Origin of the sequence: Mycolicibacterium iranicum (assembly GCF_002101705.1) — a bacterium.
Lineage (GTDB): Bacteria > Actinomycetota > Actinomycetes > Mycobacteriales > Mycobacteriaceae > Mycobacterium > Mycobacterium iranicum.
Window position 1 is genome coordinate 1 of the sequence record NZ_LQPC01000032.1, and the last position, 113,149, is coordinate 113,149.

113 protein-coding genes and 2 pseudogenes (1 of these 115 cut by a window edge) are annotated in these 113,149 nt (G+C 66.6%); 64 read left to right on the forward strand and 51 right to left on the reverse strand.

The window, feature by feature from the left end; genetic code table 11:
- Positions 1-993, reverse strand: a 993-nt coding sequence (locus tag AWC12_RS17095; RefSeq protein ID WP_234814060.1) for a serine/threonine-protein kinase, incomplete at its 3' end; no start/stop codon positions are given.
- A gap of 166 nt (positions 994-1,159) precedes the next feature.
- On the opposite strand from AWC12_RS17095, the gene AWC12_RS17100 reads away from it, so the two are divergent.
- A complete protein-coding gene (locus tag AWC12_RS17100; protein WP_085175777.1) occupies positions 1,160-2,209 on the forward strand; it encodes an NAD(P)H-dependent amine dehydrogenase family protein in 1,050 nt (349 codons plus the stop codon).
- An 84-nt stretch (positions 2,210-2,293) separates the two neighbouring features.
- Positions 2,294-3,154, forward strand: a complete 861-nt coding sequence (locus tag AWC12_RS17105) for a patatin-like phospholipase family protein (RefSeq protein WP_085175779.1) — start codon at positions 2,294-2,296, stop codon at positions 3,152-3,154.
- On the opposite strand, the gene AWC12_RS17110 is transcribed toward AWC12_RS17105, so the two are convergent.
- Entirely contained in the window at positions 3,143-4,108 is a 966-nt protein-coding gene (locus AWC12_RS17110; protein WP_085175781.1) for a patatin-like phospholipase family protein, read from the reverse strand. The genes AWC12_RS17105 and AWC12_RS17110 overlap by 12 nt on opposite strands.
- 51 nt (positions 4,109-4,159) lie before the next feature.
- Here AWC12_RS17110 and AWC12_RS17115 point away from each other — a divergent pair, with 51 nt between their 5' ends.
- Complete coding sequence (locus tag AWC12_RS17115; RefSeq protein ID WP_024444512.1) at positions 4,160-4,522, forward strand: VOC family protein; 363 nt, start codon at positions 4,160-4,162, stop codon at positions 4,520-4,522.
- Here AWC12_RS17115 and lpqV read toward each other — a convergent pair.
- A complete protein-coding gene (gene lpqV, locus AWC12_RS17120; RefSeq protein WP_024444511.1) occupies positions 4,519-4,956 on the reverse strand; it encodes a lipoprotein LpqV in 438 nt (145 codons plus the stop codon). The genes AWC12_RS17115 and lpqV overlap by 4 nt on opposite strands.
- A 212-nt stretch (positions 4,957-5,168) precedes the next feature.
- Here lpqV and AWC12_RS17125 point away from each other — a divergent pair, with 212 nt between their 5' ends.
- On the forward strand, positions 5,169-5,690 hold the full coding sequence (locus tag AWC12_RS17125; RefSeq protein ID WP_024444510.1) for a cysteine dioxygenase: 522 nt from the start codon (positions 5,169-5,171) through the stop codon (positions 5,688-5,690).
- A complete protein-coding gene (locus AWC12_RS17130; protein ID WP_024444509.1) occupies positions 5,690-6,058 on the forward strand; it encodes a rhodanese-like domain-containing protein in 369 nt (122 codons plus the stop codon). The genes AWC12_RS17125 and AWC12_RS17130 overlap by 1 nt, the downstream gene beginning before the upstream one ends.
- 73 nt (positions 6,059-6,131) lie before the next feature.
- Here the strand turns inward: AWC12_RS17130 and AWC12_RS17135 are convergent, their stop codons facing one another.
- Genes AWC12_RS17135 through AWC12_RS17145 form a run of 3 tightly spaced genes read right to left on the reverse strand, consistent with a single transcriptional unit; the run spans position 6,132 to position 9,661 of the window.
- Positions 6,132-7,835 (reverse strand): alpha/beta hydrolase, encoded by a 1,704-nt coding sequence (locus tag AWC12_RS17135; RefSeq protein WP_085175783.1) that lies wholly within the window; start codon positions 7,833-7,835, stop codon positions 6,132-6,134.
- Positions 7,836-7,844: 9 nt separating this feature from the next.
- Positions 7,845-8,618: an enoyl-CoA hydratase gene (locus tag AWC12_RS17140; protein ID WP_085175785.1), complete on the reverse strand. Its 774-nt coding sequence runs from the start codon at positions 8,616-8,618 to the stop codon at positions 7,845-7,847.
- Complete coding sequence (locus AWC12_RS17145) at positions 8,615-9,661, reverse strand: enoyl-CoA hydratase/isomerase family protein (protein ID WP_085175787.1); 1,047 nt, start codon at positions 9,659-9,661, stop codon at positions 8,615-8,617. The genes AWC12_RS17140 and AWC12_RS17145 overlap by 4 nt, the downstream gene beginning before the upstream one ends.
- Positions 9,662-9,827: 166 nt before the next feature.
- Between AWC12_RS17145 and AWC12_RS17150 the strand changes: the two genes are divergently transcribed.
- The gene (locus tag AWC12_RS17150; RefSeq protein WP_024444505.1) at positions 9,828-10,670 is read left to right on the forward strand and encodes a Bax inhibitor-1/YccA family protein; all 843 of its coding nucleotides are present in this window, start codon (positions 9,828-9,830) and stop codon (positions 10,668-10,670) included.
- A gap of 147 nt (positions 10,671-10,817) precedes the next feature.
- On the opposite strand, the gene purT is transcribed toward AWC12_RS17150, so the two are convergent.
- Genes purT through AWC12_RS17165 form a run of 3 tightly spaced genes read right to left on the reverse strand, consistent with a single transcriptional unit; the run spans position 10,818 to position 14,267 of the window.
- Positions 10,818-12,017, reverse strand: coding sequence for a formate-dependent phosphoribosylglycinamide formyltransferase (gene purT / locus AWC12_RS17155; RefSeq protein ID WP_085175789.1), 1,200 nt, complete (start codon positions 12,015-12,017; stop codon positions 10,818-10,820).
- A gap of 18 nt (positions 12,018-12,035) precedes the next feature.
- The gene (locus AWC12_RS17160; protein WP_024444503.1) at positions 12,036-13,253 is read right to left on the reverse strand and encodes an acetyl-CoA C-acetyltransferase; all 1,218 of its coding nucleotides are present in this window, start codon (positions 13,251-13,253) and stop codon (positions 12,036-12,038) included.
- 48 nt (positions 13,254-13,301) lie between these two features.
- Positions 13,302-14,267, reverse strand: a complete 966-nt coding sequence (locus AWC12_RS17165; protein ID WP_085175920.1) for an SGNH/GDSL hydrolase family protein — start codon at positions 14,265-14,267, stop codon at positions 13,302-13,304.
- Positions 14,268-14,476: 209 nt separating this feature from the next.
- Here AWC12_RS17165 and AWC12_RS17170 point away from each other — a divergent pair, with 209 nt between their 5' ends.
- From AWC12_RS17170 to AWC12_RS17190, 5 genes are all read left to right on the forward strand, one after another.
- Positions 14,477-15,547 (forward strand): alpha/beta hydrolase fold domain-containing protein, encoded by a 1,071-nt coding sequence (locus tag AWC12_RS17170; protein WP_024444501.1) that lies wholly within the window; start codon positions 14,477-14,479, stop codon positions 15,545-15,547.
- Positions 15,548-15,601: 54 nt separating this feature from the next.
- On the forward strand, positions 15,602-16,996 hold the full coding sequence (locus tag AWC12_RS17175; protein WP_024444500.1) for a cystathionine beta-synthase: 1,395 nt from the start codon (positions 15,602-15,604) through the stop codon (positions 16,994-16,996).
- Between the two features lie 279 nt (positions 16,997-17,275).
- Positions 17,276-17,554 carry an RDD family protein gene (locus AWC12_RS17180; protein WP_085175791.1) on the forward strand — a complete coding sequence of 93 codons (279 nt, stop codon included), beginning with the start codon at positions 17,276-17,278 and terminating at the stop codon, positions 17,552-17,554.
- A gap of 25 nt (positions 17,555-17,579) precedes the next feature.
- A complete protein-coding gene (locus AWC12_RS17185; protein ID WP_024444499.1) occupies positions 17,580-18,554 on the forward strand; it encodes a DUF2189 domain-containing protein in 975 nt (324 codons plus the stop codon).
- Positions 18,555-18,575: 21 nt separating this feature from the next.
- Complete coding sequence (locus AWC12_RS17190) at positions 18,576-19,109, forward strand: Rv1078 family RDD domain-containing protein (RefSeq protein WP_268787328.1); 534 nt, start codon at positions 18,576-18,578, stop codon at positions 19,107-19,109.
- On the opposite strand, the gene AWC12_RS17195 is transcribed toward AWC12_RS17190, so the two are convergent.
- On the reverse strand, positions 19,093-20,283 hold the full coding sequence (locus AWC12_RS17195) for an acyl-CoA dehydrogenase family protein (protein ID WP_051226456.1): 1,191 nt from the start codon (positions 20,281-20,283) through the stop codon (positions 19,093-19,095). The genes AWC12_RS17190 and AWC12_RS17195 overlap by 17 nt on opposite strands.
- Before the next feature lie 31 nt (positions 20,284-20,314).
- Here AWC12_RS17195 and AWC12_RS17200 point away from each other — a divergent pair, with 31 nt between their 5' ends.
- The gene (locus AWC12_RS17200; protein ID WP_024444496.1) at positions 20,315-21,487 is read left to right on the forward strand and encodes a cystathionine gamma-synthase; all 1,173 of its coding nucleotides are present in this window, start codon (positions 20,315-20,317) and stop codon (positions 21,485-21,487) included.
- Here AWC12_RS17200 and AWC12_RS17205 read toward each other — a convergent pair.
- The 3 genes from AWC12_RS17205 to AWC12_RS17215 all read right to left on the reverse strand — a co-directional run bounded on the left by AWC12_RS17205 (position 21,484) and on the right by AWC12_RS17215 (position 23,350).
- Positions 21,484-22,155, reverse strand: coding sequence for a GOLPH3/VPS74 family protein (locus tag AWC12_RS17205; RefSeq protein ID WP_085175795.1), 672 nt, complete (start codon positions 22,153-22,155; stop codon positions 21,484-21,486). The genes AWC12_RS17200 and AWC12_RS17205 overlap by 4 nt on opposite strands.
- Before the next feature lie 38 nt (positions 22,156-22,193).
- Positions 22,194-22,688, reverse strand: a complete 495-nt coding sequence (greA, locus tag AWC12_RS17210; protein WP_024444494.1) for a transcription elongation factor GreA — start codon at positions 22,686-22,688, stop codon at positions 22,194-22,196.
- 239 nt (positions 22,689-22,927) lie between these two features.
- Positions 22,928-23,350: a DUF4307 domain-containing protein gene (locus AWC12_RS17215; protein WP_200864948.1), complete on the reverse strand. Its 423-nt coding sequence runs from the start codon at positions 23,348-23,350 to the stop codon at positions 22,928-22,930.
- A gap of 117 nt (positions 23,351-23,467) precedes the next feature.
- On the opposite strand from AWC12_RS17215, the gene mca reads away from it, so the two are divergent.
- From mca to AWC12_RS17235, 4 genes are read left to right on the forward strand one after another with little or no spacing between them, the layout of a single operon-like run.
- Positions 23,468-24,340, forward strand: coding sequence for a mycothiol conjugate amidase Mca (gene mca, locus AWC12_RS17220; RefSeq protein WP_024444492.1), 873 nt, complete (start codon positions 23,468-23,470; stop codon positions 24,338-24,340).
- Positions 24,337-24,615 carry a hypothetical protein gene (locus AWC12_RS17225; RefSeq protein WP_024444491.1) on the forward strand — a complete coding sequence of 93 codons (279 nt, stop codon included), beginning with the start codon at positions 24,337-24,339 and terminating at the stop codon, positions 24,613-24,615. Before mca ends, AWC12_RS17225 begins: the two co-directional genes overlap by 4 nt.
- Positions 24,602-26,605 (forward strand): thioredoxin domain-containing protein, encoded by a 2,004-nt coding sequence (locus AWC12_RS17230; protein WP_085175797.1) that lies wholly within the window; start codon positions 24,602-24,604, stop codon positions 26,603-26,605. Before AWC12_RS17225 ends, AWC12_RS17230 begins: the two co-directional genes overlap by 14 nt.
- 10 nt (positions 26,606-26,615) lie before the next feature.
- Positions 26,616-26,987 carry a nuclear transport factor 2 family protein gene (locus AWC12_RS17235; protein ID WP_024444489.1) on the forward strand — a complete coding sequence of 124 codons (372 nt, stop codon included), beginning with the start codon at positions 26,616-26,618 and terminating at the stop codon, positions 26,985-26,987.
- Between the two features lie 153 nt (positions 26,988-27,140).
- Here AWC12_RS17235 and trhA read toward each other — a convergent pair whose 3' ends face one another.
- On the reverse strand, positions 27,141-27,884 hold the full coding sequence (gene trhA / locus AWC12_RS17240) for a PAQR family membrane homeostasis protein TrhA (protein ID WP_024444488.1): 744 nt from the start codon (positions 27,882-27,884) through the stop codon (positions 27,141-27,143).
- A gap of 56 nt (positions 27,885-27,940) precedes the next feature.
- Between trhA and AWC12_RS17245 the strand changes: the two genes are divergently transcribed.
- The 5 genes from AWC12_RS17245 to AWC12_RS17265 all read left to right on the forward strand — a co-directional run bounded on the left by AWC12_RS17245 (position 27,941) and on the right by AWC12_RS17265 (position 31,519).
- Entirely contained in the window at positions 27,941-28,732 is a 792-nt protein-coding gene (locus tag AWC12_RS17245) for a (2Z,6E)-farnesyl diphosphate synthase (RefSeq protein ID WP_024444487.1), read from the forward strand.
- A gap of 1 nt (position 28,733) precedes the next feature.
- Positions 28,734-30,083: a hypothetical protein gene (locus AWC12_RS17250; RefSeq protein WP_085175799.1), complete on the forward strand. Its 1,350-nt coding sequence runs from the start codon at positions 28,734-28,736 to the stop codon at positions 30,081-30,083.
- Positions 30,084-30,161: 78 nt separating this feature from the next.
- Positions 30,162-30,578, forward strand: coding sequence for a hypothetical protein (locus AWC12_RS17255; RefSeq protein WP_024444485.1), 417 nt, complete (start codon positions 30,162-30,164; stop codon positions 30,576-30,578).
- 87 nt (positions 30,579-30,665) lie between these two features.
- Complete coding sequence (locus tag AWC12_RS17260; RefSeq protein ID WP_085175801.1) at positions 30,666-31,079, forward strand: hypothetical protein; 414 nt, start codon at positions 30,666-30,668, stop codon at positions 31,077-31,079.
- Between the two features lie 29 nt (positions 31,080-31,108).
- Positions 31,109-31,519, forward strand: a complete 411-nt coding sequence (locus AWC12_RS17265) for a hypothetical protein (RefSeq protein ID WP_085175803.1) — start codon at positions 31,109-31,111, stop codon at positions 31,517-31,519.
- A 3-nt stretch (positions 31,520-31,522) separates the two neighbouring features.
- Here the strand turns inward: AWC12_RS17265 and coaA are convergent, their stop codons facing one another.
- A complete protein-coding gene (coaA, locus tag AWC12_RS17270; RefSeq protein WP_024444482.1) occupies positions 31,523-32,473 on the reverse strand; it encodes a type I pantothenate kinase in 951 nt (316 codons plus the stop codon).
- Between the two features lie 30 nt (positions 32,474-32,503).
- Here coaA and AWC12_RS17275 point away from each other — a divergent pair, with 30 nt between their 5' ends.
- From AWC12_RS17275 to AWC12_RS17295, 5 genes are all read left to right on the forward strand, one after another.
- Positions 32,504-33,730: a DUF885 domain-containing protein gene (locus AWC12_RS17275; protein WP_085175805.1), complete on the forward strand. Its 1,227-nt coding sequence runs from the start codon at positions 32,504-32,506 to the stop codon at positions 33,728-33,730.
- 38 nt (positions 33,731-33,768) lie between these two features.
- Positions 33,769-35,232, forward strand: a complete 1,464-nt coding sequence (locus AWC12_RS17280; protein WP_085175807.1) for a glycine hydroxymethyltransferase — start codon at positions 33,769-33,771, stop codon at positions 35,230-35,232.
- A 136-nt stretch (positions 35,233-35,368) separates the two neighbouring features.
- Complete coding sequence (locus AWC12_RS17285) at positions 35,369-36,193, forward strand: acyl-ACP desaturase (protein ID WP_085175809.1); 825 nt, start codon at positions 35,369-35,371, stop codon at positions 36,191-36,193.
- A gap of 176 nt (positions 36,194-36,369) precedes the next feature.
- Positions 36,370-37,710: an RNA 5'-3' helicase PhoH2 gene (locus AWC12_RS17290; protein WP_051226452.1), complete on the forward strand. Its 1,341-nt coding sequence runs from the start codon at positions 36,370-36,372 to the stop codon at positions 37,708-37,710.
- Positions 37,707-38,438 carry a polysaccharide deacetylase family protein gene (locus AWC12_RS17295; RefSeq protein ID WP_085175811.1) on the forward strand — a complete coding sequence of 244 codons (732 nt, stop codon included), beginning with the start codon at positions 37,707-37,709 and terminating at the stop codon, positions 38,436-38,438. Before AWC12_RS17290 ends, AWC12_RS17295 begins: the two co-directional genes overlap by 4 nt.
- A gap of 13 nt (positions 38,439-38,451) precedes the next feature.
- On the opposite strand, the gene AWC12_RS17300 is transcribed toward AWC12_RS17295, so the two are convergent.
- The 3 genes from AWC12_RS17300 to glpX all read right to left on the reverse strand — a co-directional run bounded on the left by AWC12_RS17300 (position 38,452) and on the right by glpX (position 41,321).
- Positions 38,452-38,676: a hypothetical protein gene (locus AWC12_RS17300; protein WP_024444476.1), complete on the reverse strand. Its 225-nt coding sequence runs from the start codon at positions 38,674-38,676 to the stop codon at positions 38,452-38,454.
- Positions 38,677-38,827: 151 nt separating this feature from the next.
- Positions 38,828-40,261 (reverse strand): class II fumarate hydratase, encoded by a 1,434-nt coding sequence (locus AWC12_RS17305; RefSeq protein ID WP_024444475.1) that lies wholly within the window; start codon positions 40,259-40,261, stop codon positions 38,828-38,830.
- 34 nt (positions 40,262-40,295) lie between these two features.
- Positions 40,296-41,321: a class II fructose-bisphosphatase gene (gene glpX, locus AWC12_RS17310; protein ID WP_085175812.1), complete on the reverse strand. Its 1,026-nt coding sequence runs from the start codon at positions 41,319-41,321 to the stop codon at positions 40,296-40,298.
- Positions 41,322-41,376: 55 nt separating this feature from the next.
- On the opposite strand from glpX, the gene AWC12_RS17315 reads away from it, so the two are divergent.
- Both AWC12_RS17315 and AWC12_RS17320 read left to right on the forward strand, forming a co-directional pair.
- Positions 41,377-42,114, forward strand: coding sequence for a DUF4245 domain-containing protein (locus tag AWC12_RS17315; protein WP_085175814.1), 738 nt, complete (start codon positions 41,377-41,379; stop codon positions 42,112-42,114).
- A 13-nt stretch (positions 42,115-42,127) separates the two neighbouring features.
- Positions 42,128-42,946, forward strand: a complete 819-nt coding sequence (locus AWC12_RS17320) for a dienelactone hydrolase family protein (RefSeq protein WP_085175816.1) — start codon at positions 42,128-42,130, stop codon at positions 42,944-42,946.
- Between the two features lie 17 nt (positions 42,947-42,963).
- Here the strand turns inward: AWC12_RS17320 and AWC12_RS17325 are convergent, their stop codons facing one another.
- From AWC12_RS17325 to AWC12_RS17335, 3 genes are read right to left on the reverse strand one after another with little or no spacing between them, the layout of a single operon-like run.
- Positions 42,964-44,175 carry an AI-2E family transporter gene (locus tag AWC12_RS17325; RefSeq protein WP_024444472.1) on the reverse strand — a complete coding sequence of 404 codons (1,212 nt, stop codon included), beginning with the start codon at positions 44,173-44,175 and terminating at the stop codon, positions 42,964-42,966.
- Positions 44,176-44,227: 52 nt separating this feature from the next.
- Complete coding sequence (locus tag AWC12_RS17330; protein WP_024444471.1) at positions 44,228-45,064, reverse strand: SDR family NAD(P)-dependent oxidoreductase; 837 nt, start codon at positions 45,062-45,064, stop codon at positions 44,228-44,230.
- Positions 45,065-45,093: 29 nt separating this feature from the next.
- Positions 45,094-45,876 carry an SDR family NAD(P)-dependent oxidoreductase gene (locus AWC12_RS17335; protein ID WP_085175818.1) on the reverse strand — a complete coding sequence of 261 codons (783 nt, stop codon included), beginning with the start codon at positions 45,874-45,876 and terminating at the stop codon, positions 45,094-45,096.
- A gap of 89 nt (positions 45,877-45,965) precedes the next feature.
- Between AWC12_RS17335 and AWC12_RS17340 the strand changes: the two genes are divergently transcribed.
- Positions 45,966-46,430 carry an SRPBCC family protein gene (locus tag AWC12_RS17340; RefSeq protein ID WP_085175820.1) on the forward strand — a complete coding sequence of 155 codons (465 nt, stop codon included), beginning with the start codon at positions 45,966-45,968 and terminating at the stop codon, positions 46,428-46,430.
- Positions 46,431-46,443: 13 nt separating this feature from the next.
- Here AWC12_RS17340 and AWC12_RS17345 read toward each other — a convergent pair whose 3' ends face one another.
- Positions 46,444-47,061 carry a dihydrofolate reductase family protein gene (locus tag AWC12_RS17345; RefSeq protein WP_085175822.1) on the reverse strand — a complete coding sequence of 206 codons (618 nt, stop codon included), beginning with the start codon at positions 47,059-47,061 and terminating at the stop codon, positions 46,444-46,446.
- Positions 47,062-47,217: 156 nt separating this feature from the next.
- Between AWC12_RS17345 and AWC12_RS17350 the strand changes: the two genes are divergently transcribed.
- Complete coding sequence (locus AWC12_RS17350; protein ID WP_337360673.1) at positions 47,218-49,560, forward strand: putative bifunctional diguanylate cyclase/phosphodiesterase; 2,343 nt, start codon at positions 47,218-47,220, stop codon at positions 49,558-49,560.
- A gap of 4 nt (positions 49,561-49,564) precedes the next feature.
- On the opposite strand, the gene AWC12_RS17355 is transcribed toward AWC12_RS17350, so the two are convergent.
- The 3 genes and pseudogenes from AWC12_RS17355 to AWC12_RS17365 all read right to left on the reverse strand — a co-directional run bounded on the left by AWC12_RS17355 (position 49,565) and on the right by AWC12_RS17365 (position 52,888).
- Complete coding sequence (locus AWC12_RS17355; protein ID WP_085175824.1) at positions 49,565-50,449, reverse strand: formylglycine-generating enzyme family protein; 885 nt, start codon at positions 50,447-50,449, stop codon at positions 49,565-49,567.
- Complete coding sequence (locus AWC12_RS17360) at positions 50,442-51,296, reverse strand: HAD family hydrolase (protein ID WP_234814065.1); 855 nt, start codon at positions 51,294-51,296, stop codon at positions 50,442-50,444. The genes AWC12_RS17355 and AWC12_RS17360 overlap by 8 nt, the downstream gene beginning before the upstream one ends.
- A gap of 47 nt (positions 51,297-51,343) precedes the next feature.
- Positions 51,344-52,888, reverse strand: a pseudogene (locus tag AWC12_RS17365) (arylsulfatase).
- Between the two features lie 443 nt (positions 52,889-53,331).
- On the opposite strand from AWC12_RS17365, the gene AWC12_RS17370 reads away from it, so the two are divergent.
- Positions 53,332-55,680, forward strand: coding sequence for a putative bifunctional diguanylate cyclase/phosphodiesterase (locus AWC12_RS17370; RefSeq protein ID WP_234814062.1), 2,349 nt, complete (start codon positions 53,332-53,334; stop codon positions 55,678-55,680).
- On the opposite strand, the gene AWC12_RS17375 is transcribed toward AWC12_RS17370, so the two are convergent.
- From AWC12_RS17375 to AWC12_RS17395, 5 genes are all read right to left on the reverse strand, one after another.
- The gene (locus AWC12_RS17375; RefSeq protein WP_085175826.1) at positions 55,651-56,361 is read right to left on the reverse strand and encodes an alpha/beta fold hydrolase; all 711 of its coding nucleotides are present in this window, start codon (positions 56,359-56,361) and stop codon (positions 55,651-55,653) included. The genes AWC12_RS17370 and AWC12_RS17375 overlap by 30 nt on opposite strands.
- A 45-nt stretch (positions 56,362-56,406) precedes the next feature.
- Positions 56,407-57,519, reverse strand: a complete 1,113-nt coding sequence (locus tag AWC12_RS17380; protein WP_085175828.1) for a 3-beta-hydroxysteroid dehydrogenase — start codon at positions 57,517-57,519, stop codon at positions 56,407-56,409.
- Between the two features lie 75 nt (positions 57,520-57,594).
- Complete coding sequence (locus tag AWC12_RS17385; RefSeq protein WP_024444461.1) at positions 57,595-57,807, reverse strand: exodeoxyribonuclease VII small subunit; 213 nt, start codon at positions 57,805-57,807, stop codon at positions 57,595-57,597.
- Positions 57,804-59,048, reverse strand: coding sequence for an exodeoxyribonuclease VII large subunit (gene xseA / locus AWC12_RS17390; RefSeq protein WP_024444460.1), 1,245 nt, complete (start codon positions 59,046-59,048; stop codon positions 57,804-57,806). The genes AWC12_RS17385 and xseA overlap by 4 nt, the downstream gene beginning before the upstream one ends.
- Positions 59,045-59,644, reverse strand: a complete 600-nt coding sequence (locus AWC12_RS17395) for a lipid droplet-associated protein (protein ID WP_024444459.1) — start codon at positions 59,642-59,644, stop codon at positions 59,045-59,047. The genes xseA and AWC12_RS17395 overlap by 4 nt, the downstream gene beginning before the upstream one ends.
- Before the next feature lie 52 nt (positions 59,645-59,696).
- Here AWC12_RS17395 and AWC12_RS17400 point away from each other — a divergent pair, with 52 nt between their 5' ends.
- Positions 59,697-60,698 (forward strand): 4-hydroxy-3-methylbut-2-enyl diphosphate reductase, encoded by a 1,002-nt coding sequence (locus AWC12_RS17400; protein ID WP_024444458.1) that lies wholly within the window; start codon positions 59,697-59,699, stop codon positions 60,696-60,698.
- Complete coding sequence (locus AWC12_RS17405) at positions 60,695-62,467, forward strand: penicillin-binding transpeptidase domain-containing protein (RefSeq protein WP_085175830.1); 1,773 nt, start codon at positions 60,695-60,697, stop codon at positions 62,465-62,467. Before AWC12_RS17400 ends, AWC12_RS17405 begins: the two co-directional genes overlap by 4 nt.
- Before the next feature lie 77 nt (positions 62,468-62,544).
- Here AWC12_RS17405 and AWC12_RS17410 read toward each other — a convergent pair whose 3' ends face one another.
- On the reverse strand, positions 62,545-63,630 hold the full coding sequence (locus AWC12_RS17410; protein WP_085175832.1) for a DUF6542 domain-containing protein: 1,086 nt from the start codon (positions 63,628-63,630) through the stop codon (positions 62,545-62,547).
- A gap of 82 nt (positions 63,631-63,712) precedes the next feature.
- Between AWC12_RS17410 and ychF the strand changes: the two genes are divergently transcribed.
- From ychF to AWC12_RS17425, 3 genes are all read left to right on the forward strand, one after another.
- Positions 63,713-64,786, forward strand: coding sequence for a redox-regulated ATPase YchF (gene ychF, locus AWC12_RS17415; RefSeq protein WP_085175834.1), 1,074 nt, complete (start codon positions 63,713-63,715; stop codon positions 64,784-64,786).
- A 39-nt stretch (positions 64,787-64,825) separates the two neighbouring features.
- Positions 64,826-65,449, forward strand: a complete 624-nt coding sequence (locus tag AWC12_RS17420) for an HNH endonuclease (protein ID WP_085175836.1) — start codon at positions 64,826-64,828, stop codon at positions 65,447-65,449.
- Between the two features lie 706 nt (positions 65,450-66,155).
- Complete coding sequence (locus AWC12_RS17425) at positions 66,156-66,512, forward strand: VOC family protein (RefSeq protein ID WP_207576448.1); 357 nt, start codon at positions 66,156-66,158, stop codon at positions 66,510-66,512.
- Between the two features lie 139 nt (positions 66,513-66,651).
- Here AWC12_RS17425 and AWC12_RS17430 read toward each other — a convergent pair whose 3' ends face one another.
- Entirely contained in the window at positions 66,652-67,254 is a 603-nt protein-coding gene (locus tag AWC12_RS17430) for a class I SAM-dependent methyltransferase (protein ID WP_207576449.1), read from the reverse strand.
- A gap of 244 nt (positions 67,255-67,498) precedes the next feature.
- On the opposite strand from AWC12_RS17430, the gene AWC12_RS17435 reads away from it, so the two are divergent.
- Positions 67,499-67,852 (forward strand): DUF1801 domain-containing protein, encoded by a 354-nt coding sequence (locus tag AWC12_RS17435; RefSeq protein ID WP_024444453.1) that lies wholly within the window; start codon positions 67,499-67,501, stop codon positions 67,850-67,852.
- 23 nt (positions 67,853-67,875) lie between these two features.
- On the opposite strand, the gene arr is transcribed toward AWC12_RS17435, so the two are convergent.
- From arr to AWC12_RS17450, 3 genes are all read right to left on the reverse strand, one after another.
- Complete coding sequence (gene arr / locus AWC12_RS17440) at positions 67,876-68,304, reverse strand: NAD(+)--rifampin ADP-ribosyltransferase (RefSeq protein WP_085175840.1); 429 nt, start codon at positions 68,302-68,304, stop codon at positions 67,876-67,878.
- A 230-nt stretch (positions 68,305-68,534) separates the two neighbouring features.
- Positions 68,535-69,029 carry a nitroreductase family deazaflavin-dependent oxidoreductase gene (locus tag AWC12_RS17445; protein WP_085175842.1) on the reverse strand — a complete coding sequence of 165 codons (495 nt, stop codon included), beginning with the start codon at positions 69,027-69,029 and terminating at the stop codon, positions 68,535-68,537.
- A gap of 19 nt (positions 69,030-69,048) precedes the next feature.
- Positions 69,049-69,258, reverse strand: coding sequence for a hypothetical protein (locus tag AWC12_RS17450; RefSeq protein WP_024444450.1), 210 nt, complete (start codon positions 69,256-69,258; stop codon positions 69,049-69,051).
- Positions 69,259-69,708: 450 nt separating this feature from the next.
- Here AWC12_RS17450 and AWC12_RS17455 point away from each other — a divergent pair, with 450 nt between their 5' ends.
- Positions 69,709-70,164 (forward strand): hypothetical protein, encoded by a 456-nt coding sequence (locus AWC12_RS17455; RefSeq protein WP_024444449.1) that lies wholly within the window; start codon positions 69,709-69,711, stop codon positions 70,162-70,164.
- Positions 70,118-70,582, forward strand: a complete 465-nt coding sequence (locus tag AWC12_RS17460; protein ID WP_085175844.1) for an SRPBCC family protein — start codon at positions 70,118-70,120, stop codon at positions 70,580-70,582. Before AWC12_RS17455 ends, AWC12_RS17460 begins: the two co-directional genes overlap by 47 nt.
- Positions 70,583-70,626: 44 nt before the next feature.
- On the opposite strand, the gene AWC12_RS17465 is transcribed toward AWC12_RS17460, so the two are convergent.
- Together AWC12_RS17465 and AWC12_RS17470 are read right to left on the reverse strand one after the other, a co-directional pair.
- Positions 70,627-71,244 (reverse strand): hypothetical protein, encoded by a 618-nt coding sequence (locus AWC12_RS17465; RefSeq protein ID WP_085175846.1) that lies wholly within the window; start codon positions 71,242-71,244, stop codon positions 70,627-70,629.
- A 104-nt stretch (positions 71,245-71,348) separates the two neighbouring features.
- A complete protein-coding gene (locus AWC12_RS17470; RefSeq protein WP_024444446.1) occupies positions 71,349-72,026 on the reverse strand; it encodes a guanylate cyclase in 678 nt (225 codons plus the stop codon).
- 42 nt (positions 72,027-72,068) lie between these two features.
- Between AWC12_RS17470 and AWC12_RS30610 the strand changes: the two genes are divergently transcribed.
- Positions 72,069-72,230, forward strand: a complete 162-nt coding sequence (locus tag AWC12_RS30610) for a hypothetical protein (protein WP_110808672.1) — start codon at positions 72,069-72,071, stop codon at positions 72,228-72,230.
- Here the strand turns inward: AWC12_RS30610 and AWC12_RS17475 are convergent.
- Entirely contained in the window at positions 72,197-72,997 is an 801-nt protein-coding gene (locus AWC12_RS17475; protein ID WP_024444445.1) for an adenylate/guanylate cyclase domain-containing protein, read from the reverse strand. The genes AWC12_RS30610 and AWC12_RS17475 overlap by 34 nt on opposite strands.
- Before the next feature lie 25 nt (positions 72,998-73,022).
- Here AWC12_RS17475 and AWC12_RS17480 point away from each other — a divergent pair, with 25 nt between their 5' ends.
- Complete coding sequence (locus AWC12_RS17480; protein WP_085175848.1) at positions 73,023-73,958, forward strand: hypothetical protein; 936 nt, start codon at positions 73,023-73,025, stop codon at positions 73,956-73,958.
- Here the strand turns inward: AWC12_RS17480 and AWC12_RS17485 are convergent.
- From AWC12_RS17485 to AWC12_RS17495, 3 genes are all read right to left on the reverse strand, one after another.
- Positions 73,955-74,329 (reverse strand): limonene-1,2-epoxide hydrolase family protein, encoded by a 375-nt coding sequence (locus AWC12_RS17485; protein WP_085175850.1) that lies wholly within the window; start codon positions 74,327-74,329, stop codon positions 73,955-73,957. The genes AWC12_RS17480 and AWC12_RS17485 overlap by 4 nt on opposite strands.
- An 87-nt stretch (positions 74,330-74,416) precedes the next feature.
- On the reverse strand, positions 74,417-77,308 hold the full coding sequence (locus tag AWC12_RS17490; RefSeq protein ID WP_085175852.1) for an aminotransferase: 2,892 nt from the start codon (positions 77,306-77,308) through the stop codon (positions 74,417-74,419).
- Positions 77,308-78,183, reverse strand: a complete 876-nt coding sequence (locus AWC12_RS17495) for an alpha/beta fold hydrolase (protein WP_024444441.1) — start codon at positions 78,181-78,183, stop codon at positions 77,308-77,310. Before AWC12_RS17495 ends, AWC12_RS17490 begins: the two co-directional genes overlap by 1 nt.
- Before the next feature lie 101 nt (positions 78,184-78,284).
- On the opposite strand from AWC12_RS17495, the gene AWC12_RS17500 reads away from it, so the two are divergent.
- The 13 genes from AWC12_RS17500 to AWC12_RS17560 all read left to right on the forward strand — a co-directional run bounded on the left by AWC12_RS17500 (position 78,285) and on the right by AWC12_RS17560 (position 91,751).
- Complete coding sequence (locus tag AWC12_RS17500) at positions 78,285-78,890, forward strand: TetR/AcrR family transcriptional regulator (RefSeq protein ID WP_420087724.1); 606 nt, start codon at positions 78,285-78,287, stop codon at positions 78,888-78,890.
- 73 nt (positions 78,891-78,963) lie between these two features.
- Complete coding sequence (locus AWC12_RS17505) at positions 78,964-79,443, forward strand: VOC family protein (RefSeq protein ID WP_085175854.1); 480 nt, start codon at positions 78,964-78,966, stop codon at positions 79,441-79,443.
- A gap of 156 nt (positions 79,444-79,599) precedes the next feature.
- Entirely contained in the window at positions 79,600-80,367 is a 768-nt protein-coding gene (locus tag AWC12_RS17510) for an MlaE family ABC transporter permease (protein WP_085175856.1), read from the forward strand.
- Positions 80,364-81,218 carry an ABC transporter permease gene (locus tag AWC12_RS17515; RefSeq protein ID WP_024447543.1) on the forward strand — a complete coding sequence of 285 codons (855 nt, stop codon included), beginning with the start codon at positions 80,364-80,366 and terminating at the stop codon, positions 81,216-81,218. Before AWC12_RS17510 ends, AWC12_RS17515 begins: the two co-directional genes overlap by 4 nt.
- A 3-nt stretch (positions 81,219-81,221) precedes the next feature.
- Positions 81,222-82,688, forward strand: coding sequence for an MCE family protein (locus tag AWC12_RS17520; protein ID WP_085175858.1), 1,467 nt, complete (start codon positions 81,222-81,224; stop codon positions 82,686-82,688).
- Positions 82,689-82,723: 35 nt separating this feature from the next.
- On the forward strand, positions 82,724-83,755 hold the full coding sequence (locus AWC12_RS17525; protein ID WP_024447541.1) for a virulence factor Mce family protein: 1,032 nt from the start codon (positions 82,724-82,726) through the stop codon (positions 83,753-83,755).
- A complete protein-coding gene (locus AWC12_RS17530) occupies positions 83,752-85,122 on the forward strand; it encodes an MCE family protein (protein WP_085175932.1) in 1,371 nt (456 codons plus the stop codon). The genes AWC12_RS17525 and AWC12_RS17530 overlap by 4 nt, the downstream gene beginning before the upstream one ends.
- Positions 85,119-86,486 carry an MCE family protein gene (locus tag AWC12_RS17535; protein WP_024447539.1) on the forward strand — a complete coding sequence of 456 codons (1,368 nt, stop codon included), beginning with the start codon at positions 85,119-85,121 and terminating at the stop codon, positions 86,484-86,486. Before AWC12_RS17530 ends, AWC12_RS17535 begins: the two co-directional genes overlap by 4 nt.
- Positions 86,487-86,530: 44 nt before the next feature.
- Positions 86,531-87,655, forward strand: coding sequence for an MCE family protein (locus AWC12_RS17540; protein WP_085175860.1), 1,125 nt, complete (start codon positions 86,531-86,533; stop codon positions 87,653-87,655).
- 3 nt (positions 87,656-87,658) lie between these two features.
- A complete protein-coding gene (locus tag AWC12_RS17545) occupies positions 87,659-89,119 on the forward strand; it encodes an MCE family protein (protein ID WP_085175862.1) in 1,461 nt (486 codons plus the stop codon).
- Positions 89,083-89,781, forward strand: coding sequence for an Rv1363c family protein (locus AWC12_RS17550; RefSeq protein ID WP_024447536.1), 699 nt, complete (start codon positions 89,083-89,085; stop codon positions 89,779-89,781). Before AWC12_RS17545 ends, AWC12_RS17550 begins: the two co-directional genes overlap by 37 nt.
- Positions 89,778-90,449 carry an Rv1363c family protein gene (locus AWC12_RS17555; protein ID WP_024447535.1) on the forward strand — a complete coding sequence of 224 codons (672 nt, stop codon included), beginning with the start codon at positions 89,778-89,780 and terminating at the stop codon, positions 90,447-90,449. The genes AWC12_RS17550 and AWC12_RS17555 overlap by 4 nt, the downstream gene beginning before the upstream one ends.
- A gap of 42 nt (positions 90,450-90,491) precedes the next feature.
- Complete coding sequence (locus tag AWC12_RS17560) at positions 90,492-91,751, forward strand: wax ester/triacylglycerol synthase domain-containing protein (protein ID WP_024447534.1); 1,260 nt, start codon at positions 90,492-90,494, stop codon at positions 91,749-91,751.
- Here AWC12_RS17560 and AWC12_RS17565 read toward each other — a convergent pair.
- The gene (locus AWC12_RS17565) at positions 91,748-92,422 is read right to left on the reverse strand and encodes a TetR/AcrR family transcriptional regulator (protein ID WP_085175864.1); all 675 of its coding nucleotides are present in this window, start codon (positions 92,420-92,422) and stop codon (positions 91,748-91,750) included. The genes AWC12_RS17560 and AWC12_RS17565 overlap by 4 nt on opposite strands.
- A 66-nt stretch (positions 92,423-92,488) precedes the next feature.
- On the opposite strand from AWC12_RS17565, the pseudogene AWC12_RS17570 reads away from it, so the two are divergent.
- The 3 genes and pseudogenes from AWC12_RS17570 (at position 92,489) to AWC12_RS17580 (ending at position 96,329) form a co-directional block, all read left to right on the forward strand.
- Positions 92,489-93,933: pseudogene (locus AWC12_RS17570) on the forward strand (carotenoid oxygenase family protein).
- 43 nt (positions 93,934-93,976) lie between these two features.
- Positions 93,977-94,498 carry a DoxX family protein gene (locus AWC12_RS17575; protein ID WP_024447531.1) on the forward strand — a complete coding sequence of 174 codons (522 nt, stop codon included), beginning with the start codon at positions 93,977-93,979 and terminating at the stop codon, positions 94,496-94,498.
- A gap of 61 nt (positions 94,499-94,559) precedes the next feature.
- Entirely contained in the window at positions 94,560-96,329 is a 1,770-nt protein-coding gene (locus AWC12_RS17580; protein ID WP_085175866.1) for a DUF3556 domain-containing protein, read from the forward strand.
- A gap of 85 nt (positions 96,330-96,414) precedes the next feature.
- Here AWC12_RS17580 and AWC12_RS17585 read toward each other — a convergent pair whose 3' ends face one another.
- From AWC12_RS17585 to AWC12_RS17600, 4 genes are all read right to left on the reverse strand, one after another.
- A complete protein-coding gene (locus AWC12_RS17585) occupies positions 96,415-97,206 on the reverse strand; it encodes a FadR/GntR family transcriptional regulator (RefSeq protein ID WP_024447529.1) in 792 nt (263 codons plus the stop codon).
- A gap of 175 nt (positions 97,207-97,381) precedes the next feature.
- Positions 97,382-98,806, reverse strand: a complete 1,425-nt coding sequence (locus AWC12_RS31115; protein ID WP_207576450.1) for a hypothetical protein — start codon at positions 98,804-98,806, stop codon at positions 97,382-97,384.
- A gap of 313 nt (positions 98,807-99,119) precedes the next feature.
- Positions 99,120-100,487 carry an aldehyde dehydrogenase family protein gene (locus tag AWC12_RS17595; RefSeq protein ID WP_024447969.1) on the reverse strand — a complete coding sequence of 456 codons (1,368 nt, stop codon included), beginning with the start codon at positions 100,485-100,487 and terminating at the stop codon, positions 99,120-99,122.
- Positions 100,488-100,489: 2 nt separating this feature from the next.
- Positions 100,490-101,587, reverse strand: a complete 1,098-nt coding sequence (locus AWC12_RS17600) for a phenylacetate--CoA ligase family protein (RefSeq protein ID WP_085175868.1) — start codon at positions 101,585-101,587, stop codon at positions 100,490-100,492.
- Between the two features lie 79 nt (positions 101,588-101,666).
- Between AWC12_RS17600 and AWC12_RS17605 the strand changes: the two genes are divergently transcribed.
- From AWC12_RS17605 to AWC12_RS17620, 4 genes are all read left to right on the forward strand, one after another.
- Positions 101,667-102,983 (forward strand): acetyl-CoA hydrolase/transferase family protein, encoded by a 1,317-nt coding sequence (locus AWC12_RS17605; protein WP_085175870.1) that lies wholly within the window; start codon positions 101,667-101,669, stop codon positions 102,981-102,983.
- A gap of 94 nt (positions 102,984-103,077) precedes the next feature.
- The gene (locus AWC12_RS17610) at positions 103,078-104,223 is read left to right on the forward strand and encodes a thiolase family protein (RefSeq protein ID WP_024447972.1); all 1,146 of its coding nucleotides are present in this window, start codon (positions 103,078-103,080) and stop codon (positions 104,221-104,223) included.
- Positions 104,220-105,020, forward strand: coding sequence for a crotonase/enoyl-CoA hydratase family protein (locus tag AWC12_RS17615; RefSeq protein WP_024447973.1), 801 nt, complete (start codon positions 104,220-104,222; stop codon positions 105,018-105,020). The genes AWC12_RS17610 and AWC12_RS17615 overlap by 4 nt, the downstream gene beginning before the upstream one ends.
- A 19-nt stretch (positions 105,021-105,039) precedes the next feature.
- Positions 105,040-106,182, forward strand: a complete 1,143-nt coding sequence (locus AWC12_RS17620; protein ID WP_024447974.1) for an acyl-CoA dehydrogenase family protein — start codon at positions 105,040-105,042, stop codon at positions 106,180-106,182.
- 91 nt (positions 106,183-106,273) lie between these two features.
- On the opposite strand, the gene AWC12_RS17625 is transcribed toward AWC12_RS17620, so the two are convergent.
- The 3 genes from AWC12_RS17625 to AWC12_RS17635 all read right to left on the reverse strand — a co-directional run bounded on the left by AWC12_RS17625 (position 106,274) and on the right by AWC12_RS17635 (position 108,727).
- Positions 106,274-107,011 (reverse strand): fasciclin domain-containing protein, encoded by a 738-nt coding sequence (locus AWC12_RS17625; RefSeq protein WP_085175872.1) that lies wholly within the window; start codon positions 107,009-107,011, stop codon positions 106,274-106,276.
- Positions 107,012-107,177: 166 nt separating this feature from the next.
- On the reverse strand, positions 107,178-107,777 hold the full coding sequence (locus tag AWC12_RS17630) for a TetR/AcrR family transcriptional regulator (RefSeq protein ID WP_085175874.1): 600 nt from the start codon (positions 107,775-107,777) through the stop codon (positions 107,178-107,180).
- Positions 107,774-108,727, reverse strand: coding sequence for an SDR family NAD(P)-dependent oxidoreductase (locus AWC12_RS17635; protein WP_085175876.1), 954 nt, complete (start codon positions 108,725-108,727; stop codon positions 107,774-107,776). Before AWC12_RS17635 ends, AWC12_RS17630 begins: the two co-directional genes overlap by 4 nt.
- Positions 108,728-108,817: 90 nt before the next feature.
- Between AWC12_RS17635 and AWC12_RS17640 the strand changes: the two genes are divergently transcribed.
- From AWC12_RS17640 to AWC12_RS17650, 3 genes are read left to right on the forward strand one after another with little or no spacing between them, the layout of a single operon-like run.
- Positions 108,818-109,345 carry a gamma carbonic anhydrase family protein gene (locus AWC12_RS17640; RefSeq protein WP_024448194.1) on the forward strand — a complete coding sequence of 176 codons (528 nt, stop codon included), beginning with the start codon at positions 108,818-108,820 and terminating at the stop codon, positions 109,343-109,345.
- 40 nt (positions 109,346-109,385) lie between these two features.
- The gene (locus AWC12_RS17645) at positions 109,386-110,540 is read left to right on the forward strand and encodes an NAD(P)H-binding protein (RefSeq protein WP_085175878.1); all 1,155 of its coding nucleotides are present in this window, start codon (positions 109,386-109,388) and stop codon (positions 110,538-110,540) included.
- Positions 110,537-111,247, forward strand: coding sequence for a CPBP family intramembrane glutamic endopeptidase (locus AWC12_RS17650; protein WP_024448192.1), 711 nt, complete (start codon positions 110,537-110,539; stop codon positions 111,245-111,247). The genes AWC12_RS17645 and AWC12_RS17650 overlap by 4 nt, the downstream gene beginning before the upstream one ends.
- On the opposite strand, the gene tet(V) is transcribed toward AWC12_RS17650, so the two are convergent.
- Both tet(V) and AWC12_RS17660 read right to left on the reverse strand, forming a co-directional pair.
- Positions 111,244-112,509, reverse strand: coding sequence for a tetracycline efflux MFS transporter Tet(V) (gene tet(V), locus AWC12_RS17655; RefSeq protein WP_200865026.1), 1,266 nt, complete (start codon positions 112,507-112,509; stop codon positions 111,244-111,246). The two genes, AWC12_RS17650 and tet(V), sit on opposite strands and share 4 nt — an antisense overlap.
- A gap of 145 nt (positions 112,510-112,654) precedes the next feature.
- Positions 112,655-113,149, reverse strand: partial view of an enoyl-CoA hydratase gene (locus tag AWC12_RS17660; protein WP_024448190.1) — the 3' portion only. Its footprint extends 327 nt past the window's final position; only the last 495 of its 822 coding nucleotides appear in the window; its start codon lies off the right edge, out of view; it ends in the stop codon at positions 112,655-112,657.

Below are 113,149 nucleotides of genomic sequence, written 5' to 3' on the forward strand. Positions count from 1 at the left end.
CGGTGGGGGAGGCGGGGGTGGTGGTGTCGCGGCGAACCCGCTGGGAGCCTGGAAAGAGCCCGGCGTCGGTGCACCGTTTGCCGGCGGCGGCAGCGGAGCCGTCATCGTCGCGGCCTGGCTGCGTTGCAGGATTGCTGCGGCCTGATCCTGCTCGGCGTGGGTGAGCGCCTCGGTGGCGGCCTTGGCCATCTCGCCCGCCGACGCGTACCGATGCTCGGGCTCTTTGGCCATCCCTCGGGCCACGACCTCGTCGAGCGCCGCGGGAATGCCCGGGCGCAGCTGGCTGGGACGGGGCGCCGGTTGGTTGAGGTGCGCTGTGATCACGACGCTCACGCTGTCGCCCTGGAACGGTTGCGCTCCGGTCAGGCATTCGTGGAGCACGCAGGTCAGCGCGTACACGTCGGCACGGTGTGTGACCTCGCCCGCGGTGAAGCGCTCCGGCGCCATGTAGGCGTAGGTGCCCACGGCGGTGCCCAGTTCGGTCAGCGTCTCGTCGGTGGCGGCGTTGGCGATGCCGAAGTCCACCAGGTACGCGAAGTCGTCGCGGGTGATCAGGATGTTCTCGGGTTTCACGTCGCGGTGCATGATGCCGGCCTGATGTGCGGCGTCGAGAGCCGAGGCGATCTGTTTGACGATGGCCGTCGCCCGGGCGGGCGTCATCGCGCCTTGCTCCTTGAGCACCTTGCGCAGATCTGTGCCGTCGATCATCCGCATGTCCACGAACAGCAGGCCGTCGACTTCGCCGTAGTCGTGGATCGGGACCACATGGGGTTCCTGCAACCGGCCCGCCGCGTGGGCTTCGCGCTGCAGCCGCTTGCGGAACACCGGATCGTGGGACGCGCCCTCCGGCAACAGCTTCAGCGCCACCACACGGTCTTTCACCGTGTCGTGGGCCTCGTACACCTCGCCCATGCCACCCTTGCCGAGCAGCCGTTGGAGGCGGTACGGGCCGACCTGGGAGCCGACGCGGGAGCCCTGCTGGGGATCGGTCATCAAGGCTCCTCGGGGTGTCGTTCGTCCGGCGAAAACACCCTAATGCGGCAGATGACCTCGCACAGGCTCAACCGGCGGGTTTCAGTATTCGATCCAACCGCGCCCACATCTGGTGTACATCTAAGTAGAACGTGTTCTAGTTTCAGTACTCCTGGGAGGAGACGACATGGCGCTGCGCGTCGTGCAGTGGGCAACCGGCGGAGTCGGCGTCGCCGCGATCAAAGGAGTGCTGGAACATCCCGATCTCGAACTGGCCGGTTGCTGGGTGCATTCCGAGGCCAAGAACGGCCGCGACGTCGGTGACATCGTCGGCACCGGCCCCCTCGGCGTGACAGCTACGAACGACGTCGACGAGATCCTCGCCCTCGACGCGGACGCGGTCATCTACACCCCGCTGCTGCCCAACCCCGACGAAGTCACCGCGCTGCTGCGGTCGGGGAAAAACGTCGTCAGCCCGGTGGGTTGGTTCTACCCGTCCGAGAAGGAAGCCGCGCCGTTGAGGGCAGCCGCCGAGCAGGGCGGAGTCACGCTGCACGGCACCGGGATCGCACCCGGCGGCATCAGCGAGAAGTTCCCGCTACTGATGTCGACGATGTCGACTGGGGTGACGTTTGTTCGCGCCGAGGAGTTCTCCGATCTGCGCAGCTACGAGGCCCCCGACGTCGTGCGGCACGTGATGGGCTTCGGTGACACCCCGGACAAGGCGCTGTCGGGGCCCATGCAGAAACTTCTCGACGGCGGATTCATCCAGTCGGTGAAAATGATCGTCGACTCGATCGGCTTCGCCGCCGAACCCCGGGTGCGGTCGACCCAGGAGATCGCCGTGGCCACCGCCCCGATCGACTCCCCGATCGGGACGATCGAGCCCGGGCAGGTCGCTGCGCGAAAGTTCCACTGGGAGGCCCTCGTCGGCGACGACGTCGTCGTCGAGGTGACGGTCAATTGGCTGATGGGCGAGGAAAACCTCGACCCCGCATGGAATTTCGGCCCGGCCGGCCAACGGTACGAGATGGAGATCAAGGGCAACCCCGATTTCACCGTCACCGTGAAGGGCTTTCAGTCCGACATCGGCGGAGAGGGGCCGGAGTACGGCGTCGTGGCCACCGCTGCGCACTGCGTGAACTCGGTGCCCGCCGTCTGCGCGGCACCGCCGGGCATCAGCACCTACCTCGACTTGCCGTTCATCAGCGCGAAAGCAGCACCCGGCTTGCGCTGATCTCTCGCGGCACCGACCGACGCCCGCCGATTTGAGCTCGACGGCCGCGGCGCGTCAGAGTGTCCGGTAGACGAAAGGAAGTCGATGACTCGTGCGTTGGTGCTCGCCGGGGGCGGCCTGGCCGGAATCGCCTGGGAGACCGGGGTGCTGCTCGGTATCTGCGACGAGGCGCCCGAGGCCGGCGCGCGCCTGCTCTCCGCGGACGTCCTGCTCGGAACCTCCGCCGGTTCGACCGTCGCGGCCCAGCTGGGCAGTGGACTGTCACTCGACGAGCTGTTCGCCCGGCAGCTGTCGGACGCGCACGGCGCCCACGAGATCCATCCGGGCGTCTCGATCGACTCGATCACCGAACTGTTCCTCACTGCGATGATGACGCCGGGCGCCACCAAGGAGCAGAAGCTGCAGAAGATCGGCGGCGTCGCCGCCGACACCGACACGGTGCCAGAAGCCGTCCGCCGCAACGTGATCGAGCATCGGCTGCCCTCCCACGACTGGCCGGAGCGCACGATGCGGGTGACGGCGATCGACATAGCGACCGGCGAGCTCGTCGTCTTCGACGCGGACTCGGGTGTCGGACTTGTCGACTCCGTCGCCGCGAGCTGCGCGGTGCCCGGGGTGTGGCCGCCGGTCACCATCGGCGACCGCCGCTACATGGACGGCGGCGTGGGCAGCACGGTCAACATGTCGGCCGTGCAGGACTGTGGGTCCGCGGTCGTGTTGGTGCCGTCAGGGGCGAACAGCCCATCCCCGTGGGGGACCGGCACGGTCGCAGAGATCGAGGCATTTCCCGGTGCCACGCTGGCCGTCTACGCCGACGACGACGCGCTGGCGGCATTCGGTCCCAACCCGCTCGACCCGGCGTGCCGAGCGCCCGCGGCGCAAGCCGGCCGCGCCCAGGGACGTCGCGAGGCGCAGCGGGTCGCGGAGTTCCTCTCAGCCCTGTGAACCCTTGGGCTCCAGTGCGTCCAGCGCGATGCTGGCCATCTCCTGCCCGATGTCGATGACCTCGTTGGCCCGGTGGAAGTCCAGGCTGCGGCACACCGTTCGGGGAATCTCGATCAGCAGATCGGGTGGATAGGCCGCCAGTGTGTGGCGGGCCAGTGCCGACTGGGCGATGTCGATGACGCGGTTCATCAGCTCGAAGCTGCCCAGCTTCGGAATGTTCGGCTCGTGGAGGTCGGCGACCGGTTCGTCGTCGGGGGCCACGAGCCGCCCGAGCATCGCACGGCCTGTCGGCGTCTCCAGCAGCGACCGGGCCGCTTTCGTGTCGAGCAGCGACGACGTGCTTCGCCACATCCTGGTCAGCCAGTCCGACGTCGGCAGGCGGGAATCACTCATGCGCCTGTCGACGTCGGGATCCTCGCCCGACAGGCTCACCGCAATCGTGACGTCGGCGGGTGCCGCAGCGATCGGCGCCATCGGAAGCGGGTCGAGGATGCCGCCGTCGGCGAGAAGGCGTCCGTCGAGGACATGGGGCGTGATGACGCCGGGAATCGCGATCGACGCGCGGATCGCATCGTCGACCGGGCCGCGCTGCATCCACACCGATTTTCCGGTGATCAGATCGGTCGCCACCGAGGTGTACTGCATCGGAAGTTCCTCGATGGTGACCTCGCCCAGGATCTCGCGCACTGCGTCGAGGATCTTCTCGGCGCGCAGCACGCCCGCGGATGTGAGGGACGGATCCAGCAGCCGCAGCACCGCTCGTTGCGTCAAAGAGCTTGCCCATACGGCGTATTCGTCGAGCTTGCCCGCGGCCTCCAGACCGCCGACCAGTGCGCCCATCGACGAACCGGCGATGCCGACGACCTCGTGACCCCTTTCGCGCAGTTCGTTGAGGACACCGATGTGGGCGTAGCCGCGCGCCCCGCCGCTACCCAGAGCCAATGCGACCCGCATGGACACATTCTCACTTGTTACGACCCCGCAGGATCGGCAACCCTGGGTTGCATGATCGGAAATCTTCGCTCCGTCGTCCTCGACACCCGCGATCCGCGGGGCCTGGCGAGCTTCTGGGCTGACCTCCTGGGCGGAACCATCGTCGAAGACGACGACGACTGGGTGGTGGTCGCCGAACCGAGCGGCAGGAGGCTGGCGTTTCAGCTCTCGCCCGAACACCACCCGCCGCGGTTCCCTGACCCCGAGGGGTCCCAGCAGGTCCATTTCGACATCGACGTCGACGATGTCGATGCGGCCGAGGCGGCAGTGCGCAAGCTCGGTGCGACACGCGTCGACGAAGCGCCGGACGGTGACGACTTCAGGGTGTTCCGTGACCCGGCGGGTCACACGTTCTGTCTGGTGTTCGACGTTTAGCCGCAGAGCGCGTCTGCGGCCGCCTCGACGGCGACGATGACTGCGGCCTGCTGGCCCGGGGACAGAGCCGACCACGGCTTGTCGAATGTCGCCGGCCCGACGGATTCGGCGGCCTGCACGGTCTTGAGGTAGGGCTCGATCTGCGACCGCGGGTCGCCTCCCTGCTGGTCCATCCATGTTCTGGCGGCCCGGCACGCCTGGAAGTAGTCATCCTCGGTGGACTCCGCGGGGGCGCCGACCGCGGTGGTCACGCCGCCGGGAGAGACGCCCACCTCGCCGGGCGCCACCGAGGTCGAGGGTGCGGCCGCACTGGTCGATGACGATGTGGTTCCTGTCGGTGATGGCGTCGCCGGCGGCTCCTCGGTGCTCGAGGAGCACCCGGCGACGATCGCGGCGAGGGCGACAAGGGAGGCGAACACGAGGGGCCAACGCATCCTGCCAATGTAGGCAGCCGCGTTTGACCGAAGCTCGTCGCCCGACAGTGAACTGGGGCTTCCTAGATTCACCGTGAGGTTAAAGCTCATTGCTGGCGAGGTGCCCGCACGCTGTGGAACACTCGCCTCATGACCGACGTGACCCGCAATCAGGAGTGTTGTCAGGCCTGACCGCCGCCCTGATTCGTCCGTCTGTCCCTGGAGTTCCTTCCATGTCCCTGGCTCCCACTCGTCTGCGTCCCGCCGACCTTCTCCACGTCACCGACCGATTCGCAGATGACGTCATCGGTGGCGACTACGACCACCTGCTCCCTGCCGGGGGGCCGCCCACCACCGAGCGCTGGTTCACCCGGCTGCACGGCACCGACGAACTCGACGTGTGGCTGATCAGCTGGGTGCCCGAGCGTTCCACCGAACTGCACGACCACGGTGGCTCACTCGGCGCGCTGACCGTCGTGACGGGATCGCTGCGGGAGACCCGTTGGGACGGTGGCGCACTGCGCGACCGTCGGCTGGTCGCCGGCGATCAGGCAGCGTTCCCGCTCGGATGGGTCCATGATGTCGTGTGGGCGCCGGAGACCATCACGACCGGTGGGGTGGCGCCGACCGTGCCGACACTGAGCGTGCACGCCTACTCGCCGCCGCTGACGGCGATGTCCTACTACGAAGTCACTGAACGAAACACGTTGCGCCGCAACCGCACCGAATTGACCGACAAGCCGGAAGGCGACTGATGGCCAGCCGAATCGACCGCATACTCGACGACGCCCGCGCGAAACTCACCCGTCTCCCCGCCGCCGACGTGCCGGCTGCGCTGGCCCGGGGAGCGGTCCTCGTCGACATCCGCCCCGCCGCCCAGCGTGCCGCGGAAGGCGAAGTGCCACAAGCGCTCGTCATCGAGCGCAACGTCCTCGAGTGGCGACTCGACCCCACCAGCGACGCCCGCATTCCGCAAGCCGTCGGAGACGACGTCGAATGGGTGGTGCTGTGCTCGGAGGGCTATACGTCGAGTCTCGCCGCTGCATCGCTGAAAGACCTTGGACTGCATCGCTCTACGGATGTGATCGGCGGCTATCACGCCCTCAAGGGCGTTCTCGCCTGACGCCTGACGATTCGTCGCTGCGCAACTAGGACGATTCGTCGCTGCGCAACTAGGACGATTCGTCGCTTCGCAACTAGGACGATTCGTCGCTTCGCAACAGTGGCCGCAGTTTCTCCGTCTTCTCCTGCGTCCACCCGGGCGGCTCCATGATCGCCGCCCACGCATCGGCGACATTTCGCACGTAGACGTGCCCGTGTCCGTCGGGGACGTCGACCGCGACCGCCATGTCCGCGGATACCTGAAGGAAGGTGACGACGGGGATCCATTCCATGTGCGGCGACACGTCATAGCCGCGCGCCTCGTGCAACCAGTCGGGCCTGGCGAAGAGCAGATCGGTGTTCCACCACGCGATCGGATCCGACGCGTGCTGCAGGTACACCACGCGGGGTTGCGCCCACGGGTCCGCCGGGCGCCCCAGGTCCCGGGACTCGGCGACGAAGCGCACGTTGGCGCCCCTGTCGTAGATCGGCAGCCACTCCGGGGATCCCGCGTCGCGGTTGCGGGTCAGATCGGTCCAGATCGTGTTGTTGAACGTCGGCCCGCTGAACAATGCGCCGTCGGTGCGGGCGACCAGGTTGTTGAGCGCAAGGAAGGGTGCCTCACCGCCGAACGATCCCAGGCTTTCACCGAACACAACGAGCTTGGGCCGGTCTGCTTCCGGCATCTCGCGGATCAACTCGTCGACGGCCTCGAACAGATACTGACCGGCCTGGCGCGCGTTCTCCTTGTCAACCAGGAACGACAACCAGCTGGGCAGGAACGAGTACTGCATGGACACGATCGCGGTGTCGCCGTTGTACATGTACTCCAGCGCAGCGGCTTCCGCCGCGTTGATCCATCCGGTGCCGGTCGTGGTGGCCACCGCCACCACAGCGCGGTCGAGCCCGCCGGCACGCTGCAGTTCTTGGGCCGCCAGCGCAGCCGTCGCCTTGATGCCGTCCGCGGAGTTCAGTCCGGCATATGCGCGGATCGGCTCGATCGCAGGCGTGCCGTTGAACTCCGACAGCTCCTCGACCGTCGGCCCGCTGGAGACGAACATCCGGCCCTGGTGCCCCAGCGATTCCCAGGTGACCAGGGACTCGGGACCGCCGGAGCGCAGATCTGATTCCGGCGCAGGGTTATCGGGGTCGGTTTCGTCGTTGACCGCGGCGAAGGTCTTGTTGATCGTGCTCATCGCGAACCGGACGACGACGCCGTTGAGGAGCGCGATCGTCAAGGCGAGCAGCAGGGCGACCACGACGACGGCGGCGATCCGCGGCGGCGCGACCTTGTCCACCTGCCGCACCAGGAAACGCACCAGCTTGCCGATCAGTTGGCCGATCTCGACGAACAGGAACAGCGTCACCACCGAGATCGCCGCGGCCAGAGGGTAATCCCAGAAGCCGAGGCGGGGCACACCCATCAGGTCTCGGACGCTGTCCTGCCAGCTGTGAAACTGCCACACCATGATCACCAGCCCGATCAGGCCGACGACCGCGAGCGTCGGCCAGGCCCAGCGCGGCGCGGCGGGACTCGTGTCCCTGGATCGCATGAAGCGCACCAGCCACACCGAGAACACCCCGAGGCCGTAGCCGATCGCGCCCGCGCCGCCGCTGACGAGACCCTGGAACAGAGGTCCGCGGGGCAGCAACGACGGGGTCAGCGACAGAAACAGGAATGCCAGCCCGACCGCGGTGCCCATGAACGTGTACCGGCGGATCCACCATCCTCGCCGGGATGCCGGCGCCTCTTCGACCCGCGCAGGGGCTATCTCATCGGTGGACGCGGTCTCGGTCACGCATGAACTTTAGCGATGCGTGAAGTTCGGCGAACGTTTCTCGGTGAACGCGTTCATTCCTTCGGTCTGGTCGTCGGTCGCGAACGCCGAATGGAACAGCCTGCGCTCATAGAGCAGGCCTTCCGAGAGCGTTGTCTCGAACGCCCTGTTGACGGCCTCCTTGGCCATCCGAGACGCCGACAGCGACATGCCCGCGATGGTGTCGGCGACCGATTTGGCCTCTTCGAGTAGCGATTCGGCGGGCACGACGCGCGACACCAGGCCTGCACGCTCGGCTTCCTCGGCGCCCATGTTGCGACCGGTCAGGATCAGATCCATCGCCTTGGCCTTGCCGATCGCCCGGGTCAGGCGCTGCGATCCGCCCATTCCGGGCAGCACGCCCAGCTTGATCTCGGGCTGACCGAATTTCGCGCTGTCGGCGGCGATCAAGATGTCGCACATCATCGCGAGTTCGCAGCCGCCGCCCAGCGCGTACCCGGCGACCGCGGCGATGGTGGGGGTGCGGGTGGCGGCGAATTTGCCCCAGCCGGCGAAGAAGTCGGACGAGTACACGTCGGCGAACGACAGGCTCGCCATCTCCTTGATGTCGGCGCCGGCCGCGAACGCCTTCTCGCTGCCGGTGATGATGATGGCCCCGACCCCCGGGTCGGCGTCGAGTTCGGCGGCGGCCGTGGTGACTTCGGCCATCACCTGGCTGTTGAGCGCATTGAGCGCCTTGGGACGGTTCAGCGTGATGGTGGCGACGCGGCCGTCGCGATCGACCAGAATCGTCTCGTACGTCATGACTGCTCCTCGAAATCGATGTCGGGATCGGCGGAGACGAAATACGCCTCGATGTCCTCGGTGGTCACTTCACCGAGCGACCCCGGTTTCCATTGGGGATTCTTGTCCTTGTCGATGAGCAACGCTCGGATGCCCTCGACGAGATCATGCGTACGTAGCGACGCGCAGGATGTCCGAAACTCCTGGCGCAGCACGTCTTCCAAAGTGGCGAGCTTGGCCGCCCGCCGAACCGCTTCCAGTGCCACCGACGCGGCGACGGGGGAGCGCGACGCGATCAGCTCCGCCGCCTTGCCCGCACCCTCGCCGCCGTGCTCACGCAGGGCGGCGACGATGTCGGCGACGGTTTCGGCGGCGTAGCAGTGGTCGATCCAGTCCCGTTGCGCCATCAGTTCACTCGGGGGCGGGTCCTGCACGTGCTTTTCAAGGGCGGCGTCGATGCCCTCGGTGTCGATCGTCTCGATGAACGCGTCGAGGTCGTCGTGCGGGACGAAGTGGTCGGCGAAGCCCATCGCGATGGCGTCCGCACCGGAGAACGGAGCTCCGGTCAGGGCCGCATGGATACCGAGCAATCCCGGGGTCCTGGCCAGGAGGAACGTGCCGCCGACGTCGGGGACGAAGCCGATTCCGACCTCGGGCATCGCCATTTTGGTGGTCTCGGTGACGACGCGGACGCTGCCGTGGGCGCTGATGCCGACACCGCCGCCCATCGTGATGCCGTTCATGACCGCGACGTAGGGCTTCGGGTAGCGGCCGATGTAGGCGTTGAGGAGGTATTCGTCGTGCCAGAACCGGCGAGTTTCGGCACCGCCCTTTTTCGCGTCGTGGTAGATCGCGACCACGTCGCCGCCCGCGCACAGCCCCCGGTCGCCCGCGCCGGTCACCAGGACGGTCTCGACCGAGTCGTCGTGTTCCCAGGACATCAAGGCCTTGGAGATCTCGCCGACCATGTGATGGGTGAGGGAGTTGATCGCCTTTGGCCTGTTGAGGGTGAGGCGGCCGATCCCATTGCCGACTGTTACTAGGACATCCTCGTTTTCGTCCACGGAATGCAATCTAGATCGTCTCCCGGGCCGGGGCCTGCCCGGGTAAGGTTTCCTGTGAAGCGCCTGGGAAGATCGCAGTGGGATCTCACTGGGAACTGTCCAGGAACCTCGAACGTTGACGGTGCAACACCACCCGCTCGAGAAACATCAAAGGAAGGAACCGACGGTGCGCGAAAGCAGCAACCCGGTATTCCGCTCACTGCCGAAAGAGCAGCAGGGCGGCTATGCGCAATTCGGTACCGGAGCCGCTGGCTACGGTGCCCAAGCGGTACATGCGGACCCGTACGTCGCGCAGCAGTACCCGGATCAGCAGCAGGCGGGTGTATCGCGCCCGCTGACCATCGACGACGTCGTCACCCGTACCGGCATCACGCTGGCTGTGGTGACCGCGGTCGCGGCGGTCTCGTACTTCATGGTCGACGCCAACCAGGGCCTGCTTTTCCCGCTCTTCCTGATCGGCAGCCTCGGCGGCCTCGGCGTCCTGCTTCTCGCGATGTTCGGTCGCAAGCAGGACAACCCGGCGATCGTGATGACCTACGCGGCGTTCGAGGGCCTGTTCCTCGGCTCGGCCTCGTACCTGTTCGCGAACCTGGTCTCCACCGGCGGACCCGCGATGATCTTCCAGGCGGTGGTCGGCACCCTCGGCGTGTTCTTCGGAATGCTCGTCGTGTACCGCACCGGCGCAATCCGCGTGACGCCCAAGCTGACCCGCATGATCGTCGCCGGCATGTTCGGCGTGCTGGCGCTGGCGCTGGTGAACATTCTGTTCGCCGTCTTCACCGGTAACGCCCCGCTGACCAACGGTGGTCCGCTCGCCATCGGGTTCTCGCTACTCTGCATCGCGCTGGCTGCTTTCAGCTTCCTGATCGACTTCGACGCCGCTGATCAGATGATCCGCGCCGGAGCGCCCGAGAAGGCGGCCTGGGGTATCGCGCTCGGCCTGACCGTCACCCTGGTCTGGCTGTACCTCGAGATCCTGCGTCTGCTGAGCTACTTCAACAACGACTAGCAGTATCGCCAGAGAAAGGGCGTCCACGCGAAGTGGGCGCCCTTTTTCGCGCGCTCGCTCGGTGGGCCCGCGACGCGAGAGTGCGCTCAGCGCTTGCATTTTCGCGAATTCGCGATCTGAACGCCCTCTCGGTGCGCCGGCGCGCCGTCAGGGGACCCGCGGCGTGACCCGCCCGGCCGCCTCGACGGCGTTGGCCCGCGCGGTGTCCACATCGTCGGCGTAGGCGAGCGCCACCCCCATGCGTCGCTTGACGAAGCTCTCCGGCTTGCCGAACAACCGAATGTCGGTGCGCGGCACCTGCAATGCCGCGTCGACCCCGTCGAACACCACGCCCTCGGCGTCGACGCCTCCATAGATGACGGCGCTGGCGCCGGGTGACTTCAGCGTGGTGTCGACGGGCAGACCGAGGATGGCCCGCGCGTGCAGCTCGAACTCGTTCTGCCACTGCGTCACCATCGTGACCATGCCGGTGTCGTGCGGGCGCGGGCTGACTTCGCTGAACCAGACGTCGTCACCCTTGACGAACAGCTCCACGCCGAAGATGCCCTGGCCGCCGAGATCCGCAGTCACCGCAGCTGCGATCTGGCGCGCGCGCTCAAGCGCGGTGGCCGACATCGGATGCGGCTGCCAGCTCTCGACGTAGTCGCCGCTGACCTGGCGGTGCCCGATGGGCTCGCAGAACTGCGTCTCGACCTCGCCGGTGGCACCCCGGGCCCGCACGGTCAGCAGAGTGATCTCGTAGTCGAAATCCACGAATCCCTCGACGATGATGCGCGTGTTGCTCACCCGGCTGCCAGACATCGCGTACTCCCAGGCCGCCACGACGGCGTCGGGCCCGTCGATCTTCGACTGGCCCTTCCCCGAGCTGCTCATCACCGGCTTCACCACGCACGGGTAGCCGATGTCGCCGACGGCGGCCTGCAACTCCTCCAACGAGTCGCAGAACCGGTACGGGCTGGTCTGCAGGCCAAGGGTTTCGGCGGCCAGTCGACGGATCCCTTCGCGATCCATCGTCAACCGGGCCGCCCGGGCAGTCGGAATGACCCGAACAACGCCTTCAGCTTCGAGGGCCTCGAGCGCCGGTGTGGCGATGGCCTCGATCTCGGGCACCACCAGATCCGGGCGCTCCGCCTCGATCAGTGCCCTCAGCGCGTCGGGGTCCGACATCGTGATCGTGCGCGCGTGATGGGCGATCTGCTGCCCCGGCGCGTTCTCGTAGCGGTCGACGGCGATGGTCTCCACACCGAGGCGCTGCAGCGCGATCAACACTTCGCGGCCCAGCTCGCCGGAGCCGAGCAGCATGACTTTGGTGGCGCGCGGTGACAGTGGCGTTCCGATGGTCGTCATCGGAACGGGAGTCTAGAGCTAGCTCAGTCGCTCCACGACCATTGCCATGCCCTGCCCGCCGCCGACACACATCGACTCGATGCCGAACGTCTTGTCGTGGGTCGCAAGGTTGTTCAGCAGCGTGGCGGTGATGCGGGCGCCGGTCATGCCGAACGGGTGGCCCAGCGCGATAGCGCCGCCGGACACGTTGAGCTTGTCCTCGTCCATACCGAGCTCACGCGCCGAGCCGAGCACCTGGACGGCGAAGGCCTCGTTGATCTCGTAGAGGTCGATGTCGCCGATCGACATCTTCGCGTTGGCGAGCGCCTTCTTGACGGCTTCGATCGGGCCCAAACCCATGATCTCCGGCGACAATCCCGACACACCCGTGGAGACGATGCGCGCCAGCGGCGTAAGGCCCAGCTCCTTGGCCTTGGTGTCGCTCATGATCACTACCGCGGCTGCACCGTCGTTCAGCGGGCACGCGTTGCCGGCGGTGATCGTCCCGTTGGGCCGGAAGACGGGCTTGAGCTGGCTGATCTTCTCGTAGGTGGTGCCGGCGCGAGGGCCGTCATCGGTGGTGACGACGGTGCCGTCGGGCAGCGTCACCGGCGAGATTTCGCGCTCGAAGAAGCCGCTCTTGATGGCCTCCTCGGCGCGGTTCTGCGACCGCACGCCCCAGTGGTCCTGGTCTTCGCGGCTGATGCCGGTGAAGGTGGCGACGTTTTCCGCGGTCTGGCCCATCGCGATGTAGACGTCCGGGATGAGGCCGTCCTCGCGCGGGTCGTGCCACTTGATGTCGCCCTCGGCCTGGGCGACGGTGCGGGCCTGTGCCTCGTCGAAGATCGCGTTCTTCGAGTTGGGGGCGCCGTCTGCGGCGCCGACACCGAACCGGGAGACGGTTTCGACGCCGGCGGAGATGAACGCCGAGCCCTCGCCGGCCTTGATCGCGTGAAACGCCATCCGCGTGGTCTGCAGCGACGACGAGCAGTACCGGTTGACCGTGGTGCCGGGTAGGAAGTCGTAGCCGAGCTCGACGGCGACCGCACGCGCGATGTTGTAGCCGGCCTCACCGGCAGGCTGCGCGCACCCCATCATCAGATCGTCGATGTCGCGGGGATCCAGCGACGGCACCTTGTCCAGCGCGGCCCGCACCATCTGGGCGGCCAGGTCGTCGGGGCGCATGGAGACCAGCGAGCCCTTGGCGGCCCGGCCGATGGGGGAGCGTGCGGTGGCGACGATGACGGCTTCAGGCATGGCAAGGGCTCCTCGCGGTTCGAGAGATGTAGAACGTGTTTTACGAAACTAGCTCGCGGCTACGACGATGGGCGCGGGCACCCCGGTCGAGCGGCGCCACAGCCGGCTCAGTCCGCTCACACGCGACAGCAGCGACGTGCCCTCACCGGTGCGCGACTCCAGCGCCTCCTCCGGCGGTTCACCGGTGATGAACTCGCCCAGCTCGTCGCAGAGGGCGGGCAGCAGCTGCTTGGCCGCGAGTTCGTAGCCCGCGGCGGAGGGATGGAACATGTCGGGGGAGAACAGCAGTTCCGGAGTCTTGTAGAAGTGCGGTGACAGCAGGTCGGAGAAGGGGACCGGGACGCCGCCCGCGGCACGCACCGACGCGGCCTGGGCCCGGGCGAGCCGTAGCCCCTGGCTGCGTGCCACCCAGCGCAGGGGCTGCGGGATCGCCTTGATGACGCCGAAATCGGGGCAGGTTCCGACGACCACGACGGCTCCGGCCGCTCGCAGCCGCAGTACCGCCCGCCCCACACGTCGTGCCGACGGGCCGGTGCCGTTGGGGCGGGTGATGTCGTTGGCACCGATCATGATCACCGCCGCGTCCGGTGGTGGACCGGCGACGAACATCGCGTCGATCTGCCCCGCGAGACCTTTGGACGTAGCGCCGACAATGGCCTTGGTGCTCAACCGGATCCGCTTGCCCGACTCCTCGGCAAGGCCTCTGGCGAGCAGCGCACCGGGCACCTCGTCGGCGTCGGTGCACCCGTATCCGGTAGCCGTGGAGTCGCCGAAGATCATCAGGTGAAGGTCGAACGGGACGCCGCGATGCCAGCGCTCGGGTGGTCCGCCGCCCGGGGTGTAGACACCGTCGGCGCGGGGCGGGGCGTCCCAGGACTTCGGGATGATCCGTCGAGCCTGATCGGCCTGAACGGTCAGCAGGTTCCTTGCGCCGACGTAGGCCGTACCGGTGGAGGCCAGCGTGGCCGCGGCCGCCAGCGCGACAGTCGACTTTCGCGGTGCGCTGAGGCGCACGCGGGAGGTGCCCACGACCGCAAGTTTAGAGGGGATTTCGATCGTTGCGCGGGTCGTGGTGGGCACAACCGGTCACAGTGCGGTATCAACTCCGGTACCAAAAGTGTTTAACCAATTGTGATAATGGTTACTAGTGCCAGGCTAAGTTACGAGGTTGTCTGACTAACTCGGCTTATCCCGGCTCTACATCGGCGTAGGAAGTGGTGGCGATGACGGCACCCAGCAAGGTTCCAGCGACTCCCCATGCTGCTATCACTGCAGCTCGCGGGCGTAAATCGCGGAAGTTCCCGGTCTCTGACGGCGCACCGGTAGAGGTCATCGAAGACGGGCCGAGCGTTGCGGGCCGCCTGATGGGCTTGGCCGCGATGGCGACGATCAAGCCGTTCCTGAGCGTTGGTAGCTACGCGCCCAAGCTCCCGTGGCCGTGGGGATTGGTGGACTTCGCCGCCCGCGTCCTGAAGCCCGCGCCGGGAACCGTGCGCGCCACCATCGCGCTGCCCCACTGCACGGCCCAACTCGTCAGGGCCGCCGGCGTGCTGCCCGCCGACGGCAAGCGCACCGTCATCCTCTACCTGCACGGTGGGGCATTTCTGACGTGCGGTGTGAACACCCACGGTCGCCTCGTGACGGCGCTGTCCAAGTGCGCCGACGCGCCCGCGCTCGTCGTCAACTACCGCATGATCCCGAAGCACTCGGTCGGCACTGCGCTCGACGACTGCTACGACGCCTACAAGTGGTTGCGAGAGACCGGATATGAGCCCGACCAGATCGTCCTCGCCGGCGACTCGGCGGGCGGCTACCTCGCGCTGGCTCTCGCCGAAAGGCTCCAGGCCGGCGGCATCAACGGGTTCGTCGGAGAGACGCCCGCGGCCATCGTCACCATGTCCCCGCTCTTCGAGATCGACAACGAGGCTCGGGCCGACCATCCGAACATCCGCACCGATGCGATGTTCCCGCCCAAGGCATTCCACGCCCTCGTCGAGCTGATCGAAGACGCCGCGTCCCGCCGCATCGTCGACGGCGCCCCCGAGGAGGTGTACGAGCCGCTCGACCACATCGAACCCGGTCTGCCGCGAACGCTGATCCATGTGTCCGGATCAGAGGTTCTGCTCAGCGATGCGCGCAAGGCTGCGCGCCTGCTCGCCGCGGCTGGTGTCCCTGTCGAAGTTCGCATCTGGCCTGGTCAGATGCATGTTTTCCAGCTTGGGGCACCTGCGGTCGCCGAAGCCAGCCGGTCGATCAAGCAGATCGGCGAGTACATCCGAGAGGCCACCTGGTAGCACGCGGCCGGAGGCCGCCTGGTTACTCCGTGCCGGGCCTGAGACCATGGAGACATGCGGATCGCCCGGCACATCAGTGAGCTCATCGGCAATACCCCTTTGGTGCAGTTGAACTCAGTTGTTCCACCGGGTGCGGGCACTGTGGCTGCCAAGATCGAGTACCTCAACCCGGGCGGCAGCTCCAAGGACCGCATCGCAGTCAAGATGATCGACGCCGCCGAGGCGAGCGGCGAGCTCAAACCTGGCGGAACCATCGTCGAACCCACGTCCGGCAACACCGGCGTCGGTCTGGCGCTCGTCGCTCAGCAGCGCGGCTACAAGTGCATCTTCGTGTGCCCCGACAAGGTCAGCGAAGACAAGCAGAACGTGCTGCGGGCCTACGGTGCCGAGGTCGTTGTGTGCCCGACGGCGGTGGCACCCGACGATCCGGCCAGCTACTACAGCGTCTCGAACCGACTCGTCGAGGAGATCGACGGCGCCTGGAAACCCGACCAGTACTCCAACCCGATGGGCCCGGAGAGCCACTACGAGACGACCGGCCCCGAGATCTGGGCCGACACCGACGGCAAGATCACCCATTTCGTCACTGGCGTCGGCACGGGCGGCACGATCACCGGCACCGGCCGATACCTCAAGGAGGTATCCGGCGGCCGGGTGAAAATCGTCGGCGTCGACCCCGAAGGCTCGGTGTACTCGGGCGGCACCGGCCGTCCCTATCTCGTGGAGGGCGTCGGCGAGGACTTCTGGCCGTCGGCCTACGACCCGTCCGTACCGGACGAGATCATCGCGGTCTCCGACGCCGACTCTTTCGAGATGACTCGACGGCTGGCACGCGAAGAAGCCCTGCTGGTGGGCGGCTCCTGTGGGATGGCCGCCGTCGGCGCGATCAAGGTCGCCGAACGGGAAGGGCCCGACGCTCTCGTCGTCGTGCTGCTGCCCGACGGCGGACGCGGTTATCTCTCAAAGATTTTCAACGACGGATGGATGTCGTCCTACGGATTCCTGCGCACCAGGCTCGATGGCTCGGTCGAGGAATCAACGGTCGGTGACGTGTTGCGCGGCAAGTCTGGTGCGCTGCCGGACCTGGTCCACACGCATCCGTCGGAGACCGTGCGCGACGCCATCGGAATCCTGCGCGAGTACGGCGTCTCCCAGATGCCCGTGGTCGGCGCCGAACCGCCGGTGATGGCCGGTGAGGTGGCCGGCAGTGTCTCCGAGCGCGAGCTCGTCTCGGCGGTATTCGAGGGACGCGCCAAGCTCGCCGACGCGGTATCCCAGCACATGAGCCCGCCGTTGCCGCTGATCGGTGCGGGCGAACTGGTCAGCGCCGCGGCCAAAACGCTGCGGGAGTGCGACGCGGTCATGGTCGTCGAGGAGGGCAAGCCGGCCGGCGTCCTGACCCGCCACGACCTCCTCGGTTACCTGTCGGACGGCACGCCACGTCGCTGACGCCCCGGGATGCACATCTGGCAAACATTGGCCTGGCGCGGAGTCTCGGGGTGTCGACCGGGCGGAAAGCGCTGTAGGAATGCTGGTCTCGGGTAGTGTAAGCACGCTTGTTCCCAGCTCTGCGCGACCGGAGGAGCGTGATGACAGACCAACCGCCAGGTGCTGGGCAACCTCTTTCGTATCAGCAGACACCCACCCTCGGGTATCGGCCGTCCGACACCCACGCTGGGCGATGTCTGCATCACCGGCCGCCGGGGCGCAACCCCTCTCGGCTGATTAATGCTGTTGATCTGCGTTGCGCTGTCGATTACCTTCCACACCTGGAACCACGGCTATCGCGGCAACACCGCATCCAGCATCGGCAAGTCGGTCATGAAGTTTCACGTTGTGAGCGAGAAGACTTGGAAATCAATCGGTTTCGGGCTTTCGCTCGTCCGCCGGCTGGTCCACTCCGTAGACGCGGCGATCAGCGGCGTCGGGTACTTGTTCCCGCTGTGGGGCACCAAGCGTCAGACCATCGCAGACAAGACAATGGGGACGGTCTGCGTACCGCTTTGACCACGATTGAGATCAGGAGATATCGATGACAGAGAATCCGCCGCCCGGTGGCTATCCGCCTCCCCCTCCTGGGGGCTATCCACCTCCGCCGCCTCCCAGCGGCGGCGGTTTCCCGCCGCCCCCGCCCGGAGGGGGATACCAGCCGCCGCCTCCGCCTCCCGGTGGCGGTTTCCCCCCGCAGGATCCCGGCGGTTACCCACCGCCTCCACCTGCAGGCGGTTACGGGGCGCCGCAAGGTTTCGGACCCCCGCAGGGCGGCTTCCCCCCGCCGCAGGGCTACCCGCCGGTCGGCGGACCGCCCGCCTACAACGTCGGTGATGCATTCAGCTGGGCATGGAACAAGTTCACCAAGAACGCTGTCCCGCTCATCGTGGCAACGCTCGTCTTCGTGGTCGTCGTGGCAGCGCTGCAGGGCATCATCAACGTCGTTCAAATGCTGGTCTCGCCGGGCGAAACCAGCTACGTCGCCGACGACAGCGGGCTGTCCTTCTCCTATGCCGCCACCGGCTTCGCCGGCATCCTCGTGTCGATTGTCGGCTGGTTCCTCACGCTGATCGTGACGGCGGCCATCCAGTCGGCCTACCTCGGCGGCATTTTCGACATCGCCAATGGGCAGCAGGTCAGCGTCGGGTCGTTCTTCAGGCCGCGCAACATCGGCAACGTTGTGATCGCGAGTCTGATCACCGGTGTCATCTCGACCATCGGATACTTCCTGTGCATCTTGCCAGGCCTCATCGCGAGCTTCTTGTTCATGTTCACCACGATCGCGGTGCTCGACCGCAACCTGTCGCCGGTCGATGCCATCAAGTCGAGCTTCGAGACGGTGAAGAACAACCTCGGCCCCGCCTTGCTCACCGCGCTGGCGGCCGTCGCGGTCATCATCGTCGGCTTCCTGCTCTGCGGCGTCGGCATTCTGGTGGGTGCCCCGCTGGCCACCCTGCTTCTGGTGTACGCCTACCGGTCGCTCAACGGGGGATACGTCGCGCCTGCCACTCCGTAACCGTTGGCCACTGATGTCGGCGTGCTCGATGTTTCGGGCACGCCGACATTGTGTTGTGGGAAGGCAGCTTTGAACAGAAATGCCTACACCCGGTGGCTGACTCGTGTGGGTGCGTTTGTGATTGACGGAACGCCTGTACTGGTTGGCTGGGTGATCTGGGAAGTGGTGGCCGTGGCCAGTGCACCCACCGAATGTGTCACGTACGACAACGGCGGAGTGGCGTGCACGGCCCTGCACTCACCCGAGGGCGACATCGCGGGTGTGCTGGCGGTGATTGTGACGATCGTCTACCTCGGATGGAACTTCGGCTACCGCCAGGGCCGAAGCGGGTCGAGCCTCGGCAAGTCAGTGATGGGCTTCCGTGTGGTGAGCGAAAACACCTGGCAACCAATAGGGTTCGGCGGCTCTGCGCTCCGTCAGGCCCTCCACCTTATCGACGTCGCGCTGTGCGGCATCGGCTTCCTGCTCCCGATACTCGATCCGAGGCGTCAGACCCTGGCGGACAAGCTGATGGGCACGGTATGCGTTCCGGTGTGGCCTACCGGAACGCGCTGACCCCGGTCAGTGCCTCCCCAATCACCAACTGGTGCACCTCGGAGGTGCCCTCATAAGTCAGTACCGACTCGAGATTGTTGGCATGCCGAAGCACCGGATACTCGAGAGTGACCCCGTTGGCGCCCAGCAGGGTTCGACACTCACGCGCGATCTTGAGCGCTTCCCGGACATTGTTGAGTTTGCCGACGCTGACCTGCTCGGGCCGGATCCGGCCGTCATCTTTGAGGCGGCCAAGATGCAGGGCGAGCAGCTGGGCCTTGCTGAGCTCGACGGCCATGTCGGCGATCTTGGCCTGTGTCAATTGATATCCCGCGAGCGGCTTGTCGAACACCTCACGGGTGCCGACATATTCCAGCGTGGTCTCCAAACAGTCCCGCGCCGCCCCGACCGCGCCGAACACGATGCCGAACCGCGCCTCGGACAGGCACGCGAGGGGGCCTGACAGCCCTTGTGCGCCAGGCAGTTTCGCATCCTCCGGCAGCCGGACATCATCGAGGGTGAACTCTGAGGTGACCGACGCCCGCAGTGACAACTTGTGCGTCATCTCTCGTGCCGAGAAGCCCGGTGTCGACGTCGGCACCACGAAGCCGATGACCCCTTCCTTCGACCTGGCCCACACGATCGCCACGTCGGCGACCGACGCGTTGGTGATCCACATCTTGGAACCGTTGAGAACCCAGTCGGACCCGTCCCGGCGCGCCGTGGTGCGCATCCCGCCCGGATTGGACCCGAAGTCCGGTTCGGTCAGGCCGAAGCAGCCGATCAGCTCACCGGCGGCCATGCCGGGCAGCCACTGCTGGCGCTGCTCCTCGCTGCCCCAGCGATGAATCGCGAACATGGCCAGCGAGCCCTGCACCGATACCAGGCTGCGCAGGCCGCTGTCGACGGCCTCCAGCTCCTGGCACACCAGCCCGTAGGCCGTCGCCGTCGATCCGCCGCAGCCGTAGCCCGTCAGGTGCATGCCGAGCAGGCCCAGCTTGCCGATCTCGGCGGCGAGCTCACGCACCGGAACCTTGTCTTCGGGGCGCGCCGCCTCGAACCATTCGGCGACGTGTGGGCGCAGCCGTTGCTCGCCGAACTCGCGCACCATCGTGCGCAGGTCGCGGTCCTCGGCGCTCAGCAGTGAGTCGAGATCGAGGAGGCTTTCGATCGTGGCGGTTGCAGTGGTGGACATGGTCAAGTTCTACACCGCTAGCCTTGCGGACATGAGCGAGCAGCGAAGCGCAGCTGACCACTACCGTGCCTACGGGCCTGCCACCAAGGCCATTCACGCTGGTTATCGGCCCGATCCGGCCACCGGCGTGGTCAATCCGCCGATCTATGCGAGCTCAACGTTCGCGCAGGACGGGGTCGGTGGGCTGCGCGGCGGGTTCGAGTACGCCCGCACCGGCAACCCGACCCGCGCCGTCCTGGAGAACGCGCTCGCCGCCGTCGAAGGGGCGTCGTACGGACGTGCATTCAGTTCCGGTATGGCCGCCACCGACTGCGTGCTGCGAGCGGTGCTGCGGCCTGGCGACCATGTCGTGATCCCCGACGACGCCTACGGCGGTACGTTCCGGCTGATCGACAAGGTCTTCAGTTTGTGGGGGATCAGCTACACCGCGGTGGCGCTGTCCAATCTCGACCTCGTCCGCGCCGCGATCACCGACCGGACCAAGCTCATTTGGATCGAGACGCCGACGAATCCCCTGCTGTCGATCGCCGACATCGCTGCGATCTCTGCACTGGGTGCGGAAATGCAGGCGAAGGTTTTGGTGGACAACACGTTTGCATCGCCTGCGTTGCAGCAGCCGTTGGCGCTGGGTGCCGACATCGTGCTGCATTCGACGACCAAGTACATCGGCGGGCACTCCGATGTCGTTGGGGGAGCGCTGCTGACCAACGACGAAGCGCTTGACGACGCTTTCGCATTCCTGCAGAACGGGGCGGGAGCGGTGCCCGGGCCGTTCGACGCTTACCTCACCATCCGCGGCCTCAAGACGTTGCCGCTGCGGATGCAGCGCCACAGCGAGAACGCCGCCGCGGTCGCGCAGTTCCTCGACGGGCATCCCGCGATCGAGTCCGTGCTCTATCCCGGTCTGCCGTCGCACCCCGGACATGAGGTGGCAGCCAAGCAGATGAGTGGTTTTGGCGGCATGGTGTCCGTGCGGCTCAAAGGCGGTCCGCAGGCTGCTCGCGACTTCTGTGCCCGCACAGACATTTTCATCCTGGCCGAGTCGCTGGGCGGGGTTGAGTCGCTGATCGAGTACCCCGGCGCGATGACGCACGCCTCGACCGCCGGTTCGCAGTTGGAGGTGCCCGACGACCTGGTCCGCCTGTCCGTGGGTATCGAGGATGCCGCCGATCTACTCGGCGACGTCGAGCAGGCTCTCGGCTAGGACAGCTGCGCCAGCGCCTGCCGCACCGCGGAGGCGGTGACCGCCAAATTTACTTCTGGCAACGCCGTCGGATACTCGTCAACCCAACTGCCGCTGGCGATTTCGCCGGCGCGGGCATGGACCCAGCGCCAGCCGCGGTCGTTGAGGCTCAGCAGGACGCCCAGTCCGTCGACCGCATGCAAGACCGTGATGATTGCCGCCGTCACCGGCGGGGGGGGTGTGCGGTCGAACAGCGTAGCCATCAGCGCGGCGCGCGCCGAGGTGACCCGCTCACGGTCTGTAAGCGGGAACGCCTGTGTTCGGCGTAAAAGGTTGCCGGACTTGATGGTTCGGCGAATCTGCCCCGACTGCTCCAAATGGGCGACCAGTCGCTCCTGGGTGTCTTTGCCGAGCTTCTTGATCGCCGTCTCGGGGCGCAGCGGCTTGGCCTGCAGCAGTTCGAACGCCGGAGCCACCACGGGGTCGATCGGGCCCGCCGCGTCGAGCGCCACGAGGCGTCCCGGCTGCACCGGTTCGCCGTCGACGGCCGGGCGCACGCGACAGTCCAGGGCGAGATCGAGCAGCGATGCCGCCGCAAGGACATGGTCGCGACGTGGACTGTCGAGACCGGGCTCGGCGGATGCGTTGTCCAGCAGCAGCAGAAACAGGTCCTCTGCGATCTGGGCCATGCGGGGGAGACTAACCCGGTGTCACCGGGCCCGCCGAATCAGTTGTGGTACGGCTCGGCGCTCAGCAGGGTCACCTTGACAGTGCTGCCGCTGGGCACGGTGTAGGACCGCGACTCACCGACCTTGGCGTCGATCAGGGCGCCGCCGAGCGGGGAGTTAGGGGAGTAAACCTCGAGCTTGCCGTCGCTCACACCCTGCTCGCGGGTGCCGATCAGGAACGTCTCGGTGTCCTTCTCGTCGTCGTCGTAATAGACCTTGACGACCGAGCCGGGCAGCGCGATTCCGGACTGCTTGGGAGCTTCGCCCACCTTGGCATTGTTCAGCAACTCCTGCAGCTGGCGGATGCGGGCTTCTTCCTGGCCCTGCTGCTCGCGGGCGGCGTGGTAGCCGCCGTTCTCTCGCAGGTCGCCCTCTTCGCGGCGGTCGTTGATCTCGGCGGCGATGACGGGCCGATTGGCGATCAGCTGGTCCAGCTCCGCCTTCAACCTGTCGTGGGACTCCTGGGTAAGCCAGGTGACCTGGGTGTCCGTCATGTCGCGCTCCTGTCGTCGTTAACTTCCGCGCTCTGCGTAGCCGAAGAGTGGTCTGCACACGGCGCCGGGAGCGGTCAACGTGTACCTATGTGTATTGCCGCCGGTCGAGCGTCTGTGCTGAGCTCCAAAATGCAGCAATACACGGCCCCAGCAGGAACCGTGTATCGGTCGAGCATACCACCGGGGCGCCACCGGAACTTCACGATTTCGCAGGCGGGCGTTTGTTGACCGGCGGCTCGCTACGGCTCGACCAGGTACCCGGGCACGTCCGTCCCGCAGCCGTAGACGTCTCCCACGACAGCGGGCCCGCTCGACTTGACGGTGGTGGTGACCTGCACCGTGGCCGCGTCCGACGGCGGCACGAGCACTTCGCGCCGCCCGTTCTCGTCGCCTTCGTAGGACCGCGTTCGCACGATGCAGACGACCGGCCGGGACGGGTCGTCCCGGGTGACGCTGATCGTCACGTCGACGGTGTTCGGGTCGACGATCCTGTAGCCGGCCATCTCACCCTCGACCTCGTTGGAGCCCAGTCGGGTGAAGGCTATCGCGGCGACCGCCACACCGATGACCGCCACCAGCGCGGTCAGCCCGATGGCGACCCAGCGCCCGGTACGCCGGTTCAGCCGCTGCCGCCCGTAACGGGCGGTGGGACGCTCGATCATGTCGTTTTGCATGCCCGTCGGTCGGATGGGTCTACTAGACCTGGAACTATAGGGCCACTCTCGTGGTTGAACTGATGCGTGAGTGCCCAAACAGCTGACCAGCTAAGAGGAACCAGGTTGAGCGAACTGCGGTTGATGGCCGTTCATGCGCACCCGGACGACGAGTCCAGCAAGGGTGCCGCGACGATGGCCCGCTACGTCGACGAGGGCGTTCGGGTGATGGTTGTCACGCTGACCGGTGGGGAGCGCGGGGACATCCTCAACCCTGCGATGGACCTGCCGGAGGTGCACGGCCGCATCCACGAAATCCGCATCGACGAGATGGCCAGAGCCGCCGAGATCCTGGGCGTCGATCATCACTGGCTCGGGTTCGTCGACTCGGGACTGCCCGAGGGCGATCCACCGCCGCCGCTGCCGGAAGGGTGCTTCGCACTGGAGCCGCTGGAACGACCGACCGAGGCGCTCGTCAAGGTGGTCCGGGACTTCAAGCCACACGTCATCACCACCTACGACGAGAACGGCGGCTACCCGCACCCTGACCACATCAAGTGCCATCAGGTGTCCGTCGCGGCATTCGAGGCCGCGGCCGATCACATGCTCTATCCCGACGCCGGCGAGCCGTGGAGCCCGCTGAAGCTGTACTACAACCACGGCTTCCTGCGTCAGCGGATGCAGGTGCTGCAGGACGAGTTCGCCAAGAACGGCGAAGAGGGCCCGTTCGCGAAGTGGCTGGAGAAGTGGGATCCCGACGACGACATACTCGACAAGCGGGTCACCACCCGGATCGAGTGTGCGAAGTACTTCGCACAGCGCGATGAAGCGCTGCTGGCCCATGCCACCCAGATCGACCCCAACAGCTTCTTCTTCACCACGCCGATGGAATGGCAGCAACGGCTGTGGCCGACCGAGGAGTTCGAGCTGGCCCGGTCGCGGGTACCCGTCACACTGCCTGAGACCGACCTGTTCGCAGGGATTGAAGGACGCGAGTGAACGACGCGATGATGCTGGGCCTTGAGTTGATGACGGGCGTGCTGGCGCAGGAAGAACCACGTCAAACGGGTCCTGACTTCGGTAAGGCCAGCCCTGTCGGGCTGATCATCATCGTGCTGTTGCTGATCGCGGTGTTCCTGCTCGTCTGGTCGATGAACAAGCACCTCAAACGGCTGCCGAAGTCCTTCGACAGCGAGGCCGATGGCACTGAGGGGGCGGATCCGGATCTGACCACCGAGAACCCGGCCGACGGGACGAAACGTGAGTCGCCCTGACGGCAACACCCTCGCTGAGGCGACCAGCCCGTATCTGAGGCAGCACGCCGACAACCCGGTGCACTGGAAGCAGTGGACCGCCGCCGCACTCGCCGAGGCCGCTGACCGCGACGTTCCGATCCTGCTCTCGGTCGGTTACGCAGCCTGTCACTGGTGCCACGTGATGGCGCACGAGTCCTTCGGGGATGCTGAAGTTGCCGCGGCGATGAACGCCGACTTCGTTTGTATCAAGGTCGACCGCGAGGAGCGTCCGGACCTCGACGCCGTCTACATGAACGCGACGGTGGCACTGACGGGCCAGGGCGGCTGGCCGATGACCTGTTTCCTGACCCCCGACGGCAGGCCGTTCTTCTGCGGCACCTACTACCCGAAGCCGACCTTTCTACAGCTGCTGGCGGCGGTCGCCGAGACGTGGCGTACCCGTCGCGCTGAGGTGGAGCAGACCTCGGACAACATCGCCACGGAACTGCGCGCGATGGCATCCGGGCTGCCCGGCGGTGGCCCTGCGATGGCGCCCGCAGTCTGTGACGACGCGGTTGCGGCGGTCCTGCGCGACGAGGACACCGTGAACGGCGGCTTTGGCGGCGCACCGAAATTCCCGCCGTCGGCTCTTCTCGAGGCCTTGCTGCGCAATCACGAGCGCACCGGTTCACCGGCATCGCTGGCGACGGTGTCGCGCGCCTGCGAGGCGATGGCCCGTGGCGGAATCTACGACCAGTTGTCCGGTGGCTTCGCCCGCTACAGCGTCGACTCCTCGTGGGTGGTGCCGCATTTCGAAAAGATGCTGTACGACAATGCCCAGTTGCTGAGGGTCTACGCACATCTGGCGAGACGCACCGGAGATCCGTTGGCGCACAGAATCGCCGATGAGACGGCGCGGTTCCTGCTGGACGACCTGCGGCGCGACGCGATGTTCGTCTCCTCGTTGGATGCAGACACTGCCGGTGTCGAGGGTTTGACGTATGTGTGGACGCCGGACCAGCTGACCGAAGTTCTCGGCGAGAGCGACGGCCATTGGGCGGCAACAGTTTTCGGTGTCACGCCGGACGGAACGTTCGAACACGGTGCGTCGGTGCTGCAGCTGCGGTCCGCGCCCGATGACGCCGACCGATACGAGCGGGTGCGTTCGGCGCTGCGCGCGGCGCGGCGGCAACGGCCCCAGCCCCCTCGCGACGACAAAGTGGTGACGGCGTGGAACGGGTTGGCGATCACCGCGCTCGTCGAGGCGGCGTTCACGCTCGATCGTCCCGAATACTTCAGTGCTGCAAGCGAATGCGCGCATGCACTGCTGGATCTCCATCTCGTCGACGGCCGGCTGCGGCGCTCCAGCCTCGGCGGCGTGGTCGGCGACAGCGTGGCGATTCTCGAAGATTACGCGGCGCTGGCGACGGCGTTGTCGACGCTGCATCAGGCCACGGGCACGCCCGAGTGGCTCGATGCGGCGTTCCGTCTGGTGGATGTCGCGCTCGACCATTTCGCCGATCCGGACGAGGCCGGCCGCTGGTACGACGCGGCCGACGACGCCGAACGGTTGGTGTTGCGTCCGTCCGATCCGACCGACGGCGCAACCCCGTCAGGTGCCTCGCTGATGGCCGAGGCGCTGCAGTTGGCAGCGCATCTCGCCGGGGAAGGATCCGCGGCGCGGTACGGAACCGCTGCCGATGCCACCTTGTCCAGCGCGGCGGTGTTGCTGACGCGGGCGCCGCGTTCGGCCGGTCACTGGCTGGCCGTCGCGGAGGCCGCTGTGCGCGGACCGATCCAGATAGCGGTGGCGTGCGACAGGCCGGATTCCGAGCTATTGGCGGCGGCCCGTGCGCTGGCGCCGGGTGGGGCGCTCGTAGTCGGGGGCGCGATGGACTCGTCTGAACTGCTGCGCGACCGCCCGCGGGTGCGCGATTCGGACGCCGCGTATGTCTGCCGCGGACGGGTGTGCGACCTGCCGGTCACGACCGTCGAGGAACTCGCCGCTGCCCTCGAGCCCTCCGTGTAGCCTGCCGCACATGAGCTTCGAGCCCGATGTCCTGCAAGGTTTCGTCCAGCGCTACCTCGACACGGTCGCCGGTGGCAGCGCCGACGACGTCGCCGCGCTCTACGCCGAGGACGCCACCCTGGAGGATCCCGTCGGCGGCGGTGACATCCACATCGGGCGTCAGGCGATCGCCGGTTTCTACAAGGCGATGGATGGCGCGGAGATCAAGACCGAATTGCTGAACTTCCGTGCCGGCGGACACGAGGCGGCGTTCGTCTTCGCGATCACGGTCTCGGGGGCTATGCGCATCGAGCCCATCGAGGTCATGAGCTTCAACGGCGACGGCCAGATCACGTCGATGAAGGCCTACTGGGGCCCGCAGAACATCACCCAGCTCTCCTAGGCCCAGGTCGCACCGCGAGCGCGCGCGTCTGCTCACCGACACGCCGGTCATTACTGGCAATTTGCGCACGCTCGTCGGCGGTCAGCGCGCCCCCAGCGCCAGAGACTGCGGCGTGTCGCCGGGCAGACGCGCGCGCTCGCGGTGCGGGGGGCCTTAGAAGACGGCGAACCACATCGCGACGTAGTGGCAGATCGCCGCGACCGCGGTGCACGCATGGAAGAACTCGTGATGCCCGAACGTCGTCGGCCATGGATTGGGCCACTTCAGCGCGTAGAGCACGCCGCCGATGCTGTAGAGCGCGCCGCCGACGATCAGCAACACGACGGCCGCGACTCCGGCGCCCTCCATGATGGGCCCGATGAACCACACCGCGACCCAGCCCAACAGGATGTAGAGCGGCACGCCCAGCCATCGCGGAGACGACGGCCACAGCATCTTGAGCGCGACACCGGCCAGCGCTCCACCCCAGACGATCCAGAACAGCACCATGCCGTCGTCGCCCGGTACGGCCAGCAGCGCGAACGGTGTGTAGCTGCCCGCGATGAACAAGAAAATCATCGAATGGTCGGCGCGCTTCATCCACTTGCGCGCCGTCGCCGACTTCCAATGCACGCGGTGGTAGGTGCCGCTGACGGCGAACATCGCCACGATCGTGAACGTGTAGATCAGGGTCGCAATCCCGGCACGTGTCGACTCGACCGACCACGACACCGCGACGAGTGCCGCACCGCAGATGACGGCAACGACCGCGGAGTACACGTGAATCCAACCGCGCAGCCGCGGTCTGCCCAGGAACTGCGTGACGCCGTCGACAACCGCCTCGGGAAAATCCTCGGGCCCCCTTTCGGGGCCCTTCGAAGAATCTGCGGTGTACCACGGTTCGAGCGATGTCGGCATTTCACCTCCGCTGACTGGCCTTGGACGTCCCTCGCGCCACAGTAGTCTGGACCATCGTGGACCTCATTCCGCGGCGACTCAAGGAGCCGATGTACCGGCTCTACGAGATGCGGCTGCGCCAGGGGTTGGCACCCAAGAAGTCCGAACTGCCCCGCCACATCGCGGTGCTCTGCGACGGGAATCGCCGCTGGGCCAGGGAATCGGGATTCGACGACGTCAGCTACGGCTACCGCGTGGGGGCCCGCAAGATCGCCGAGATGCTGCGCTGGTGCCAGGAGGCAGGCATCGAGATGGCCACGGTGTACCTGCTGTCCACCGAGAACCTCCAGCGCGACCGCGACGAATTGAACTCACTGATCGATATCATCACCGACGTCGTCGAGGAGATCTGTGCGCCCGCCAACCACTGGAGTGTGCGCACCGTCGGCGACCTCGAGCTGATCGGGGAGGAGCCCGCGCGGCGACTACGGGAAGCGGTCAATTCCACGGGGGGTAACGGGGGGTCCTTTCATGTCAACGTCGCCGTCGGCTACGGCGGGCGTCAGGAGATCGTCGACGCCGTCCGCGCTCTGCTCGGCAAGGAGCTGGCCAACGGTGTCAGCGGCGACAAGCTGATCGAATCCGTCACCGCCGAAGCCATTTCGGAGAACCTCTACACCTCCGGACAACCCGATCCGGATCTGGTCATCCGCACGTCAGGTGAGCAGCGGCTCTCGGGATTCCTGCTGTGGCAGAGCGCGTATTCGGAGATGTGGTTCACCGAGGCCTACTGGCCGGAGTTCCGGCGCGTGGACTTCCTGCGCGCGCTGCGCGACTACAGCGCCAGACACCGGCGTTACGGACGCTGAGATGGTCGCCCTCTCCGCGCTGGTGTTCGCACTGAGCTGGTGGCTGGGGCTCTACCTGCTGGCGCGCGACCCCCGCAAGCCCGTGCTGGCGTTCGCAGCGATCGGCCTGACGAGCTTTGCGCTGGTGGTCGCACTCGACGCGGTGCGCGTCATCGTCGGGTCGGACGTGCTGAGCCGGCTGGAGATCTACCTCGTCGCGGTGCCCGGCATCGCATGGTTCGCGGTGCTGCTGGAACTTTCGCAGTCGAGAGACACGTGGCGCAGCCGAGTCGGCGAGGCCGGTCTGGTGGCGGCCGTGGCCGCGGTCGCGTTTCTCGGCGCGACGATGGCCGGGGGAGTGGAGGGCCCGCTTCGGCTGGGGCACTGGGTGATGTTCGCGGCGGTGTCGCTGCCCTCGGTGGGCGCGATGATCCACGCCGTCGTCCGGCGTTCCCAGCCACGGCCGGTGGTGCGCTTCATCGTCATCGCCACCCTGTTCTTCGCACTAGGGAACGCGATCCTGGTGATCCCGCTCGGACTTGTGCCCAGCTGGCTCGCGCTGGCGTCGACCGGGTTCGACGTGGCGCTGCTCGGCGTCGCCGTGGCGATCGGCGACGCCTTCGACGAAGGTCACGCGCTGCGCAAGGACATGCTGCGGTCGTTCGTGGGGACGACGTTCGTCGCCGTGCTGTTCGGCGGGCAGGTTCTCATCGGCCTGGCCGTGACCGGGCCCAGCCCCACTCTGGCCGTACTGCTGTTCACCAGCCTCGGCATTGCGATCGCCATCAACGTCCTCGCCGACCCCCTCGCTGACCTCCTCGACCGGCTCGCGTTCTCCCGGTCGCCCGACCTGCGCGCCGACCGCGCCGCTCTGCGCAGCACCGAGGCGGCGCTGCCGCTGCGCTCGGTCAGCCCGCTCGACGGGATGGACGAGGAGACGTTCGTGCGTGTCACGCGCCGCGCGTTGAGTCACTACGGCGACCTGTCCAAACTCGTCGCCAGCCCGCTGACCGCGCTGCCCGTCATCGACGAACGTCTCGAACGTCGCGGCGCCCCGGACCAGCCGCTGGAACGCGCCAACGAACTGCGCGCACTGCTGGCCGAACGCATCGCAGCGCTCAAGCCCCGCGACGGCGCCGAATTCGGCACGACAGAGCAGTGGCGGCATTACAACGCGCTGTACTTCCCGTACGTCTCAGGAGTCCGTGCCTACGCGCAGAACGCCACGGCGGCAGGGCTCGACCCTGTCGCACGACAGGCCTGGCAGTGGTTCGTCACCGAGGTACCGCAGCGCTCACTGCACAACTGGCAGAACGCGGCCGCGCGCGTCATCGCCACGGACCTGAGAAGCAACCTGGTCCCGGTGCGCTGACGGGCCTGACCTGCGGTTGGCAGTAGTTGGCAGCGTCAGGTGTCGATCTGGCAGCGGCATCTGCGGACCGTAGGTGACATGACCGCCGTCACCACCCGGCCCCGCCCGGCAATCCACTCCGATCCGCAGCTGCTGCGCGTCGCCTTACGCGCCGATGCGACCCTGTGCGCCGGGCTCGGACTGGTTGTCGCGATGGCCGCGGACCCGCTCGCCCGGCTTTCCGGACTGACGGCGACCGCCGAATGGGTCACGGGGGCTGTTCTCGTGGTCTACGGCACGCTCCTCTACTGCGCCGCCCGGCTGAGCGACATCCGGCGGGTCGGCGTCGGTGTCCTCGCCGGGAACGCGGCCTTTGTCGTGGCGGTCGTCGTCGTCCTCGCGGCCGGCTGGCTTCCGCTGACACCGTTCGGCGTCGCGTCGACAGTTGCGTTCACGGCGGTCACGGCGGGCTTCGCCTGCCTTCAGTACCTCGGGGTGCGCCGCACCCCTGCATGACTGGTCCGGAGTCGTCGCCTGAGAGGTCGTGGCGCCGACTCCGGTACCGGTCGCCCGTCGCATCACCACAACGAGAAAGGACGATCGATGACCGCACTCACCACTCCCGCCACAGGTGCCCGTGACGGATTGCTGCGCTACGCGATGCGCCTCGACGCGGTGCTCGTCGGGGTCACCGGCATCCCGTTCGTCGCCGCCGCCGGATGGCTGTCGTCTCTCACCGGCGTGCCCGTGGGCGTCGAATACGCGCTCGGCATCTTCTTCCTCGCCTACGGCGCGGTCGTCTACTGGCTCGCCGGGCTGGAGCACGTCCGGCCGGGCGCCATCGCCACCATCACGATGAACGCGCTGTTCACCATCGGCTTCGTGGCCGCCGAGGTGTCGGGCATCTGGCCGCTGACCGGCTGGGGTGTTGCGCTGCTACTCGGCGGGGCCGCCTATACCGCGGTGATCGGCACCGTCCAGTTCATCGGTCTGCGTCGTCTCCCGTCGCACCGCTGAGCCTCCACAACAAGAAAGGACTCCCCACGATGTCCACCTCACTGTCACTCAAGCTCACCGAATCGACCGACGGGCTCCTGCGGTTCGCAATGCGCGCCGACGCGCTCCTCAGCGGAGCCACCGGCCTCGTCCTGCTCGTCCTGGGCCGGCAGGTCGCGGAACTCGCCGGAACCACCGCTACCGTCGAATACACCACCGGCGCATCGTTTGTGATCGTCAGCCTCGTCGTTCTCACTTTCGCAGCGCGGCCGAGGGTGCGCGCCGCCGGGATGGTGCTGGCGGTGGGCAACGCGCTGTTCACCGTCGCGACCGTCGCCGTCGTCGTCGCCGACGTCTGGCCGTTGACGGACGTCGGCGCGGCCCTCGTCCTGGGGACGGGTGTCTACACGCTCGCGATGGCCGCCCTGCAATATGCGGGAGTGCGCAGGATCCCCAACTGAGGCTCAGAGCTTGCGCAGGCGCAACCGGTTGATCGAGTGGTCGGCGTCCTTGCGCAACACCAGGGTGGCGCGCGGCCGCGTGGGCAGGATGTTGTCGATGAGATTGGGCCGGTTGATGGAGTGCCAAATGTCGCGCGCTGCGAACACGGCCTGCTCATCGGTCAGGGTCGAGTAGTGGTGGAAGTGCGAGGCCGGGTCCGCGAACGCGCCTTCGCGCATCGACAGAAACCGCGAGATGTACCAGTTCTCGATGTCCTCGATCCGCGCGTCGACGTACACCGAGAAGTCGAACAGATCCGACACCATCAGCGCCGGCCCCGTCTGCAGCACGTTGAGACCTTCGAGGATCAAGATGTCCGGATGCTCGATGATCTGCTTCTCGCCCGGCACGATGTCGTAGAGCAGGTGTGAGTACACCGGCGCGCACGCCGCGTCGGCACCGGACTTCACCGCCGTGACGAAGCGCATCAGCCCTCTGCGGTCGTAGCTCTCCGGGAAACCCTTGCGGTGCATCAGGTTTCGACGGGACAACTCCGCATTCGGATACAGGAAGCCGTCGGTGGTGACGAGGTCGACGCGAGGGTGGTGCTCCCAGCGGGCCAGCAGCGCCTGAAGCACACGGGCGGTCGTCGATTTGCCCACCGCGACGCTGCCCGCCACGCCGATCACGAACGGCACGGGGCGGTCGGGGTTCTGACTGGGCTCGCCGTTGGAGTCGCCGAGGAAGTGCGCCGTGGTGGCGAACAGCGCCTGGCGCGCCGCCACCTGTAGATGGATCAGCCGGGCCAGCGGCAGATAGACCTCTTCGACTTCCAGCAGGTCGATCTTCTCGCCGAGGCCACGCAGCCTGACGAGCTCGTCCTCGGTCAGTTTGAGTGGCGTCGACATCCGCAGCGCCCGCCACTGAGCTCGGTCGAACTCCACGTAGGGGCTGGGTTCGCTCAGCCGCGCCATGGCCCCAGTCTTGCAGTTAGCGTGTTCGGTATGGAGCCCGGCACCCTGATCCGCGAATACCTGTTGCTCGGTCTGCGCTTCGACAGGGTCGAGGAAGGCTATGTGGACTCGTTCACCGGCGACCCGGCGCTGCGTCGTGCGGTCGAGTCCGAGCCGCAACCCGATCCTGCCGATTTGGCCCGTCAGGCCGATCGTCTGCTGGCCGAACTGCCCGCAGGACTTGAGGAGCCGCGCGCGGCGTTCGTCGGCGCGCACCTACGGGCCCTGTCCTGTGCGGGACGCAAGTTCGCCGGCGAGGATGTCGGTTTCGTCGACGAGGTCGAGGCCTATTTCGACGTCCGCATCAGCAAGGGGGATCCGGAGCGCTACCGGGAGGCGCACCGCAAGCTCGACGACGCGCTCGGCGGAACGGGTCCGCTGGCGGAGCGGATCCAGGCTCACCGGGCGTCCGAAGAGATTCCGCCGGAGCGCCTCGAAGAGGCGATTCACGCCTTCTCCAGCGCACTGCGCGACAAGGTCCGTGCCACGTTTCCGCTGCCTGCCCGCGAGACCATCACCTACGAGGTCGTCACCGACAAGCCGTGGTCGGGCTTCAACTACTACAAGGGGGACTACCAGTCGACCGTCGCCGTCAACGCCGACCTCAAGCAGCAGATGTCCAATCTGCCGCGGCTGGTGGCCCACGAGTCCTATCCGGGGCACCACACCGAGCACTGCCGTAAGGAAGAGGGGTTGGTGGCCGGTCGAAATCAGGCGGAGCAGACGATCTTCCTCGTCAACACCTCGCAGTGCCTGATGGCCGAGGGGCTGGCCGATCTGGCGCTGTACGCGGCGGTGGGATCCGGGGCGAGCGGAGCGACGGGAGATGTGCGGGGCTGGGGGAGTTGGGCCGCCGACATCTACGCCGATCTTGGGCTGCGCTTCGACGGCGAACGGGCGGAGGCGATCTCGGAGGCGATGGCCGCGCTCGCCGACGTCCGCCAGGACGCGGCGCTGATGCTGCACGACGAGCACCGCGACGTCGACGACGTCGTCGACTTCCTCAAGACGTGGCTGCTGGTCAACGACGAACGGGCCCGGCAGTCGTTGCGGTTTCTGTCCTCGCCGCTGTGGCGCGCCTACACGAGCACCTACGTCGAGGGCTACCGGCTGCTGCGTGGATGGCTGGACGCCCGTCCTGACGGTGTGACGCTGACGGAACGTTTCGGCACGCTGCTGGACGAGCCGCTGATCCCGTCGTCGCTGCGCGCTGCCTAGATTCCTGCGCACGCCGCCCGCCGGATAGGCTCGAAGGCATGACTGCAACGTCTGCTCCAGGTCAGGGCGCCGAGTACGCCGCCACCGCCAGCGAGGCCTACCAGGCCGCGCTGCGGGTGATCGAGTCCGTCGAGCCGCGTATCGCCGATGCCACCCGCAAAGAGCTTGCCGATCAACGGGATTCGCTCAAGCTGATCGCCAGCGAGAACTATGCCTCGCCCGCCGTGCTGCTGACCATGGGCACCTGGTTCTCCGACAAGTACGCCGAGGGCACCATCGGGCACCGGTTCTACGCGGCCTGCCAGAACGTCGACACCGTTGAGGCGCTGGCCGCCGAGCACGCCCGCGAGCTGTTCGGCGCGCAGTACGCCTACGCCCAGCCGCACTCCGGGATCGACGCCAACCTCGTCGCCTACTGGGCGATCCTGGCGACCAAGGTGGAGGCGCCGGGGCTGGCCGAAATGGGCGCCAAGCACATCAACGATCTGTCCGAGGCGGACTGGGAGAAGCTGCGCGCCAAACTCGGCAACCAGCGTCTGCTCGGTATGTCGCTGGACACCGGCGGTCACCTCACGCACGGCTTCCGGCCCAACATTTCGGGCAAGATGTTCCACCAGCGCCAATACGGAACCGATCCGACGACGGGGTTCCTCGACTACGACGCCGTCGCCGCCTCGGCCCGCGAGTTCAAGCCGCTGGTGCTGGTGGCGGGCTATTCGGCCTACCCGCGCCGGGTGAACTTCGCCAAGATGCGCGAGATCGCCGACGAGGTCGGCGCGGTGCTGATGGTCGACATGGCGCACTTCGCCGGCCTGGTGGCGGGCAAGGTGTTCACCGGCGACGAGGACCCGGTGCCGCACGCCCACGTGGTGACCACGACGACGCACAAGTCGCTGCGCGGCCCTCGCGGTGGCCTGGTGCTGGCCACCGAGGAGTTCGCGCCCGCCGTCGACAAGGGTTGCCCGATGGTGCTGGGCGGTCCGCTGTCGCACGTGATGGCCGCCAAGGCCGTCGCACTGGCCGAGGCGCGTCAGCCCGAGTTCCGTACCTATGCCCAGGCCGTCGCCGACAATGCACAGGCGCTGGCCGACGGGTTCGTCAAACGTGACGCCGGGCTCGTGACCGGCGGCACCGACAACCACCTCGTGCTTCTGGACGTCACGTCGTTCGGTCTGACCGGCCGTCAGGCCGAATCCGCGCTGCTGGACGCCGGCATCGTCACCAACCGCAACGCGATCCCCGCGGACCCGAACGGCGCCTGGTACACCAGCGGTATCCGGTTCGGTTCGCCCGCGCTGACCACCCGGGGCTTCGGCGCCGACGAGTTCGACCGCGTGGCCGATCTGGTGGTCGAGGTGCTGGAGAACACCCAGCCGGCGGCGGGTCCGAACGGGCCGTCGAAGGCGAAGTACACGATCGCCGACGGGGTGGCCGCCCGCGTGCACGCCGCTGCCGCCGAACTGCTCGACGCCAACCCCCTGTACCCGGGCCTGACCCTCTGACCCCGTCCTCGCCGAAACTGCATTCCACGCGGGCTTTTCGCCGTCAGACGCGCGCGGAATGCAATTTCGGCGGGTTGGCGGCGTGTTGGGGGTTGAAAATTTTACGATTCCCACAGAATTGGGTTACTGTAACCGCATGGCACAGAAACCTGTCGCTAACGCACTGACCCTCGAACTCGAGCCCGTCGTCCTGGAAGAACTCCGACGCCACCTCGATACCGAGGACATCTGGTACGCGCACGACTACGTGCCGTTCGATCAGGGCGAGAACTTCGCGTTCCTCGGCGGTCGCGACTGGGAGACCTCGGATACGACGCTGCCCAGGCACATCACCGACGCGCTCGAGATCCTGCTGATCACCAAGGACAACCTCGCCGGCTACCACCGGGAGCTCGTCGAGCACTTCATCCTCGAGGACAAGTGGGGCCGGTGGATGGGCCGCTGGACCGCCGAGGAGCATCTGCACGCCGTCGCGCTGCGCAACTACCTCGTCGTCACCCGCGAGGTCGACCCGTCCGCCAACGAGGACGTGCGCGTCGAGCACGTGATGAAGGGCTACCGCGCCGACACCTACACCCAGATCGAGACGCTGGCCTTCATGGCCCTGTGCGAGCGCGCGCACGCCGTCTTCTGTCGCAACCTCGAGGCGCAGATCGACGAGCCGGTTCTCAAGGGCCTGGTCGGCAGGATCGCAGCCGATGAGGAACGGCACGAACAGTTCTTCGCCAACCTGGTCGGCCACTGCCTGACCTATACGCGTGACGAAACGATCGACGCGATCGCCCGGCGTGCGGAGGGGCTCGACGTCGTCGGCGGAGACATCGACGCCTATCAGGACAAGGTCGCCGCGGTGGCGGCGGCGGGCATCTTCGACCGCGATCAGCTGGGCAAGGTCATCGCCGATCGCATCGCCGCGTGGGGGCTGGCCGACGAGCCGCGGCTCGCACAGTTCACCAGCTAGTAACGCACGCGTCGCTGCGCCTCGGCGCGCCTGCAAGGCGTGATTGCTGCACCGGGAGTAGCGTCGATTCCGATGGCTAGCGACATGCTCTGCTGTCCGGGCGGTCCAGATTCGAAAGGGCCGGCCCCGGTCCTGAGACCGCTTGTGTGTCCACCGAGTAGTTCGTGTGGGGCCGCATGAACACGCGCAGCCTCGAGGAGCGCTACGTGACTGATTCGCTTCGGACCTACGTGCTCGACACCTCCGTGTTGTTGTCCGATCCCTGGGCCATCACACGGTTCGCCGAACACGAAGTCGTGGTGCCGCTGGTGGTGATCAGCGAACTGGAGGCCAAACGCCACCACCACGAGCTGGGTTGGTTCGCCCGACAGGCCTTGCGCATGTTTGACGACCTGCGACTGGAGCACGGCAGGCTTGATGAACCGATTCCCGTTGGGACACAAGGCGGTACGCTCCACGTTGAACTCAACCACAGTGATCCCTCGGTGCTGCCCGCGGGCTTCCGCAACGACAGCAACGACGCCCGCATCCTGACCGTCGCGGCCAATCTGGCCGCAGAAGGCAAACACGTCACGCTGGTCAGCAAGGACATCCCGCTGCGCGTCAAGGCGGGCGCGGTGGGTCTGCTCGCCGATGAATACCACGCCCAGGACGTCGTCACCTCAGGGTGGACCGGCATGTCCGAGGTCGAGGTGGCCGGCGATGACATCGACATGCTGTTCGCCGAAGGCGAGATCGACATCGAGGTCGCCCGCGATCTTCCGTGCCACACCGGAGTTCGCTTGCTGGGCAGCAACTCTCACGCCTTGGGGCGCGTCAATGCCGACAAGAAGGTGCAGCTGGTCCGCGGTGACCGCGAAGTGTTCGGCCTCCGGGGAAGGTCAGCCGAACAACGCGTCGCCCTCGATCTGCTGCTCGACGAGTCGGTGGGCATCGTGTCGCTGGGCGGCAAGGCAGGCACCGGCAAGTCGGCGTTGGCGCTGTGCGCCGGACTCGAAGCCGTACTGGAGCGTCGCACCCAGCGCAAGGTCGTCGTGTTCCGTCCGCTCTACGCGGTGGGCGGCCAGGATCTCGGCTACCTGCCCGGCAGCGAATCCGAGAAGATGGGGCCGTGGGCCCAGGCCGTCTTCGACACCCTCGAAGGCCTCGCCAGCCCGGCCGTTCTGGAAGAGGTGCTCTCGCGCGGCATGCTCGAGGTGCTGCCGCTGACCCACATCCGCGGCCGCTCGCTGCACGACTCGTTCGTGATCGTCGACGAGGCTCAGTCGCTGGAGCGCAACGTACTGCTGACCGTGCTGTCGCGCCTCGGCGCAGGTTCGCGGGTGGTGCTGACCCACGATGTGGCGCAACGAGATAACCTTCGCGTCGGCCGCCACGACGGTGTGGCGGCGGTCATCGAGAAGCTCAAGGGGCACCCACTCTTCGCGCACATCACGCTGCTGCGCAGTGAGCGCTCGCCGATTGCGGCGCTGGTCACCGAAATGCTGGAGGAGATCAGCCCCGGCGCACTGCCATGACCGATCGATTTCGGCGTGCGAAGTGGCGCTCATCGCGACTGCGCACGCCGAAATCGCTGATCGCTGCGGTGCTGCTTGCGTTCTGCGTACCGGCGCCGGGCGCGGGCGCCGACCCGGTCGACTGCACGCGGGTCAAGTGCGTGGCGTTGACGTTCGACGACGGTCCCGGCCCGTACACCGACCGGCTGCTCGAGATCCTGCGCGCGCATGACGCTCGGGCGACCTTCTTCCTGATCGGCGACCGGGCCGCGGCCGACCCTGCCGCTGCGCGCCGGATTGCCGGCGCGGGCATGGAGATCGGCAACCACACCTGGCAGCACCTGGACATGACGACGCTGTCACCGCTGGACGTCGCGATCCAGTTCGGCAGGGCCACCGACGCACTGGTGGCGGTGACGGGGCAGCGGCCGGTGCTGGCCCGCACCGGCTTCGGTGCGATCGACGACGCGGTGCTCGCCGAAGCGGGGCGGCAGGGCCTGGCCGTCATCAACTGGGACGTCAACACTCTCGATTACAGGAATGACATCGCCGCAACCCGAGACCTACTGAGAACACAGGTCAGGCCGAACACCGTGGTGCTGCTGCACGACACCTTGGCGCCCACGGTCGACCTGATGGCCGAGGTCGTCCCCGAGCTGACGGCCGACGGCTACCACCTCGTGACGGTCTCCCAGATGCTGGGGCCGCGCCCGCCGGGCAGCCTCTACGGCAGCCGCGAAAGGGCCTGATCGGCGCGACCGGTTATAGGCGGCGGCGCCCCTCGACGAAAAACCACCCCGCGGCCGCCGCACCGGAAACCGCCAACATTCGATCCGCACCCCAGCCGCGTCTGGACTTCGACATTTCCACCAGGGATGCCAGGCCCAGCATGACAAAACCTGTCCGCAGTGCGGGCTGGCTTGTGGCGGTCGTAACCAGCGCAGCAGCCGGGGTGGACGTGATTTCGGGTTCGAGAGTGGCGGTCACCGCGTCTCCTGAATTCGTACCTGACGGCAGCCCGCCGTCAAGCCCAGGTGGGCTGACGGCGAGTCGGATGCGCCATAATCTTCTGCCTGTCTTGACGATTCGTCAGGCGTTTGGCAGATCTACCGGCACGAAAATTCGGCGACGCGGAACTCTAGTCCCCCTGCTTGACCTTCGCCATCTTCAGCACGTCGAGTCGGCGGTCCAGCTCTTCTTCGGACAGCTTCTCGCCGATCAGGCCCCGGTCGATGACCGTCTGCCGGATGGTCTTCTTCTCCTTGAGCGCCTGCTTGGCGACTTTGGCGGCCTCCTCGTAACCGATCGCCGAATTCAGCGGGGTCACGATCGACGGTGACGATTCGGCCAGCTCGCGCAGGCGTTGGTCGTTGGCGACCAAGCCGTCGATGCATTTGGTGGCGAACAACTTCGACACATTTGACAGCAGCTCGAACGACTCGAGAATGTTGCGCGCCATCATCGGGATGTAGACGTTGAGCTCGAACGCGCCGGAGAGCCCGCCGACGGCGACGGCGGCGTCGTTGCCGATGACCTGCGCTGCGACCTGCGTAACCGCTTCGGGCAGCACCGGATTGACCTTGCCGGGCATGATCGAGCTGCCGGGCTGCAGATCCGGCAGCTGGATCTCGCCGAGGCCGGTCAACGGACCCGATCCCATCCAGCGGATGTCGTTGGCGATCTTGGTCAGCGAGACCGCGATGGTCTTCAGCGCACCCGACGCCTCGACCAGACCGTCGCGTGCGGCCTGTGCTTCGAAGTGGTCAACGCACGGACGCAGCTCCTCGATGCCCGTCTGCGACCTGAGCACCTCGACGACCTTGTCGCCGAATCCGTCGGGTGCGTTCAGCCCGGTTCCGACGGCGGTGCCGCCGATCGCGAGCTCGCCGAGACGGGGGAGGGTGGACTTCACCCTTTCGATGCCGGCCTGGATCTGGCGCGCGTAACCGCCGAACTCCTGCCCGAGCGTGACGGGGACCGCATCCATCAGGTGCGTGCGGCCGGACTTCACCGTCGTCTTCCACTGACGGGCCTTGGCGTCCAAGGACTCGTGCAGCACCTCGAGTGCCGGAATAAGATGCCGCACAGCCGCTTCGGTGGCCGCGATGTGCGTCGCCGTCGGGAATGTGTCGTTGGAGCTCTGCGACATGTTCACGTCGTCGTTCGGGTGCACCGTCACACCGTTGGCGGCCGCGATCGACGCGATCACCTCGTTGGCGTTCATGTTGGAGCTGGTGCCCGAGCCGGTCTGGAAGACGTCGATCGGGAACTGCTCGTCATGTTGTCCGTCGGCGATCTCAGCCGCGGCAGCGATGATGGCGTCCGCCTTGTCGGCGGCCAGCAGGCCGAGATCCTTGTTCACCTGCGCGCAGGCGCCCTTGAGGAGGCCGAGCGCGCGGATCTGGGTGCGTTCCAGCGGCCGGAACGAGATGGGGAAGTTCTCCACCGCGCGCTGCGTCTGGGCGCGCCACAGCGCATTTTTGGGCACCCGGACCTCGCCCATGGTGTCGTGCTCGATCCGGTACTCGGTGGTGTCGCGGGCTTTCTGTTCGACGGCACTGTCGGCAGTCATTGGCTCCCTGTTCGTGTGTGGGTTTCGGGCGGGTTTACGGCAAGGGGTAGGCGGCTGTCTTGTCGCCGGTGAAGTCGACGGCGGAATACTCGTTGAGCTTGGCCAGCCGGTGGTAGGCCTCGATCATGCGGACTGTTCCCGACTTCGACCTCATCACGATCGACTGGGTGGTGCAGCCGCCGCCGTAGTACTGCACGCCTTTGAGGAGGTCGCCGTCGGTGACGCCGGTGGCGCAGAAGAAGACGTTCTCGCCCGACACCAGGTCCTCGGTGGTCAACACCCGGTTCAGGTCGTGGCCGCGATCGATGGCCTTCTGGCGTTCCTCGTCGTCGGTCGGCGCGAGCTTGGCCTGGATGGCGCCGCCCATGCAACGGATGGCGGCGGCGGCGATGATGCCCTCAGGGGTGCCGCCGATGCCGACGAGCATGTCAGTTCCCGAACCCGGGCGGCACGCCGCGATCGCGCCGGCCACGTCGCCGTCAGAGATGAGGCGGATGCGGGCGCCGGCCTCACGGACCTCGGCCATGAGCTGGGTGTGGCGGGGGCGGTCGAGGATGCACACGGTCAGGTCGCGGACGCTGGACTTCTTCACGGCGGCCACGGCCTTGATGTTCTCGGCGATCGGGGCGTTGATGTCGATCACGTCGGCAGCATCCGGGCCGACGGCGATCTTGTGCATGTAGAACACGGCCGACGGGTCGAACATCGCGCCGCGCTCGGCGACCGCGAGCACCGAAATGGCGTTGGGCATACCCTTGCTCATCAGCGTGGTGCCGTCGACCGGGTCGACGGCGAAATCGCATTCCGGCCCGTCGCCGTTGCCGACCTCTTCGCCGTTGTAGAGCATCGGCGCGTTGTCCTTCTCGCCCTCGCCGATGACGACGACGCCGCGCATCGACACCGAGTTGACCAGCTCGCGCATCGCGTCGACGGCCGCACCGTCGCCGCCCTCCTTGTCGCCGCGACCTACCCAGCGTCCCGCCGCCATGGCCCCCGCCTCGGTGACTCGCACGAGCTCAAGGGCGAGATTTCGGTCCGGGGCTTCGCGTCGAGACGTCATGGGCGAGATTCTCCCATTAGCGGTTCCGCAATTGGGAGCTGGGATACTGGCTGTTATGACGACGCCGCCCGAGCCGGGCCACAAGGTCCCCGGTGACCCGGGGCGCGAGCCTGACAGCGCAGGCCAGGACAATATCGACCCCCCCGCGGCGGGCTACGCGACGCCGGCGCCGAAGGCGGCCAAGTCGCGGCTTCTGCAGGACGGCCGCGACATGTTCTGGTCCATGGCGCCGCTGGTGGTTGCCTGCGTGGTGCTCGCCGGGGTGCTGGGGATGTGTTCGTTCGCGCCGACGGGACCCGGCCCGGGACCTGCCCCCGACTACGACGCACCCGCCGCCCTGCAGGCCGATGCGGATGCGTTGAAGATCCCGATCCGCGTGCCGCAGCTGCCCGAGGATTGGGCCGCCAATTCGGGACGCCGCATGGGGATCGAGGATGGTCGCCGGGACCCGGTGACGGGGCAGCCGGTGCGCGCCGTCGGCTCCGTTGTGGGATACCTGACGCCCAGCGGCATGTACCTGAGCATCACCCAGAGCAACGCCGACGAGGACAAGCTCATCGCGTGGTTCAGCCCGGATCTGGTGCCGACGGGCACCCAGGACGTCGACGGCGTGCGATGGGTGGTCTATGAGGGCGGCGAGCGTGACGGCAAACCGAATGAGCCGGTATGGACGGCGGAGATCCGCGGCCCGACGGGACCTGCCCAACTTGCGGTGAGTGGCGCCGCGGGTACGGATGAGTACCGTACGCTGGCTGCGGCGACGCAGTCCCAGGCGCCGCTGACGATCACCTAGCCCGGAGGACGCGATGACCGACCGCTACGCCGGCCTGAAGGCTCCAGAGGCCGACCTGACCGGATGGGCAGCGGCGCCGTTCTCCGCGGCGGGGTTCACCTACGACGTCTATCGCAAGGGCGAGGGGCCCGGTGTCGTGCTGATCCCGGAGATGCCCGGCCTGCACCCCGGGGTCCTCGCTCTGGGAAACCACCTCGTGGACAACGGTTTCACGGTGGCCTGCCCATCGCTATATGGAACGCCGGGAGCGCCAAGCGTTCGCCCCGGCGCGGTCCCCGTGATGGTGCGAGGCTGCGTGGCAAAGGAATTCGCGGCATTTGCCACCAACGCCGACCGGCCGATCGCACACCATCTGCGCGCCCTGGCCCGCGACCTCAACGAGCACACGCCAGGCAAGGGTGTCGGGGTGATCGGCGAATGTTGGAGCGGGGGTTTCGCATTGGCGGCCGCGGTGGACGACAGCGTGCTGGCACCGGTGCTGAGCCAGCCGTCGCTACCCATCGGGTTGACCGCCAAGCATCGAGCTGACCCGGGGCTGTCGGAAGCCGAGCTCAAGATCGTCGAGAAGCGCGCTGCCGACGAGGGGCTATGCGCGCTGGGCCTGCGCTTCAGCGAGGATCCCTTGGCTCCCGGTGCGAGGTTCACGACGCTGAAGAATCGGCTCGGTGACGCGTTCGAGGTGATCGAGATCAACTCGAAGAAGGGCAACGAGCATGCATTCGGCAAGATGGCGCACTCGGTGCTGACCCTGGAGGTCCGCGAAGTGGACGGACACCCGGCGTACGAGGCGCGCAAACGCGTCGTCGCGTTCCTCAAAGAGCGGTTGGGCTGAGCGCGCGGCTCGGCTGATCACGCCGGAGCCGGTTCAGGGTCGTCCTCTGGCTCCGGCTTTGCCGTCGGTGTGAGTTTCGGCTTGCCGGGCAGGATCCGGCGCCACCACGGCACCTGACGCTCCGCTTCGTCCTCCGCCGGGTCGGCGCTCGTGCCGGTCAACGAATCCGCCGACGCGTCCTTGTAGACCACCAGGTACACGCTGATGGTCGTGACGATCACGATCATCAGCACGGGGCCGAGCACGATGCCCCAGAACCCGAACATCTTCAGGCCTGCGAACACGGCAAGCAGCATCAGCGCGGGATGAAGATGAGCGCTCTTGGGCACCAGGAAGGGGCGCAGGAGATTGTCGACGCTCGTGACGACGACGACGTGGAACACGATGACGAAGATGCCGCCGGCGACGTTGCCGAAGACCGCCATCAGGATGCCGACCGGGATGGTGACGATGCCACTGCCCAACGGGATGAACGACAGCGCCGTCAAGAAGATCAGGAACATGAAGAAGCCGTCGTGGAACCCGGCGATGTAGATCGAGATGGCGCCCAGGGTGCCTTGGCATACCGCGATGATGAACTGGCCCTTGACCGTTGCCGACACCATCGCCCCGACTTTGGCGAGATAGATGTCGGATACCTTTTCCCCCAACGGGTTCAGATCGCGGAACAGGCCGACGACCTTGTCGCCGTTGGTGAGCAGGGCGAGGAAGACGTAGAGGAAGACGACCACGGCCGTGAGCGTCGCGGCGAGTCCGCCGACTGAGTCGCGGGCGACGTCCAGGGCGAATTCGCCGGCGCTCTGCCCGACCTTGGTGGCCGCCTCGCGCACCGAATCGGGTGTCAGCGTGACGTTCATGAACGGGACACGAGCCAACAGCTCGTTGGCAGAATCGAGCAGCCCCTGTGCCAGGGCGGTGAAGTCGGTCTGCTCCACCCAGTGGCCGATGCTGGTCACCGCCTGGGAGATCTGGAAGAAGGCCAGGATCGCGACGCCGGTCAGCGGCAGTGCGACGGTCGCGATCGCCGCGAGCAGCGTCAGAGTTGCCGACACACCGACGTTCATCTTCCGGCGCAGCCGCTCATAGAGAGGTTTGAACAGGTAGGCGAGCACCGCCGCGACCGCGATCAACAGGATGTAGCCGCGCAGGAAGTACGCGCCGAACCCGAGCGCGATCACCGTGCAGATCGCCAACGCTCGCTTCTGGGTCAGGCTGAAGTCGTCCTTCATGTGTGCCTCCCGACCCCCGTGCCTACCCGCACTCTCGCGGGCCGTCGCAACATTAACCCGACTCGGCGGTCCTTGACGGCGATCTGTCCTGTCGCGTCCGCTGTCCCGCGACGAACCGCATCGCCATCCGGTTCATCAGTCCCGGCATTAATCGCGCCATCCACCATTGAGCATGGGCCACAGTGGGTTTGACCAGGATTGCCTTGTTGCGTTCGATCGCGCGCAGGGTGTCGCGGGCGAGCCGGTCGGCGTCGTAGGGGTTGCCACCCTGGGCCTGCAGGAAGTAGTCGCGACCGACGAACCCGCCGACGGCGCCCTTGTCGAGGATCGGGGTCTCGACGGCAGCGGGACAGACCACCAGGACCCCCACGCCGCGGGGCACCGCCTCCGAGCGCAACGCCATCGACAGACCGACGACAGCGTGCTTGGTCGCCACGTAGCTGGTGACCTGTCCCGCGGCGGTGAGCCCGGCCATCGACGCGGTGTTGACGATGTGGCCGTACCCCTGTTCGAGCATCAGCGGGTATGCCGCGGCGACTCCGTGGACGACACCGCGCACGTTGATGTCGATGATCGCGTTCCACTGGTCGAGGGTGAGTAGCTCGGTGTCCCCGCCCCACACGATCCCCGCGTTGTTGAACATCAGATCTAGTCGGCCCGTTCTCTTGACGACCTCGTCGACCGCCGCTTGAACCGCTGCGGCATCGGTGACGTCGAGGTGCGCGGCCCGGGCGCGGGGGCTCAACGTCGACACGATGCGCTCGGCGGCGTCGGCGTCGATGTCGGTGCACACCACGTCGGCGCCTGCGAGGTCGAGGGCGCGGCACAGGGCCGCGCCGATCCCGGAGCCGCCGCCGGTGACGATTGCCTGTTTCCCGGCGAAGCTCATGGGTTTCCTGTTCTTCGCGCGAGCGCTCATCACGGCTGCCCCTGCTCCATCAGGCGCATGACGTGGCCCATGACATCGGGATAGCGCTTGAGGTGGGCGCCTCCGTTGATGTCGAGCACCTCACCGGTCAGCCACGAGGATCCCGGGGAGCTCAGGTACACAACGGCATTGGCGATGTCTTCGGGTGTGCCGGCGCGTCCGAGTGCGGTGTTGTCGACGTAGTCCTCGACGACACCGGGCACCGACGCGGCGGCCGCGGTCAGCGGGGTGTGGACGAAGCCGGGTGCCACCGCGTTTACGCGGATGCCGCGCGGGCCCATCTCGAGCGCGGCCACCTGCGTCAGCATCGAGAGCCCCGCCTTGGCGGCGCAGTAGGCGCTCATGCCCGCGGCGGGCTGCCTGCCGTTGAGCGAACTGATCTGGATCAGCGAACCCCCTTCTCGCAGATGCCGTCCGGCGTGTTTTGCCACGATGAACGCGCCGTTGAGGCAGACGTCGATGACGGCGCGGAAGTCCTCGGCGGGCATGTCGGTGATGAGGCCGACATTGCTGAAACCCGCACAGTTGACCACGATGTCGAGGGGGCCGATGCCGTCGAACAGTAGCTGGACCGAGTCTTCGTCGGTGACGTCGACGGTCGCGTGCGCGGAGCCCAGTTCCGACGCGCGGTCCCTGGCGCTGTCGGCGTTGAGGTCGGCGATGGTGACGCGGCAGCCTTCGGCCGCCAGGGCCTGTGCCGTCGCCCATCCGATGCCCGATGCGCCGCCGATGACGACGGCCTCCCTCGCGCTTCGCTCGCTACCGTTGCTCATCCAGTTGGCCTCTCGATTACGGGGTGGAACGCGTTTCAACCTCACACTCGGCCGCTGAAAGCGCAATAGCTGATGGCAGACTCGATGCCGTGACCGAACTGAAGCGATCAGAGTCGATCTCGGTGGCCGTTGCGCCGGACGAGTTGTACGCCATGGTGTCGGACGTGACCCGGATGGGGGAGTGGAGTCCGATTTGCAAGGCCTGCTGGTGGGACGAAGGCCAGGGCCCGGAGGTAGGCGCCTGGTTCACCGGCCGCAACGAGCTCCCGGAACGGACGTGGGAGACCCGAAGCCAGGTCGTGGCCGCAGATCCGGGCCGCAAGTTCGCCTGGGAGGTCAACAACGGCTGGGTGTATTGGGGCTACACGTTCGAACCCGAGGGCGACGGCACCCGTCTCACCGAGTCGTGGGAATTCCTCGACAAGGGCCTCGAAGGCTTCCGGGAACGGTTCGGGGACGCCGCTGACGCCGAGATCGCCAAGCGCAGCGACGCGGCGCGTGACGGCATTCCCGCAACGCTCGCGGCGATCAAGAAGGCGGCCGAAGCGGCCTGAGCTAAGGGATGGGTCAGCGCTGCCGATCGCGGGGCTCAAGGTGTCTCTTGGCTTCGTCGTAGCCGCCCGTCGGCGCCGCCTCGTCCAGGGTGTAGACGAGGTGGAGCACGCCCGTCGCAAAGGTGGTCGACTTCAGCAGCTTCAGCGGGATCGGCTCTCCGGCGGCGAACAGCCGCTCGCCCTTGCACATTGCGATCGGATGCAGGAGCAGATGCAGCTCGTCGATTAAACCCGCGGCGAGCAGTTGTCGAACGATTGACACAGAGCCGCTCATCGCGATGTCGCTGTCGCCGGGCTCGTCCTTGAGCGCCGCCACCGCAGCGATCAGGTCACCCTTGAGATGTTCGGAGTTGCGCCAGGAAAACTGCAGCTCCTGGTTGGAGACCACGATCTTGCGGGCATCGCCGATGATCTTCGCGAACTCCGCGTCCTCGCCGCCCTCGGCTTCGCGGTCGGGCCAGGCACCGGCGAAGCTGTCGTAGGTGACGCGGCCGAGTAGCAAGGTGTCGGCGGCGGCGAGATGGGCGCCGACGGCCTCACCCATCTCGTGGTTGAAGTACGGGAGATGCCATTCCGGATCCTCGACGACGCCGTCGAGCGAGATGAACAGGCTGGCGGTGATTTTTCTCATCGGACTCCTCAATGGTGTACGGGTTAGCCATACCTACTGTGACGGGGCCGCGAACTCATCGCCTCGCCCCTTGCAGGATGATCAAACGCCGGTTCATTGGCCGGTAGTGGACTAGCGTCGGCTACTAGGAATGCAGTGGTAGGGCATGGGAGCGCCGTGGACGAACGCGGTTTCCGGCTTGTGATGAGGCCGTCGACAGCGATACCGGTCGGATTGACGATCGGGTTTGCGGTGCTGCTCCTGCTCGGTCGCATCAGTGAGCCGGTAGGTATCGCCTATGAGTTCGCGACCGCGGGGCTGTCGGCGTACGCGACGATGTGTGCGGTCGTTGCCGCACGGTCCGCCGAGGGACGCCGCCGCACGGCGTGGAACGCGATGGCGGGTGCCCTCGCGGCCTGGGCGATCGGCGACGTGATCTGGCTGGTCTGCGACTACGTCCTGCACGTCGAGCCGTATCCCTCACCGGCGGACTTCTTCTATTTCCTGTTCGTCGGCCTCGCGATCTACGCGATCCTGGGGCTGGGTTCGTTCGACGCCGGTCCGCGGCGACAGGCGCAGCTGCGCATCGCCCTGGACGGCGTCACGGTCGCGCTCTGCGTCTTCACGCTGGCCTGGATCTTCGCGCTGCAGAGCGTCTACGCGACCTATCGCGACGACAAGCTGAACATGGTGATTGCGCTGCTCTATCCGGTCGCCGACATGGTGGCGCTCGCGGTGGCCGTCGCCGTGCTCGGGCGCGCCGCCCGCGGTCAGCGAACCGTGCTGGCGCTGCTGGCCCTCGCGCTGGCTGTCACCACCGCCAGCGATGTCGCGTTCGCCTATCTCGTGGCAGCCGACCGCTACGTCGTGGGCAGTGTCATCGACATGGGATGGGTCGTCGCGCTCTGTCTGTTCATTGCCGCTGCGCTGTCGAGCCGCTCAACGCCGCCGCCCCGTCCTCGGTCGTTGGTGGTGCCCTCGAACGCATCGCTGTGGCTGCCCTACCTGCCGCTGCTGCTCGCCGGCACGGTGGGGCCGATGATGATTCTGTCCGGAGTCGAGAAACTCGTGGTGCCCCTCATCGTCGTCGCCGTGTGCCTGCGGCAGGCCGTGGCGGCGTGGGAGAACCGACGGCTCCTGTCCTACGCCGCCGACGAGGCTCTGCGAGATCCGTTGACAGGCTTGGCGAATCGGACGCTGTTCAACGACCGCTTGGAACATGCGTTGATGTTGCGCTCGCGCGACAGGCGTTGCGTGGCGGTCGTGTCACTGGATCTCGACGACTTCAAACTGGTCAACGACAGTCTCGGGCATCCGACCGCCGACAGCCTTCTGGTTCAGGTCGGGAACCGGATAGACGAGTGCGTCCGGCCGGGTGACACAGTGGCCCGCGTCGGGGGTGACGAATTCGCGCTGCTGCTCGAAGGTGAGGCCGACGACGCGCATCTGGTGGCGCAGCGCGTCGTGGAACGCTTCAACGACCCGTTCGTCGTCGACGGTCACCAGATCCTGATGCGACCGAGCGTCGGCGTCGCGGTGGCACCCGCCGGCGAGCCGGACGTGGATGCGCAGACGCTGATCAAGCGCGCCGACATGGCCATGTACACGGCGAAGAAGTCGCGTTCGTCGCGGGTACACACCTATGACGCCGACATGGCACTGCACACTCACCACCCGGCCGAGGTCACCGGCGAGGTCGAACAATTGCCTCGCGTTGCCGGCGCGGCCAAGGTGCAACTACTCGGCGAACTACGTAACGCCATCGACCACGGCGACCTCACCATGGCCTATCAACCAAAGGTGTGCCTGCAAACCGGTAACGTCGTCGGCGTCGAAGCCCTGCTGCGGTGGCCGCACCCGCAGCGCGGATTGCTGTTGCCCGGTTCGTTCCTGTCGCTCGTGCGGCAGCACGGACTGATGCGTCCCGTCACCAACCTCGTCCTCGACAAGGTGCTCGGAGACGCCGTCCGGTGGCACGCCTCCGGCACGCGGATACCGGTCGCGGTCAACCTCTTTGCCCCGTTCTTCCGCGACACACAGTTGCCCGGCAACCTGTGTCGCGCGCTGACGCGCCGTGATCTGCCCACCGACCTGCTGACCGTCGAGATCACCGAAGATCTCGTGCTCCATGATCTGGGCGCGGTGACCGAGGTGCTACACCAGCTGCGAGATCGCGGGATACGCGTGGCGATCGACGATTTCGGCAGTGGCTATTCCGCGCTCTCCTATCTCCGGGATCTCCCGATCGACGAGATCAAGCTGGACCGCTTCTTCATCGCGCCGGTGCACCGCGACGGCCGCGCCGCCGCGGTGGTGCGTGCGGTGATCGAACTCGCTCACGACTTGCAGATCACGGTGGTCGCCGAAGGTGTCGAGGAGGCCGCGACGGCAGTCTGGCTTCGCGACAGAGGGTGCGACATCGGGCAGGGTTATTACTTCGGCAGGCCCACGGACGAGTCAGAGGTGCCGGATCTGGTGCGCATGGCGACGAACCTCACCGAGCCGATGGGACTCGGTTGACCAGTCAGCGCGTAATGCAACGAAAACCGATGTGGCTCATGCCTGTGTCGACGGGTTGTGGACGGCGCGCTGCGGGGCGGTAGCGAAGACAGTAATTGTCGGCGCAGAGAAACGAGCCCCCCTTGACCACTCGTCTCGGCACTCTGAATTGAGGCTGGCGAGGATCGTAGCTCTCGGCCTCGCAGCACGACGCCGCATCGCGGGTGTCGGCGTACCAGTCGCCGGTCCACTCCCAGACATTGCCTGCCATGTCGAACAACCCGTACCCGTTCGGTGGAAAGCTTCCGACTGGACGGGTGCGGCCGTAACCCCGGTCGGGCCGCCAGGGGAACTCACCGTGCCAGTAATTGGCCATCGGCTGTCCGGGCTGTTCCGGCTCGTCGCCCCAGGTGTATGTCGCACCGGTGAGGCCACCGCGCGCAGCGGTCTCCCACTGCGCCTCGGTGGGCAATTGCATTGCCGCCCAGTCGGCATAGGCTTCGGCGTCCTCGTAGGCGATGTGCACGACAGGATGGTCGGCTCGCTTCTCGATCGACGAGGACGGGCCGACCGGGTGGCACCAGTTCGCGCCGGGCGTCCATGTCCACCACAGGCTCAGGTGACGCAGGTCGACGGGTCCGGACGTCCTGGTGAACACCATCGACCCCGGCTGCAGGTTCTCCTTCGGTGCACCCGGGTAGTCGTCGGGGTTGACCGGCCGCTCGGCGACGGTGACATAGTTTGTGGCAGAGACGAACTCCGCGAACTCGGAATTGGTGACCTGCTTGGGTTGGATCCAGAATCCGTCGACGTCAACGGCGTGTGCGGGACCTTCCTCGGGGTAGTACGCGTCAGATCCGAGCAGCGCCGTCTGCGGCGGAATCCACACGAGGCCGGCGGGCTCAGTCAAAAATCCGCGTCCAATCGTCACGCATGCTTGCCACCGTCCAGTTGTGGGCGTCCGCCAGCTCGAGCACCCGCTCCGCGCCTGCGGTGTAGTCGAATTCGCGCTCCGCGTCGTCGTGGCGCACGAGCAGCGCCAGGGACGGGCCAGCTCCCGCGGCGGTGAACTGCAGCATTTCGATGTCGCCGTTGGAGTTTCCTGCGGCAAGAATGGGTCGCCGGCCTGTCCTGCCCCAGATGCGCACAGGCTTGACGGGGCCGTCGGCGAGGAACTCGGGCCGGTTTGTCGTCACCAGGTGACCGTCGACGAAGTCAAGGCCGACGGAACTGCCCACCACGCGTTCCGGCGGAATCCCGTAGATCGGCCCGGTGACCGGCCGCATGAAGTCGCGCCCACCGCCCGAGGCGATGTAGTTGGTGAACCCGCTGGCCTCCAAGTACCGCAGCAACTCGATCATCGGGGTGTAGCCGCACGCCATGTAGGGCCGCTTGAGGGTCGGGTGGGTGGCGGCGTCGAAGAACGCCTTGACGCGGTCGGCATGCTCCTGAACCTTCAGCCCGGCGTACGCCGAGAGTATATCTCCGACAATGATTTTCAGCCCGGAGTCGTCGCCGTTGTAATGCTGGGTGACGGCGTCGCCGAACCAGGCGAGGTTGCCGGACGCGGCAGCCGCGTACGCCGGATTGTCGGCCAACGTCGGGTCTGCCGCGGCCTGCTCGGCCAGCCTGCGGACCAGGAAGTCGAGCTGGATGTAAGCAGGCTTCTCGACCCACAGTGTGCCGTCGTTGTCGAAGACGGCGACCCGGTCCTCGGGTGCCACCTCCGCAACGGCGTGTTCGACGAAGTCGACGATCGCCGACTTGGTCGCACCGTCACGCCAGGTGTCGAGCGCGGCCGCGGTTAACCGGCGGTGGAGCCGAGGAACCGCTCCAGCTCTGCGACTGCTTCGTCGATCGTGAACGACGCAGGTTCCTGCCGCGGGGGAAATTCCTTGAAGGTGTCCAGGAATCTCTTCACCAGCGCGGTGGCATAGAACATCAGGAAGATCCGGTCGATCATCCAGTCCCAGTAGGTGTTCGACGTGATGTCGGCGCGTTCGAAGGGATCGGTCCGCAGGTTGAACAGCTTCGGCGCGCGCAGCCGGGTGAACGGTTCGAACCAAACCTGCAGGGTGCCCGGGCACCGCTGCTCCATGAACACGACCTTCCAGTTGTCGAACCGGATGCCGAGCACGTCGCCGTCGTCGGAGAAATAAATCAGGCCCTGCCGCGGGCTCTTGTCCACCTCGCCGGTCAGGTAGGGCAGCAGGTTGTACCCGTCTATGTGGACCTTGTAGGTCATGTCGCCGATCGTGTGCCCGGCTTTGAGCTTGTCCACGACGTCGGGATCGCCGGCGGCGGCCAAGAACGTCGGCAACCAGTCATGATGCTGCACAATCTCATTCGAGACCACGCCGGGTTTGATCTTGCCGGGCCAGCGAACCATCTCGGGAATCCGGAAGGCTCCCTCCCAGTTGGTGGCCTTCTCGCTGCGGAACGGTGTGGTGGCACCGTCCGGCCAGCTGTTGGCGTGGGGTCCGTTGTCGGTGGAGTAGACGACGAGGGTGTCCTCGGCGATCCCCAACTCGTCGAGGAGATCGAGCAGCCTGCCCACGTGACCGTCGTGATCGACCATCGTGTCGTGGTAGGCAGACTGCCAGCGGCCTGCCTGCCCCCGGCTCTCCGGTTTGGTGTGAGTCCGAAAATGCATGTGTGTGGTGTTCATCCACACGAAAAACGGTGTATCCGCATCATGTTGGCGCTTGATGAAATCGACGCAGGCCGAGGTGGTCTCATCGTCGATGGTTTCCATCCGTTTCTTGGTCAGCGGACCGGTGTCCTCGATGCGCTGTCTGCCAACCGGACCGTATCTGGGGTCGACGTCGGTGGATTCCTCCTCGGTGGCCCACGAGTGGATCACGCCGCGCGGCAGCAGCGCGTTGTAGAGCGCCGGCGCCTCTTCGGCGGTGGGGTAGTCCTCGTGCTCGGGTTCCTCCTCGGCGTTGAGGTGGTAGAGGTTGCCGAAGAACTCGTCGAAGCCGTGGGCGGTCGGGAGATGTTTGTTCAAGTCGCCGAGGTGGTTCTTGCCGAATTGTCCGGTGGCGTAGCCCAGTGGCTTGAGCAGCTCGGCGATCGTCGGGTCTTCTTTTTGCAGGCCGACGTCGAAGCCCGGCATGCCGACCTTGCTCAGCCCGGTGCGATAGACGCTCTGGCCGGTGATGAACGATGACCGGCCCGCGGTGCAGCTCTGCTCGCCCTAGCTGTCGGTGAACAGCATTCCCTCGTTGGCGATCCTGTCGATGTTGGGGGTGGCGTACCCCATCATTCCTCGGCTGTAGCAACTCAGATTCCAGATGCCGATGTCGTCGCCCCAGATGACCAGAATGTTCGGTTTTCCGTTCGGCATGGCGGCTCCTTCACCATCGATGTGGACCACCCTAGAACCGTTCAGGTGCGCAGGGGCTCAAACTGCCGAGGAATCATCAATCGCGTTGTTTCCGTGGAGAACTCGTCGATCCATGGTTGGCATCGTCGAGGTGCGTGGCAAATCTTCGAACCGCTCGACTGGGTCCGCGCGTTCTACTCCCCGTCGATGACCGGCGGTGCTGAGTGCTCCGGCGAGCAACGTTGGGGTGGTGCCCGTAAACACGCCGAATGCGCTACTCGCGTTCTCGGAACTCGCCATACTGCTGGTGGAAGGTTCGGTGAGGCACTCCTCAGGAAACTCGCGACGACAGATGGGGCGACGTAGAGGTCCCGCGAAGTGTGTAATCCCACCTCGGCAATGCCGTATGGTGAGCAAACCCGTGACGTTCGTTCGAGTGCGCGGTGACAGTGCATGGGGGCTTCGTGAGTATCGGCCGGTTGCGGCCTCTGGCGAGGCGCACGATCTGGATACCGATCGGACTCGCCGTCGGGCTGGCAGTCCTGCTTGCCGCCGACGACGAGGGCGGATTGTTGGTGCGCACCCTCGCCAACATCATCACGCTGATCCTGTCCGGCTATGCGACGGTCAGTGCGGCGCTGGCAGCCCGGCACTCCACTGGCGGTCCGCGACGGTCGTGGACCCTGATGGCCTGCGCGATGGCGGCCTACAGCGCCGGTGACCTGGTATGCCTGGTGCGCGAAGGCGCTGTCGACCCTCGCCCGTTTCCGTCGCTGGCCGATGCCTTCTACCTCACCTTCACGGCGCTGGCGGTGCTCTCGATGCTGACCATGGCCCGATACGGGATGGGCTCGACGAGGCATTCGAAGCTGCGGGTCGCGCTCGACGGCGTCACCGTGGCTCTGTCGGCGTTCCTGTTGGCGTGGATCATCGCGCTCCAGAACGTCTATGCCGACCATCAGGGTGATCGGGTCACGCTCGTGATCGCAATGCTCTACGCGACCCTCGACATCGTGGCCCTCGGGGTTGCGGTGTCGGTTCTTGTCCGTTCCGATGCCCGCTACCGGACCGTGCTGATCCTCGTCGTGGCCGCCTTCGCGCTGACGACGATCGCCGATATCGGGTTCGCGCACGCCGTGGTCAACGGCACGTATGTCACCGGCAGCGTCCTGGACATCGGCTGGGCTGCCGGCCTCGTCTTCCTCGCAGCAGCGGCACAGCAGGCTCGTTCCACCGAGGTGCCCCGTCGACGATCTCTCTCGGTACCCCCCAGCGTGTCTGTGTGGCTGCCGTACGCGCCGTTCATGCTCGCCGGCACGGTCGGACCGCTGCTCGTCATGTCCGGCGTCGAACGTTTCATCGTGCCCTTCCTCACCGTGGCGGTATGTCTGCGGCAGGCGGTGGCCGCATGGGAGAACCGCCACCTGCTGTCGCTCGCCGCGGACCGGGCATTGCGCGATCCGCTGACCGGATTGGCGAACCGGACGGTCTTTGACGAACGGCTGTCACAGGCGCTGACATTGCAGGCGCGTGACCATCGCTGGCTCGCTGTGGTCTCGTTGGATCTCGACGATTTCAAGCTGGTGAACGACAGCTTGGGGCATCCGGTGGCCGACAGCCTCCTCGTCGGCGCCGGCCGGCGCATCGTCGACTGCGTGCGGGAGGGCGACATCGTCGCCCGAGTCGGTGGCGACGAGTTCGCGCTCCTTCTCCAAGGAGACTCGGATGCCTCGGATCTGATCGCGCAGCGAGTGGCCGAAGCGTTCGCCCATCCGTTCATGGTGGACGGGCACGAGATTTTGATGCATGCGAGCATCGGCGTGGCTGTGGCCTCGCCCGAGGAGCCGGCAGTCGAGGCGCAGACCCTGATCAAACGGGCCGATCTGGCGATGTACACCGCGAAGAAGTCGCGCTCGTCGCGTGTGCACACCTTCGAGGCGGACATGACGCAGCCCGTTCCCGATGCGGACTTGGTTGCCGACAAACCCGATCGGGCGCCCGGTGCAGGCGCTGCCAAGGTGCAGTTGCTCGGCGAGCTGCGCCAAGCCATCGACGCGGGAGAGCTGGAGATGGTGTACCAGCCGAAGGTTGCCCTGCGAACTGGCGCCATGATCGGTGTCGAGGCCCTGCTGCGATGGCCGCATCCACGGCTCGGGCTGCAGAATCCGGGTGCGTTCATGTCTCTGGTTCGTCAGCACGGGCTGATGCGGCCGGTGTCGGATCTGGTGATCGACAAAGTGCTCGACGCCACGGCGAGCTGGATGGCTCAAGGTGTGCGAATACCCGTGGCGGTCAACCTGTTTGCGCCGACGCTGCGCGATGCGCAGCTGCCGCGGCGACTGCTCGCCGCGCTCGGGCAGCGCGGACTGTCGACCGACATGTTGACGGTCGAGATCACCGAGGATCTTGTTGTCGACGATCTCGGGACGGTGACTGACGTGCTGCATCAGTTGCGCGGATGCGGAATCCGGGTCGCTGTCGACGATTTCGGTAGTGGCTATTCGGCGCTGTCCTATCTGCGCGACCTGCCGATCGACGAGGTCAAGCTGGACCGGTTCTTCGTGGCGACGGTGGCCGGAGATCCGCGCGCTGCCGCCGTGGTCTCGGCAATCATCGACCTGGCGCACGACCTGGACATCACCGTGGTCGCCGAAGGAGTCGAAGAGGCTGCGACTGCATACTGGTTGCGCGACAAGCGGTGTGACGTCGCACAGGGGTATTACTTCGGCAGGCCGGTGGCCGGTGATGCGGTGCCTGCCGTGATCGCTTCTTTCCGTAATGCCTCACACCGAGTCGACGTGCTCGCGGACTAAGAGCGGATAGCGGCCGCGATCGGGGCGGAATATGTCGTGCGGGGAGTCCGCGAATTCGTGCATGCGGGCCGTCGGGAACAGTGACCGGTAGCGTTCCCACGCCACGTCGTCGACCACCGGGGTGCTCGGGCTGCGCACTACCAGCAGTGGCGGTTGCCACCGCGCCAAAGGCTCCCACAGCAACTGCGCGCGCGCCGAACGCAGCGTCGCGATCCCGGCCTGGCGGTCGACCCGCTCACTGACGGGTGTCCCTCGCCACCGCCCGTCGAGCAGGCCGATGATCACGTCGTCGGGCAGTTCGATCTCTTCGGGCACGTAGTCGCCGATCGATACCGAAAGAACCCGGTCTCGATGAGCGAGCGCCCATAGCAGCGCATACGGGGTGCCGCGCGAGAATGTCATGAGATGCACTGGACCGTCGGCCGCCGCGTCGATGGCCGCACCGACGTCGCGAGCCAACGTATTGGAATCGTAATCTCCTGAGCGACTTAGGCTTTGGCCGTGCCCGCGGAGCTCCACGATGATCGTGCGTCGCCCGAGGAACGGCAGTATCTCAAGGTAGTCGTCGGCGACGCAGGTGAACCCCGGCACGAAAACGATGGGTGCGCCGCGGTCGTCACCGCCTGAGTCGAGGTAGCGGATCTGCGCGTCACCGCTGTCGGCGACGTAAAACTGCGGCATGCGCCTCCCTAGGTCGTCAACCGCTAATGATGACGACCCGGCGGCTCAGCCTTTCGGCGGGGCCGGTGCGGCGGCGTGGACGACGGCTTGTCCGGTCTCGGACCTCATCCGGTGGAACAGTTCGACGTAGTAGGGCGTGCACTGTTCGAGCGCCTGCTCGGTGGTGAACAGGGGCTGGTAGCCGAGGTCACGCTGCGCCTTGGCGATGGAGAAGTAGTTGTCCAGGTAAAGCCGTTCCACCGCAAGCGGTTCCAGGAGTGGCTTGGGCAGTCCGAACTTGAAGTGGAAGAACTGCCAGATCGTCATGATGAACCACACCAGCCGGCCGGGCACCCGGAACGTCGGCCACGGCTCGCCGCAGGCTTCGACCACCGGCCGGGAGAACTCGAACATGTTGATCGGTTCGCCGTCGTTGACGAAGTACGCCTGGCCCGGAGCCGTCCCGCCCTCGACGAGGTGCTCGGCGGCCAGGATGAAACCGTGCACAAGGTTGTGCACGTACGAGTTGTCGAGCTTGACGTCCTTGCTGCCGACCAGCACCTTGACGTGCCCGGCAAGCACACTCTCGAACACTTTGCGGAACATCGTCTGATCGCCGCGGCCCCAGATGCCGCTGGGACGGATGGAGCAGGTCAGCATTCCCGCGACGCCGTTCTGGCCGAGCACGAACTTCTCTGCGACGACTTTGGTTTCGGTGTAGAGGTCGTTGAAACGTTGAGTGTAGGGCAGGGTTTCGTCACCACCGGCGATGCGCTGCCCACCCATCACGACACTGTTGGAGGCGGTGTAGACGAACCGCTTGGTGCCGGCTTTCTGGGCGGCGTGAACGAGGTTCTCGGTGCCGGTGACGTTCACGGCGAAGCTGCGCTTGCGGTATTCCTCGGTGACCGATGCGCCGCCCATCAGGTCGATGATGGCCGCGGTGTGGAAGACGGTGTCGATGCCGTCGACTGCCGCCGCGACGTCGTCGACGCTGGTGATGTCGCCTTGAAACTCCTCGAGGCGCGGGTGCGCCGGCAGCGGCGACGGCACCCTGTCGAAGGTGCGCACCTCCAGACCGCGGTCGAGCAGCTCGGTGACGAGGTTCGCGCCGACGAAGCCTGAACCCCCGGTAACCAGAACCCGACCCAGGTCTGTCTTCAGCGTTGCATCACCCATGGCGGAGAAGGATAACTGAAACATGTTTCAATTTCGAGGTCCTAGGCCAGGGGGTCTTTGCGGGTCAATGACTGGTCAATCGCCTGCGGCGTCGTCGGCGGCGAGTGCTTTCTCGACCCGCTCCCGGGCGCCAGCTAAGTGCTTCTCACAGCATTTAGCCAGTTCCTCGCCTCGCTCCCATAGTTTCAGCGACGCATCTAGGTCGAGTCCGCCATGTTCGAGGCGCTCCACCACGTCGATGAGTTCGTCGCGGGCTTCCTCGTATCCCAGTTCACTAATGGGCTTCATTGTTCACCTTCGCTCGTCGCCATGACCGCGCCGTCGGCGACGCGCACGCGCAGCCGCGTCCCGGAGGGTGCATCCGCGGTGGACTGCACCACGTGTGGCTCCCCGGCGTTCGGCACGGCCTGCACCACCGCGTATCCCCTCGCCAGCGTGGCCGCGGGCCCCAGTGTCGTCAGCCGCGCCGACAGGTGGCCCACCCGGTCGGATTCCGCGGAGATCAGACGCGTGATGTCGCGTCGGGTTGCGGTGCGCGCCCGCCGGATCTCCTCGGCGCGGGCATCGATCGCTGACAGTGGGCGCGCCAGCACGGGCCTGCTGCGCAATTGCGTGACAACATGCGCCTCCCGGTTCACCCAGTTGCGCAGCGCCCGGGCGCTGCGCCGGCGCAGGTCGGTGACCAACGCCTGCTCGGCTGCGGTGTCGGGCACGATGCGTTTCGCGGCATCGGTCGGGGTCGCGGCACGCAGATCGGCGACCAGATCGCACAGCGGATTGTCCGGCTCGTGGCCGATCGCGCTGACCACCGGCGTCGTGCACCGGGCGATCTCCCGGCACAGCGTCTCGTCGGAGAACGGCAGCAGGTCCTCGACGCTGCCTCCGCCCCGGGCCAGCACGATGACGTCGACCTCGGGGTCGGCGTCGAGGGCTCGCAGGGCTTCCACGATCTGGGGGACTGCGTTAGGACCCTGCACCACCGTGTTGCGGACCGCGAACCGCACGGCCGGCCACCGGCTGGACGCGACGGCGGTGATGTCATGTTCGGCGGCCGAGGCCCGGCCGGTGATCAGCCCAATCGTGTCCGGCAGGAACGGAATCGGACGCTTGAGTCGGGCGTCGAACAGTCCCTCCGCGTCGAGCAGTCGGCGCAGCCGCTCGATGCGGGCCAGCAGCTCACCGATTCCGACGGCTCTGATCTCGGTGACCCGCAACGAGAAGGTGCCGCGGCCGGTGTAGAAGCTGGGTTTTCCGTAGACGATCACCTGGGTGCCGTCGGACATCTTGACCGGCGCGTTGACGACGAGGTCGCGCGGGCACGTCAGCGACAGCGACATGTCGGCGGCGGGGTCACGCAGCGTGATGAACGCGGTGTTGGAGTTGGGGCGCAACGTCAGCTGCGCGATCTGACCCTCGACCCACACGGCGCCCAGCTTGTCGATCCATCCCGCCACCCGGATGGCCACACCGCGGACGGGGAACGGGTTGTCCGCCGACTGGCCCGGTGCAGCTCCCTCGGCCGGCGTCACTTCGCCGATGCGCGGGTGATCCTGTTGGCCAGCAGCGTCTGATAGGGGGCACGCGCCTTGGTGGACTCCTCGTAGGCCAGCAGCGCTTCCAGATCGGGAACCCGCAGTGACGTCAGACGTGCCCGCAGCTGCGCCAGCGTCAGCGACCCGTACTCGATCTCGGCGACGATGTCGGGGGCATCGTGGGAAACCTCCGTCGTCGTGGCCGTCTCGGTGGCCTTCGCGGGCTCCGCGTCACCGCTGAACAGCGCGAATCGTCCTTCGGTGAGACGTTCGCCCTCGCGTACGGGCAACTCGACCACGTCGGCATCCGTACCTGAGCGGTCGGCGTCCGCACCGTCGGCGACAGTCAGATCCTCGTCGAACGTGGCCCACTCGGGCTGTTCGTCCTTGGGCGGGAAGATCGTCTCCAGCGTCTCGTCGCCCTTGATCACCAGCTCGGCCACGTCCTGCTGCATCTTCATCACCAGCTGGGCGATCTGGCTCGCGATGGTCATGGGGTACATGAGGATCGTCTGGGGGAGCTTGCGGGTCTCCTCGATGGCGGTCACCGCCGCGCCCACGAGCAGGCGGACCCCATACGGTGCAGTTGACATGTCCACAGCCTACGGCTGGGCGGTTCGAGGGGCAGGTAAGTACCCTGGAGTCATGCCGCCGACTGTCAACATGGGTATTCCGGGCGCCGCGAGCTCGGTCGTTGAGAGGACGACCGGCAAACGAGTGCTACTGGCCGAGCCGCGCGGATACTGCGCCGGCGTCGACCGCGCTGTCGAGACCGTGGAACGCGCACTCGAACAGCACGGAGCCCCGATCTACGTACGGCACGAGATCGTGCACAACCGCTACGTCGTCGACACCCTTGCCAAGGCCGGCGCGATCTTCGTCGAGCAGACCGACGAGGTGCCCGAGGGGGCCATCGTCGTGTTCTCCGCCCACGGCGTCGCGCCGAGCGTGCACGTCGAGGCCAAAGCCCGCAGTCTGAAGACCATCGACGCGACATGTCCGCTGGTGACCAAGGTGCACAACGAGGCCAAGCGCTTCGCCCGCGACGACTACGACATCCTGCTCGTGGGTCACGAGGGGCACGAGGAGGTCGTCGGCACCGCGGGTGAGGCGCCCGATCACGTCCAGGTCGTCGACAACCCCGATGCGGTGGACAACGTCACCGTGCGGGACCCCAACAAGGTCATCTGGCTCTCTCAGACGACGCTGAGTGTCGACGAGACGATGGAGACGGTGCGCCGGCTGCGGGAGAAGTTCCCCACGCTGCAGGATCCGCCCAGCGACGACATCTGCTATGCCACGCAGAACCGGCAGGTCGCGGTCAAGGCGATGGCGCCCGAGTGCGAGCTGGTGATCGTCGTCGGGTCGAAGAACTCGTCGAACTCGGTGCGCCTGGTCGAGGTCGCGCTGAACGCCGGTGCGGACGCGGCGCATCTGGTCGACTACGCCGAGGACATCGATCCGGCCTGGCTCGACGGTGTCACAACCGTGGGCGTGACCTCCGGTGCCTCGGTCCCGGAGATTCTGGTGCGCGGTGTGCTCGACCGCCTCGCCGAGCACGGCTACGGCACCGTGCAGCCGGTGACCACCGCGAACGAGACCCTCGTGTTCGCCCTGCCCCGAGAGATCCGCCCGGCTCGCCAGTGACTGTCGTGCGGCGCGGGACCGCGCTGGCCCTGCTCGTCGTTCTGCTTCTGGTGTCCGGCTGCAGTGACGCCGAAGACCGGTTCACCTCGACACTGCGAAATTTCGCCGAGGCGCTGACTCGCGGCGACGCCGGAGCGGCGGCCGCGGTGACGAGCGACCAGAACGCCGCCGCAGACACTTTGGGCAAGCTCTACGCCAGCCTGGGCAAGGACGTCCACTTCGAGGTCACCGGCTCGCAGCGGGAGGAGGACCAGGGCACCTTCACGCTGTCGGCTTCCTGGAAGTTCGGGCCCGAGAACACGATCGAATGGAGCTACGACGCCCAGGGAACGGTCAGCCAGCAGGGCGATGCCTGGACGATCCAGTGGAATCCCGCCACCGTCGCCCCCGGGCTCGACGAAGGACCGCTGTCGTTCAGCACACTCGTTCCGATACCCGCAGCCCGGGTGCTCGACCGGAGCGGCGCCGAACTGCTCACCCAGCACATCGTCACCCTTGTCGACATCGCCCCCGGAGTCGACGTGAATGCCGTTGCGGCCCTGCTCAATCCGATTGCTCCGACCATCACGCCGGCGTCGCTGAGCGGCGAGCTGGCCGCGGGCAAGCCGGTCACCGCGATCACGCTGCGCGAAGAAGACCTCGCCCCGATCCAAGAACAGCTGTCGGCGCTGCCGAACGTCACCTTGCGGCCGCAGACCCGGCTGCTGGCCACCGACCGGGCGCTGACCTCGCCGACGCTGGCAGGGCTGTCCGAGCTGTGGCAACAGCGCAGCGACGCGGCTGCCGGGTGGGCGGTGACGGCGGAAACCGCCACCGGCCCGAAGCGCGTCGGCGGTCAGGACGCGAAACCCGTCGGCGACATCGCCAGCACCCTCGACGTCGGCATGCTGCTCGCGGGCGAGTCGGCACTTGCCTCCCTACCGACGCCCGCCGCGATTGTCGCCATCCAGCCGTCGACCGGCAACGTGCTCGCCGTCGCGCAGAACGCCCCCGCCGATGCGCAGGGGCCGATCGCGCTGACCGGTCTCTATCCGCCGGGTTCGACATTCAAGACGGTGACGGTGTCGGCGGCGCTGCAGGCAGGGCAGGTGACTCCCGACAGCATCGTGGGGTGCCCTGGCACCGAGAACATCGAGGGCAGGCAGATTCCCAACGACGACAATTTCGAGCTGGGCGACGTTCCGCTGCACACGGCGTTCGCGCGGTCGTGCAATACGACGATGGGCCGGCTTGCGGTCAACCTGCCGCCGGACGCGTTGACCAAGGCGGCCGCGCAGCTCGGTCTCGGCATCGACTTCGTCGCCCCCGGCATGACCACTGTCACCGGGTCGGTGCCCGTCGCCGACACGTCCGCGCTGCGGGTCGAGGAGGGCATCGGGCAAGGCAAGGTCACCGCGTCACCGTTCGGGATGGCGCTCGTCGCAGCAACGTTGGCGCACGGCTCGGTACCTGCGCCGACCATCGTCGAGGGGTCCCCGGGCGTGCCGGACCGCACGCCCGATCCATTACCGGCTGCAGTGGACGAACAGGTTCAGGCCATGATGCGCGAGACGATCACCGATGGCACAGCCACCCAGCTGCAGGACATCCCCGGCATGCTCGGAAAGACCGGGACGGCCGAGTACCTCGCCCAGGACGGGGCCACCCACGCCCACGGCTGGTTCGTCGGCATCCGCGGAGACATGGCCTTGGCGGTGTTTGTCAGTGACGCAGGCAGTTCCGCACCTGCGGTGGACGCCGCGGGCCGGTTTCTGCGGGCGCTGCCCTGACCGCCGCCGCGCCGAAACTGCATTCCGGTAGGAAAAGTGCGACCAGAGACCTGCACAGATGCAGTCTCGGCGAATCGTCAGATGTCGTATTCCCAGCGGTCGGCGTCCGCCTCGCGCGGGGCACGCCTGCGGGCCCGGTACTCAGCCCGATCCTCGGAGTCCTCGCCGCGATAGCGCACCCGTGACACCGGGTGGTGCGAGCTGGGCGACCCGTAGAGGTCCTGGGAGTCCCGGGGGTCGTAGTCGTCGTATCGGCTACGGCGCGCGGGACGCTCACGCTGCGGCCGTTCATAGCGATCGTCGCGCTCGTAACGCGCCCTGCGCTCGCGTGGCGGCAGCGGCTCCCGCGAATCACGCTCACGCGGCTCCCTCGACGACGACGGGCGAGGGCGGCGGCGCGGCTCAGACGGCGGCGGCTCGCTGAGCCGCTCGCGGCGCCGGCGCGGGCGCTCGTCGATGACCGGCTCGATGATCTCCGTCTCGGGGGCACGCGAATGCCGGGACCTCGGAGGTGTCCGTCTCGCCGGCCTCTCGCCGCGAGTTCTTCCAGGCGTGGGCTTCTGCGGTCTGGGGCGGCGTCGCTCGGCGGCGCGCCGCTGCTGGGGCACGTCGTCGTCGGACTCGTCGGACCTGCCACCGAAGAGTCCCGCGAGCGCCGACAGCTTCGTCGCCAGGCTGGGTCCGGCATCCCGGGTCGCACGCTCGGGCTGTTTCGTGGCGTCCGCGCGGCCGGCCTTACCGAAGTACCACCGAGCCAGGCCGATCAGCAGCACCGCAGCGGACGTGAAGAACATCAACGGAAAGCGCTCGATCAACGGGTAGCCGCAGTTGATCAGGACGTCTTTCAGCCCCTGGATATCGCTGCTGTGCATCAGGAAGTACGCGCCGGGCACTGTGACGAACAACACCAGCGGGGGCTGGATCACGGCCGTGAACAACCCCGACTGCCTGACCGCCAACACCGCTGTCAGACAGCCGAGGACATAGAGCGAGGCGAACACCGCGGTGAGCTGTCCACCGCCGGAACCCGCGTCGAAAGCGAAGCCGATCGCCACTGCGAAAACGGCAGTCAGAACTGCACCCCACCACGGAATCCCTGCGATATTGGGGTGTGCGGAGCGGTGGTCGACGGCCACTGCCGACCGTGCGCGCTGTCCTGACACACGTCGACCCTACTGGCTTGAGCAACTACTCGTCGCCAGCGCGCGGTGGCGTGGCGACCACATTGCCTAGACTGTGGTCCCCGTGGGCCTGAATCTCGGAATCGTCGGACTGCCGAACGTCGGTAAGTCAACTCTGTTCAACGCACTGACACGCAACGACGTGCTGGCTGCCAATTACCCGTTCGCGACGATCGAGCCGAACGAGGGCGTGGTGGCGCTCCCGGATGAGCGGCTCACCGAGCTGGCCAAGATGTTCGGCTCGGAGAAGATCGTGCCCGCGCCCGTCACCTTCGTCGACATCGCCGGCATCGTGAAGGGCGCTTCCGAAGGCGCGGGGTTGGGCAACAAGTTTCTCGCCAACATCCGCGAAGCCGACGCGATCTGTCAGGTGGTGCGGGTCTTCGCCGACGACGACGTCGTGCATGTCGACGGCCGCGTCGACCCGAAATCCGACATCGAGGTCATCGAGACCGAGCTGATCCTCGCCGACATGCAGACGCTGGAGCGGGCGCTGCCGAGGCTGGAGAAGGAGGCCCGGACCAACAAGGACCGTCGGCCGGTCTACGAGGCTGCCAAGGCCGCCAACGAGGTGCTCGACACCGGCAAGACGCTATTTTCGGCGGGTGTTGACGTTTCGTTGTTGCGAGAGCTGAACCTGTTGACCTCCAAGCCTTTTCTGTACGTGTTCAACGCCGACGAATCGGTGCTGACCGACGAGGCAAAGGTGGCTTCGCTGCGCGAACTGGTGGCACCGGCCGATGCGGTGTTCCTGGACGCCAAGATCGAGGCAGAGCTGCAAGAGCTCGACGAGGAGTCCGCCGCCGAATTGCTGGAGTCGATCGGCCAGACCGAACGCGGCCTGGATGCGTTGGCGCGGGCCGGTTTTCACACGCTGAAGCTGCAGACCTATCTCACGGCGGGGCCAAAAGAGGCGCGGGCGTGGACGATCCACCAGGGCGACACCGCCCCCAAGGCGGCCGGTGTCATCCACACCGATTTCGAGAAGGGCTTCATCAAAGCCGAGATCGTGTCCTTCGACGATCTGATGGAGGCAGGCTCGATGACCGCGGCCAAGGCCGCGGGCAAGGTCCGCATGGAGGGCAAGGATTACGTGATGGCTGACGGGGACGTGGTGGAGTTCCGTTTCAACGTCTAGCGGCAAGGCTGCCGCCAAGTAGCACAAGGGGATGCGCGGATGGAATCAAAGGCTGGCGTGCTGGCCGATGTATGCGCTGCTCTTATGGGCGGGGAATCCGGATCTGCTAGAGAGACCCTTAGGTCGCGCTATCCGTTCGAGCCAGTAGAGAAGATCGTCCGCCGGTACTCGATAGGTCAGTCGATGAAACTGTTCATGCGTGACGGGTTCCTCGACTACTACACGGGTACCCGACTCATTAACCCCGGCGTTCTCCGCCTCTTACATGTCGTGCTCGGGGACGACTTCCCGGCACATCCGAACTGGAAGGCCTCAGAGACCCACTTCGCCTTCTGGGAGTTGTTCCCGACTGTCGATCATCTCGTGCCCGTCAGCCGAGGCGGGGATGACATCGAGTCGAACTGGGTCACGGCATCGATGCTGAGAAATCAGGCTAAGGCCCACTGGACAGTGGACGACCTGGGTTGGACGCTGCCTCCGGCAGGCGCTGTGGAGAGGTGGGACGGGTTGTCGCAGTGGCTAGTTGACTATCTCAAGGACAACCAGACCGTGTTGGAGAAGGCAGCTGAGCCCCACCGTGCCTACATCGGACGATGGCACAGGGCCACCAAGGCGGCGCTAGAAGTCGACGGCGACGTGGTGGAGTTCCGCTTCAACGTCTAGCTGAGGCAAATTATTCGAACTTACGCGAATCAACCTCACCCCCACTACGCTGCTGGCAGCGCCGCAGATGTGGCATTACAAGGGGAGGGAGCAACGAATGTTAGCAATTCGGATCGCGGGTGTGGCCGCAGCGATTGCAGGTGTTTCGACACTAGCGGCTGGGCCGGCACTTGCGGCCGGGCTCGAAGGGACGTATTCGGGCCTGGTGACCAACGCCGCTGGCTCCACTGTGACGCAGACCTACATTTTCACTCCATGCGGCGATGGCTGTCTGCGATTGGAGGTGCCAGGGGGTACCACTCGCGACCTCCATCAGCAAGGTGGAATGTGGACACGCACATTCGACGCCGGATGTTCGGAAGCTTTCGACCCGGCGACGCTTCGCGGGACGTATCAGTGCGGCATGGCCGGTGCGTTCCAAATTCAGTTGACCAAGGTGTCGTGACAGCGAGTGACATCGACCGCGGACCGGTAGGGCTGTTTGTGGCCATCGGATGACGTTTGTCGGTATCGCATTTGGGTGGAGTTCCGCTTCAACGGCTAGCGGAAAAGCGGCCCACTCAACCCCGTGAGTGCCGATCGCCACCTGTGCCAGGCGATGACATTCTTCGATCCCGACGGTCGTTACAAAAAGACCGTCGAAATGCGATGAAGGAGTGTTGTGGCCGATTCCCCACGAACGATCCCGACGACCAGGATCATCTCGGTGTCGATACCGGTGTCGGATCAAGACAAAGCAAAGCAGTACTACTGCGAAGTGCTCGGCTTTGAGCTTCTGGTTGACGAGGAGCTATGGCAAGGAGCCCGCCTCATCGAGGTTGGTCTTCCGGGCTCGGAGGTGGTGCTGACACTCCTTGACAAAGCGGGCGAGATTCCGGTGGGCGTTCGTATGGGTGTGGCCGACGCTGATGCCGCACATCGGGTGATCAAACAGCACGACTCTTCGGTTCGGGACGAGGTGCTGCGCCTGGATTTTGCGCCGCCGATGTTCGAGTTCTCCGATCCTGATGGCAACGTCCTCGCGTATCTCGAAGACCTTGCTGACGGCGCTCCGGAATCGTGAGTCACAGCGACGTGGTGGAGTTCCGCTCCAACGTGTAGGGCACCTGACGGAGTATTCGTGGAAGGCTGTCTTTGGAGAGTCTTCATGGGGATCGCCCGCCCACCAGGATGGATCGGCGCGCCTGGGCTGCATCTCGAAATCATCGAGCGAGCAGCGCGAGAGCGGCGTGCGGCCTGGCGTGATCCGTCGCCGGTCGTCGAAGGCGATCCAACTCCACGAATCCCGCCGCCGTCAGCGCTTCCGACATCTCGTCGACCGGCCACCGGTGGGCGGTTGTCACCTTGTGGTCGAACGGTTCGACGCCGTCGCCGTCGAAGAAGCCGGCCACGAGAATTCCGTTGTCAGACAATGCCCTACGAAACTCACGGAGAACCTGTGGGAGAGTGTCGGGCTCGTGGTGGATCAGGGAGTACCAGGCGAGAATTCCGCCAAGGGAACCGTCTGGTAGGTCGAGCGGGTACATCGAGCTGACGGTGAACTCGGCCGCGGGCCACTTGACGCGAGCGCTCTCGATGAACTCGGGTACCAGATCGATCCCGACAGCAGTCAGGCCGAGATCCGTCAGGTAATTGGTCAGGTGCCCAGGTCCGCATCCAGCGTCGAGAATCGTACCGGCGCAGCGTCCGAAATTCCGTTCGAGAAATAGCAGGTCGTCGGGATGGACATGAGCGACGGAACCGAACATCTCTGTATAAGTGGCGGACACCTCCGCGTAGCGACGTTTGACGACGGTGTCGGTCACGGCGGCAACTGTAGGCGGCGTGCGTGCGGGAGCCCGTTGACGCGACCAACGGCAGGGCGGGGCGTCTAGCGGGATTCCGGTCCGACGTCTCACGTGTTAATGTCCGTGCGCGCTTCCAGGTGACGATCACCTGAATCATTGCGGAGGGGCCTGCGTTCGCAGGATATGTCCACGATGGAGTGCCGCACCTGATGGTGCGCCGACTCCACCGCGCCGAGATCATCGGCTGACGAAGGGACATGGAATGACGACCAAAGACGACAAAAACCTGCAGCAGGTCCTCGACAAGATCGCCTCGATGGATGAGCCGAGGCGAGGTGTCATGCAGCGACTGCACGAGGTGATCCTTTCGGCGGCGCCCGAACTCAAGCCGCGAATCTGGTACGGCATGCCGGGCTACGCCAAGTCGGCGAGCAGTCCCGTCCTTGTCTTCTGCCGGAACGACGACGTGATGAGTCTCGGCGTCAGCGAAAAGGCCACCCTCACGCCCGCCGGCGGCAAGGACGGGCTGCTGATCCCGGCGGCCTGGTACTTCGACGGCTTGGACGACGTCACCGAGAAGCGAGTCGCCGAGATCGTGCGCGCCGCGATCGAGTAGCTCGACGCCTGCGGCGCGGGCGTTCAGTCGTAGACGACATCCAGTCCGCGCCGCGCCAGGTCGGCCAGCCCATCCTGCATCGCCTGCAGCTGCTCGGGTGCGTGACCCACCCAGTCGGTGACCTCACCGACGATCCGCACGGGCTCCGTCGTGCGGTATGAGCGGGTCGGATTGCCGGGGAACTTCTTGTCCGTCACATTCGGGTCGTCTTCCACCTCACCTGTCGGTTCCACGACATAGATGCGACCCCTGCCCTCGCCGACGGCCAATTCGGCTCCCCAGACCGCGGCGTCCAATGTCTGAGTGACATAGACGTGGTTGGCTTGGCGGCCGGGGTCGTGGTTCATCGGACGCCCGGGGACCAGCAGATCACCTACCGCAAGGTCGGCCTTCGTGCCGTGCAGATATGCGCCCGACTCGTGCGGCTCAAAGGGTTTCGGGCTCTGTGGCATACGGTTCTCCGTCCGTCGGATGGCATGGCCGGACGATTCTGCAGCAGACCCGGGGTCTTGCCGCAAGACCCCGGGTCTGCCATAGTCTGAAGCAGAGAGGCTGGCCCGCTTGGTCTTTCGAATCCCTCAGCATTCCCAACGTGGGGGTTGTGTACGCATTCGGCACGGTTTCCGTGCCCGAGGCCCACTCTCGTGCGTCGGTCGCCGGAATATTGCCCGAGCAGCGCTGGTCAGCGCGGCTTCAGCCTGAAGATCGGAATCTGGCGGCCGCTGTCTTGCGTCTTCTCGCGGTAATCGCCGTATCCCGCGTACACGCGCTTGGCGAGTTCGTACAGGCGCTCGTACTCGTCGGCGTCGGTCACCTGGACGGCGGTGAACGGTTCCTGACCGAACGTGCAGTCCGGGTTGGTCTTCAAGTTGTAGTACCACTGCGGATGCTTGCTCTGCCCGAAGTTGGAGGCCACCAGGATCACGTCGGAACCGTCGTGAAAATAGGTCAGCTGAACTTCGCGCGGCTTCCCGGACTTGGCGCCGACCGTTCGTAACGGTGCGTTGATGATCGGCCCCATATTGACCCGCCCCTTTGTGAGGCGGAACAGGAGCGGGTCCGTGCGACGGGCGACATGGCGGGCGAGGAACTGGCCGACCTTGGAACGACCGAAATGGACTCCCTGTTCATACTTCGACCCGCGAGGGCGGAGCGGATCGACATAGCGCAGCGGCATTGACGCAACGTACCCGAGGTCAGCGCCCGATGAACCGGAGCCTCCGTCGCGCGGAGCGCTGGAAGTGGCTCACCGCCACCAGTGTGACCAGGCTGACCGCCTGGCGACCCAACGCCACCCTGCCGGTGCGTTGCCGCCATGTCGGCGTACGTGAGCCGCGGCGGTACCCGAGGACGTAACCGACGCACAACGCGGTCGCCAATGCGGCAATCACCCCGAGTGCTGTCATGGTTCGAGCCTTCACCAATGCGGTCGCAGCGCGGTCACGGTGAGGCCACGCCTCATCGTCCATTGCGCCCATGTCGGTCGAGCGTGCCGCCGATGAGCAAATAATTGGCAGGTGCAAACAGTTGTCGATCCGCCTCACGACGGCCGCACGGTCGTATCGCGCTGTGCAAACGGAATCGAGAACATATGCGCGCCCGTAAATTTCGTTCTGCGGATACCACGCTGGTTCGCTCGCCCCGGCGCAAGACGCGCTATCCGGCTCGTCGTCGCTCAAATTGGCAAACGAAGAATGAAAAGCTAGCCTGCTTTTCTAATACAGCTGTATTCGCGGGCCGCGACGCGACTACCGCATCACCGAGGAGAGAGGTTGTCAGTGACAGACGCGACGGCGGAATTTCCGGTACCACCGACATCATCGAACTCAGGTGGCGAAATCCCCACCTGAGCCGTCATGACCTACGGATACAACGCGTTGCTTTCCCGCCTGGTCGGATACCACTTGCAGTCGATTCACCTCGCCGGTGGATACGTGCAGTTCACTTTCACCTCGCTGTCGCTGGGCGACAATCCCGTTCTCACCTTCGAGGTGATGCCGGTCGTGGAGACGCCGACCGGGCGTGTAGTGAACGGACAGCAGGGTTATGCCGATGCGATCCGTGCTCTGATCGGACATCATGTGACCGGCACCGAGGAAGCCGAAGATGACGGATTTCAGGTCGAATTCGGTGAGATGGCGTTGATCATGCGCCCGACCGCCGAGGAGCTTTGCGGCCCGGTGATCGCGATGCTGTCCGACTTCGGCGACGGCGCTTCGCGGAGCTGGACGCCCGGCCGCGAGGCGTTTGAGTACCTTGCTAGGTATGGGCCGGACCGACACCGCATCGCGGGTGATCGACGCCCCTCGTGAACGTGTCTTCGCCGCGCTCGTGGATCCGACCGCTCTCGTCCGCTGGTTGCCGCCAGACGGGATGATCGGACGTTTTGACCACTTCGACGCCCGGCCGGGCGGTTCCTATCGGATGACGTTGACCTACCTTGATCCACCGGCTGGCGGCGGCAAGTCTTCGGCGGACTCCGACGTCATCGAAGGCCGCTTCGTCGAGATCGTGCCCGACTCGCACGTCGTGCAGACGACTGACTTCACGTCCGACGACGCGTCCTTTGCGGGAACGATGACGATGATCTGGACGGTCACGGCAGTCGACGACGGCACCCGGGTCGACATCCGCGCCGACGACGTCCCCGACGGCATCTCGGCTGCCGATCACATCGCGGGGATGACGTCGTCTCTGGCCAACCTCGCCGCGCACCTCGCGGCGAGGTAGGAGGCGATCACTTACCGCTTCAGCGTCGCGCGCAGACGGAAGGACTACGAGCCCGCCCGGTAGTCCAGGACGGCGTCGCGACTCTGCAGGGACTCACCGGAAAGGACGACGAGCTCGGTCGGGGAGAGCCGGTACGTGGTTCCGTCATTGCGTGCCTCGAATCCGGCCGCCATCGGCCGGACGTCGTCGAGCTCCAGGGATGCACCATCACGCAGGCGAATTCCCTGGTACTCGAACGTGCCGTCGGGCGTTTCGCACACAACCATCGTCGCGTGCTCGGTTCGGGCGATCGCGACGGCTCGCTGACGCGAATCGCATCGCGCGGAATCGACATAGCCCTGCGCATCCATCGCCAGAGTGGGCGGCTGCGCCGCGGGTGCGGGTGCGGGTGCGAGAGTGGGAGCGGGCGGCACAGGTGCGGGTGCGGGTGGCGCGAATTCGGGGGAGGGCAGGACCGGGGCGGCAACCCTTTGCGAAGCCGTATCCGGTTGCGCAGGAATGGATTGCACGTGCTGTACCTCGTCGCCTGAGGTGAACACGAGATAGAGGACGCCGAAGGTCGCGATCGACGCGACAACGACCGAGAGTGCCGCACGGGTGCCGAACCGCTCGCGGGGAAGCCTGTCGTCGGTGGGGGAGTGGTGCTTCGTCGATGTCGACATGCCTGCCTCCCTAGGGCGCCGAACGGGTCTGTTGTGCGACAGCAAAGCACCTGACCAGCGAAAAGTGTGTGAACTTCGTCGGCGTTTCGTCGAGGAACTCTGCGTCAGAGCACGACGGAGAGTTCGTCGCCGAGGCTGTACCCGTCGGTCAAGGGCAGCGCGTCGCCACTCCAGAACTTGCCGGGATCGAACCAGTTGTAGTGCTTCTCGGTCTGCAGCAGTCCCATCTCCTCGTAGGTGATGGCGACCGTCTCGGCGCAATACGCCGTTTCGAGCCCGACGCGCGTCTTCGCTGCTTTCCGGCGCTCGACGCTTTGCGCAACCTTTCTGTGCACGAACGGAATTCCTCGCGTGACGTCGGCCATATTCGGGATGCGGCCACGCATCCAGCGTCCGGTCAACCGCGCCGTCGACGGGAACGGCGTGCCGTCCATACGCGCAATCACCTTCAGCATCCGGTCTTCCTGCTCACGGGTCGCGTGCGGTGTCAGCTGACGCAGCCAGCACCGTTGACCGTACGAGTTGACCCATCGTTGGACGGCCTGCTGCAAGTCATTGAGCTGAACCCCGCGGTGGTGGGTGCCCGTCCACAGATCCAACAGCTTGTCGCCGAGCTCGGCGTGCCAGATCAGCGGCGGCATGTCGTCGATGGCGACGGTCATGCCGACGTGGTTGACCGGGCTGTTGGTCATCGACTGGATGGCCCGATCAGGTCCGGAATGCCCTCGGAACAACCAGATATCGCCTGTGCGCGTCTCGTCCAGCGCGCGCTGCAGAGACACCGTGCTTGGATCCACCCCCGCAGCTTATGCAGACTGAGAGGCATGCGTGGGATCTGGAAGTGGGTTGGGCTGGCGGGTGTCGCCGGTGTCGTCGCAGGTGGGGCACTGGTTGCGCGCGATCAGCGACGCCGGAGGGCGTATACGCCGGAGGACATCCGGGCCCGCCTGCATCAGCGGCTGGCCGAGGCCGAGCGCACTGAGTAAAGGGTGTGGGTACCGGCGAATCCTTTGAGCTGTGCCTCGCGCTGATCTGCGACGGTGATGTCGTCGCAGTCTGAGACGGCGTCGTACACCGTCTCGCTGACCAGGATTTCACCGCCGTCGGCCTGACCGGCCACCCGCGCGGCCATCGCGACGTTGCGCCCGAACAGGTCGTCGCCGCGCAGCACGGACTTACCGGCATGAATGCCGATCCGGACACGAATCCCGTTCGGCCGCTTCTGAAGTGATCGCTGAATATCGACGCCGCAACGCACGGCCTGCTCCGCGTGGGCGAATGCCACCATGAATCCGTCGCCCTGGCTTTTCACCACGTAGCCGTCGTGCTTGTCGACGAACCTGCGCACCGATTTGTCGTGCTTGCCGATCATCCGGACGAACGCGCGATCCCCGATGCGTTCGTTGAGCGCCGTCGACTCCTCGATGTCGGAGAACATGATGGCCACCCGGCCGTTGGGTGCCAGCCGCGCCAGGTCGGGTCGTTCTACTTCGGCCCAGTCGGCGAGTTCTTCGATCGAGGACCGCACGGCGGCACCGAAGCCGTCTCTGCGCAGGACGTTGGCGGTCTGCCAGACCGTCTTGACGGCTTTCGTTCCGCCGGACATCAGCATCTGCCGGGTGTCCAGGCGGCGGCGCAACTCCGCGGCCTCTTCCTGGGCGGTTCTGAGTCGCCGGGTCTGCACCGCCACCGCGATCGCCAGTCCCGCGGCCAGCACTGCGACGACGCACAGCGCGATCAGCGTTGGAGTCACCCGTCCAGTATTGGATGCTGAGAGCGTGACGATCGCGAAGGCCCCCTATTACGAGAGTCGCTTCGTCCGGGCCAATGACCCCGACGGCGCCCGTGCGCTGTGGCTGCGGGAGACGCTGCTGCTGCCCACCGAGGGCGAACCGGGCGCCGACGTATGGGTGATGGTGTTCGACCCGGCCGGCCACCACGCCGTCAGGCAGCGCTACGCGGTCGAGGACGCCGACTTCGGCGACCGTCCCTGGCGCGCCCGCATCGCCGCCACGCGATTGGACGACACCACAGCGGCCGGGACCCTGCCCGAGGCGCGCTGGGACCTGGCGATCAGGCCGGATGGCGCCGACCCTGTCCGGGTGCTCACCGACCGTGCCTACGAGCGCAGATTCCCCACCGCGAAAACGACGGTGCGACACCCCAGGGCACACTTCGACGGTCGCCTCGAGATCGCGGGACACGCGGTCGATGTCGACGGCTGGCTCGGCAGTGTCAACCACAACTGGGGCACCCGGCACACCCCCGCTTATGCCTACGGGCAGGTCTGCGGTTTCGACAACGCACCGGACTCCACGCTGGAGATCGTCACCGCGCGCGCCGCCCTCGGTCCCGTGTTACTGCCCGGCGCGACGCTGTTCGTGTTCCGCCACGAGGGGCAGGAGTTCGCGGTGCGCACCATCCGAGGCAGCCTGCAGACCCACGGCCGCTATGTACCGTTCACCTGGACATTCGGTGCGCGGGTGGGGGAGCAGATGATCGAGGGAGAGATCACCACCGTACCTGCGGACGCGATCGGCCTGACGTACCCCGACACGCACGGCGGCGTGAAGTACTGCTACAACTCGGCGATCGCGAGCTGTCGTATGCAGGTGGCGGGCAAGGCTTTCGCGCGCACCGAGTTGTCGAGCCGACGAGCCATGTTCGAAATTCTGACCGATGACCGACTCGACTCGGTGCCCTTGCTCGTCTAGCTCCACCCCGCGGTGACCGTACCCATGTCGAAATAGTCGCGCCACGAGGCGATCTGGCCGTCGACGATGTCGAACACTCCCGCCACCGGAAGCGGGAGTTCTCTCCCGTCCTTGAATCGCATGACGTCGGTGCGCTCGTTGAACACGAGGTTGCCAGAGCTGACCTGGCGGTGTACCCGGAAGTCGATGCCGTCCACCGTGGCCGTGAACTTGGCAATGAAAGCCGCAATCGCCTCTCGCCCGGTCACCGGATCCATCGGAATGTTGTGGTAGACCCCGTCCTCGGTGAAGTGGGCGGCCAGCTCCGTAGGATCCGGATTCGCCCATTTGGCGCAGAACTCGGTCACCACTTCATCTGGGGAGCGTGTCATCCCTCGATGAAAGCGTCGAATCTGAGGTTATGTGCGCATTTCGGGTAGAACGCCGCACATAAGCTCAGATTCGGCGCCCAGCCGGCCTTACCACCCTTCGGTCAGCACCCGGTCCAGGGTGTCGACGTAGAAGTCGGCCGCCTCAACATCGATGCACAGCGGCGGCTTGGTCTTGAGGATGTTCTGGTGGTCGCCGGTCGGCTGGATGATGACCCCGAGCTCCAGCATTCGATCGCAGATGGCCGATGTCTCCTCTGGTGCCGGCTCCAAGGTCTGCGGATCCCGGATCATCTCGACGCCCAGGTACAGCCCGAAGCCGTGCACGGTGCCGACCAGCGGGTGCTTGTCGCGCAGCGCTTCCAGTCTGGTTTTGAGGTGCCCGCCGACGCGAAGTGCGTTGTCCTGAAGACCTTCGTCGCGCAGCACGTCGAGCACCGTCATCCCGATCGCACACGACAGCGGACTGCCGCCGGTCGACGAGAAAAAGTATCCCTGGCTGGAGAACGCGTCGGCCACCGCACGGCTGGTGATGACGGCGCCGACCGGATACCCGTTGCCGACGGACTTGGCGACCGACACGATATCGGGTACGGCGTCCTGCTGCTCGAACCCCCAAAACCATTGGCCGAGACGGCCATACCCGACCTGGACCTCATCCGAGATCGCCAGCCCGCCCCCGGCGCGCACCGCGGCGTAGACCTGCTGCAGATAGCCGTCGGGCAACGCCATGCCGCCCGCGTTGCCGTAGACGCTTTCGCAGATGAACGCCGCGGGCGGCCGGCCCTCCGCGATCAACTCTGCGATGTGGGCGGCCGCGTCATCTGCGTACCGAGATGCTTCTGCGCCGCGGTACCTGCCGCGAAAGCTGTTCGGCGAATCCACGGTGTGCACCCAATCAGGGCGCGTGGCAAGCGCATTCGGATTATCGGCGATCGACGTCGACACCGCGTCGGTGCCGTAGGTCCATCCGTGATAAGCCTCGCGGACGGCAACCACGTCGCGCCGGCCCGTCGCAGCAGTCGCCAACCGGATCGCCAGATCGCTGGCCTCCGATCCCGAATTCACCAGAAAAACGGTGTCCAGCGGGTCGGGTAGCAGCGCCGCGAGCCGCTCGCTGAACTCGACGACGGCAGCATAGTTGAATCGCGAGTTCGTGTTCAGCTTGCGTAGCTGCCGGGCCGCCGTCGCCGCGATGCGCGGATGTGCGTGCCCCAGCACAGTGACGTTGTTGACCATGTCCAGATAGCTGCGACCTTCGGTCGACATCAGGTAATGCCTTCTGCCGCGCTCGATCTGAGGCGGGATGCGGTAGTAGAACTCCTGCACCGGCGCGAAGCTCGCCTCGCGCCGCGCCAAGAGATCGTCATGCGCGCCCTGCGCCAGCGGCGACAGCCCGAGCAACGGCCGGGGATCGCGGGTGTGTGCCAGCCAGCCCGGCGCGAGGTCGGCGCGGGTGAAGGCCGGCGCGCCAGGTGCGTCCACCGGTTGCACGGTCAACCCGACTCGGGTGTGTGCCGCGCAGCGGCCCAGAACTTCTCCCGCCCTCAGCGCGCCCCGTGCGCCAGGGGCGACGCCCGTGACGATCAGCTCGAACTGCTCGCCATGCAACGTAATTCGGCCTGACGCGTCGTCGGACACGTCGCCGTCCCACGGAGCGGCGAGGTCGGTGTCGGCGGCGGTCCAGAGGTCGAGGCCCGTGGCGACGACGTCGGGCGCATCCTGGCTCAAGCGAGCCGCATTGCACAGCCTCGCCTCGCCGTACCGGGTGACGACCAGCGGCGCGCCCTGTCGAATCGCGGTTTCGGCGGCGTCTTCGGGACTGATGAAGGCACTGTCATACAGATCGGAGGTGGTGGACAGGTCCAGGGTCACCGCGGCGGCCCTGTCGACGGCGACCATCTGCGCCGCCACCTTGACGGGGTGGGGCCGCTCGGCCATCCCGAGGTGGGCCCTGATGACTGCCGTCATCACATCGACGGGCACCGACGTGGCGAGCTCGAACATCCGCATCTCACCGTCGGACTGTTCGGTCACGTAGTCGTTGTCGGGATCGAGGACAGCCTGCTGTGCGCTGCTGACGATCAGCACCGCGGTGCGTAACACCACCATCGGCCATAGCGCGTCGACCTCGGCAGGCGACAACGGCCGCACGGCGTGGAATGCCGCCACTGCCGGCAGAATCGACGTCACATCGGCGCCGGCGTGCCCCAACACCGACGACACGGAGATCGCGAGTTCAGACACGGCCCACGTGTGCGACAGATCGCCGAAGTCGATGACCCCGTCCGGCTCTCCGCGCGGGGAGACCACGACGTTGGCGTCGGTCAGGTCGATGTGCGCCGCTTGCCGCGGCAAGTCGGGGTCGAGCACCGAGATACGCGCCCAGGCTTCTCGGGCTGCATTCTGCAGACGTTTCCGTAGGTCCTCGTCGGCGACGTGAGTGGCGAGCTCGTCGACCACGGTCATACCGAATCGCAGATCCCACTGCAGGATTCGGTCCAGCCCGGGATGGGCGAAGTCTCTGAGCGCTCGACTCACCCGCCCGGCGACATCGCCCAGGCCGGCGACCTTGGCCGGTGTGAGGTATGCCGATTCGAGCAGCGTTCCACCGGGCAGATATTTGAGCAGCCGGGCGTAGGCGGTTCCCTCGACCAGACCCGTCAGGGCCGTGCACCTTTCGCCGGCGGTGTTCTGCAGCGTTACCGCGACGCGGAGCTCGGGCTCGGCGTCGGCGATCAGCTGCGCCGCCGCGTCCTGGGCGGCGATCTCTTCTCCGGTGAAGGCGGGGTTGGCGATCTTGAGGACGCCCCGCACGGTGCCGTCGTCTTCGTGCACGGTGAAGTTCTTGTCCTGTTGACTGCCCAGCGACCGGACCCGCACGGCCAGGCCGTAGTGCGTCGCCACGATCTCTTGTGCCGCAGCCTCACTCACCTGCGGAGCAGGTAACTCGCGTTGTTCCAGGAAGTTGAAGCCCACCACTACCGCCGCAACACGAACTCGCTGACGACCTCGGAGAAGGCGTCGTTGTCGTCACCGGCGGCGGTGTGTCCTGCCCCGGAGAGTTCGGCGAACTCGGCGCCCGGCACTTTGGACAAGAAGTCCTGGACCGCTTCTTCACTCACCACGTCGGACAGTTTGCCCCTGATCAGCAGGATCGGTATCGCCAACTCGATCGCGGCCTGCTCGAGCAGTTCGACGCGGACGAACGGATCCTCGTTCGGTTTGGTCAAGAACGCCGGATCCCAGTGCCAGTACCATCGCCCGTCCCGGTGCCGCAGGTTCTTCTTCAGGCCCTCCGGGCTGCGGGGCTTGGATCTGTGGGGCAGGTACGCGGCGACCGCGTCGGCCGCTTGTTCCAGCGAGTCGAATCCGTGTACGTGGCTGAACATGAACTCGCGGATCCGAGCGCTGCCGTCTTTCTCGTACCGCGGCACGACGTCGACGAGTACCAGTCGCGTCACCACCTCGGGGCCGGCCAGCCTGGCCGCGAGAATCCCTGTCAGGCCGCCCATGCTGGCACCGATCAGGACGGTCGGGCGGCCGATCTGATCGAGCACGCTCAGGGTGTCCTCACACAGCGCCTCGACGGTGTATCGGGCGTCGGGGGAACGGTCGCTGTGGCCGTGTCCCCGGCTGTCGAGCGCGACGACGTGCAGGCCCTGCGCGGCCAGGATCTGCCCGGTCTTCTTCCAGGAGAAGCGATTCTGTCCGCCGCCGTGAAGCATCAGAACCGACGGGCGAGACTCGTCGAAATCGGCCGACAGGACCGGTTTGTTCCACTCGTCGGCGACCAGTGCGAGATCGTCTGCGCCGCGGAACGTGGCGGTCGTCGGCTCGCTGTGGTTAGCGCTCACAGGCGTCCTCTCGGCTCTCCCCGGTCGATCACGTTACCGAGCCTGCGAATTGCACCCATCTTGGGTCCGTCGCGGTTCGACTTTGCCTAAAATTTACGTCCGTGCAAGACCACTGCAGCCGCGACGACGAGCGCCGAGGCATCATGGCTGCCGCTCACCGGTTCCTGTCGGACTCCGACGGAGGCCCGGTGCCGATGGCGGCGCTTCTGCGCAGCGCCGGGGTGTCCAGCCGGGCGTTCTACCGTCACTTCGTCTCCAAGGACGACCTCTACCTCGCCCTGCTCGAGGAGGAGTGCCGCATCGTGGTGAGCCAGGTGAGTCGCGTCGCCGACGACGCCATCGGCTCCCCGGTCGACCAGCTCGCGGCGTGGATCGGCACGATGTTCGACATCGTCGGTGACCCCAGCCAGCGGATGCGGCTCAAAGTGATCGACTCCGAAGAGGTCCGGACGGCCAAGGGCTATCGGGAGGTGAGAGAGCGCCTGCACGCGGCCCGCGAGCGATCGCTGGCCGAGATCCTGCGTAGGGGCGTGCGCGACGGATCGTTCCCGCACGCCGACCCCGACTTCGACGCGGTCGCGATCAATGCCACCGTAAGCCGGGTGCTCGGCGGGCAGGCGACCCACGACCCTCAATCCCTCAAGCAGGCCCAGGTGAATGTCCTCGACTTCGCGTTACGCGCCGTAGGAGCGATCACGCGGCGGTGACGTTCGCCGATGAGTCACGGGCTTGCCCGGAGTCTGTTCGGTATCGAGTGTTCCCGCCGACAGGAGATTCCCCATGCCCGCCATCACGCCCTCGCTGTGGTTCGACAACGACCTGGAAGACGCGATCGCGTTCTACAGCGCGATCTTCCCGAACTCGTCGCTCGAGTCGATCGAGCGCTACACCGACGCAGGTCCCGGCACACCCGGCGAAGTAGTGTCGGCGACGTTCACTTTGGATGGGCAACGATTCATCGGGATCAACGGCGGGCCTGCGTTCCCGTTCACCGAGGCGGTGTCGTTCACGATCGCCTGCCGTGACCAGGACGAGGTCGATTACTACTGGGACCGGCTGGTCGCCGGCGGCCAAGAGTCGCAGTGCGGCTGGCTCAAGGACCGCTACGGTCTGAGCTGGCAGGTGGTGCCCGACCGGCTAATCGAACTCACCACCGACTCGGATCCGGCGAAGGCCGCCGCGGCTACCAAGGCCATGCTCGGAATGCGCAAAATCGTGATTGCCGAGCTGGAGGATGCCGTGGCTGCAGCCGGTGTGTAACCGCCGGGCCCCTTTCGTGTTGCTCGCCCAGAATTTGTTGATATACGGTTCTCCCTCGTCCTCACCTGTGTAACCTCAGCGGCACCCAAACTGGGTCCAGGCCGGTTGGTGGGGGGACCTATGTCGGTGGGGTGCACCAGAGGAGGGGCCCGTTAGATGGTCGCTTCCGGCGTGATCGCCAAACCTGTGCGCGCTTTCGGCGGCTTCTTCTCGATGGCGCTCGACACGTTCGTCGTGATGTTCAAGCCGCCGTTCGCATGGCGCGAATTCATCAGCCAGTCCTGGTTTGTCGCGCGCGTCTCGATCATCCCGACGCTGATGCTCACGATCCCGTACACGGTGCTGCTGACCTTCACCTTCAACATCCTGCTCACCGAATTCGGCGCCGCGGACTTTTCCGGAACCGGCGCCGCGCTGGGCACTGTCCGCCAGATCGGGCCGATCGTGACGGTGCTGGTGGTCGCCGGAGCCGGTGCCACGGCAATGTGCGCCGACCTGGGCGCGCGGACGATCCGCGAGGAACTCGACGCGCTGCGCGTGATGGGTGTCAATCCCATTCAGGCTCTTGTTGTTCCACGGGTGCTGGCGGCGACGCTGGTGTCGCTGGCATTGTCGGCGACGGTGATCCTGGTCGGCCTCGCCGGGGCCTACCTGTTCTGCGTGTACATCCAGAACGTGTCACCGGGTGCGTTCGCGTCCGGTCTCACCCTGATCATCGGTGCGCCTGACGTGATCATCGCGCTCGTCAAGGCCGCGCTGTTCGGACTCTCGGCCGGCATGATCGCTTGCTACAAGGGCATTTCGGTGGGTGGTGGCCCCGCGGGTGTCGGCAACGCGGTCAACGAAACCGTCGTGTTCACCTTCATGGCGCTGTTCGCGATCAACATCGTGGCCACGGCCGTCGCAGTCAAGGTGACGATGTGACCGTCTCGCGGCCCCATTCCCAGTTCCCCTGGCTGAAAGCCCGGTACCGCTCCATCGCGGATCCGTGGAACCAGGTCGGCGTGCAGACGAAGTTCTACGGCCGCACCCTGCGTTCCGTCCTCTACGCCATCACCAGGTACCGCATCGAGCTCGTCCGCCAGATCGCGCAGATGGGTTTGGGCGCAGGCGCGTTGATCGTCATCGGCGGTACCGTGGCGATCGTCGGCTTCCTGACCGTCACCACCGGTGCCCTGGTAGCCGTGCAGGGGTACACCGATTTCTCCGAGATCGGCGTGGAAGCGTTGACCGGCTTCGCGTCTGCATTCTTCAACGTGCGGTTGATCGCACCGGCCACGACAGCCGTCGCACTGGCGGCGACGATCGGTGCCGGCGCGACTGCACAACTGGGGGCAATGCGGATCAACGAGGAGATCGACGCACTCGAGGTGATGGGCATCCGCAGCATCGCCTACCTCGCGTCGACCAGGGTCGTCGCCGGTCTGCTGGTGGTGATCCCGCTCTACTGCGTCGGCGTGCTCGCGTCGTTCTGGGCGGCCCGCTTCGGCACCACGGTGATCTACGGCCAGTCGACCGGTGTCTACGACCACTACTTCCGGACATTTCTCAATCCGACAGACCTGATCTGGTCTTTCGCCCAGTGCATCGTGCTCGCCGTGGTGATCATGCTGGTGCACACCTACTACGGCTTCAACGCCCGCGGCGGACCCGCAGGCGTCGGCGAGGCTGTGGGACGTGCCGTGCGCACGTCACTGATCCTGTCTGCATTCGTGCTCGTGATGATCTCCCTTGCGGTGTACGGGCAATCCGGCAACTTCAACCTGGCGGGCTGAGCGATGGACGACGAGGGTCTCAAGCCGGGGTGGTGGACGTTGATCTTGGTGGTCCTGTTCGCGGGAGCCATCATCCTGACCTGGGCGCTGTTCACCGGATCCCTCAAATCCACTGTGCCGGTGACGTTGACCTCTGATCGCGCGGGCCTGGTGATGGAGACCAACGCCAAGGTGAAACTGCGTGGCGTCCAGGTGGGCCGGGTCTCGAACATCGCGGTGACGGGGCAACAGGAGCCGACCGTCGCGCTGCAACTGGAGATCGATCCCGATCAGCTGCAGTACATCCCGGCCAACGTGCAAGCCCAGATCCGGGCGACCACGATCTTCGGTGCCAAGTTCGTCGATCTCGTCTTCCCCGACGATCCCAGCAGTCAGCGACTCGAAGCCGGCCAGGTGCTGGTGTCGCGCAATGTGACCACCGAGGTCAACACCGTTTTCCAGAACCTGGTGGAAGTGCTCGACCAGGTCGACGCGGCCAAGCTCAACAGCACGCTGTCGGCGCTCGCCGACGGTGTACGCGGCCAGGGCGAGCGCATCGGCCAGGCCACCACCGACGCCAATCAGGTTCTGCTGGCACTCAACCCGCGCAACGAGACCATCACCGCCGACCTGCGGGCACTCGACGACTTCAACCAAACCTTCAGCGCCGCGGCACAGGACATCCTCGCCACGTTGGACGCGGCCAGCACAACCAGCACGACGGTGGTCACCCAGTCCAAAGAGCTTGACGCGCTGCTGCTGTCGACCATCGGGCTGTCGAACAGCGGCATCAACCTGCTCGCACCGAGCCAGGCGAACCTGATCAAGGCCGTCAATGTGCTCGCGCCGACGACACAGCTGCTCTTGAAGTACAACCCCGAGTACACCTGCCTGCTGTTGGGGGCCAAGCATCTGCTCGACAACGGCGGATACGAAAGTCCCGGCGGCAACGGCCGTTCGCTGGTGCTCGATGCCGGGCTGGCGTTCGGTGACGACCCGTACAAGTACCCGCAGCACCTGCCGATCATCGGCGCCAAGGGCGGTCCGGGCGGCAAGCCCGGTTGTGGCTCGCTGCCGGACGTATCGAAGAACTGGCCGGTGCGCAATCTGGTCACCAACACCGGCTTCGGCTCCGGCCTGGACTGGCGCCCCAATCCGGGTATCGCATTCCCGATCTACGCCAACTACTTCCCGGTGACCCGCGCCGTGCCCGAGCCGCCGAGCATCCGTAACAACTTCGGCGGACCCGCGATCGGACCGGTTCCGTATCCGGGCGCCCCCGCCTACGGTGCGCAGTTGTACGCGCCCGACGGCACCCCGCTGTGGCCCGGCCTACCGCCGGCGCCGCCGCCCGGGGCTCCACGTGACCCCGGCCCGCGCCCCGGATCCGAGCCCTTCTACGTTCCGAATCCGGCGCAGCTGCAGCCGACAGCTGTTCCGTACCCGAACGTCGTACCCCCGGTTCCGGCGCTGCCCGGCCCGCCCCGCTAGATCCACCCGACCCCGAAACACACAGAGAGGTACCGATGTCAGTCAGTGTCCGGCGCGACGCCACGCGACTCGGGGTGTTCCTGGCTGTGTGCCTGCTCGGTGTCTTCGGTTTGTTCGCGGTGTTCGGGCAGATGCGCTTCGGTGAGAAGTCGAACAACTTCCGTGCCGAGTTCATCAACGTCACCGGGCTGGAGACCAACGATTTCGTCCGGATCGCCGGTGTCGAGGTCGGCAAGGTCAAGAACGTCGAGATCCAACCCGACACCACCGCCCTGGTGGAGTTCTCCGCCGACGACTCGGTGGTTCTCACCGAGGGAAGCCGTGCCGTCATCCGCTACGACGATCTGATCGGTGGCCGCTATCTCGCGTTGGAGGAAGGTGCGGGCGGGACGCGCAAGCTCGACGCGGGCGACACCATTCCGCTGGCCCGCACCTCACCCGCGCTGGACCTCGATGCTCTGATCGGAGGTTTCCGTCCGCTGTTCCAGGCGCTCGATCCCGACCAGATCAACGCGCTCTCAGGGCAACTCATCACCGCGCTGCAGGGCCAGGGCGGCACCGTCAACTCGTTCCTTGCGCAGACGGCGGCCCTGACGAGCACGCTGGCAGACCGTGACCAGTTGATCGGCGAGGTCATCATCAACCTGAACACGGTCCTCGGCTCGCTGGGTGACCAGAGCGATCAGTTCGACAAGGCGGTCAGCTCGCTGTCCGAACTCGTCGAAGGCCTCGAGTCACGCGGGCAGGACATCAGCGACGGGCTGGCGTACACCAACGCCGCGGCGGGCAGCATCACCGATCTGCTGTCGCAGGCCCGCCCGCCGCTGCAGAAGGTCGTCCAGGAGACGGACCGGGCGGCCGGGATCGTCGTGGCCGATCACGAGTACTTCGACAACGTCATCAACACCCTCCCGGATGCCTACCGGGCGCTCGCCCGACAGGGCATCTACGGCGACTTCTTCAGTTTCTACCTGTGCGATCTCGTGCTCAAGACCAACGGTAAAGGCGGGCAACCGGTTTACATCAAGGTCGCCGGGCAGACCAGCGGGAGGTGCGCTCCGCGATGAAGCCGTTCAGTGAACGCAACCAAATGGTCATCGGCGCGGTCGGTGTCGGGATCACCGCGGCCATCGTGCTCGGCGCCGTGAACTACGACAAACTCCCGTTCGTCAACCAAGGCCGCGAATACACCGCGTACTTCGCCGAGGCCGGCGGCCTGAACACCGATGCCGCCGTTCAGGTGTCGGGGTTCAAGGTCGGTCAGGTCGAGTCGATCGAGCTCGACGGCACCCAGGTACTGGTGACCTTCACCGTCGACAAGGACATCCGGCTCGGCGACCGAACCGAGGCCGCGATCAAGACCAAGGGCCTGCTGGGCACCAAGATCCTCGAGGTCGTCGCCCGTGGCGAAGGTCAACAGGAGGGCACGATCCCGCTGGATCGGACGACGTCGCCCTACCAACTCCCCGACGCGCTCGGTGATTTGGCGACCACGATCAGCGGCCTGAACACCGATCAGCTCTCGGAATCCCTGCGCGTGCTCTCGGCCACGTTTGCCGACACGCCACCGCAACTGAAGATCGCGGTCGAGGGTGTGGCGCGGTTCTCCGACACCCTCAACGAGCGCGACGCCGAGCTTCGCAACCTTCTCGCCAACGCGAACAAGGCCACCACCGTTCTGGCGGAGCGCAGTGGGCAGGTCGTCAGCCTGGTGTCGAACACCAACGCCCTGCTAGCCGAATTGCAAAGCCAGAGTGCGGCTTTGGATCAGATCTCCGGCAGCATCTCCGCTCTCAGTCAGCAGCTACAGGGCTTCATCGGTGAGAACCGCGCGACACTGAAGCCCGCGCTGGACAAGCTCAACGGCGTGTTGGCGATCCTCGACAACCGCAAGGAACGGTTGCAGGAGTCGCTCAAACTGCTGAACCAGTACTCGTTGTCCCTGGGCGAGTCGGTGTCGTCGGGTCCGTTCTTCAAGAACTACATTTCCAACCTTCTGCCCGGTCAGTTCCTGCAGCCGTTCATCGACGTGGCCTTCTCCGATCTGGGCCTCGATCCGAATGTGCTGCTGCCGTCGCAGCGTTTCGACCCCCAGGTCGGCCAGCCCGGCACGCCGGCCATGCCGGTGCCGTACCCGCGCACCGGCCAGGGCGGCGAACCGAGGATGACGCTCCCCGACGCCATCACCGGCAACCCTGGTGATCTGGGCTGCGGACCGGGTGGCCCGGGAGGTCTGCCTGCGCCCGGACCGACAGGTTGCTACCCGTATCGCGAGCCCCTGCCCGCACCGCCACCCGGCGGGCCGCCGCCCGGGCCGCCCGCGCTGGCGCCGCCTGGACTGGCCTCGACACCCAACCCGAACACCGGGGTGTTCGTCCCGGCGCCAGGTGAGGCGCCTCCGCTCGTTCCCGTTCCCGGGGAGGCCACGCCATGAGAAAACCCAGAATCTGGGTCGGCCTCGTCCTGGTCGCACTCCTGGTGGCCGGTGTGGCAATCCTGGTGCGCACCACCGACAAGGTGAATCGCATCAATGTGGTCGGCTACTTCGACAACAGCAACGGCATCTACGTCGGCGACGACGTCCGCATCCTCGGTGTACCGGTCGGCCGGATCACCGCGATCGAGCCCGAGCCGGAGCGAGTCAAGATCTCGTTCTGGTACGACGATCGCTACGACGTGCCCGCGGACGCGAACGCCGCGATCCTGTCACCGGCGCTGGTGACCTCGCGTGCCATCCAGCTGACGCCGGTCTACAGCGGCGGCCCGGTGATGGGCGACAACACGGTGATCCCGCTGGAGCGCACCGTGGTCCCCGTCGAATGGGATCAGGTGCGGGGGCAGCTCGAACGGCTCAGCGAGACATTGCAGCCGACCGAACCCGGCGGCGTGAGCCCGCTGGGATCGGTGATCAACACGACCGCCGAGAACCTGCGCGGTCAGGGCGCCAGCATCCGAGAGACCGTCATCAAACTGTCGCAGGCCTTCTCGGCGCTGGGCGATCGCAGCACCGACATCTTCTCGACGATCAAAAACCTGGCGATCCTGGTGTCGGCTCTGCAGGACAGCACCGACCTGATGCGGCAGCTGAACCAGAACCTCGCCTCGGTCACGGGGCTTCTCGCCGACGGCCCGGACGAAGTTGCCAGTGCGATAAGGGATCTCAACGCTGTAGTGCCCGAGGTTCAGGCCTTCGTCGCCGAGAACCGCGACGCGCTCGGCACCACCTCGGAGAAGCTGGCGGGTGTGACGACCGCGCTCAACGAGAGCCTGGACGACGTCGAACAATTCCTGCACAGTGCGCCCAACACATTCCAGAACTACGTCAACATCTGGCAGCCCGCCCAAGGCGGGGCCAGCGCGATCCTCGCGGTGAACAACTTCGCCAACCCGATCCAGTTCCTCTGCGGCGCCGTGCAGGCCGCGTCTCGCCTGGGGGCCGAAGAGTCTTCCAAGCTGTGCGTGCAGTACCTGGCGCCGATCATGAAGAACCGGCAGTACAACTTCCCGCCGCTGGGTCTCAACCAGCTCATCGGTGCCTCCACGCGGCCCAACGAGCTGACCTACAGCGAGGATTGGCTCCGGCCCGACTACATTCCGCCGAGCGGGCCCGCTCCGGCGGGGCCACCGCCAGCGGCCGCAGGTTCGCTGCCCGCGCCGCCCGCGGCGGACCCGGCCACGCTGCCTCCCGGCCAGGGCCCGCTGCTGCTCAACGCGCCGCCCGGAGCTGCCGAAGCGCCTGTCGCGACGAACCCGAACGACGGTTTGCAGGGGATGATGGTGCCGGGGGCCGGATCGTGACGCCGCCCGCACGGAGCAGAACAGCTGCTCGCAGCCTCAAGACCATGGTGGCAGTCATCGCTGTCGCGCTGGCCGCATCCGGATGTGGTTGGCGCGGGCTGAATTCCATTCCGCTTCCGGGTACTCAGGGAGGCGGACCCGGCTCCTTCACCATCCAGGCCCAGATGCCCGACGTCGACAACGTCGAGGAGAACTCGCGCGTGCGGGTCGGCGATGTCAACGTCGGCACCGTCAGCAAGATCGAGCGTCAGGGCTGGCACGCGTTGGTCACCATGACGCTCAACGGGAACGTGAATCTGCCCGCCAACGCGACCGCCAAGATCGGTCAGACCAGCCTGCTGGGCTCGCAGCACGTCGAGTTGTCGGCGCCGGCGGACAAGCCGGCGCAGGGCAGGCTCGGAGAGGGTGCGGTGATCCCGCTCGAAAACGCCGGCGCGTTCCCCACCACCGAGCAGGCACTGGCCGCGGTCGCATTACTGCTCAACGGCGGCGGCCTGGGCAATATCCAGGACATCACCGAGGCGCTCAGCGTCGCCTTCACCGGTCGCGAGAACGATCTGCGCAGCCTCATCCAGCAGCTCGATATTGCGATCGGACACCTCGACGATCAGAAGAACGACATCATCGCCACGTCGGAGAGCCTCAACGCCCTGGTGGGCCAGATCGCCGAACAGAAGCCCGTGGTGGACAGGGCATTGAAGACCATCCCCGACGCGCTCGCCGTGCTGCGCGACCAGCGCGACCAGCTGTCCGAGGCTCTGGTGCAGCTGGGCAGATTCAGTGCGCTGGCTGCCGATTCGGTGAACCAGACCCGGGAGGCGCTCGTCCAGGAGCTCAAGGACATCGGCCCCGTGCTGCAGTCGCTGGCCGACGCCGGGCCCGCTCTCACGCGGTCGCTGAGCTTCCTGCCCACGTTCCCGTTCCCGAAGGAGACGCTGACCAACTGGTTGCGCGGTGACTACGCCAACCTGACTCTGATCATCGACCTCACTTTGAGCCGGATCGATCAGGGCTTCTTCACCGGGACCCGGTTCGAGTGCAATCTGACCTGGCTGGAATTGCAGTGGGGCCGCACCATCGGGCAGATGCCCAGCCCGTGCAACCACAACGTCCCGCCGCCTGGCGGGAACCCCCTGGTGGCGCCGTATCGCTGGGATCAGGGGCGCTGACGCATGAGACTGACACGACAGATCCTCATCCAGCTCACGATCTTCGCGGTGCTGGCCGTAACAGCCTTGGGCATCATGGTTTTCGGGTACATGCGATTGCCGGCGATGCTGGGTATCGGCCAGTACAACGTCATCCTCGAGCTACCCGAGACCGGTGGCCTCTATGAACGGGGCAACGTGACCTACCGCGGGTCGCAGGTTGGCATCGTGGAAGGCGTCGGCCTCACCGACCGCGGGGTCGAGGCTCGGTTGTCGCTCGACTCGGGTGTCGAGATCCCCGCCGACCTCATCGCATCGGTGCGCAGCCAGTCGGCGGTCGGTGAGCAGTTCGTCGAACTCGTGCCGCAGAGCGGTGCGGGGCCCGTGCTGCGCGACGGGGACGTCATACCCCGCGATCGCGCGCGGGTGCCACCGGACGTGAACACCGTGTTGGAACTGACCAACGAGGGCCTGCGGGCGATCCCGCAGGAGAACCTGAAGACGGTGATCGACGAGTCCTACCTGGCGGTCGGCGGACTCGGCCCCGAACTGCGCCGGCTGGTCAACGGGTCGTCCCAGCTGGCGATCGATGCCAGACAGAACCTGGATTCGCTGACCACCGTGATCGACCAGGTGCAGCCGGTGCTCGATTCGCAGACCGACACGTCGGGCTCGATCCAGGCCTGGGCGTCGAACCTGGCGAACATCACGGGTCAGCTGCAGCGTGAAGACCAGTCGGTGTCGGGCATCCTGAGCAGCGGGCCCGGCGCGGCCGAAGAGGTGCGGGCGCTGTTCGATCAGCTGCAACCCACGCTGCCGGTGGTGCTCGCCAACCTGGTCAGCGTCGGCGAAGTCGCCGTCACGTACCAGCCGAACCTCGAGCAGCTGCTCGTTCTGCTGCCCCAGGGCACCGCGGTGACCCAGGCGGTGGGTGTCGCCAAGAACGGCACCAAGCAGGACTACATGGGTGACTACCTCACCCTGAATCTGAACCTCAACATCCCGCCCCCCTGCAACACCGGCTTCCTGCCCCCTCAGCAGCAGAGGCCACCGACGTTCGAGGACTACCCCGACCGGCCTGCGGGTGACGTGTACTGCCGGGTACCGCAGGACGGGGCGTTCAACGTGCGCGGCGCCCGCAACATCCCGTGCGTCACGGTGCCGGGCAAGCGTGCACCGACCGCCAAGATGTGTGAGAGCAACGAGAACTACGTGCCGTTGAACGACGGCTACAACTGGAAGGGCGACCCGAACGCGACGCTGTCCGGGCAGGCCGTTCCCCAGTTGCCGCCCGGTACGCCACCTGCAGAAGCGGCTCCGCCCGCGGGTCCGGCGCCGCCGCCGATGGCGGCCGCCGAATATGATCCCGCGAACGGCACGTACGTTGGACCGGACGGACGTGTGTATACGCAGTCCAACCTGGGCCAGGGTGCCAATGAGGAGCAAACATGGCAGACGATGCTGCTGCCCCCGACGGGGAACTGACGGAGACGGCGAAGGAAGTCCAGCCGGCTGACGAGGACGCCGCGGAGCGGGTCGACACCGCGGAGGGCGACGCTGGCCACGACGCCGAGGCTGAAGCGGAGGCTGACGAGGACGGCGCTGACGACGAAGCGGAGGCCGATGAATCCGGTGACGAGGACGGTGCGCCCCCGAAGGCGCCGAGGTCGCATGTCTCGTTGGCGCTCATCGCCGGACTGGTCGGCGTATTGGCCCTCGCGGGCCTCGTGGGGTGGCTGGGCTACCGCACCTACGAGTCGCACCGCGCCGAGGAGCAGCGCAACGTGTTCCTGCAGGTTGGCCGGCAGGGTGCGCTGAACCTGACGACGATCGGCTATGAGACGGCCGACGCCGACGTGCAGCGCATCCTGGACTCGGCGACGGGTTCTTTCTACGACGAGTTCCAGCAGCGGGCGGAGCCGTTCGTCGAGGTCGTGAAGCAGGCGCAGTCGAAGTCAGTGGGCACCATCGCCGAGGCCGGTATCGAGTCGGCAAGCGAGAACGAGGCCCAGGTTCTGGTCGCGGTGACGGTCCAGACGACGAACGCCGGTGCCCCTGAGCAACAACCGCGGGCGTGGCGGATGCGAATTTCGGTGCAGGACATCGACGGAGACGCCAAGGTGTCGAACGTGGAGTTCGTACCGTGACCGAAGACGTGAAAGGCGACGAGGCGACCGATACCGTGGCAGACGACACCGCAGAGGAGACCGTCGAGGAGACCGCAGCCGCGGACACCGAGGCGGAGGAGATCGAGGAGTCAGAGGGCGTCGAGGAGCCTGCCCTGACGTCACCCGCGAAGCGCGGGATCCAGTGGTCACGCCTCGTCGCGTTCGTGGTGCTACCCGCCCTGGCTCTGGTGCTTGCGGCGGGCGCCGGATACCTGAAGTGGCTCGACGACACCAACCGTGCCGGCACGATGTCCGCCGAACCCACCAGTCACCCCTCGCTCGCCGAGACCACGGTGCAGGCGGCCCGCGAGGGCACGATCGCCCTGCTGTCCTACACGCCCGACAAAGTCGAGGAGCAGCTGGGCGCCGCCCGCGACCTGCTCACCGGCGAGTTCCGGGAGTCCTACACGTCACTGACCAACGACGTGGTGATCCCCGGCGCCAGGGAGAAGCAGATCTCGGCGATCGCGACGGTGCCCGCCGCGGCGTCGGTATCGCTGTCGAGCGACGAGGCAGTGGTTCTGCTGTTCGTGAACCAGACGGTGACGGTGGGCCAGGACCCGCCGACCGACACCGCCTCCAGCGTGCGGGTCACGCTGGAGAAGGTCGACCATCGCTGGCTGATCTCCCAGTTCGACCCTGTCTAGCGGGCGGCGCGGCTGCGGGCCGCGTGGCCTGCCCTGGGGCTCATGACGGCGCGGCGGCTCACGGCGGTCGACGCTCAGACCTACTGGATGTCCGGTGCGGTCCCCAGCGACCAGTTTCTGCTGTTCGCGTTCGGGCGCGCAGCGACCTGCCTCGACGACGCGCTCGGCGCCGTCCGCGACCGGGCGCGAGCGTGCGAGGACCTGCGGTTGCGTATCGACGATGGGGGATTCTGGACCTATCCGGCGTGGGCGTCTCGGGAGGTCGATCAGGACCAATTCGTCGTGCACGCTCTCGACGACCCGACATGGGCGGGTTGCCTGATCGCTGTCTCGGCACTGGCCGACGACCAGCTCGATGCGCGGGTGCGCACGTGGCGGCTGCATGTCTTTCCGGACGTCGAAGGACTTCCGGGTGCGACGGGCGCAGGCGCCGTCGCCGTGCTGCAGATCAGCCACGCCCTCGGTGACGGTATCCGGTCGTCTGCCCTGGCGGCTCGGCTCTTGGGCCGCGACGGCGACGTACCGTCGGTGGCCTCGACACGCAGTTCACCGGCGGCCATGCCTGTACTCGCGTTCGGCGCGGCACGCGCTCACCGCAGGCTGATGCGCGACACCGAGTCGGGTTTGGTTCCCTCGCAGGCATTTCCGCGTCCGGTGCTGCGCACGAATCGAAGCCCCGAAGGGAACCGGCAGCTACGGACGGTGGTATGTGGGCGCCGTGAGATCCGCGGCCCGACGGTCACAGTGGGCGTGCTGGCCGCGATCGGCACCGCCCTGGCCGCCCATCTTCGCGAACTCGGTGACGACCCGTCGCAGCTCGGGGCCGAGGTGCCCATGGCGAAAAGGGGCCCGCGACGGTCGAACAACCATTACGGCAATGTCGGGGTGGGGCTCTATCCCGACGCCGAATTCGGTCTTCGCGTTCAGTTGATCGCCACCGAACTCGCTGCTCGCCGGCGTCGCGCGGCGCATCCGGCGATGCTTGCCGAGGCTGCGGCGTTTGACGCTCTGCCCGCACCGTTGTTGCGTTGGGGCGTAGGGAAATTCGATCCCGCGACGCGGTGGGACACGGTCATCGGCAACACCGTGGTCTCGAGTGTGAACCGCGGTCCCGGGGACTTGACGTTCGGGGGCGCTCCCGTGGTGCTCACCGCCGCGTTGCCGGCGCTGTCTCCGATGATGGGCGTGACCCATGGTGTACACGGCATCGCTGACACGGTCACGGTCAGCGTGCACGGGGCCGAATCGTGCATCGGCGACATCGATGCCTATGTCGAACGACTGGCCGGCGAGCTTCACTAGTCCTGCTCGCTCAGCGACGCGATCACCGCCTCCATCGATCGCATCGCGGCGTCCCGCTCATCACCCATGCCGACAAGTGCGTCGATGATGAGAGGCCCGAGGATCTGCGCGAGGCCGTGACCTTCGTGGCCGAAGAAGCCCGCGAGTTCCAACATCACGGCACCGTGGTTGATGCTCCACAGCCGGCCTGCGACCGCGAGTTCGTCGTCGTCGCGGATTCGTCCGGCATCCATCATCCGGTGCACCGCGTTGTGCAGCGCCCCGAACGATGCGGTCCATTCGGCGCGGTTGGTCGCGCTGCCGGAGACGGTGATGTCGGTGCGGAACTTGGCCACCGACGCGGGGGAGGTGGCGCCGAAGATCAGTTGATAGCGTGCCGGATTCGCGAGTGCGTACTGGTGATACGCCAGCCCCATCGACAGAAAGTCGGCGACCGGATCGTCGGTCTCGGGGACTTCGGTGAGCACCTGGGTGAATCCGAGGAACACCTCGACCGCGATCGCGTCGACCAACCCGGGCATGCCCCCGAGGTGGGTGTACAACGCCATCGTCGACGTGCCGGCTTCGGAGGTGATGCTGCGCGCGCTCAGCGCGGCAAGCCCGTCGCGTTCCATCAGCCGGATCCCGGCTGCGACAAGCCGGTCACGCACGGTCTCACGCTCGGAACCCATGGTTGCCATGCTGCCATAACGGTGTTATACACAATGAACTTATAACGCTGTTATAGGAGTGTGGCGATGGGAAATCGATATCGCGAGGGGGCGATGGCCCCGCTTTCGCGGGAGTACACGCTGACCGACCTGACGGTCACGGGGGCGATCCCGGACTATCTGGACGGACGGTATCTACGCAACGGCCCGAACCCGATCGAGGAGATCGATCCCGAGCTCTATCACTGGTTCGTCGGCGACGGCATGGTCCACGGCATCCGGATCCGCGACGGCAAGGCCGAGTGGTACCGCAATCGGTGGGTGCGGGGGCCGCAGGCGGCGCGGCTGCTGGGTGAGCCCAGGCGTGGGGGGCATTTCGGCACCGCCTCGGTCGGGGCGAACACCAATGTGATCGGGCATGCGGGAAAGACGTTGGCGCTCATCGAAGCCGGCGTCGCCAACTATGAGCTGACCGACGAGCTGGACACCGTGGGCGTCTGCGATTTCGACGGCACCCTGACCGGCGGCTACACCGCGCACCCCAAACGGGACCCTGACACCGGCGAGCTGCATGCGGTGTCGTACCGCGTCCTGCACGGCAACACGGTGCAGTACTCGGTCATCGGCGCCGACGGACGTGCCAGACGAACCGTCGACATCGAGGTCACGGGCTGCCCGATGATGCACGACTTCTCGCTGACCGAAAAGCATGTGATCCTCTACGACCTGCCGGTCACCTTCGACGTGCGTCAGGCCGTCGAACTGACGGTCCCGCGCGGCCTGCGGCTGCCCGCCCGATTGATGTTGTCGGCGTTGATGACTCGGTGCGTACGCCTGACCCGATCAAGGCGCGCAAACCGCGGACCCCGTCGTCGGACCACAGCTTCCCGTACTCCTGGAATGCGAAGTATCCGGCCCGCATCGGCGTCATGCCCAGGGAGGGCACGAACGCCGACGTCCGATGGTTCGACGTGGAGCCGTGTTACGTCTTTCACCCGATGAACGCCTACGACTCACCCGGGGACAACACCATCGTCCTCGACGTCGTACGGCATCAGAAAATGTTCGCGACCGACCACCTTGGCCCCAACGAGGGGCCGCCGACCCTGGACAGGTGGACGGTCGACCTGGCCGACGGCAAGGTGCGTGAATCACGGATCGACGATCGAGGGCAGGAGTTTCCCCGCGTCGACGAACGGTTGGTCGGGAAACGGCACCGCTACGGCTACGCGCCGCAGGTCACCACCGGCGCCGACACCACCGGCACGCTGCTCAAACATGACCTCATCGGGAACGGGTCCGTCAGCCGCTCGTTCGGTACCGGAAAAGCAGTGGGGGAGTTCGTCTTCCACCCGGCCACGACGGACGTCGCCGAGGACGACGGGGTGGTGATGGGTTACGTCTACGATCGCGCGAGCGACCGCAGCGAGCTGGCCATTCTCGATGCGGGCACTCTGGAGGACGTCGCACGCATTCATCTACCTCACCGCGTACCTGCCGGATTCCACGGCAACTGGGTACCCGCGGCATGAGGGGGGTGCGCGGCGACGTAACAGATGTTCTAAGTTTTGTTACATGACTGCCTACGATGTCGGACTCCTGATCCTGCGCGTCGTCCTCGGCCTGACCATGGCTGCCCACGGCTACAACAAGTTCTTCGGCAAGGGCGGGCTCAAGGGCACCGCCGGCTGGTTCGACAGCATGGGGATGAAGCCGGGCATGTTCCACGCCCGTGTGGCTGCAACCACCGAGATGGCCGCGGGCCTCGGGCTGGCTGTCGGTCTGCTCACCCCGATCCCCGCCGCCGGTTTCGTCGCGCTGATGTTCGTCGCCGCCTGGACCGTCCACAAGGCGAACGGCTTCTTCATCGTCAAGGAGGGCTGGGAATACAACCTGGTGCTGGCCGCCTCGGCTGTCGGCATCGCCACCACCGGCGCGGGCAAGCTCAGCCTCGACTACGCGCTGTTGCGCAACTCTGCGGTCTACGACTACCTGCACGGCTGGTGGGGGCTGGCGATCGCCGCGGTCCTCGGACTAGCAGGTGGCATCGGCCAGCTGGTGATCTTCTACCGGCCGCCAGCCAAGCAAAGCGCATAATTCGTCGCCTTTTGCAGACGTTCGCGCCAGCCGAATTGGAACACGTTCTAATCTAACCGGCATGGGTTTTCTCAAACAGGACGCGCCCGTCGTCGACTATGCGGAATGGAGCAAGGGCACCCGCGCCGAGCGGATCGTCCCGATGGCCCGACACTGGGCCGAGGTCGGCTTCGGCACACCGGTCGTTATGCACCTGTTCTATGTCGTGAAGATCCTTCTCTACATCCTCATGGCGTGGGTGATCGTCGTTGCCACCACGACCGGTATAGACGGTTTCACCAATGTGACGGCGTGGTACCACGAGCCGATCGTGTACCAGAAGGTCGTCTTCTACACGATGCTCTTCGAGGTCGTCGGTCTCGGCTGCGGCTTCGGTCCGCTCAACAACCGCTTCTTCCCCCCGATGGGGTCGATCCTGTACTGGCTGCGGCCGAAGACCATTCGGCTGCCCCCGTGGCCCAACCGCGTGCCCCTGACAGCAGGCGACACCCGCACACCGCTGGACGTCGCACTCTATGCCGCGCTTCTGGTCATGCTGGTGGTTGCGCTCGCATCGAACGGTACCGGCCCCATCCCTGAGATCGGTTCGGAGGTCGGCGTCCTTCCCGTATGGCAGACCGCGACGATCATCGGCCTGCTCATCGTCGCCGGCCTGCGCGACAAGGTGATCTTTTTGGCCGCCCGCGGAGAGGTGTACGGCTCGCTGGCCGTGTGCTTTCTGTTCAGCGGCGCCGACATCATCATCGCCGCCAAGCTGGTGTGCCTGGTGATCTGGATGGGCGCCGCGACATCGAAACTCAACAAGCATTTCCCGTTCGTCATCTCCACGATGATGAGCAACAACCCGGTGATGCGGCCGCGGTGGATCAAACGGAAGTTCTTCGAGCACTTCCCGGATGACCTGCGCCCCGGCCGGGCCTCACGGGTGCTGGCCCACTTCTCGACAGCCATCGAGATGCTGGTGCCGCTCGCGCTGTTTTTCAGCCACGGCGGCTGGCCGACCTACATCGCGGCATTCGTCATGTTGGTGTTCCACCTCGGCATCCTGTCGGCCATCCCGATGGGAGTGCCGCTGGAATGGAACGTCTTCATGCAGTTCAGCGTGCTGGCACTGTTCGTCGGCAACGCCGGCGTCGGCCTCGGGGACCTGAACAGCCCGTGGCCCATCGTGCTGTTCGCCGCTGTCGCAGGCACCGTCGTCGTCGGAAACCTCTTCCCCCGCAAGGTTTCCTTTCTGCCCGGCATGCGCTACTACGCCGGCAACTGGGACACCTCACTTTGGTGTGTGAAACCATCCGCGGCGGAAAAAATCACCAACGGCATCGTCGCGATCGCGAGCATGCCTGCCGCCCAGATGGAGAAGTTCTACGGCAGCAAGGAAACCGCCGAAATGTATCTCTATATGGGGTATGCGTTCCGCTCGTTCAACACCCACGGCCGGGCGATGTTCACGTTGGCGCACCGGGCGATGGCCGGCCCCGGCCGAAATCCCGGCTCCGCCGAGGTCGACGAATCCGACTACGTGCTCACCGACGGCGAGCGGATCTGCAGCACCGCGATCGGATGGAACTTCGGCGACGGCCACATGCACAACGAGCAGCTGATCGCCGCGCTGCAGAAGCGGTGCCATTTCGAGCCGGGCGAAGTGCGGGTGCTGCTGCTCGACGCGCAGCCGATTCACAAGCAGCGCCAGGAATATCGCCTCGTCGACGCCGCGACCGGAGAATTCGAGCGTGGCTACGTGATGGTCGCCGACATGGTCACCCGCCAGCCGTGGGACGACACCGTGCCGGTCCACGTGACATGGCAGAAAGACGCCGCCGACGCCTGACGGCCGGTTTGCGTAACGCCATGGCGGAAAATCATGGCGAAAGCCGCCACAGCGCTCCGCAACTCGTCGCGGTGTGCGAGGGTCGTCAGCCCATCACGTCGCGCACGGGCACGCTCTCCAGGCCCGTCAGCAACAGCTCGCGCGAGGTGTCGAGATGCTTGCGCCAGTGCGCCTCCGCGCCGGCGGCATCGCCGGCACGCAGAAACTGCATCAGCTTGCGGTAGGACCGCATCAGCTTGTCGTAGTCGGCCTTCGACACGGGGCGGCGCTCGTTGAACACGAAAGCCGTGTGCCTGACCGTGATCTCGTGCAACATGCCCGCGACGATGCTCAGAGTCGCGTTGCCCGACAATTGCACCACCCGCAGATGGAACGCACCGGTCGCCTCGGCAAGTCGTGCGGACTGGTAACCATCGGTGATGAGTTCTTCGAGCATCTGCTCGAGCTCGTCGAACGCTTCGGCAGAGCCTGATTCGGCAAGCAGACGAGCCGCCATCGGCTCAATACCCGATTTCGCGGTCAGCAGGTCGGCGATGGTGGCCCCGGACAGTTCCAACAGCAGACCTGCGGGCCGGGCAACCACTTCGGGGCCGGGAACCCGGACGCGCGCCCCGGTGCGGGAGCCTCGTCGCACCTCGACGAGGCGCTCGGACTCCAGGACACGGACCGCTTCACGCAACGTCGGCCTGCTGACGCCGAAGTGCGCCATCAGTTCGGCCTCGTTGGGTAGAAAATCGCCGTCTTTGAGTTGTCCCTCGACGACCATGCGGCGCAGCGTTCCGGCGACGAGTTCAGCGGTCTTGGGGGAGCGCACGGCGGCGCGGGATGCGACGGCGTCCGGCCCGATCATCGGCGCCAGGGGGGTACTGCGAGCCACTGCACCTCCTCCACGGTCGACTCAGCTGTGCAACTCAGTAAACCATGTGAGGTGTCCGTGGCTTGTTCATCCGGTGAACGCGCAGGTGACCGGCCGGTGATTCTGTCACGGAAATGAGAAGCGGGTACGGGAGCCTGTCGACTCCCGCACCCGCCCTGACAGCGTCGGCTACGACCTAGGTGCTGCTCGAACCGCCGTCGTTGCCGTCATTGCCCTGGTTTCCGTCGGCTGCTCCGCCGCGGCCACCGGCGCCGCCGTTTCCTCCCGTTCCGGCCTTGCCGGCACTCGGGCTGGCGTTGCCGCCGTTACCGCCGTTACCGCCGATTCCGGTGCCTTCGGCAGTCGCCGAACCACCGTCGCCGCCGGTGCCGCCGTTGCCGCCGCGGGCAGTGCCGCCGGTGGCGTTGCCGCCGTTGCGGCCGGCGCCGCCGTTGCCGCCGAGCTTGCCGCCGTCGCCGCCGTTGCCGCCGCGGCCGCCGGTGGTGTTGCCGCCCGCGGTCGAGGTCGCGCTGCCGCCGTTGCCGCCGCGACCGCCGAGCCCGGTCAGTTCGGCGCTGCCGCCGGACCCGGCCGAACCACCGGTGGCGGTGCCCGTTTCGGAGGTGGCCGCGCCGCCGCTGCCGCCGTTGGCCGCACGGGACGCCAGTCGGTCGCCGCCGTCGCCGCCCTCGCCGCCGACAGCCTTGCCGGCTCCGTACGCGGTGCCGGTCCCGCCCTTACCGCCGTTGCCTTCCAGGTCCGGCGTGGCGCCACCGGAGACCAGGCCGTAGCCGCCGTCGCCGCCGCTGCCGCCGGTCGCGGTCTGGGTGGACGCCCCGGTCCCGGTGCCGCCCGATGCGCCGGGAGCGCCGACCGTGGCCGAGCCACCTGCGCCGCCCGCACCGGGGCCGTAATTCTCTTCAGGGGTTTCGCCGGGCAGCGGAAGGCCGATGTTGGCGCGGCCGCCCGCACCGCCGGCACCGCCGGTCGCGTTGCCGTTCAGCGACGAGGCTGCACCGCCGGCACCGCCGGCACCGCCGCGGCTCGGGAACAGCTTGGCGCCTTCGCCGCCCGCCCCGCCGGCACCACCGAGGGCGTCGGCGTTCGCGCCCGCAGCGCTGGTGTTGATGTCGGCGCCTCCGGCGCCGCCTGCGCCACCGGAGCCTCCGAACAGGCCGGCGTTGCCACCCTTGCCACCGGCGGTGGCGGCCGAGATCAGGGTGCCGTCTTCGGCGTACACCGCCGCCTTGCCCGCTGCGCCCGCGCCGCCGCTGCCCCACAGGAGGCCGCCGTCACCGCCGTTGCAGGCGTCACCTTCGCAGTCGGCGGCGGCGTCGAGGCCGTTGCCGATCAGCCAGCCGCCGTCGCCGATCATCGGACGGAAGGCGGGATTGGCGCTTGCGGCGAGCAGTGCCGTCGGGCTTGCCGTCGAGGTGCTTCCGGCCCCAGCGCACCCGATGAGCCCGCCCGGCACGCATTCTTCGCTTGCGACGAGCGTGATCTCGGCCGTGTGCGCCGAGGTCGTCGTCGGTTCGTCGGTGGCGCCCACCGCGGCGATAACCAGTGCGCCGAGACCGACCATCGCCGCGCCTGCGACACCGGTCGCCACGTGCGTGGGCACGGAACGCGGAATCGCGTTGTGGCGCGCGGACTTAACGTACATACAACCCCCATGGTTGAAGGGCCTGGCCACTATGGCAGGCGTGGATGCTTGCTTCGTCTGAGCAAATGCAGCGTCAGAATGGGGTTGGCCTTCGCGCCGGTCAAGACCTACGTCCTGCGCTCCAGACCCGAATTTCCGGCGAAACAGACCGCCTCGGGCTGACGCCGTCGTAAAAAACGGCAGGTCAGGGCCTCGGGACTTGCGATTCGGCGCCCGGTCGCAGGCCGGCCAAAAAAGATCTTGAAACGTACGGACCGGTGGGTGCGCGGTGCTATCGGACGGCGAATCCCTTGTTGCGCATCAGGAAATCTGCGAGGAACCCGTCGTGGGGGATCTCCGGGGCGGCGCGGTGGGTGGGGACGCTACCGCGGTACACGTTGCCGATCGTGGGTTCGTGCACGAGACGGTCGATCAGCTCGTCGTCGGAGGAGATCGCGGTGAGCACGAGCGAATCACGCAGTGGGGTCAGCCCGTCGTCGCGCGACCACGGAGACACCCAGACGCACGGAAAAGGCAGCTCCACACCGAGGGTCTGGGGGTCCGGAGCGGACAGCAGGTGCACCGCAGGCCGCAGGGCGGCAAAGCCGTCACCGACATCGACGACCACCTGTTCGGCGCCGAGGATGGCCGTCGCGGCCGCGGCTCGACGAGCGAGATGTGCGGCTACCACGCGGGCACCCTCCGTGGGCATCGTGGGAAGCACCGCGCGCGGGTCGGCGTTGGGCAGCGGCCGCAGAAGCGCCAGCCGTTCGCCGAGGGCGTGCGCCAGCGGCTCGGCGTCACCCTCGTAGAGCACGGCAGTCGCGTTGACGCACGCCATACCGCCCAGTGCGGCAACTGAATCCACCACCACGTCGAGGTGGTCGCGCCAGTCCTGCTCCGCGGTGATGAGGATCTTGCTGCGGCCCGGCCCGTTGACGAACACGGTTGGATCCGTGTCGTAGCGCTCGGCGACGTCCCGGCCGCCGTAGACGAGAGCAAGGTCGGCGGTGCGCACGATCGCGTCGGCGCCCGTGTGCCCCGTCGGTAGATAGCACGCGTCGGTGTCGGCGAAACCTGCAAGCCGCAGCGCGGTGACGAGCCGGTGCGCGGTGAGCGGCTCGCGCCGGGACGGTCGCACGGCGACGCGAAAGCCGAGCGCCAACGCCTGCGGCCATAAGCCGTGTACCCCAGGGGCATTGCCGGGTGCGTGCACCGCGAGCACCTCGCCGCGGCGCGCCCATACTGCACCGGCGTCCTGGTCTCGCCAATCCATGGTGGCGCCGGCGGGGAGGGCGGCGCGCACCGATGCGAGCGCCGTCGATAGTGACTCCGCCACCACGTCGGCTCCGGCTCTGGCAACAGTGAGCGGAAGCCCCGAGATTCGGCAGGTCAGCTCGACGTAGTCGTCGAAGCTCAGGCCCGCGATCGTCGCCGAGGCGAAGATTTCGGCGGCGCGACCGAGTGTCGTGGCCCGTTCAGCGATGGGGAGGGGGGCAGCTTTGCGTTGTGCGGCAATCGTTCTCGTTGCATAGAGCCGCGGAACCACCGACATGTCGAGCAGCGCTTCGCCGCGCGTGTCGGCGATGATCGCACGGCTGTGGGTGCGATACCGGCCACCGGGTCCCAGCGCGTCCACCACGACAAGATCGCCTGCCACGATCAGTACACGCCCTCGATCACCGGTTCGCCGTCGAACACGGCGACGGGGGCGATGTCGCTGAGGGAGTCGCCGAGCTGGCCCTCGGGTCCGGGCCACCTGATCGCCGTGTCGCGCTCGAGGTTGTTCGGGATGAACATCCCCTTGCTGAGATGATTCATGACGACCTGGCCGCGCTCCCCGTACGCCACCTGAGCTCCGGTGTCGGGGTCGACCACCCAGAAGACGACGTAGGGCGAACGGGGATCGAAGACGGACGCGTCGCCAACGATGCGCGTCGCGGCCTGCGACAGAATCATGGTGCTGCCGAACGCGATTGCGATCGATATACCGGGGAAGATGTCGCGGAACAACCCCATCGTGTCGATGTCGACGTGCGCCCCGCTGAGCAGGATGTAGCGGATTCGCCGATTGACCAGTTCGGTGAGGCGCTCATCGTTGGCGATGGCTTCCAGGAGCGGGGGTGTTGCATGCAGATTCGCCACGATCTGCGTTTCCAGGATGTGGCGCGTCTGTTCGAGGACGTGCCGGACGTATCGCGCGATCTCGTCCCCGGCGGCCCGATTGCCGCGGGAGGCCACCTTTTTCACCCACCGCGGATCCAGATCGATCGCGTGAAACGCCGCGCCCAGCCGTTCGGCGACCACGCGGTCGAAATGGCTCACCCCGTGCGGCCCACCGGGCATCATGCACAGTAGCCCTGTGCCGGGCGCGAAGCCTCCGGCACTGAAATCCTCGACCTGCCAACGTGTCACCTGTTCGATCCAGTCGGGCAGTTGCGCGGTGCGTTTGGGCGGTCCTGTGGTGCCGCCTGATTCGAAGATCCGCGGGATCGGAAGTGGGTGTCCGTAGCCGCGAGGGATGAGGTCTTCGACAGCAACATTGCGAAGCTGGTCCACCAGATTCGGGAACAACCGAAGGTCGTCGTAGGTGCGGACATCGCGTATCGGGTCGAAGTCGAGCCTCGACACCGCGCGCAGCCAGAACGGCGAGCCGGTGTCCTCGCCGAAATGCCAGGCGATCACCGCCTGTAGGTACTCCTGCGGATCCGGCGGAGTTTCCCGCGGCACCTCGAGAACCGCAAAGGCGCCTGAACTCATCGTGGCATCCTGACATCGCGAGTTGGCCGCTCGGTGAATTCGAGGGGACGAACCAGGTGGGCATGGCAGGGTATCGGCCATGCCCACCGAGCTCACCGCAGATGAAGCCGCCGCGCGACTAGACCCCGCCGACACGCTCGGAATCCCGCTCGGCCCCGGCCAGCCCCCGGCTTTCCTGCGTGCGCTCGGCGAGCGCACGGACTGGACGGATCTGCGCGTCTACGGGGCCCTGCTCGCCGTCGGCACCGAACTGTTCTCGCGTTCCGGGGTGCACTACCTCTCCGGGTTCTTCGGCCCGCTGGAGCGGGCGCTCAGCGACGCGGGCGCCGACATCGAGTTCACCCCGGCGGATTTCCGCCGCTTCGGTCCGCTGCTGGAACGTCAGTCGCCGCATGTGATGACCACGGTCGCGACACCCCCCGACAGCGACGGGTGGTGCTCGCTGTCGCTGCATGCCGGCGGCACGGTCGAGGAACTGCGGCGCGCCGGAGCCGACCCGCAACGGTTATTGGTGGTCGAAGTGTCCGACGCCTACCCGCGCACGTTCGGCCTCGGCGATCAGTACCGGCACGCGCTGCACGTGGACGAGATCGACGTGCTGATCCGTTCGGCGGATGCGCCACTGGTTCTGCCCGGGCCGCCGCCGACCGATGCCGACAAGGAGATCGCCAGGCACGCCGTGTCGTTCATTCGTTCGGGTGCGACATTGCAGACGGGCATCGGGTCCATCCCGAGTCAGATCGCGGCCCTGCTGGCCAACGGGGACGGCGGTGACTACGGGCTGCACAGCGAGATGTTCACCGACGGCTGCATGCAACTGCACCGGGCGGGCAAGGTCAGCAACGCGGCCAAGGGACTGTACGACGGTGTCAGCGTGACGACCTTTGCGTTCGGCACCGCGGATCTCTACCAGTGGCTCGACGGAAACACCGACGTCGCATTCCTGCCGGTCGAGATCGTCAACTCCCCGGAGGTCATCGCCGCCAACCAGAACATGGTGTCGATCAATGGTGCGCTCGCGGTGGACATCCAGGGTCAGGTCGTCGCCGACACCATCAACGGCACCCAGTTCAGCGGCATCGGCGGCGCCGAGGACTTCGTGGCCGGCGCCGGGCTGGAACTCTCGGACCGCTCGCTGATCTGCCTGCCGTCGACCTACGAAAAGGACGGCGCGCTGCAGTCGCGGATCGTGCCATGGTTCGGGCCCGGCGCGGTCGTCACGACACCGCGCCACCATGTCGACGTCATCGTGACGGAGTACGGCGCGGCCGAACTGGAGGGCCGGACGGTGCAGGAGCGTGGCCGCGCGCTCGCCGCGATCGCGCACCCGCAGTTCCGGGATGAGTTGCAGGCGGCCGCCGACCGCGCGGCCGGCGGCCGATCGCCGGTGCTCTGAGCTGCTGCTACCCACCTACCAACCAGTAGGTTGACCTAGTAAACCTTGTTCGTTTACGTTCGGGGGAAGACCCGTTCAATGAAGGAGTATCCCCATGGCTGAAGCCGTCATCGTCGAGGCTGTCCGGTCGCCTGTCGGCAAGCGCAACGGAGGTCTGTCCGGTGTGCACCCCGCCGAACTGTCCGCCCAGGTACTCAACGGTCTCGTCCAGCGTGCAGGCGTCGACCCGGCTCTCGTCGACGACGTCATCTGGGGCTGCGTGATGCAGGCCGGCGAGCAGGCGCTCGACATCGGCCGCACCGCGCTGCTCACCGCCGGCTGGCCCGAATCGGTGCCCGGTGTGACCGTCGACCGTCAGTGCGGATCGAGCCAGCAGTCGGTGCACTTCGCCGCCGCCGGTGTGGTCGCCGGCCACTACGACGTCGTCGTCGCCGGCGGCGTCGAGTCGATGTCGCGGACCCCGATGGGCTCCTCGCTGGCCAGTGGCGGCAATCCGTACCCGGGCGGTTTCAAGGACCGCTACAGCCAGACGCCGAACCAGGGCATCGGCGCGGAGATGATCGCCGAGCAGTGGGGCCTGACCCGCACGCAGCTCGACCAGTTCTCGCTCGATTCACACGAAAAGGCAGCCGCCGCACAGGATTCCGGCGCCTTCGATGATCAGATCGTCGCGATCAAAGACCAGGACGGAAACCCCGTGCTCAAGGACGAGGGCATCCGCCGCGGCACCACCCTGGAGAAGATGGGCCAGCTCAAGCCCGCCTTCAAGGAGGACGGTGTCATCCACGCGGGCAACAGCTCTCAGATCTCCGACGGCTCGGCGGCGCTGCTGTTCATGTCCGCCGAGAAGGCCAAGGAACTCGGTCTCAAGCCGCTGGCCAAGGTGCACACCGCGGTGCTGGCCGGGGCCGACCCGGTCATCATGCTCACCGCCCCGATCCCCGCGACGCAGAAGGCGCTCAAGCGGTCCGGCCTGAGTATCGATCAGATCGGCGCGTTCGAGGTCAACGAGGCGTTCGCACCGGTGCCGATGGCGTGGCTCAAGGACATCGGCGCCGACGAGAAGAAGCTCAACCCCAACGGTGGGGCGATCGCGCTGGGCCACCCGCTGGGCGGCTCCGGTGCTCGCATCATGACCACGCTGCTCTACCACATGCGCGACAACGGCATTCAGTACGGACTGCAGACAATGTGCGAAGGCGGCGGCCAGGCAAACGCCACCATCCTGGAGCTCCTGTGACCGAAACCGCTACTGTGCCAGGCGCTCTCGTCGAGCGCCGGGGCAACGTCATGGTCATCACGATCAACCGACCCGAGGCCCGCAACGCGATCAACTCCTCGGTGTCGATCGCATTGGGCGATGCGCTCGAAGAGGCGCAGCAGGACCCCGATGTCTGGGTGGTTGTGGTGACCGGATCCGGCGACAAATCCTTCTGCGCCGGAGCCGACCTCAAGGCGTTGTCCCGCGGTGAAGACATCGGGCATCCCGACCACCCCAAGTGGGGGTTCGCCGGGTACGTCCGCCACTTCATCGACAAGCCGACCATCGCGGCGGTGAACGGCACCGCGCTCGGCGGTGGCACAGAGCTCGCCCTCGCCAGTGACCTCGTCGTCGCCGGGGAGAGCGCGAAATTCGGCCTGCCCGAGGTGAAGCGGGGACTGATCGCCGCCGCGGGCGGTGTGTTCCGGCTCGTCGATCAGATCCCGCGCAAGGTGGCACTCGAGATGATGTTCACCGGTGAGCCGATCACGTCGGCCGAGGCGTTGAAGTGGGGCCTGATCAACGACGTGGTCCCCGACGGGACCGAACTCGAGGCCGCTCTCAAACTCGCCGAGCGGATCACGGTGAACGCACCGCTGGCCGTACAGGCGAGCAAGCGCGTCGCCGTCGGCGCCGACGACGGTGTCGTCGCCGACGACGAGCCAGGGTGGAAACGCACCAGGCGCGAAGTCGCTGTCGTCTTCGCGTCCGAGGACGCCAAAGAGGGACCGTTGGCCTTCGCCCAGAAGCGCGAACCGGTCTGGAAAGCCAAGTAAGCACAGTAGGGAAAGAGATATGAAGCGCACGATCTACGACGAAGAGCACGAAGCCTTCCGCGACACCGTTCGCGGATACATCGAGAGCGAACTTGTTCCCAACGCCGAGAAGTGGGAAGCCGAACGTCTGGTCGACAGGTCGGCCTATGTGGCCGCGGGCAAGCACGGCCTCATCGGGTTCAACATGCCCGAAGAGTTCGGGGGCGGGGGCACCGACGACTTCCGCTTCAACGCGATCATCGACGAGGAGATCGCCAAGGCCGGGGTGCCCGGACCCGGGCTCAGCCTGCACAACGACGTCGTCGCGCCCTACTTCAAGGACCTGACCACCGACGAGCAGAAGGAACGGTGGTTGCCGGGGATCGCCAGCGGCGAGACGATCATCGCGGTCGCGATGACCGAACCGGGCGCGGGCAGTGACCTGGCGGGCATCCGCACCTCGGCCGTTCGCGACGGGGACGACTGGATTCTCAACGGCTCCAAGACCTTCATCTCGTCGGGCATCAACAGCGACCTCGTCGTCGTCGTCGCCCGCACCGATCCCGAGGCGGGCCACAAGGGTTTCACGCTGCTGGTGGTCGAGCGAGACATGCCCGGGTTCACCCGTGGCCGCAAGCTCGACAAGATGGGCATGCACGCCCAGGACACCGCCGAACTGCACTTCGAGAACGTGCGGGTGCCGAACGCCAACGTGCTGGGCAAGGTGGGTGGCGGCTTCTACCACCTGATGCAGAACCTGCCCTCGGAGCGGCTGTCGATCGCTATCTCCGCGATCGCCGGGGCGCGCGAAACCTGGCGCCAGACACTGCAATACGCCAAGGATCGCAAGGCCTTCGGTCAGCCGATCGGCAGCTTTCAGCACAACCGGTTCCTGCTCGCGGAGATGGACACCGAGCTCGACGTCACCGAGCAGTACGTGGACCGGTGCCTGCAGGCCATCGTCGACGGCGAACTGACCGCCGTCGAAGCCGCCAAGGCGAAGTGGTGGGCCACCGAGGTCGCCAAGAAGGTCGTCGACCAGTGCGTGCAGCTGCACGGTGGCTACGGCTGGATGATGGAGTACCGCGTCTGCCGCGACTACGTCGACGGGCGCATCATGACGATCTTCGGCGGCACGACCGAGATCATGAAAGAGATCATCGGTCGCGACCTTGGCCTCTAGGTCGGCTCGCCGACGTGGCCTCTAGAGAAAGCGATTTCGGCGTGCTCCGTTGCGGTAGCCGCAACGGAGCACGCCGAAATCACATGAAGGACTAGCCGATCGGTGCTTCGGCGGCCGGCGCCGGCGTGGACGCCGGCACCTCGGCGGGCAACGGCGTGGACGGCGTCGTCGTGGTGGTCGTCGTTGTCGTGCTGGTGCCACTGGTGCTGGTCGGCGTGATCGGCGCCGGGGCGTCGGCCGGGTTCAGCACCGCATCGACGATGTAGATCCGCGCGTTCTGGGCCTGGATGCCCCCGCAGACGACCTTGACGGTTTCGTTGACCTGGATGTCGCCGCCCGAACCGGTCACCTCGATCTCGGTGCCCTCCTGGGTGGGGCGCTGGCCCTTCACGTCGTCGGGGCCCAGCAGGCCGAGGAAGGCGTGGTAGTAGACCAGGCTGGTGAGCGCCGCAGGATCGGTGCGCAGCACCTCGAGCTGCTCGGGCGGCAGCGCCGCGAACGCCTCGTTGGTGGGTGCGAAGACGACGTAGGGCCCGTTGTCGAGAACACTGGTGATGTTGACGGCCGGGTTGAGCTGCCCCGAGATCGCCGAGTTGAACGTGGAGATGTCGGGGATGCTCGACAACACAGTGCTGACGGGCAGGTCCGCCAGGCCCTTCCAGTTGGGCAGCGCTTCCTTGAAGGCGCCACATTCCGGGCCCTGGGGGTCGGGGATCTCGGCGACCGGAGCTGCCGGCTCGGCGTAGGCGTTGACGGCCAGCGGAACAGACAGGGCAATCGCGGCTGCGCTGAACGCGACGCCGAGGGCCTTGCTGGTGCGGGTCTTCACGGTGTGCTCCTCACATATGTCAAGTCGCAAGGATGGTATGTGCACGAATTGGTAACGGCCAAGTCGAGGATGGGCATCGACGGGCCGATCCGCGGCCGCCGCAACGCTGTGAGCTGCGGATTCGCCGGGCTGTGGCGAGAGCGGATTCACACGCCTCGCCGGGCCGTCAGAAGTCTGGATCTGTGTTTTCCGGCAACAACGCGGCCACCATCCGCGCGAGGTCGTCCGCGGCGTCTTCGAAGGTCGCCGACCCCGAGCTGGCTTGGACCATCGCACCCACCAGACCGAATTCCAGCGTCTCGGCGACTTCGGGCCACGCCGCCGAGCCCAGCATGGTGCGCACCCGGCGATGCAGTTCGGCATGTATGCGTTTGCGGATCGCCTGCACCGACGTCTCGTGCGAAATCATCGCGCTCGCACACGCCGCGGCCAGTCCGGGTTGATCGGCGAGCAGGGTCACCAGCTGGCGGAACAGCACCGCGACCCGCGCCTGCGCCGACTTCTCGACATCGACCGACAGCGGGGCATCCCGGAGCAGGCCCAGGTAAACCTCCGCGACGATCGCGTCCTTGGAGCGGAAGTAGACGCACAGATCACCGTGCGCGACGCCCGCCTTCTCGGCGATCAGCCGGGTGGTCAGGTCGTCGAACGGGACGTCGCGCAACAACTCGACGGTCGCGTCGAGCACGGTGCGCACCACGTCATGGTCGTCGCGGTCGCGGTCACCGTAGGAGCGAAGATAGATGACCTTCGCCGACGTCGTCACGCACCCGAGCCTAGGCTGCGCGCGCTCGGCGTGCAGAGGTGTTCCGAAAGCGCCCAGAGCGCCAGAGCCCGTGTCTCGTCCATCGCATACGGTGCCGCTGCGGCGACGCCGCAATCCGAGAGGTACAGCGCGCCACAGCCGTCGAGTTCGTCGCTGACCGCTGCCCACACCTGGGTGGCGGCCCCGTGCTCGGGCATCGTGAATTGCTTGCGCACATCGACCTTCGGCCCGCCCGAGCCGCGGGACCCCGCGTTGTTCAAGGCGGTGAAGTCGTCACGCGTCATGTGCCGGGCCAGCGAGGTGGCCACGATTCCCGGATGCACGGCGAACGCACGCACACTGCTGTCGCGCAGCCGGCGGTCGAGTTCGACCGCATGAAGCACGTTGGCGGTCTTGGATGCTCCGTAGGCAGCGAACTTGTCGTACTCGCGGTGCTCCCAGTTGGGGTCTGCGAAATCGACGTCGGCCATCCGGTGTCCCTCAGAGGACAGCACGACGATCCGTGCCCCGTCGGCGGCGACCAAGGCGGGAAACAGCAGCCGGGTCAGCTCGAAGTGGCCCAAATGGTTTGTGCCGAAATGATTTTCAAAACCCTCGCAAGTCCTGCTCAGCGGCGTGAACATCACGCCCGCGTTGTTCATCAGCACATGCACGGCGGGTGTCAGCTCGCTGATCTCCGCTGCGGCGGCCGCGACGCTGGCCAGTGACGTCAGGTCCAGGTGGATCAGTGACAGCCGCGCGTCGCGGACCTCGCTGCGCACCCACGCCTCGGTCTCGGAGAGCGCTTCGGCGTTGCGCGCGGCGAGGATGACGTGTGCGCCGGTGCTGGCCAAGGCCTTGGCGGACTCGCGCCCCAGCCCCGAAGAGGCCCCGGTGATGACACAGGTCTTGCCGCTGAGATCGATCCCGTCGACGATGTCGAGCGCGGTCGGGTTTGACGTCGTTGTCACGTCGTGAGGATTGCACGCCGCACCCCGCCGCCGCGAATTGCTCTGGTCCGACTGCCTCGTCGCCGCTCGTGTGCTCCTACGATGACGCCCATGGCCGAGCCACTCATCCTGTCCATCGCCGGACGCTCACCCGAACTGCATCCCGACAGCTGGGTGGCGCCCAACGCCACCGTGATCGGCCACGTCGTGCTCGCCGAACGCGCGAGCGCGTGGTACGGCACGATCATCCGCGCCGAGGCCGAACCGATCGAGATCGGCGCGGGCACCAACATCCAGGACGGCGTGACGATCCACGTCGACCCGGGCTTCCCGGCCCGCATCGGCGCCGGCGTGAGCGTCGGGCACAACGCGGTGCTGCACGGCTGCACCGTCGAGGACGACGCCCTCGTCGGCATGGGCGCAGTGGTCCTCAACGGAGCCGTCATCGGCTCCGGATCCTTGATCGCCGCGGGCGCGGTGGTGCCACAGGGCGCGGTGATTCCGCCCGGCTCGATGGTCGCCGGGGTGCCGGGGAAAGTGCGCCGCGAGCTCAGTGAGGACGAAATCGCCGGAATCCGCACAAACGCACTTCTCTATCAAGAGCTGGTCAAAGTGCATCGTGATGCAAGCAACGCCTGATCGTCGGTTCTGAATCGGCGCGTCGGGGTACAGCCCTACCGTGAAACCAGTGCGCACCCTCGTGACCGGCGCGACAGGCTACATCGGTTCTCGCCTCGTGACCGCGTTGCTCAACGACGGTCATCAAGTGGTGGCCGCCAGCCGCGACCCCGCCCGTCTCGCGGACTTCGGCTGGTATCACGACGTCTCCACGGTGGCGCTCGACGCCCACGACGACATCTCGACACGGCAAGCCTTCACCGAAGCGGGTCCCATCGACGTCGTTTACTACCTCGTGCACGGCATCGGACAGCCCGGCTTCCGGGAAGCCGACAACCTGGCGGCGGCCAACGTCGCGACCGCGGCCAAGGCCGCCGGCGTCCGACGCATCGTCTACCTCGGCGGGTTCGTGCCGAATGACGACTCGTTGTCTGAGCATCTGACGAGTCGGGCGGAGGTCGCGGCGGCGCTGACCGTCGAAGGCGGACCCGACGTGGTGTGGCTCGGTGCGGCCATCGTCATCGGCGCCGGCTCCACGTCGTTCGAGATGCTGCGCTATGTGGCCGACCGATTCCTGTTGCTGCCCATGCCGGAATGGTCGGCCAACCCCATCGATCCCATCGCGGTCACCGACGTGTTGCACTACCTCGTCGCGGCGGCAGACCCGAAGGTTCCGGCCGGTGCCTACGACATCAGGGGACCGGAGACGACGACGTACGGCGACCTGTTGCGCACGTACGCGCGGATCGCGGGTATTTGGCGGACGCCCGTCCCGGTCTACGGTGTCGACACCGGCCTCGTATCGAAGGTGACGGGCCTCATTCTGCCGGTCCCCGCCGGTTTGGCCGGCGATCTCGTTGAGTCGCTTGATTTTCCGATGATCGCCTTGCAAGACGGCCTGCGGGCGCTCGTGCCGGACCCGCCCGATGGCCTGGTCGGCATCGAGGACGCCATCCGTCGCGCCGTGACCAGCCCGCCCCGGCGGCCGGTCGACAAACTCGGCGATCCTCACCATCTCGCCGACACCGACCCTGACTGGGCTGGAGGCGATACGCTGCGCCTGAAACTACTGGCGAGCGTGGTGACGCCGCCGGTCGCGTGGCCGGTTCTCGGTCTTTTGGGATTCGTCCCGAGACCGGTGGCCGCCGCAGTACGTACTGGACTCGACCATGTCGTGGGAGTGATCGGATTGGTGCCCAAGAGGATTCTGGCGTGAGCGCGCCGACGAACTGGGGTGGGCAGCTGCGCAGGATCGCTCGCGGCAAGGCAGCGCCCTATAACGAGCCGCCGTCGGTGATAACCCGGCGCAAGTTCATCGTCGCGGCCGTGCTGCTCATCGGCGCCGCGCTGCTCGGATACTCGTTGAGCAGGCCGCCGGGGGACGAGACGTTCATCTGGCTCACCCTCGCCCTGGCCGGGGTTTGGGCCGTCGGAGCATTCGCGTCAGGTCCGTTGCACATGGGCCACATCCCTTTTCGCGGACGCAACCAACGCCCCGTCATCACCGGAACTGCCGCCGGCATCGGGTTGGGCGCGGTCTTCGTCATCGGCGGATTGGTGGCGCGCGAGATCCCCGGAGTAAACGACTACATCCGTGAGGTACTGCAGTACTCGAATGCGGGGCCGCTGTATCTGATCGCGTTCATCACCGTGATCAACGGTCTGGCCGAAGAGATGTTCTTCCGCGGTGCCGTCTACACCGCACTGCTGAAATTCCATCCGGTGATCGTGTCGACGGTGCTCTATGTCATCGCAACCGCCGCCACGACCGGCAATCCAATGCTGGGATTCGCAGCGATCATCCTCGGCATCGTCTGCGCTCAGCTGCGCCGCGCCACCGGGGGAGTGCTCGCACCGATGCTGACCCACTTCTTCTGGGGTCTGATCCTGGTGCTCGCACTGCCCCCGATGTTCGGCGTCTAGCTCAGCGGGTGCGTCAGTTCGTCGCGGTGCATCTTCGCCGCCCGGATCGCCACCACCGCCACCAGCACCGGCACGATGCCCGCGGCCAGGAAAATCGTCTCCATCGGCACGATTTTCGACAGCGGGCCGACGATTGCGAACGACACCGGCATGAAAGCCAGTGACACGAAGAAGTCCAGACTCGACACCCGTCCCAGCATCTCCGGTGGCACCCGCCGCTGCAGCAGCGTGCCCCAGATGACCATGCCTGCGCCGTCGGTCACCCCGATGACGAAGGTGGCCAACGCCATCAGCGGAAACGACGACGTGATGCCGACGATGACGAGCGGGATCGATCCGACGCCCCACATCGCCATCATTGTCGTCAGATAGCGGCGCGGCATCCGGCGCGAGGAAACCGTCAATGCGCCCAACGCGCTGCCCACCCCGAAGAACGCCAGGATGAAGCCGTACGACTGCGCGCCGTGGGTGAATCGATCCTGGGCGATGAACGGCAGCAGGACCTCGATCGGGCCGAGGACGACCAGCACGAAGATGCTGGCGAACAGCAGCGTCCACAGCAGCCAGGGCGTCCTGCGCACGAAGCTGACACCGTCGCGCAGGTCCCGAAGGAGGTGAGGATTCTCCTGGTCTGCCTGTGGGTCAACGTTTTTGACGATCGATGAGCGGGTGGCCACCAGGAGTATCAGGCCGACGCCGAACAGCGCCGCCACCGCGACGGCGCCGAGCGACGGGAATGTCGCACCGATCAGCAGTCCCGCGACCGCCGGGCCGACGGCGCGCTGGAACACCGGCCGCACCATGCCCTCGACGCCGTTGGCTGCCAGCAGTTGTTCGGCAGGCAGGATTCTGGGCAGGATCGCGCTGTAGGCGGGAAAGAAGAACGCCGCCGCGATCCCCAGAGCCGCTGCCGCGACCGCCATATGCCAGATCTGCAGGGCGCCAACCATTCCCAGGACTGCGATGCCGGCGACGACCGCGGTGTTGACGGCCTCGACGGCAATGATGATCGCGCGCTGGTTGAGCCGGTCAGCGGCCAGCCCGCCCACGAGCACGAATGCGACGAGGCCCACCCCGAGGCACGTCGCGACAAGGGACAGTGCCGCGGGGTCGTTGGACAGCTCGATGACCTGCAGCGCCATCACGACGGCCCACATGCCCTCGGCGAAGATCGACACTGACACCGCCGCGATCAGAAGGCGATACTCGCGGAACCGGAACGGTGCGAGCACGCGCCAGCGACCGGGCGCCACCGGTTGAATGTCGAATTGAGTGCTCACCGTCCGATGGTGACGCACGGGTGAGGCTGTCGTCGAACGATTTTCGGGCTGGCCCGATCGGTCGAGCGTGGGGGGGTATGTACGCGAATCGGCGATTTCGCGGGCATAGGGCCCACGCTCGGCTGGACTAGGAGTCGGTGAAGGTCGCGGGCCGCCGCTGCTGGAATGCCTTCGTGCCCTCGCGGAAATCGTGCGAGTCCAGCAGCGCGAGCTGGCCCTTCTTCTCGCGTTCGAGCGCACCCTCCAGTTCGGTGAGCGTCGCGGCGTTGATCGCGTCCTTGGTTTTGCGCAGCGCGACCGCCGGGCCCGACACCAACGCGCCGATCACCTTGTCGACCTCGGCGTCGAACTCGTCGACGGGGTAGACGGCGCTTACCAGTCCCCAGCCGTAGGCTTCGGATGCCGGGATGCGCTCGGCCAGCAGCGCCATCCGCATCGCCCGGATCCGGCCGACGGCCGCGGCGATCAGGGCCGAGGCGCCGCCGTCGGGCATCAACCCGATCTTGGTGAATGCCAGCATGAAAAATGCCTTCTCCGAGGCGAGTACGACATCGCAGGCCAACGCCAGCGACGCCCCCACACCGGCGGCTGCGCCGTGCACGACCGCGACGGCGGGCTGCGG

Excerpts from the sequence above, each read along its gene's own strand:
- AWC12_RS17250 (WP_085175799.1), top strand. The coding sequence starts at position 28,734 with ATGGTCGCCCTCTCCGCGCTGGTGTTCGCACTGAGCTGGTGGCTGGGG.
- AWC12_RS17640 (WP_024448194.1), top strand. The coding sequence starts at position 108,818 with ATGGCCGAGCCACTCATCCTGTCCATCGCCGGACGCTCACCCGAACTG.
- AWC12_RS17175 (WP_024444500.1), top strand. The coding sequence starts at position 15,602 with ATGCGGATCGCCCGGCACATCAGTGAGCTCATCGGCAATACCCCTTTG.
- AWC12_RS17180 (WP_085175791.1), top strand. The coding sequence starts at position 17,276 with ATGCTGTTGATCTGCGTTGCGCTGTCGATTACCTTCCACACCTGGAAC.
- AWC12_RS17200 (WP_024444496.1), top strand. The coding sequence starts at position 20,315 with ATGAGCGAGCAGCGAAGCGCAGCTGACCACTACCGTGCCTACGGGCCT.
- AWC12_RS17610 (WP_024447972.1), top strand. The coding sequence starts at position 103,078 with ATGGCTGAAGCCGTCATCGTCGAGGCTGTCCGGTCGCCTGTCGGCAAG.
- AWC12_RS17420 (WP_085175836.1), top strand. The coding sequence starts at position 64,826 with ATGGAATCAAAGGCTGGCGTGCTGGCCGATGTATGCGCTGCTCTTATG.
- AWC12_RS17125 (WP_024444510.1), top strand. The coding sequence starts at position 5,169 with ATGTCCCTGGCTCCCACTCGTCTGCGTCCCGCCGACCTTCTCCACGTC.
- AWC12_RS17505 (WP_085175854.1), top strand. The coding sequence starts at position 78,964 with ATGCCCGCCATCACGCCCTCGCTGTGGTTCGACAACGACCTGGAAGAC.
- AWC12_RS17580 (WP_085175866.1), top strand. The coding sequence starts at position 94,560 with ATGGGTTTTCTCAAACAGGACGCGCCCGTCGTCGACTATGCGGAATGG.
- AWC12_RS17295 (WP_085175811.1), top strand. The coding sequence starts at position 37,707 with ATGACCGATCGATTTCGGCGTGCGAAGTGGCGCTCATCGCGACTGCGC.
- greA (WP_024444494.1), bottom strand. The coding sequence starts at position 22,688 with ATGACGGACACCCAGGTCACCTGGCTTACCCAGGAGTCCCACGACAGG.
- AWC12_RS17525 (WP_024447541.1), top strand. The coding sequence starts at position 82,724 with ATGTCAGTCAGTGTCCGGCGCGACGCCACGCGACTCGGGGTGTTCCTG.
- AWC12_RS17450 (WP_024444450.1), bottom strand. The coding sequence starts at position 69,258 with ATGACAGCACTCGGGGTGATTGCCGCATTGGCGACCGCGTTGTGCGTC.
- AWC12_RS17170 (WP_024444501.1), top strand. The coding sequence starts at position 14,477 with ATGACGGCACCCAGCAAGGTTCCAGCGACTCCCCATGCTGCTATCACT.
- AWC12_RS17335 (WP_085175818.1), bottom strand. The coding sequence starts at position 45,876 with ATGAGCAACGGTAGCGAGCGAAGCGCGAGGGAGGCCGTCGTCATCGGC.
- AWC12_RS17235 (WP_024444489.1), top strand. The coding sequence starts at position 26,616 with ATGAGCTTCGAGCCCGATGTCCTGCAAGGTTTCGTCCAGCGCTACCTC.
- AWC12_RS17290 (WP_051226452.1), top strand. The coding sequence starts at position 36,370 with ATGAACACGCGCAGCCTCGAGGAGCGCTACGTGACTGATTCGCTTCGG.
- AWC12_RS17115 (WP_024444512.1), top strand. The coding sequence starts at position 4,160 with ATGATCGGAAATCTTCGCTCCGTCGTCCTCGACACCCGCGATCCGCGG.
- AWC12_RS17265 (WP_085175803.1), top strand. The coding sequence starts at position 31,109 with ATGTCCACCTCACTGTCACTCAAGCTCACCGAATCGACCGACGGGCTC.
- AWC12_RS17605 (WP_085175870.1), top strand. The coding sequence starts at position 101,667 with ATGCCCACCGAGCTCACCGCAGATGAAGCCGCCGCGCGACTAGACCCC.
- AWC12_RS17530 (WP_085175932.1), top strand. The coding sequence starts at position 83,752 with ATGAAGCCGTTCAGTGAACGCAACCAAATGGTCATCGGCGCGGTCGGT.
- AWC12_RS17375 (WP_085175826.1), bottom strand. The coding sequence starts at position 56,361 with ATGCCGCAGTTTTACGTCGCCGACAGCGGTGACGCGCAGATCCGCTAC.
- AWC12_RS17100 (WP_085175777.1), top strand. The coding sequence starts at position 1,160 with ATGGCGCTGCGCGTCGTGCAGTGGGCAACCGGCGGAGTCGGCGTCGCC.
- AWC12_RS17330 (WP_024444471.1), bottom strand. The coding sequence starts at position 45,064 with ATGAGCTTCGCCGGGAAACAGGCAATCGTCACCGGCGGCGGCTCCGGG.
- AWC12_RS17215 (WP_200864948.1), bottom strand. The coding sequence starts at position 23,350 with ATGATCGAGCGTCCCACCGCCCGTTACGGGCGGCAGCGGCTGAACCGG.
- AWC12_RS30610 (WP_110808672.1), top strand. The coding sequence starts at position 72,069 with ATGCGTGGGATCTGGAAGTGGGTTGGGCTGGCGGGTGTCGCCGGTGTC.
- AWC12_RS17380 (WP_085175828.1), bottom strand. The coding sequence starts at position 57,519 with ATGGGTGATGCAACGCTGAAGACAGACCTGGGTCGGGTTCTGGTTACC.
- AWC12_RS17485 (WP_085175850.1), bottom strand. The coding sequence starts at position 74,329 with ATGACACGCTCCCCAGATGAAGTGGTGACCGAGTTCTGCGCCAAATGG.
- AWC12_RS17255 (WP_024444485.1), top strand. The coding sequence starts at position 30,162 with ATGACCGCCGTCACCACCCGGCCCCGCCCGGCAATCCACTCCGATCCG.
- AWC12_RS17545 (WP_085175862.1), top strand. The coding sequence starts at position 87,659 with ATGAGACTGACACGACAGATCCTCATCCAGCTCACGATCTTCGCGGTG.
- AWC12_RS17140 (WP_085175785.1), bottom strand. The coding sequence starts at position 8,618 with ATGACGTACGAGACGATTCTGGTCGATCGCGACGGCCGCGTCGCCACC.
- purT (WP_085175789.1), bottom strand. The coding sequence starts at position 12,017 with ATGACGACCATCGGAACGCCACTGTCACCGCGCGCCACCAAAGTCATG.
- AWC12_RS17535 (WP_024447539.1), top strand. The coding sequence starts at position 85,119 with ATGAGAAAACCCAGAATCTGGGTCGGCCTCGTCCTGGTCGCACTCCTG.
- AWC12_RS17195 (WP_051226456.1), bottom strand. The coding sequence starts at position 20,283 with ATGTCCACCACTGCAACCGCCACGATCGAAAGCCTCCTCGATCTCGAC.
- AWC12_RS17435 (WP_024444453.1), top strand. The coding sequence starts at position 67,499 with ATGACGACCAAAGACGACAAAAACCTGCAGCAGGTCCTCGACAAGATC.
- AWC12_RS17160 (WP_024444503.1), bottom strand. The coding sequence starts at position 13,253 with ATGCCTGAAGCCGTCATCGTCGCCACCGCACGCTCCCCCATCGGCCGG.
- AWC12_RS17620 (WP_024447974.1), top strand. The coding sequence starts at position 105,040 with ATGAAGCGCACGATCTACGACGAAGAGCACGAAGCCTTCCGCGACACC.
- AWC12_RS17575 (WP_024447531.1), top strand. The coding sequence starts at position 93,977 with ATGACTGCCTACGATGTCGGACTCCTGATCCTGCGCGTCGTCCTCGGC.
- AWC12_RS17460 (WP_085175844.1), top strand. The coding sequence starts at position 70,118 with ATGGGCCGGACCGACACCGCATCGCGGGTGATCGACGCCCCTCGTGAA.
- AWC12_RS17540 (WP_085175860.1), top strand. The coding sequence starts at position 86,531 with ATGGTGGCAGTCATCGCTGTCGCGCTGGCCGCATCCGGATGTGGTTGG.
- arr (WP_085175840.1), bottom strand. The coding sequence starts at position 68,304 with ATGCCACAGAGCCCGAAACCCTTTGAGCCGCACGAGTCGGGCGCATAT.
- AWC12_RS17280 (WP_085175807.1), top strand. The coding sequence starts at position 33,769 with ATGACTGCAACGTCTGCTCCAGGTCAGGGCGCCGAGTACGCCGCCACC.
- AWC12_RS17565 (WP_085175864.1), bottom strand. The coding sequence starts at position 92,422 with ATGGGTTCCGAGCGTGAGACCGTGCGTGACCGGCTTGTCGCAGCCGGG.
- AWC12_RS17205 (WP_085175795.1), bottom strand. The coding sequence starts at position 22,155 with ATGGCCCAGATCGCAGAGGACCTGTTTCTGCTGCTGCTGGACAACGCA.
- AWC12_RS17445 (WP_085175842.1), bottom strand. The coding sequence starts at position 69,029 with ATGCCGCTGCGCTATGTCGATCCGCTCCGCCCTCGCGGGTCGAAGTAT.
- AWC12_RS17305 (WP_024444475.1), bottom strand. The coding sequence starts at position 40,261 with ATGACTGCCGACAGTGCCGTCGAACAGAAAGCCCGCGACACCACCGAG.
- coaA (WP_024444482.1), bottom strand. The coding sequence starts at position 32,473 with ATGGCGCGGCTGAGCGAACCCAGCCCCTACGTGGAGTTCGACCGAGCT.
- AWC12_RS17395 (WP_024444459.1), bottom strand. The coding sequence starts at position 59,644 with ATGTCAACTGCACCGTATGGGGTCCGCCTGCTCGTGGGCGCGGCGGTG.
- AWC12_RS17550 (WP_024447536.1), top strand. The coding sequence starts at position 89,083 with ATGGCAGACGATGCTGCTGCCCCCGACGGGGAACTGACGGAGACGGCG.
- glpX (WP_085175812.1), bottom strand. The coding sequence starts at position 41,321 with ATGACGTCTCGACGCGAAGCCCCGGACCGAAATCTCGCCCTTGAGCTC.
- AWC12_RS17345 (WP_085175822.1), bottom strand. The coding sequence starts at position 47,061 with ATGAGAAAAATCACCGCCAGCCTGTTCATCTCGCTCGACGGCGTCGTC.
- AWC12_RS17600 (WP_085175868.1), bottom strand. The coding sequence starts at position 101,587 with ATGAGTTCAGGCGCCTTTGCGGTTCTCGAGGTGCCGCGGGAAACTCCG.
- AWC12_RS17455 (WP_024444449.1), top strand. The coding sequence starts at position 69,709 with ATGACCTACGGATACAACGCGTTGCTTTCCCGCCTGGTCGGATACCAC.
- AWC12_RS17520 (WP_085175858.1), top strand. The coding sequence starts at position 81,222 with ATGGACGACGAGGGTCTCAAGCCGGGGTGGTGGACGTTGATCTTGGTG.
- AWC12_RS17560 (WP_024447534.1), top strand. The coding sequence starts at position 90,492 with ATGACGGCGCGGCGGCTCACGGCGGTCGACGCTCAGACCTACTGGATG.
- AWC12_RS17385 (WP_024444461.1), bottom strand. The coding sequence starts at position 57,807 with ATGAAGCCCATTAGTGAACTGGGATACGAGGAAGCCCGCGACGAACTC.
- trhA (WP_024444488.1), bottom strand. The coding sequence starts at position 27,884 with ATGCCGACATCGCTCGAACCGTGGTACACCGCAGATTCTTCGAAGGGC.
- lpqV (WP_024444511.1), bottom strand. The coding sequence starts at position 4,956 with ATGCGTTGGCCCCTCGTGTTCGCCTCCCTTGTCGCCCTCGCCGCGATC.
- AWC12_RS17185 (WP_024444499.1), top strand. The coding sequence starts at position 17,580 with ATGACAGAGAATCCGCCGCCCGGTGGCTATCCGCCTCCCCCTCCTGGG.
- AWC12_RS17315 (WP_085175814.1), top strand. The coding sequence starts at position 41,377 with ATGACGACGCCGCCCGAGCCGGGCCACAAGGTCCCCGGTGACCCGGGG.
- AWC12_RS17285 (WP_085175809.1), top strand. The coding sequence starts at position 35,369 with ATGGCACAGAAACCTGTCGCTAACGCACTGACCCTCGAACTCGAGCCC.
- AWC12_RS17110 (WP_085175781.1), bottom strand. The coding sequence starts at position 4,108 with ATGCGGGTCGCATTGGCTCTGGGTAGCGGCGGGGCGCGCGGCTACGCC.
- AWC12_RS17130 (WP_024444509.1), top strand. The coding sequence starts at position 5,690 with ATGGCCAGCCGAATCGACCGCATACTCGACGACGCCCGCGCGAAACTC.
- AWC12_RS17320 (WP_085175816.1), top strand. The coding sequence starts at position 42,128 with ATGACCGACCGCTACGCCGGCCTGAAGGCTCCAGAGGCCGACCTGACC.
- AWC12_RS17465 (WP_085175846.1), bottom strand. The coding sequence starts at position 71,244 with ATGTCGACATCGACGAAGCACCACTCCCCCACCGACGACAGGCTTCCC.
- AWC12_RS17325 (WP_024444472.1), bottom strand. The coding sequence starts at position 44,175 with ATGAAGGACGACTTCAGCCTGACCCAGAAGCGAGCGTTGGCGATCTGC.
- AWC12_RS17400 (WP_024444458.1), top strand. The coding sequence starts at position 59,697 with ATGCCGCCGACTGTCAACATGGGTATTCCGGGCGCCGCGAGCTCGGTC.
- AWC12_RS17510 (WP_085175856.1), top strand. The coding sequence starts at position 79,600 with ATGGTCGCTTCCGGCGTGATCGCCAAACCTGTGCGCGCTTTCGGCGGC.
- AWC12_RS17105 (WP_085175779.1), top strand. The coding sequence starts at position 2,294 with ATGACTCGTGCGTTGGTGCTCGCCGGGGGCGGCCTGGCCGGAATCGCC.
- AWC12_RS17260 (WP_085175801.1), top strand. The coding sequence starts at position 30,666 with ATGACCGCACTCACCACTCCCGCCACAGGTGCCCGTGACGGATTGCTG.
- AWC12_RS17275 (WP_085175805.1), top strand. The coding sequence starts at position 32,504 with ATGGAGCCCGGCACCCTGATCCGCGAATACCTGTTGCTCGGTCTGCGC.